Source organism: Streptomyces sp. NPDC059866 (assembly GCF_042731325.1).
Classification (GTDB): domain Bacteria; phylum Actinomycetota; class Actinomycetes; order Streptomycetales; family Streptomycetaceae; genus Streptomyces; species Streptomyces flavusporus.
Genome location: NZ_JBHWJT010000016.1, coordinates 1 through 112,080, shown reverse-complemented (window position 1 = coordinate 112,080; position 112,080 = coordinate 1). Strand labels below are relative to the sequence as shown.

The 112,080-nt window shown below is 71.9% G+C and carries 102 protein-coding genes and 4 pseudogenes (1 of these 106 only partly in view); 44 read left to right on the top strand and 62 right to left on the bottom strand.

Translation table 11 applies throughout. From position 1 onward, the window contains the following. Positions 1-987 carry the 3' portion of an alpha/beta hydrolase gene (locus ACFV7R_RS24855; RefSeq protein ID WP_385267029.1) on the top strand. It extends 615 nt beyond the left edge of the window, so the window shows 987 of its 1,602 coding nt (coding positions 616-1,602); its start codon lies beyond the left edge, outside the window; it ends in the stop codon at positions 985-987. 53 nt (positions 988-1,040) lie between these two features. On the opposite strand, the gene ACFV7R_RS24850 is transcribed toward ACFV7R_RS24855, so the two are convergent. From ACFV7R_RS24850 to ACFV7R_RS24840, 3 genes are all read right to left on the bottom strand, one after another. Next, on the bottom strand, positions 1,041-2,069 hold the full coding sequence (locus ACFV7R_RS24850; RefSeq protein WP_385267027.1) for an NAD-dependent epimerase/dehydratase family protein: 1,029 nt from the start codon (positions 2,067-2,069) through the stop codon (positions 1,041-1,043). Positions 2,070-2,127: 58 nt separating this feature from the next. Next, positions 2,128-2,853: a 1-acyl-sn-glycerol-3-phosphate acyltransferase gene (locus ACFV7R_RS24845; RefSeq protein WP_129796613.1), complete on the bottom strand. Its 726-nt coding sequence runs from the start codon at positions 2,851-2,853 to the stop codon at positions 2,128-2,130. A gap of 143 nt (positions 2,854-2,996) precedes the next feature. Continuing rightward, positions 2,997-3,470 carry an ATP-binding protein gene (locus tag ACFV7R_RS24840; RefSeq protein ID WP_385267339.1) on the bottom strand — a complete coding sequence of 158 codons (474 nt, stop codon included), beginning with the start codon at positions 3,468-3,470 and terminating at the stop codon, positions 2,997-2,999. 572 nt (positions 3,471-4,042) lie between these two features. Between ACFV7R_RS24840 and ACFV7R_RS24835 the strand changes: the two genes are divergently transcribed. The 3 genes from ACFV7R_RS24835 (at position 4,043) to ACFV7R_RS24825 (ending at position 5,990) form a co-directional block, all read left to right on the top strand. Beyond that, positions 4,043-4,873, top strand: coding sequence for a helix-turn-helix domain-containing protein (locus ACFV7R_RS24835; RefSeq protein WP_385267337.1), 831 nt, complete (start codon positions 4,043-4,045; stop codon positions 4,871-4,873). Between the two features lie 25 nt (positions 4,874-4,898). Beyond that, on the top strand, positions 4,899-5,111 hold the full coding sequence (locus tag ACFV7R_RS24830; protein ID WP_385267334.1) for a DUF397 domain-containing protein: 213 nt from the start codon (positions 4,899-4,901) through the stop codon (positions 5,109-5,111). 63 nt (positions 5,112-5,174) lie between these two features. Next, positions 5,175-5,990, top strand: a complete 816-nt coding sequence (locus tag ACFV7R_RS24825) for an SAM-dependent methyltransferase (protein ID WP_385267024.1) — start codon at positions 5,175-5,177, stop codon at positions 5,988-5,990. Between the two features lie 55 nt (positions 5,991-6,045). On the opposite strand, the gene ACFV7R_RS24820 is transcribed toward ACFV7R_RS24825, so the two are convergent. The 5 genes from ACFV7R_RS24820 to ACFV7R_RS24800 all read right to left on the bottom strand — a co-directional run bounded on the left by ACFV7R_RS24820 (position 6,046) and on the right by ACFV7R_RS24800 (position 14,769). Next, complete coding sequence (locus ACFV7R_RS24820; RefSeq protein WP_385267022.1) at positions 6,046-9,198, bottom strand: NACHT domain-containing protein; 3,153 nt, start codon at positions 9,196-9,198, stop codon at positions 6,046-6,048. 157 nt (positions 9,199-9,355) lie between these two features. After that, complete coding sequence (locus ACFV7R_RS24815) at positions 9,356-11,950, bottom strand: SpoIIE family protein phosphatase (RefSeq protein WP_385267020.1); 2,595 nt, start codon at positions 11,948-11,950, stop codon at positions 9,356-9,358. 155 nt (positions 11,951-12,105) lie between these two features. Then, entirely contained in the window at positions 12,106-13,332 is a 1,227-nt protein-coding gene (gene rocD, locus ACFV7R_RS24810) for an ornithine--oxo-acid transaminase (protein WP_385267018.1), read from the bottom strand. Further along, a complete protein-coding gene (ddaH, locus tag ACFV7R_RS24805; protein ID WP_385267016.1) occupies positions 13,329-14,141 on the bottom strand; it encodes a dimethylargininase in 813 nt (270 codons plus the stop codon). Before ddaH ends, rocD begins: the two co-directional genes overlap by 4 nt. Before the next feature lie 124 nt (positions 14,142-14,265). Beyond that, the gene (locus ACFV7R_RS24800) at positions 14,266-14,769 is read right to left on the bottom strand and encodes an Lrp/AsnC family transcriptional regulator (RefSeq protein ID WP_385267014.1); all 504 of its coding nucleotides are present in this window, start codon (positions 14,767-14,769) and stop codon (positions 14,266-14,268) included. Between the two features lie 77 nt (positions 14,770-14,846). Here ACFV7R_RS24800 and ACFV7R_RS24795 point away from each other — a divergent pair, with 77 nt between their 5' ends. From ACFV7R_RS24795 to ACFV7R_RS24780, 4 genes are read left to right on the top strand one after another with little or no spacing between them, the layout of a single operon-like run. Then, on the top strand, positions 14,847-15,602 hold the full coding sequence (locus ACFV7R_RS24795; RefSeq protein WP_385267331.1) for a LytR/AlgR family response regulator transcription factor: 756 nt from the start codon (positions 14,847-14,849) through the stop codon (positions 15,600-15,602). An 11-nt stretch (positions 15,603-15,613) separates the two neighbouring features. Next, positions 15,614-15,973, top strand: a complete 360-nt coding sequence (locus ACFV7R_RS24790; RefSeq protein WP_129796605.1) for a hypothetical protein — start codon at positions 15,614-15,616, stop codon at positions 15,971-15,973. 20 nt (positions 15,974-15,993) lie between these two features. Beyond that, positions 15,994-17,703 carry a cation acetate symporter gene (locus ACFV7R_RS24785; protein ID WP_385267011.1) on the top strand — a complete coding sequence of 570 codons (1,710 nt, stop codon included), beginning with the start codon at positions 15,994-15,996 and terminating at the stop codon, positions 17,701-17,703. After that, complete coding sequence (locus ACFV7R_RS24780) at positions 17,700-18,905, top strand: sensor histidine kinase (protein ID WP_385267008.1); 1,206 nt, start codon at positions 17,700-17,702, stop codon at positions 18,903-18,905. The genes ACFV7R_RS24785 and ACFV7R_RS24780 overlap by 4 nt, the downstream gene beginning before the upstream one ends. Before the next feature lie 15 nt (positions 18,906-18,920). On the opposite strand, the gene ACFV7R_RS24775 is transcribed toward ACFV7R_RS24780, so the two are convergent. The 7 genes from ACFV7R_RS24775 to ACFV7R_RS24745 all read right to left on the bottom strand — a co-directional run bounded on the left by ACFV7R_RS24775 (position 18,921) and on the right by ACFV7R_RS24745 (position 26,733). Then, a complete protein-coding gene (locus tag ACFV7R_RS24775; protein ID WP_129796602.1) occupies positions 18,921-19,091 on the bottom strand; it encodes a hypothetical protein in 171 nt (56 codons plus the stop codon). A gap of 13 nt (positions 19,092-19,104) precedes the next feature. Then, on the bottom strand, positions 19,105-20,928 hold the full coding sequence (locus tag ACFV7R_RS24770) for a protein kinase (RefSeq protein ID WP_385267005.1): 1,824 nt from the start codon (positions 20,926-20,928) through the stop codon (positions 19,105-19,107). A gap of 20 nt (positions 20,929-20,948) precedes the next feature. Further along, on the bottom strand, positions 20,949-22,292 hold the full coding sequence (locus ACFV7R_RS24765; RefSeq protein WP_385267003.1) for a DUF6777 domain-containing protein: 1,344 nt from the start codon (positions 22,290-22,292) through the stop codon (positions 20,949-20,951). 68 nt (positions 22,293-22,360) lie between these two features. Beyond that, entirely contained in the window at positions 22,361-23,311 is a 951-nt protein-coding gene (locus ACFV7R_RS24760; RefSeq protein WP_385267000.1) for a cytochrome c oxidase assembly protein, read from the bottom strand. Between the two features lie 213 nt (positions 23,312-23,524). Continuing rightward, positions 23,525-24,550 carry a 6-phosphofructokinase gene (locus tag ACFV7R_RS24755; protein WP_385266999.1) on the bottom strand — a complete coding sequence of 342 codons (1,026 nt, stop codon included), beginning with the start codon at positions 24,548-24,550 and terminating at the stop codon, positions 23,525-23,527. Between the two features lie 188 nt (positions 24,551-24,738). After that, positions 24,739-25,470 carry a type 1 glutamine amidotransferase gene (locus ACFV7R_RS24750; protein ID WP_129796598.1) on the bottom strand — a complete coding sequence of 244 codons (732 nt, stop codon included), beginning with the start codon at positions 25,468-25,470 and terminating at the stop codon, positions 24,739-24,741. Between the two features lie 24 nt (positions 25,471-25,494). Beyond that, the gene (locus tag ACFV7R_RS24745; protein WP_129796597.1) at positions 25,495-26,733 is read right to left on the bottom strand and encodes a MurT ligase domain-containing protein; all 1,239 of its coding nucleotides are present in this window, start codon (positions 26,731-26,733) and stop codon (positions 25,495-25,497) included. A gap of 156 nt (positions 26,734-26,889) precedes the next feature. Here ACFV7R_RS24745 and def point away from each other — a divergent pair, with 156 nt between their 5' ends. After that, positions 26,890-27,429 (top strand): peptide deformylase, encoded by a 540-nt coding sequence (def, locus tag ACFV7R_RS24740; RefSeq protein WP_385266996.1) that lies wholly within the window; start codon positions 26,890-26,892, stop codon positions 27,427-27,429. Positions 27,430-27,560: 131 nt separating this feature from the next. On the opposite strand, the gene ACFV7R_RS24735 is transcribed toward def, so the two are convergent. Beyond that, positions 27,561-28,202, bottom strand: coding sequence for a TetR family transcriptional regulator (locus ACFV7R_RS24735; RefSeq protein WP_224733202.1), 642 nt, complete (start codon positions 28,200-28,202; stop codon positions 27,561-27,563). 169 nt (positions 28,203-28,371) lie between these two features. Between ACFV7R_RS24735 and ACFV7R_RS24730 the strand changes: the two genes are divergently transcribed. Then, positions 28,372-29,598, top strand: coding sequence for an acyl-CoA dehydrogenase family protein (locus ACFV7R_RS24730; protein WP_385266993.1), 1,227 nt, complete (start codon positions 28,372-28,374; stop codon positions 29,596-29,598). 42 nt (positions 29,599-29,640) lie between these two features. Here ACFV7R_RS24730 and ACFV7R_RS24725 read toward each other — a convergent pair whose 3' ends face one another. The 5 genes from ACFV7R_RS24725 to ACFV7R_RS24705 form a co-directional block, all read right to left on the bottom strand. Then, a complete protein-coding gene (locus tag ACFV7R_RS24725) occupies positions 29,641-29,877 on the bottom strand; it encodes a DUF6213 family protein (RefSeq protein ID WP_129796594.1) in 237 nt (78 codons plus the stop codon). 25 nt (positions 29,878-29,902) lie between these two features. Further along, positions 29,903-31,297 (bottom strand): NADP-dependent succinic semialdehyde dehydrogenase, encoded by a 1,395-nt coding sequence (locus ACFV7R_RS24720; RefSeq protein ID WP_385266991.1) that lies wholly within the window; start codon positions 31,295-31,297, stop codon positions 29,903-29,905. Positions 31,298-31,372: 75 nt separating this feature from the next. Next, positions 31,373-31,837, bottom strand: coding sequence for an NUDIX domain-containing protein (locus ACFV7R_RS24715; RefSeq protein ID WP_385266988.1), 465 nt, complete (start codon positions 31,835-31,837; stop codon positions 31,373-31,375). Beyond that, positions 31,834-33,372, bottom strand: a complete 1,539-nt coding sequence (locus ACFV7R_RS24710; protein WP_385266985.1) for an ATP-dependent DNA ligase — start codon at positions 33,370-33,372, stop codon at positions 31,834-31,836. Before ACFV7R_RS24710 ends, ACFV7R_RS24715 begins: the two co-directional genes overlap by 4 nt. Before the next feature lie 30 nt (positions 33,373-33,402). Continuing rightward, on the bottom strand, positions 33,403-34,332 hold the full coding sequence (locus ACFV7R_RS24705) for an NAD(P)/FAD-dependent oxidoreductase (protein WP_385266983.1): 930 nt from the start codon (positions 34,330-34,332) through the stop codon (positions 33,403-33,405). Between the two features lie 76 nt (positions 34,333-34,408). Here ACFV7R_RS24705 and ACFV7R_RS24700 point away from each other — a divergent pair, with 76 nt between their 5' ends. The 6 genes from ACFV7R_RS24700 (at position 34,409) to ACFV7R_RS24675 (ending at position 39,673) form a co-directional block, all read left to right on the top strand. Beyond that, positions 34,409-34,981 (top strand): helix-turn-helix domain-containing protein, encoded by a 573-nt coding sequence (locus ACFV7R_RS24700; RefSeq protein ID WP_385266980.1) that lies wholly within the window; start codon positions 34,409-34,411, stop codon positions 34,979-34,981. Between the two features lie 105 nt (positions 34,982-35,086). Then, positions 35,087-36,052, top strand: coding sequence for an NADPH:quinone oxidoreductase family protein (locus ACFV7R_RS24695; RefSeq protein WP_385266977.1), 966 nt, complete (start codon positions 35,087-35,089; stop codon positions 36,050-36,052). Then, the gene (locus tag ACFV7R_RS24690; RefSeq protein WP_385266975.1) at positions 36,049-37,230 is read left to right on the top strand and encodes an acyl-CoA dehydrogenase family protein; all 1,182 of its coding nucleotides are present in this window, start codon (positions 36,049-36,051) and stop codon (positions 37,228-37,230) included. Before ACFV7R_RS24695 ends, ACFV7R_RS24690 begins: the two co-directional genes overlap by 4 nt. Continuing rightward, on the top strand, positions 37,227-38,303 hold the full coding sequence (locus tag ACFV7R_RS24685; protein ID WP_385266973.1) for an acyl-CoA dehydrogenase family protein: 1,077 nt from the start codon (positions 37,227-37,229) through the stop codon (positions 38,301-38,303). The genes ACFV7R_RS24690 and ACFV7R_RS24685 overlap by 4 nt, the downstream gene beginning before the upstream one ends. Positions 38,304-38,508: 205 nt before the next feature. Then, positions 38,509-39,375 carry a phosphatidylinositol-specific phospholipase C/glycerophosphodiester phosphodiesterase family protein gene (locus tag ACFV7R_RS24680; RefSeq protein ID WP_385266970.1) on the top strand — a complete coding sequence of 289 codons (867 nt, stop codon included), beginning with the start codon at positions 38,509-38,511 and terminating at the stop codon, positions 39,373-39,375. A 103-nt stretch (positions 39,376-39,478) separates the two neighbouring features. Further along, a complete protein-coding gene (locus tag ACFV7R_RS24675; protein WP_224733213.1) occupies positions 39,479-39,673 on the top strand; it encodes a hypothetical protein in 195 nt (64 codons plus the stop codon). A 21-nt stretch (positions 39,674-39,694) separates the two neighbouring features. Here the strand turns inward: ACFV7R_RS24675 and ACFV7R_RS24670 are convergent, their stop codons facing one another. Further along, positions 39,695-40,933, bottom strand: coding sequence for a phosphodiester glycosidase family protein (locus ACFV7R_RS24670; RefSeq protein WP_385266966.1), 1,239 nt, complete (start codon positions 40,931-40,933; stop codon positions 39,695-39,697). 343 nt (positions 40,934-41,276) lie between these two features. Here ACFV7R_RS24670 and ACFV7R_RS24665 point away from each other — a divergent pair, with 343 nt between their 5' ends. The 4 genes from ACFV7R_RS24665 to ACFV7R_RS24650 are packed head-to-tail and all read left to right on the top strand — an operon-like array spanning position 41,277 to position 45,095. Beyond that, on the top strand, positions 41,277-42,317 hold the full coding sequence (locus tag ACFV7R_RS24665) for an NAD-dependent epimerase/dehydratase family protein (protein ID WP_385266965.1): 1,041 nt from the start codon (positions 41,277-41,279) through the stop codon (positions 42,315-42,317). Positions 42,318-42,338: 21 nt separating this feature from the next. Next, the gene (locus ACFV7R_RS24660; RefSeq protein WP_385266962.1) at positions 42,339-43,244 is read left to right on the top strand and encodes a glycosyltransferase family 9 protein; all 906 of its coding nucleotides are present in this window, start codon (positions 42,339-42,341) and stop codon (positions 43,242-43,244) included. Positions 43,245-43,273: 29 nt separating this feature from the next. Continuing rightward, complete coding sequence (locus ACFV7R_RS24655; RefSeq protein WP_385267328.1) at positions 43,274-44,176, top strand: glycosyltransferase family 2 protein; 903 nt, start codon at positions 43,274-43,276, stop codon at positions 44,174-44,176. Further along, complete coding sequence (locus ACFV7R_RS24650; protein ID WP_385266960.1) at positions 44,163-45,095, top strand: glycosyltransferase family 2 protein; 933 nt, start codon at positions 44,163-44,165, stop codon at positions 45,093-45,095. Before ACFV7R_RS24655 ends, ACFV7R_RS24650 begins: the two co-directional genes overlap by 14 nt. A gap of 66 nt (positions 45,096-45,161) precedes the next feature. On the opposite strand, the gene ACFV7R_RS24645 is transcribed toward ACFV7R_RS24650, so the two are convergent. Next, positions 45,162-45,356 carry a DUF2795 domain-containing protein gene (locus ACFV7R_RS24645; protein WP_385266957.1) on the bottom strand — a complete coding sequence of 65 codons (195 nt, stop codon included), beginning with the start codon at positions 45,354-45,356 and terminating at the stop codon, positions 45,162-45,164. Between the two features lie 528 nt (positions 45,357-45,884). Between ACFV7R_RS24645 and ACFV7R_RS24640 the strand changes: the two genes are divergently transcribed. Next, the gene (locus ACFV7R_RS24640) at positions 45,885-47,153 is read left to right on the top strand and encodes an MFS transporter (protein ID WP_385267326.1); all 1,269 of its coding nucleotides are present in this window, start codon (positions 45,885-45,887) and stop codon (positions 47,151-47,153) included. 70 nt (positions 47,154-47,223) lie between these two features. Here ACFV7R_RS24640 and ACFV7R_RS24635 read toward each other — a convergent pair whose 3' ends face one another. From ACFV7R_RS24635 to ACFV7R_RS24590, 10 genes are all read right to left on the bottom strand, one after another. Further along, positions 47,224-48,291, bottom strand: coding sequence for a glycosyltransferase family 9 protein (locus ACFV7R_RS24635; RefSeq protein ID WP_385266956.1), 1,068 nt, complete (start codon positions 48,289-48,291; stop codon positions 47,224-47,226). Continuing rightward, positions 48,288-49,682 carry a D-glycero-beta-D-manno-heptose 1-phosphate adenylyltransferase gene (rfaE2, locus tag ACFV7R_RS24630; protein ID WP_385266954.1) on the bottom strand — a complete coding sequence of 465 codons (1,395 nt, stop codon included), beginning with the start codon at positions 49,680-49,682 and terminating at the stop codon, positions 48,288-48,290. Before rfaE2 ends, ACFV7R_RS24635 begins: the two co-directional genes overlap by 4 nt. Beyond that, a complete protein-coding gene (locus tag ACFV7R_RS24625) occupies positions 49,679-50,338 on the bottom strand; it encodes an SIS domain-containing protein (RefSeq protein ID WP_385266951.1) in 660 nt (219 codons plus the stop codon). The genes rfaE2 and ACFV7R_RS24625 overlap by 4 nt, the downstream gene beginning before the upstream one ends. 148 nt (positions 50,339-50,486) lie before the next feature. Further along, on the bottom strand, positions 50,487-51,755 hold the full coding sequence (locus ACFV7R_RS24620) for a glycosyltransferase (RefSeq protein WP_385266948.1): 1,269 nt from the start codon (positions 51,753-51,755) through the stop codon (positions 50,487-50,489). Then, positions 51,752-52,717 (bottom strand): glycosyltransferase, encoded by a 966-nt coding sequence (locus ACFV7R_RS24615; RefSeq protein WP_385266946.1) that lies wholly within the window; start codon positions 52,715-52,717, stop codon positions 51,752-51,754. The genes ACFV7R_RS24620 and ACFV7R_RS24615 overlap by 4 nt, the downstream gene beginning before the upstream one ends. After that, a complete protein-coding gene (locus ACFV7R_RS24610) occupies positions 52,714-53,874 on the bottom strand; it encodes a glycosyltransferase family 9 protein (protein WP_385266945.1) in 1,161 nt (386 codons plus the stop codon). Before ACFV7R_RS24610 ends, ACFV7R_RS24615 begins: the two co-directional genes overlap by 4 nt. Next, positions 53,871-54,479, bottom strand: coding sequence for a D-glycero-alpha-D-manno-heptose-1,7-bisphosphate 7-phosphatase (locus ACFV7R_RS24605; RefSeq protein ID WP_385266943.1), 609 nt, complete (start codon positions 54,477-54,479; stop codon positions 53,871-53,873). The genes ACFV7R_RS24610 and ACFV7R_RS24605 overlap by 4 nt, the downstream gene beginning before the upstream one ends. Next, positions 54,476-55,549, bottom strand: coding sequence for a glycosyltransferase family 2 protein (locus ACFV7R_RS24600; RefSeq protein WP_385266941.1), 1,074 nt, complete (start codon positions 55,547-55,549; stop codon positions 54,476-54,478). Before ACFV7R_RS24600 ends, ACFV7R_RS24605 begins: the two co-directional genes overlap by 4 nt. Beyond that, entirely contained in the window at positions 55,549-57,210 is a 1,662-nt protein-coding gene (locus ACFV7R_RS24595) for a carbamoyltransferase (RefSeq protein WP_385266938.1), read from the bottom strand. Before ACFV7R_RS24595 ends, ACFV7R_RS24600 begins: the two co-directional genes overlap by 1 nt. 81 nt (positions 57,211-57,291) lie before the next feature. Continuing rightward, complete coding sequence (locus ACFV7R_RS24590; RefSeq protein WP_385266936.1) at positions 57,292-58,290, bottom strand: NAD-dependent epimerase/dehydratase family protein; 999 nt, start codon at positions 58,288-58,290, stop codon at positions 57,292-57,294. Positions 58,291-58,883: 593 nt separating this feature from the next. Here ACFV7R_RS24590 and ACFV7R_RS24585 point away from each other — a divergent pair. Then, a complete protein-coding gene (locus ACFV7R_RS24585) occupies positions 58,884-60,107 on the top strand; it encodes a polysaccharide pyruvyl transferase family protein (RefSeq protein WP_385266933.1) in 1,224 nt (407 codons plus the stop codon). 64 nt (positions 60,108-60,171) lie between these two features. Next, complete coding sequence (locus ACFV7R_RS24580) at positions 60,172-61,632, top strand: FAD-dependent oxidoreductase (protein ID WP_385266931.1); 1,461 nt, start codon at positions 60,172-60,174, stop codon at positions 61,630-61,632. Positions 61,633-61,687: 55 nt separating this feature from the next. On the opposite strand, the gene ACFV7R_RS24575 is transcribed toward ACFV7R_RS24580, so the two are convergent. From ACFV7R_RS24575 to xylB, 4 genes are all read right to left on the bottom strand, one after another. Then, positions 61,688-63,313, bottom strand: a complete 1,626-nt coding sequence (locus tag ACFV7R_RS24575; protein WP_385266929.1) for a right-handed parallel beta-helix repeat-containing protein — start codon at positions 63,311-63,313, stop codon at positions 61,688-61,690. Between the two features lie 123 nt (positions 63,314-63,436). Next, positions 63,437-64,039: an N-acetylmuramoyl-L-alanine amidase gene (locus ACFV7R_RS24570; RefSeq protein WP_385266926.1), complete on the bottom strand. Its 603-nt coding sequence runs from the start codon at positions 64,037-64,039 to the stop codon at positions 63,437-63,439. Between the two features lie 518 nt (positions 64,040-64,557). Continuing rightward, positions 64,558-65,772 carry an ROK family protein gene (locus ACFV7R_RS24565; RefSeq protein WP_385266923.1) on the bottom strand — a complete coding sequence of 405 codons (1,215 nt, stop codon included), beginning with the start codon at positions 65,770-65,772 and terminating at the stop codon, positions 64,558-64,560. A gap of 14 nt (positions 65,773-65,786) precedes the next feature. Next, positions 65,787-67,232, bottom strand: coding sequence for a xylulokinase (gene xylB / locus ACFV7R_RS24560; protein WP_385266920.1), 1,446 nt, complete (start codon positions 67,230-67,232; stop codon positions 65,787-65,789). Between the two features lie 184 nt (positions 67,233-67,416). Here xylB and xylA point away from each other — a divergent pair, with 184 nt between their 5' ends. Both xylA and ACFV7R_RS24550 read left to right on the top strand, forming a co-directional pair. Next, positions 67,417-68,583, top strand: a complete 1,167-nt coding sequence (gene xylA / locus ACFV7R_RS24555; RefSeq protein ID WP_385266917.1) for a xylose isomerase — start codon at positions 67,417-67,419, stop codon at positions 68,581-68,583. Between the two features lie 241 nt (positions 68,584-68,824). Beyond that, on the top strand, positions 68,825-69,094 hold the full coding sequence (locus tag ACFV7R_RS24550; RefSeq protein ID WP_385266914.1) for a hypothetical protein: 270 nt from the start codon (positions 68,825-68,827) through the stop codon (positions 69,092-69,094). A gap of 10 nt (positions 69,095-69,104) precedes the next feature. Here ACFV7R_RS24550 and ACFV7R_RS24545 read toward each other — a convergent pair whose 3' ends face one another. From ACFV7R_RS24545 to ACFV7R_RS24535, 3 genes are all read right to left on the bottom strand, one after another. Further along, the gene (locus ACFV7R_RS24545) at positions 69,105-70,445 is read right to left on the bottom strand and encodes an esterase-like activity of phytase family protein (RefSeq protein WP_385266911.1); all 1,341 of its coding nucleotides are present in this window, start codon (positions 70,443-70,445) and stop codon (positions 69,105-69,107) included. Positions 70,446-70,565: 120 nt separating this feature from the next. After that, positions 70,566-71,834 carry an SWF or SNF family helicase gene (locus tag ACFV7R_RS24540; RefSeq protein WP_385266908.1) on the bottom strand — a complete coding sequence of 423 codons (1,269 nt, stop codon included), beginning with the start codon at positions 71,832-71,834 and terminating at the stop codon, positions 70,566-70,568. Next, the gene (locus tag ACFV7R_RS24535) at positions 71,831-74,695 is read right to left on the bottom strand and encodes a DEAD/DEAH box helicase (protein WP_385266906.1); all 2,865 of its coding nucleotides are present in this window, start codon (positions 74,693-74,695) and stop codon (positions 71,831-71,833) included. Before ACFV7R_RS24535 ends, ACFV7R_RS24540 begins: the two co-directional genes overlap by 4 nt. A gap of 245 nt (positions 74,696-74,940) precedes the next feature. Between ACFV7R_RS24535 and ACFV7R_RS24530 the strand changes: the two genes are divergently transcribed. Further along, on the top strand, positions 74,941-75,123 hold the full coding sequence (locus ACFV7R_RS24530) for a hypothetical protein (RefSeq protein ID WP_129796572.1): 183 nt from the start codon (positions 74,941-74,943) through the stop codon (positions 75,121-75,123). A 4-nt stretch (positions 75,124-75,127) separates the two neighbouring features. Here the strand turns inward: ACFV7R_RS24530 and ACFV7R_RS24525 are convergent, their stop codons facing one another. The 4 genes from ACFV7R_RS24525 to ACFV7R_RS24510 form a co-directional block, all read right to left on the bottom strand. Next, the gene (locus ACFV7R_RS24525) at positions 75,128-76,528 is read right to left on the bottom strand and encodes a tannase/feruloyl esterase family alpha/beta hydrolase (protein ID WP_385266903.1); all 1,401 of its coding nucleotides are present in this window, start codon (positions 76,526-76,528) and stop codon (positions 75,128-75,130) included. Positions 76,529-76,698: 170 nt separating this feature from the next. Further along, positions 76,699-77,532 (bottom strand): hypothetical protein, encoded by an 834-nt coding sequence (locus ACFV7R_RS24520; protein WP_385266900.1) that lies wholly within the window; start codon positions 77,530-77,532, stop codon positions 76,699-76,701. Positions 77,533-77,668: 136 nt separating this feature from the next. Further along, the gene (locus ACFV7R_RS24515; protein ID WP_385266898.1) at positions 77,669-77,965 is read right to left on the bottom strand and encodes a hypothetical protein; all 297 of its coding nucleotides are present in this window, start codon (positions 77,963-77,965) and stop codon (positions 77,669-77,671) included. Positions 77,966-78,093: 128 nt separating this feature from the next. Continuing rightward, the gene (locus tag ACFV7R_RS24510) at positions 78,094-78,693 is read right to left on the bottom strand and encodes a class I SAM-dependent methyltransferase (RefSeq protein ID WP_385266896.1); all 600 of its coding nucleotides are present in this window, start codon (positions 78,691-78,693) and stop codon (positions 78,094-78,096) included. Between the two features lie 152 nt (positions 78,694-78,845). On the opposite strand from ACFV7R_RS24510, the gene ACFV7R_RS24505 reads away from it, so the two are divergent. From ACFV7R_RS24505 to ACFV7R_RS24485, 5 genes are all read left to right on the top strand, one after another. Beyond that, on the top strand, positions 78,846-79,619 hold the full coding sequence (locus ACFV7R_RS24505; protein ID WP_224739445.1) for an MHYT domain-containing protein: 774 nt from the start codon (positions 78,846-78,848) through the stop codon (positions 79,617-79,619). 49 nt (positions 79,620-79,668) lie between these two features. Beyond that, entirely contained in the window at positions 79,669-82,179 is a 2,511-nt protein-coding gene (locus ACFV7R_RS24500; protein ID WP_385266893.1) for a nitrate- and nitrite sensing domain-containing protein, read from the top strand. Beyond that, positions 82,176-82,649: a roadblock/LC7 domain-containing protein gene (locus tag ACFV7R_RS24495; RefSeq protein WP_385266890.1), complete on the top strand. Its 474-nt coding sequence runs from the start codon at positions 82,176-82,178 to the stop codon at positions 82,647-82,649. The genes ACFV7R_RS24500 and ACFV7R_RS24495 overlap by 4 nt, the downstream gene beginning before the upstream one ends. Before the next feature lie 22 nt (positions 82,650-82,671). Beyond that, the gene (locus ACFV7R_RS24490; RefSeq protein ID WP_129796565.1) at positions 82,672-83,085 is read left to right on the top strand and encodes a DUF742 domain-containing protein; all 414 of its coding nucleotides are present in this window, start codon (positions 82,672-82,674) and stop codon (positions 83,083-83,085) included. Positions 83,086-83,229: 144 nt separating this feature from the next. Continuing rightward, the gene (locus tag ACFV7R_RS24485; protein ID WP_129796564.1) at positions 83,230-83,835 is read left to right on the top strand and encodes an ATP/GTP-binding protein; all 606 of its coding nucleotides are present in this window, start codon (positions 83,230-83,232) and stop codon (positions 83,833-83,835) included. A gap of 20 nt (positions 83,836-83,855) precedes the next feature. Here ACFV7R_RS24485 and ACFV7R_RS24480 read toward each other — a convergent pair whose 3' ends face one another. Continuing rightward, on the bottom strand, positions 83,856-84,284 hold the full coding sequence (locus ACFV7R_RS24480) for a PPOX class F420-dependent oxidoreductase (RefSeq protein ID WP_385266887.1): 429 nt from the start codon (positions 84,282-84,284) through the stop codon (positions 83,856-83,858). A gap of 93 nt (positions 84,285-84,377) precedes the next feature. Between ACFV7R_RS24480 and ACFV7R_RS24475 the strand changes: the two genes are divergently transcribed. Together ACFV7R_RS24475 and ACFV7R_RS24470 are read left to right on the top strand one after the other, a co-directional pair. Continuing rightward, positions 84,378-84,788 (top strand): roadblock/LC7 domain-containing protein, encoded by a 411-nt coding sequence (locus tag ACFV7R_RS24475; RefSeq protein ID WP_129796562.1) that lies wholly within the window; start codon positions 84,378-84,380, stop codon positions 84,786-84,788. 127 nt (positions 84,789-84,915) lie between these two features. After that, positions 84,916-85,797: a DUF6397 family protein gene (locus ACFV7R_RS24470; RefSeq protein WP_385266884.1), complete on the top strand. Its 882-nt coding sequence runs from the start codon at positions 84,916-84,918 to the stop codon at positions 85,795-85,797. Between the two features lie 46 nt (positions 85,798-85,843). On the opposite strand, the gene ACFV7R_RS24465 is transcribed toward ACFV7R_RS24470, so the two are convergent. Beyond that, positions 85,844-86,710: an acyl-CoA thioesterase gene (locus tag ACFV7R_RS24465; RefSeq protein WP_385266882.1), complete on the bottom strand. Its 867-nt coding sequence runs from the start codon at positions 86,708-86,710 to the stop codon at positions 85,844-85,846. 19 nt (positions 86,711-86,729) lie between these two features. Next, a complete protein-coding gene (locus tag ACFV7R_RS24460; RefSeq protein ID WP_385266880.1) occupies positions 86,730-89,243 on the bottom strand; it encodes a DEAD/DEAH box helicase in 2,514 nt (837 codons plus the stop codon). A 145-nt stretch (positions 89,244-89,388) separates the two neighbouring features. On the opposite strand from ACFV7R_RS24460, the gene ACFV7R_RS24455 reads away from it, so the two are divergent. Then, entirely contained in the window at positions 89,389-90,183 is a 795-nt protein-coding gene (locus ACFV7R_RS24455; RefSeq protein ID WP_129796558.1) for a metal-dependent hydrolase, read from the top strand. 56 nt (positions 90,184-90,239) lie between these two features. Here ACFV7R_RS24455 and ACFV7R_RS24450 read toward each other — a convergent pair whose 3' ends face one another. The 4 genes from ACFV7R_RS24450 to ACFV7R_RS24435 all read right to left on the bottom strand — a co-directional run bounded on the left by ACFV7R_RS24450 (position 90,240) and on the right by ACFV7R_RS24435 (position 95,002). Beyond that, positions 90,240-90,503: a type B 50S ribosomal protein L31 gene (locus ACFV7R_RS24450; RefSeq protein ID WP_385266878.1), complete on the bottom strand. Its 264-nt coding sequence runs from the start codon at positions 90,501-90,503 to the stop codon at positions 90,240-90,242. 51 nt (positions 90,504-90,554) lie between these two features. After that, on the bottom strand, positions 90,555-91,022 hold the full coding sequence (locus tag ACFV7R_RS24445; RefSeq protein WP_385266875.1) for a DUF5709 domain-containing protein: 468 nt from the start codon (positions 91,020-91,022) through the stop codon (positions 90,555-90,557). Positions 91,023-91,382: 360 nt separating this feature from the next. Then, positions 91,383-93,200 carry an ABC transporter ATP-binding protein gene (locus ACFV7R_RS24440; protein ID WP_385266873.1) on the bottom strand — a complete coding sequence of 606 codons (1,818 nt, stop codon included), beginning with the start codon at positions 93,198-93,200 and terminating at the stop codon, positions 91,383-91,385. Continuing rightward, a complete protein-coding gene (locus ACFV7R_RS24435; RefSeq protein ID WP_385266871.1) occupies positions 93,197-95,002 on the bottom strand; it encodes an ABC transporter ATP-binding protein in 1,806 nt (601 codons plus the stop codon). The genes ACFV7R_RS24440 and ACFV7R_RS24435 overlap by 4 nt, the downstream gene beginning before the upstream one ends. A gap of 215 nt (positions 95,003-95,217) precedes the next feature. On the opposite strand from ACFV7R_RS24435, the gene ACFV7R_RS24430 reads away from it, so the two are divergent. Further along, positions 95,218-95,376: a hypothetical protein gene (locus ACFV7R_RS24430; protein WP_385266868.1), complete on the top strand. Its 159-nt coding sequence runs from the start codon at positions 95,218-95,220 to the stop codon at positions 95,374-95,376. A 73-nt stretch (positions 95,377-95,449) separates the two neighbouring features. On the opposite strand, the gene ACFV7R_RS24425 is transcribed toward ACFV7R_RS24430, so the two are convergent. Then, on the bottom strand, positions 95,450-95,917 hold the full coding sequence (locus tag ACFV7R_RS24425) for a MarR family winged helix-turn-helix transcriptional regulator (RefSeq protein WP_385266866.1): 468 nt from the start codon (positions 95,915-95,917) through the stop codon (positions 95,450-95,452). 91 nt (positions 95,918-96,008) lie between these two features. On the opposite strand from ACFV7R_RS24425, the gene ACFV7R_RS24420 reads away from it, so the two are divergent. Together ACFV7R_RS24420 and mltG are read left to right on the top strand one after the other, a co-directional pair. Next, positions 96,009-97,811 carry an ABC transporter ATP-binding protein gene (locus ACFV7R_RS24420; RefSeq protein WP_385266863.1) on the top strand — a complete coding sequence of 601 codons (1,803 nt, stop codon included), beginning with the start codon at positions 96,009-96,011 and terminating at the stop codon, positions 97,809-97,811. Between the two features lie 43 nt (positions 97,812-97,854). Further along, positions 97,855-98,709 (top strand): endolytic transglycosylase MltG, encoded by an 855-nt coding sequence (gene mltG / locus ACFV7R_RS24415; RefSeq protein WP_385266860.1) that lies wholly within the window; start codon positions 97,855-97,857, stop codon positions 98,707-98,709. Positions 98,710-98,761: 52 nt separating this feature from the next. Here the strand turns inward: mltG and ACFV7R_RS24410 are convergent, their stop codons facing one another. After that, positions 98,762-99,841 (bottom strand): NAD(P)-binding domain-containing protein, encoded by a 1,080-nt coding sequence (locus ACFV7R_RS24410; protein ID WP_385266858.1) that lies wholly within the window; start codon positions 99,839-99,841, stop codon positions 98,762-98,764. Between the two features lie 84 nt (positions 99,842-99,925). Between ACFV7R_RS24410 and ACFV7R_RS24405 the strand changes: the two genes are divergently transcribed. From ACFV7R_RS24405 to ACFV7R_RS24395, 3 genes are all read left to right on the top strand, one after another. Then, positions 99,926-100,348: a secondary thiamine-phosphate synthase enzyme YjbQ gene (locus tag ACFV7R_RS24405; RefSeq protein ID WP_385266855.1), complete on the top strand. Its 423-nt coding sequence runs from the start codon at positions 99,926-99,928 to the stop codon at positions 100,346-100,348. A 338-nt stretch (positions 100,349-100,686) separates the two neighbouring features. Beyond that, positions 100,687-100,890 (top strand): cold-shock protein, encoded by a 204-nt coding sequence (locus ACFV7R_RS24400; protein WP_067004365.1) that lies wholly within the window; start codon positions 100,687-100,689, stop codon positions 100,888-100,890. A 172-nt stretch (positions 100,891-101,062) separates the two neighbouring features. After that, positions 101,063-102,550: a DEAD/DEAH box helicase gene (locus ACFV7R_RS24395; protein WP_385266852.1), complete on the top strand. Its 1,488-nt coding sequence runs from the start codon at positions 101,063-101,065 to the stop codon at positions 102,548-102,550. 370 nt (positions 102,551-102,920) lie between these two features. Here the strand turns inward: ACFV7R_RS24395 and ACFV7R_RS24390 are convergent. Beyond that, positions 102,921-103,139: pseudogene (locus ACFV7R_RS24390) on the bottom strand (recombinase family protein); the annotation flags it as partial. A gap of 121 nt (positions 103,140-103,260) precedes the next feature. Here ACFV7R_RS24390 and ACFV7R_RS24385 point away from each other — a divergent pair. From ACFV7R_RS24385 to ACFV7R_RS24375, 3 genes are all read left to right on the top strand, one after another. Further along, positions 103,261-103,458 (top strand): hypothetical protein, encoded by a 198-nt coding sequence (locus tag ACFV7R_RS24385; RefSeq protein ID WP_385266850.1) that lies wholly within the window; start codon positions 103,261-103,263, stop codon positions 103,456-103,458. Further along, positions 103,455-104,063, top strand: a complete 609-nt coding sequence (locus ACFV7R_RS24380) for a TetR/AcrR family transcriptional regulator (RefSeq protein WP_385266847.1) — start codon at positions 103,455-103,457, stop codon at positions 104,061-104,063. Before ACFV7R_RS24385 ends, ACFV7R_RS24380 begins: the two co-directional genes overlap by 4 nt. A 128-nt stretch (positions 104,064-104,191) precedes the next feature. Then, positions 104,192-105,016, top strand: coding sequence for an SDR family NAD(P)-dependent oxidoreductase (locus ACFV7R_RS24375; RefSeq protein ID WP_385266845.1), 825 nt, complete (start codon positions 104,192-104,194; stop codon positions 105,014-105,016). Positions 105,017-105,812: 796 nt separating this feature from the next. Here ACFV7R_RS24375 and ACFV7R_RS24370 read toward each other — a convergent pair. The 7 genes and pseudogenes from ACFV7R_RS24370 to ACFV7R_RS24340 all read right to left on the bottom strand — a co-directional run. Further along, a pseudogene (locus ACFV7R_RS24370) lies at positions 105,813-106,154 on the bottom strand (helix-turn-helix domain-containing protein); the annotation flags it as partial. Between the two features lie 42 nt (positions 106,155-106,196). After that, positions 106,197-106,493, bottom strand: a pseudogene (locus ACFV7R_RS24365) (DUF4259 domain-containing protein); the annotation flags it as partial. A 109-nt stretch (positions 106,494-106,602) separates the two neighbouring features. Beyond that, positions 106,603-107,664, bottom strand: a complete 1,062-nt coding sequence (locus ACFV7R_RS24360; protein WP_385266842.1) for a CU044_5270 family protein — start codon at positions 107,662-107,664, stop codon at positions 106,603-106,605. After that, positions 107,661-108,266, bottom strand: a complete 606-nt coding sequence (locus ACFV7R_RS24355) for an RNA polymerase sigma factor (protein WP_385267323.1) — start codon at positions 108,264-108,266, stop codon at positions 107,661-107,663. Before ACFV7R_RS24355 ends, ACFV7R_RS24360 begins: the two co-directional genes overlap by 4 nt. A 223-nt stretch (positions 108,267-108,489) precedes the next feature. Further along, the gene (locus ACFV7R_RS24350) at positions 108,490-108,852 is read right to left on the bottom strand and encodes a transposase family protein (protein WP_385267321.1); all 363 of its coding nucleotides are present in this window, start codon (positions 108,850-108,852) and stop codon (positions 108,490-108,492) included. Positions 108,853-109,299: 447 nt separating this feature from the next. Beyond that, positions 109,300-109,785, bottom strand: coding sequence for a hemerythrin domain-containing protein (locus ACFV7R_RS24345; RefSeq protein ID WP_385266840.1), 486 nt, complete (start codon positions 109,783-109,785; stop codon positions 109,300-109,302). A 189-nt stretch (positions 109,786-109,974) separates the two neighbouring features. Next, entirely contained in the window at positions 109,975-111,243 is a 1,269-nt protein-coding gene (locus ACFV7R_RS24340) for a multidrug effflux MFS transporter (RefSeq protein WP_385266838.1), read from the bottom strand. 73 nt (positions 111,244-111,316) lie between these two features. Between ACFV7R_RS24340 and ACFV7R_RS24335 the strand changes: the two genes are divergently transcribed. Then, positions 111,317-111,805 (top strand): MarR family winged helix-turn-helix transcriptional regulator, encoded by a 489-nt coding sequence (locus ACFV7R_RS24335; RefSeq protein ID WP_385266835.1) that lies wholly within the window; start codon positions 111,317-111,319, stop codon positions 111,803-111,805. 38 nt (positions 111,806-111,843) lie between these two features. On the opposite strand, the pseudogene ACFV7R_RS24330 reads toward ACFV7R_RS24335, so the two are convergent. Next, positions 111,844-111,984 (bottom strand): annotated as a pseudogene (locus ACFV7R_RS24330) (ATP-binding protein); the annotation flags it as partial. Positions 111,985-112,080 lie beyond the last annotated feature (96 nt).

Here is a 112,080-nt window from a genome sequence, read left to right as displayed (position 1 = left end):
CGCAGCGGCGCGATGCTGCCGCACATGACGACGCCGAACACCGCGCGCGACCTGGACGTCATCCGCGCCGCGCTCGGCGAGCGGAAGCTCAACTTCCTCGGCGTCTCCTACGGGACGTACCTCGGTGCGGTCTACGGCACCCTCTTCCCCGGGCACGTGCGCCGCATGGTCGTCGACAGCGTCGTCAACCCGTCCCGCGAGAAGATCTGGTACCAGGCCAACCTGGACCAGGACGTCGCCTTCGAGATGCGCTGGCAGGACTGGCAGGACTGGGTCGCGAAGAACGACGCCGCCTTGCACCTCGGCGACACCCGTGCCGAGGTCCAGGCGGAGTGGCTCGAACTGCGTGCCACCGCCAAGAAGGACCCCATCGGCGGGGTCGTCGGCCCGGCCGAGCTGATCGGCTTCTTCCAGAGCGCCCCGTACTACGACTCCGCGTGGGTGCAGGTCGCCACGGTGTTCAGCAAGTACGTCGCCGGTGACACCCAGGCCCTCGTCGACGCGGCCGCCCCCGACCTGTCGGACACCGTCGGCAACGCCGCCTCGGAGAACGGCAACGCCGTCTACACGGCGGTCGAGTGCGCCGACGCCAAGTGGCCGACCAGCTGGAAGAAGTGGGACCGGGACAACACCCGCCTGCACCGTGACCATCCCTTCCTCACCTGGTCCAACGCCTGGATGAACCTGCCCTGCGCCACCTGGCCCGCCCGGCAGAACATTCCGCTGGACGTGAAGACCGGCAAGGGCCTGCCGCCCGTGCTGATCGTGCAGGCCGAGCGTGACGCGGCCACCCCGTACGGCGGCGCCCTCGAACTGCACCAGCGCTTCAAGGGCTCCCGCCTGATCACGGAGAAGGACGCGGGCTCCCACGGCGTCACCGGCCTGGTCAATCCGTGCATCAACGACCGGGTGGACGCCTACCTGCTCACCGGCAGGCTGGACACGAAGGACGTGACCTGCGCACCGCACGCCACGCCCAAGCCGTGAGCAGCAGTCGTAGGAGGTGAGGGGCGGCCGGCGGTCAGCCGGCCGTCCCTTCGCTACGCCCGGTCGAGCCAGGCGTCCTCGGCCGCGTAGTCGAAGAGGTCGCCGTACGCCTGCACCATCTTCGGGTACGCCTCCCGCCAGTCCCGCCCGGACAGTTGGCGTTCGATCGACTCGACCGTTTCCGGGAGCGTCTCGGCGTACCGCACCACCGGGCGGTACCCCAACTCCCGCTGTGCCGCCGACATGTCGCACACCACCGGGACCGGGACCGACCACGGGCTGTCGCCCACGGTCGGAGCCGGCGGGGGACCGTCGACCAGGACCGTCTCGGTCTCCGTGCCCATCACGGTGTCGATCGCCGCGGCGATGTCCGCGACGGTCGGTGCCTCGTCGTCGCAGGCGTTGAGCACCCGGGAGGCGGGTCGTGCCGCGGCGAGGCGGACGAGTTCGGCGAGGGTGTGCACGCTCACCGGGTGGAAGCGGCTCTCACCGCCGTAGGCGAGAACACGTCGTCGGCGGCCGTCCAGGTTGCGCTTGACGAAGTACAGCTCGCGGGGGGTGCGGCAGTGCGGTCCGTGCACCGCGCCGGCGCGCAGCAGGGTGGTGGGCAACTGCTCGCCGGCCGCGAGCAGTTCACGCTCCAGGGCCGCCTTGCGAGTGCTGTACGACGTGTCGCCGGGCGGCACCGTGCGCTGGGTCTCCGGCAGCGGCACCGGGTACTCGGGGAAGCCGTCCGGTTCGGCCTGTGTGTCGAAGTTCCGGCCCTTGCCGTCCTCGTACACCGAGACACTGGAGATCACCACCGCCGAGCCGACCCGCCCCGCCATGGCGGTCAACTGCCGTGCGTGCCGGTCCCCGTAGGCGACGATGTCGACCACCAGGTCGCAGTTCTCGCCGATCACCGCGGCCAGTGCCGCGTCGTCCTCCCGGTCCAGCCGCACGGTCCGCACCTCGTCGGGCCACGACACGTCCCGGCCGCCGCCCCGCGACGCGGCCGTCACCGCCCAGCCGTCCTGCGCGAGCGCCCGCACGGCCGGACGCCCGATCTGGCCCGTCGCTCCGATCACCACAGCACGTTTCATGAGGCGACCCTAGGACGGAACGGCCCGGCAGACATGGGAACTTTGCCCACAGCAGAGCTCAGCCGAGCGGCATCCGCGGGAACCTGCGCTCCCGCTCCGCCCGGGCCGCGGCCTCCTCCGCCTTGACCACGGCCGCGTACCGGTCGACGTACTCCTGCCCGGACAGCGACAGGATCGCGTACATGATCTCGTCGGTGACGGCGCGCAGGATCGCCTTCTCGTTCTCCATGCCGGCGTAGCGGGAGAAGTCGAGGGGCTCGCCGAAACGGATCACGACGGGGTGGATGCGCGGGACGACCTTGCCCGGCGGCTGGGCCTCGAAGGTGCCGATCATCGCGCAGGGGATCACCGGGACACCGGCCTTGAGGGCCATCACCGCGACACCGACCTTGCCCTTGTAGAGACGGCCGTCGTGCGAGCGGGTGCCCTCCGGGTAGATGCCGAGCAGCTCGTCCTTGCGCAGCACGCCGAGCCCCTCGCGGATCGCCGCCTGGCCCGCGTCCTTGCCGGAGCGGTCCACCGGGATCTGCCCGGCGCTGCGGAAGAAGAAGGCGGTGAGCCGGCCCTTGACGCCCGGACCGGTGAAGTACTCGGCCTTGGCGAGGAAGGTGATGCGGCGCTTGAGGATCGCCGGCATCAGGAAGTGGTCCGAGAACGACAGGTGGTTTCCGGCGACGATGGCCGGACCCGACGAGGGCACGTGCTCCAGTCCCTCGATCCGGGGCCGGAAGACCAGTCTGAGCAGCGGTCCGAGAAGCACGTATTTGAGCAGGTAGTAGAACAACGGGTGGGCTCCTCACTCCGTCGGTTCGGCTCACCGCCGCGTTCTCGCAGCTCAACCGGCATGTCGTGAGGGTTCAGTCTAGGTGCAGGCGTGGTCCTGGGGAACCGGTGCGGCCCCCGGACGCGGGCTCGGTCCGTCGCAGGTCAGGGCTGTGCGGTCGGAGCGTGCGGTAAGGGTCCTTCGGCCGAGTGGGGGACGGACCGTGCGGGAAGCGCCGTCGGCGCAGGTGTGGCCGGGGCGGGATCCTTCGGTTCCGTCGTCAGCTCGGCCCAGACGATGCGCCCGTCGCGGTGCGGGGTGCCCCGGACTCCCCAGTCGTCGCACAGCGCCTCGACCAGGAGGAGCCCCCGCCCGCTCTGGTCGTCGGGACCCGGTTGCCGGGGTGCCGGGAGACCGGTCCCGCGGTTCTGGTCCTCGACCTCGATACGGATACGGCCTGCGGTGGCGTGCAGTCGGCACACGATCCGCTCGCTCGCCGAGTGCGTGACCGCGTTGGTGACGAGCTCGGAGGTCACGACGAGGGCGTTGTCGCGGGCCTCGGCGTCGATGTGCCATGCGGTGAGCGTCTCGCGCATGCTTCTGCGGGCGGCGCCGACCGACTCCGGGGCCGCCGGCAGGACGTACGTGTGACTCCGGCGGGGAGCGGGGTCCCCGGAGGCGAGCCGGTCGGGGCCCGAGGGCCCGGGGAGTCGACCAGGGTGCTGCTCGCCTCCGGGTGGCTGTGGGGGGTGCGGCGTCTGTGCCGGCCGGAGGGGAAGCCCGGGACCGGGCAGGCGTGTGAAGGGCTCGGCGCCGGACGGCCGAACGGTCCGCCCCGGCAGTCGGCCGGGAAGCTCGTCCTCGGGCAGTCGGTCCAGCGGGTGGGGGAGGGAGGGCGGAGCCATCGCCGTACGCCTTTCATGTGCCGTGCGGACGTCGGGTGTCGTCGCGGCTCTGTCTCCCCCAACTGGACCGAGCCGTCACTCTCTTCGGCCGGCCGAGGACAGTGAGGCCACTGTGGCACCCCTCAACTGCCGCTCGCAACCTGCAAGTTGAAAATTGCAATGGCTCAAGTGCATGCTGCTTCTGCCAGAAAGTGATCGAATGACCAGGCAAGCGTGAACGCGTGAGACGGTGACCCGGAAGCTGACGGCGTGAGGGGGGAGGCGTGACCGAGACCGACTGGGGCGGCGCCCCTTCCGTCCTGCGCATGATCCTCGGCAGACAGCTGGAGGAGCTGCGGACGCGGGCCGGCCTGACGTACGAGCAGGCGGGCGCGGCCCTCGGGGTCAGCCACTCCACGATCCGCCGGATGGAGGCCGCCAAGGTGGCCCGTCTCAGGCTGGCGGATGCCGAGAAGCTGCTCCAGGTCTACGGCGTGACGGACCAGCAGGAGATCGACACCTTCCTGAAGTCCGTCCGTGAGGCCAACAAGCGCGGCTGGTGGCACACCTATCGCGATGTGCTGCCGGACTGGTTCGCGGCGTATCTGAGCCTGGAGCAGGCGGCGTTGCAGATCCGCGCCTACGAGAACCAGTTCGTCCACGGCCTGTTGCAGACGGAGAGTTACGCACGCGCCCTGCTCGGCGCCGGCAATCCGCACGCCCCGGCCGAGGCGACCGAACGCCGGGTCGCCCTGCGGATGCGACGCCAGGAGCTGCTGACCCGCCGGGAGCCGCCGCGGGTGTGGGTCGTGATGGACGAGACGGTGCTGCGCTGGCCGGTCGGCGGCGCCGACGTGATGCGCGCGCAGGTCGACCATCTGATCGAGATGAACCGGCTGCCGCAGGTGACCCTGCAGATCATGCGGTTCGCGAACGGCCCGCACCCGGCCATGCGGGCGGGCGCGTTCCACCTCTTCCGGTTCCGGGCCCGCGAACTGCCCGACATCGTCTACCTCAACGGCCTGGTGGGCGCTGTCTACCTGGACAAGAGCGACGACGTCGTGGTGTATCGCGAGGCCCTGGACCGGCTGGGCGCCCAGGCGGCGCCCGTCGGCAAGACCGAGGCCCTGCTCGGTGCGATTCGCAAGGAGCTCTGACGTGCACCCCCACATACGCAACGGCATGCCGTCCCGGGAACTGGGCGCACGCGGCTGGTCCAAGCCGTGGAGCGACGACGCCGGAGGCGCCTGCGTGGAAGTGATGAAGCTCGCCGACGGACGCGTCGCCGTACGCCAGTCGACCGATCCCGACGGTCCGGCGCTGGTTTTCACCCCCCTGGAGATGTCGAGCTTCCTGACGGCTGTGAAGGCGGGTGACGCCGACTTCCTCCTCTGACTCCCCTGCTACTGCTGAGCGTTCCCCGCACCCCCAGCCCCGACCCGAATGGGAGACACGGCGTTGCCTGACAACGGATGGCCGGCCGACCGCATCGACACCGAGAACGCGCACTCCGCGCGGATCTACGACTACATCCTGGGCGGCAAGGACTACTACCCCGCGGACAAGGAGGCGGGCGACGCCATGTCCCGGGAGTGGCCCGCCCTGCCCATCCACATGCGGGCCAACCGGGACTGGATGAACCGCGCCGTGCGCTGGCTCGCCGAGGAGGCGGGGATGCGCCAGTTCCTGGACATCGGCACCGGCATTCCCACCTCCCCGAACCTCCACGAGATCGCCCAGGCCGTGGCGCCCGGGTCGCGGGTCGTCTACGTGGACAACGACCCCATCGTCCTCACCCTCTCCCAGGGCCTGCTGGCCAGCACCTCCGAGGGACGCACCGCGTACATCGAGGCCGACTTCCGCGACCCGGCGAGCATCCTCGACGCCCCCGAACTGCGCGAGACCCTCGACCTCACGCAGCCGGTCGCCCTCACGGTGATCGCGATCGTCCACTTCGTCCTCGACGAGGACGACGCCGTCGGCATCGTCCGCCGCCTGCTGGAGCCGCTGCCCTCGGGCAGTTACCTGGCGATGTCCATCGGCACCGCCGAGTTCGCGCCTCAGGAGGTGGGCCGCGTCGCCCGCGAGTACGCGGCCCGCAACATGCCGATGCGGCTGCGCACCATCGACGAGGCCCACGAGTTCTTCGAGGGGCTGGAACTCGTCGACCCCGGCATCGTCCAGGTGCACAAGTGGCGCCCGGACGGCGCGGGGGAGCAGGGCATCCGCGACGAGGACATCGCGATGTACGGGGCGGTCGCCCGCAAGCCGTGAACCGTCCCGGGCCGGGGCCGGCCTGTGGCCCCGGCCCGCTGCGGACCACGAGGGATCAGGCCTGCTCGTCGCCGGAGACCGGCTCCGGTTCCGGCTGCACCTGCACCTGCGGTCGGCCGGTGCGTGCCCGCTCCATGTCGGCTCGTGCGTGGATCAGCAGGGCCACGGCCTTGATGATCGCGGCCGCGCTCATACCGAGCGCCGTCCCCAGTGCGCCGACGGCCGTGATCACCTGGGCGGTCTCCGACGGGTCCAGCCGATCGCCCGCAGGGGCTTCGAGTACGGGACGGCCCGCCAGGCAGGCCATCAGCCAGGCTGTACCCGCCGCGGTGGCCCACAGTGCGACGCGCTGGATCTCGGCTCGGCGCCCACAGCCCGCACCGGCGACCTCGGCGAGGCGGTTCTGGAGTCGCAGATGCCGGAACTCGTAGTGCGCACCCGACTGCCGCAGCACGCCACGGCGGTGCGCCTCCTCGAGGAACTGCATCAGCCGCCAGGGCGCCCGCCCGGTGACGGCCAGCCAGATCCTGGCCGCGCCCATCCGTCCCCAGGCGCCGAGCGCGAGCGCGGAGGTGCCGACCGGCACCCACAGTTCGGTGTGCATGGTGCCCAGCGTGCTGCCCCGCCGAAGCGCCGAGATCAGCACCAGACAGACCCCGCCCGCCAGGAGGGCGGCGATCGCACTGCGCGCGAGAGTCGCGGCCCGGTCGGTGCGCAGGGTGCTCTGCGGACCGGCCGCGCGGATCGTGTCGGACGGTGTGTTCAGAGCACGGTAGACACCGGAAGCGCAGCCCCCGATGGCGCCGATCAGCACCCCGAACCAGACGAGGGGAACCACGGCGTCCCGCACGACCGTCCCGACGGGCCGGTGCACGAGCCACACCTTCACGGGGTCGGGCAGGGCGACCACCAGGTTGTGGGCGTCGACAGGTCTGCCGTCCCACTCGTCGGGCAGGCCGGTCCAGTCGACCACCCAACCGTCGCTCCCCGCACGGATCCGCACCTCCTCCGTCCGCCCCCCGAGTCGCTCGTCCCACGAGATCCGGGCGCCTTTCATCACGGTGAACGGCCGGTCGAGCGCCGCGCGTTCCACGAGCAGGACCTCGCGCGGGCCCGTCGAGCGGACGGACCGTTCACCGTCGTCCGTTTCGTGGAGCCGCCAGCCCTCGAAGACCTCACCGCTCTGCAGCCGGTGAGCGGGCCAGTGGATCCGGTACGCGGCGAACGCGCCGCTGACGCATCCGACCACCGCCGAGGCGGTGACGCCGATCAGCGTGCACGCGACGAAGCCCCGCAGCAGGCCGCGCCGAAAGCCGCGCAGCACGGCGGCCGGACCGGGATGCTGCGCTGCCGCCCGTTCCCCGCGCCGAAGCCCGGCCAGGGACAGCAGCAGTCCGGCCCCGCAGCAGGTCGCGGCCGGGACCAGCGCACCGTAGTAGCCCTGGATCGCAAGACCGGCGAAGACGACCAGGGCACCCGCCACGCGCACGGCCACGGGGCCGCTCGGACTCCCCGCCCAGGGCAGGGCCAGCGGGAGGGGGCGCCGGGGCAGGCCGGCGACGGCGAACATCATCGCCAGGATCAGTCCGAAGCAGCACCCGTTGAGGAACCAGGTGGGTCTCGGGGTGATCACGGCCCCGAGGCGTGCGCCGACCAGGGGCGGTACCAGTAGGCCCAGACCCACCGCGACGACCGTGGCCGCGGCGGTCGTCCGCGCCGCCGTGCGCGCCAACCACCGTGGCCCTTGCGCGGTTTCGGCAGTGGCCGGCAGCAGGAAGGCGAGTCCGAAGCACAGGCCGGACCCGATGCCCGCGAGGTTGAGCACGGCCGACAGCCCGCTGTCCCAGTTGGCGACCACACCCCCGCCGCTGACGGCCAGCGGCACCAGCAGCGCGGCAGTGGCGAGCAGCGCCAGCAGCGCGGGTCCGATCACTCCGAGCGCCCTCGGCATCACCGTGGGAAGCTCCCACCAGGCCAGCCGCCAGGTGGGCGTCGAGCCGGGGCGACGGCGCCCGAGGTCACGAGCGAGGCGGCTCAGCCAGCGGTGGGCCGCGCCCGGGCGCCAGGTGCCCTCCGCGTCCGCGAAGGCCGCCGGTACGAACGCGTCCAGCAGGTGCTCCTCGATGGCCTGCGCCGTGGGGAAACGGCCGGGGTCGGCCAGTTCGGCGGGGCTGCGGGAGGTGTCGCCGTACACCGTGCGCGCCAAGGCCACCATCAGGGGTGTGGTCAGTACGTCCGTGAGCGGTGGCGTGGGGGCCGCCAGCACCGGCGTCCACGCCGTGGAGCCGTCACGGCTCGAACGGGCCGTGCGCTCCAGGTAGTTCCGTGCGGTGTCGAAGTCCAGCGGTCGCAGCCGTACGACCTCTGCCGCGGTCAGCACATCGCCGCCGCGCACGGCGCTCGCCCATTCCGCGGTGCGGCAGGTGAGCAGAACCGGCAGCCGCTCGTCCAGTTCGGCGTTCAGGCGCCGCAGCGCGAGCTCGCGGGTGGCCTCCGGCAGTTCGTCGAGGCCGTCGAGCACGGGAAGCACGAGACCTTCGTCCAGCAACTCGCGGGCCAGCGTGCGCCCGTCACGGACGGCGGCCAGCGGCCGGTACTCCGTGGCCAGCCGCTCGGCCAGCCAGCCGCGCAGTGGCGCGGACCGGGGGTCCCAGCTCGCCAGGGGGAAGAGCACCGGCACCGGGTCGCCCGGTCGCCGCACGGTGAGCGAGCCCAGCACGAACCGCACGGCGAGGATGGTCTTCCCCGCGCCCGGATCGCCCAGCACAACGAGCCGGCCCGAGGGAACGGCCCGGAACGTCCCGACGATCCGGTCGAGCCGCTCGTCCCCGTCGCGTGGTGCCGGCAACGGCAGCCCGCACGCGATGTTGCGCGGGTGGTCGGCGAGCGGCGGACCGACGCGGGACCAGTGGACGTCCAGGGGCGCCGGGTCCTGCAACCGGCGCAGCCGGGCCTCCGCGGCCCACTGGACCCGCACCGCCTCGGCGAGGTCGTCGGCCGCCTGCAGCCGCCGGTTCCCCGCAGCGGCGGTCTCCGGGCCACTCTGCCCACGCAGGAGGTCCGCGGTGAACGCGCACACCGCCAGCGCTGCGGAGACCACCGAGACCCACAGCGCGGCCGCGTCCTTGTCGTCGTTGTGGCGTACGAGGGCGACCACCAGCGCGACCGACGCGGCACCGGCCACTCCCAGTCCGAGACGGCGAAGCACACGACCACGCTCACACGGCGGTTCGTCCCCACAGGGAAGGATCGGCGATCTTCGCCGCAACGGGTGACCGGCAGGACGGGTGTTCGCGGCGGTGGTGCGTCTGCCGAGGTGCTGTGCGCCGGAGGTCGGCCCCGGATCGCCGCCCGCACCCAGGAGGTCACGTCAGCGACTGCTCCGCCCAGATGATCTTTCCGTCGGGTACAAAACGGGTGCCCCACCGCTGGGTGAGCTGCGAGACCAGCAGCAGCCCGCGCCCGCCCTCGTCCGTGGTGCGGGGGTGGCGCAGATGAGGTGCGGTCGCGCCGCCGTCGAAGACCTCGCAGACCAGGGCGCGCCCCCTGATCAGCCGCAGCCGGATGGGGCCGGTGGCGTACCGGATGGCGTTGGTGACCAGTTCGCTCACGACGAGTTCCGTGGTGAACGCCAGCTCCTCCAGCCCCCACTCCGCGAGCTGCCGCATGGCCGCCTTGCGGGCGTCGGCGACGACGGCCGGGTCGGTGGGCAGGCCCCAGTCCGCCACCTGGTCGGCGCCGAGGCGGCGGATACGGGCCATCAGGAGGGCCACGTCGTCGTACGGGCGGGTGGGCACCAGGGCGTCGACCACGGAACGGCACCGGACATCGAGCGAGGGCGCCGGCCGTTCCAGGGCCAGCCGCAGCCGGTCCCGGCCCGCGTCGACGGTCCAGGACCCCTCCTCACCGGCGAGCAGCCCGTCGGTGTGCAACGTGAGCGTGCTGCCCGGTGGGAAGGTCATCTCCACCGACTCGAAGGGCGGCCCGCCCACGCCGAGGGGCGGCCCCTGGGGGAGGTCCACGAACGTGGCCGTACCGTCGGGCAGGATCACCGCGGGCGCCGGATGCCCGGCGGCGGCCATCGCGCACCGTCCGTCGACCGGGTCGTAGACCACGTACACACATCCGGCGCCGGACCGGGCGTCTGCGGCTCCGTCGGTGGCCGGCGCGGAGGGGCGGGTGCCGTCGGTCTCTCCGGCGTCGGGCGCGGTGCCCGTGGTGTCGGCGGGAGCAGTTGCGTCGCATCCACCGGTGTGCGCCGCTCCCTCCGCGGCCGGTACGCCCGCCCAGGCCGGGGCGGGCGCTCCGGTGTCCGGTGTGATGCCGTCCTCGTACTCGGAACGCGCCACCAGGTCGTCGAGGTGACCGAGCACCTCCTCGGGCGGCAGGTCCAGGGCGGCCAGAGTCCGCACGGCGGTACGCAGCCGCCCCATCTCCGCCGCCGCGACGATGCCGTGCCCGGTCACCTCGCCCACCACGAGGGCGACCCGCGCACCGGACAGCGGGATGAGGTCGTACCAGTCACCGCCGACGCCGGTCAGCTCGTCGGCAGGCCGGTAGCAGGCCGCCACCTCCACGGCCTCCTGTTCGGGCAGCCGGTGCGGGAGCAGGCTGCGCTGCAACACCAGGGCCGCGTCCCGCTCGCGGGTGTAGCGCCGGGCGTTGTCCACGCAGACGGCCGCCCGGGAGACGAGGTCCTCGCCCAGACTCAGATCGTCTGGGTCGAAGGCCTCGTGGCGGCGGCGCCGGAAGAAGGTGGTGACGCCCAGGGTGACGCCCCGCGCGCGGATCGGCACGATCATCGCGCTGTGCAGGCCCAGCTCCAGGAAGATGGACCTCCGGCCACCGCGCGCGTCGGTGGCCCATTCCTCGCCGAGCGGGTCGAGCCGTTCCTCGAGCCAGGAGCTGCCCGTCGTCAGACAGCGGATCGGGGGCGATCCCGCCAGGTAGGTGGCCACCTCACCGATGCCGAAGAGGGCCCTCGGGACCGCGTCGAGCGACCGCTGGCCCGCGCGGCGCAGCGGCACGGGATCCGAGGCGCTCAGTGGCCCGGGGGCGGGCTCCGCGCCGCTCAGCACCGACTCCAGCAGGTCCACGGTGACGAAGTCGGCGAGCTCCGGTACCGCCACGTCGGCCAGCTCCTGCGCGGTCCGCGTGATGTCCAGGGTGCGGCCGATGTGCTGGCCGGCCCGGTCGAGCAGGGCCAGCCGCTGCCGGGCGCGGTGCCGGTCGGTGATGTCCACGACGATGTAGTACACGCCCACCGGGTGACCGTGGCCGTCGTCGAGCCGGGTGAACGACATCATGTGCGAGGTCTCCCGGAACGGGGCGGCCCGGACGCGTCCCACGTGCTCGAAGCCGACCACGGATTCGCCGGTCGCCAGCACGTGCCGCATCTGCTCCTCGATCGCCTCGGTGTCCAGGCCCGGCTGGATGTCCGCCAGCCGCAGTCCCAGCCGGCGTTCCGGGGGGCCGCCGCCGTACTGGGCGAGGGCGGTGTTCGACCAGACGTAGCGCAGGTCCGTGTCGACGATCGCTATGCCGACGGGGGAGCGGTCGACGAGCTGTTCCAGCATGGTGCGGCTCATGTCCCAGCCGGGCGCGTCCGCCAGCTCCGACATCAGCGCGAGCCACTGCGAGGGGCCGCGCGTCTCCCGCGCGGAGGTGATCCGCACCATCACCCGGACGGGCAGTCCGTCCTTGCGCCGGGCCGTCAGCAGCCCGGCCCATTCACCGTCCCTGCGGCAGCACTCGAACACCTCCGGTACCCGCCGGGCGTCCTCGGCGGTCAGCAGGTCGGCCAGGTTCGTGCCCACGGCTTCGGCGGCCCCGTACGCCAGCATGCGCTCGGCGTCCCGGGTCCAGCTCGTCACCACGCCCCGTGCGTCCAGCAGCAGGGGCGCGGCATCCGCCACGTCGAACCGTCGACGGGCGACGTCGCGGTCCTCGTAAGTGCCCACGGCCGACCTCTCTGTCGCTGAGAGTGGTCTACCACCTCTCCCACCCATCTTCACCCTTCGGCCGTCGCCCCTGCCGCGCGGAGGCACGTGCCGGGCAGACGAGTGGGATCGAGGCGGACCTCGCTCATGAGAGGCTCCCGCCGGAGTGGGTGCTCTCACGCGCCTCGCAGCAGTACCGCCTCCAGTGTGCCGAGGGCGGAGCGGAGTTCCTGTTCCGTGATGGTCAGTGGGGGTGCCAGGCGGATGGTGGAGCCGTGGGTGTCCTTGACCAGAACGCCCTCCCGCATGAGGCGCTCGCTGATCTCACGGCCGGTGCCGAGGGACGGGTCGATGTCGACGCCCGCCCACAGCCCGCGCGCCCGGAAGCCGACGACACCCTGGCCGACGAGCTTCGCCAGGCCGTCCCGCAGGACCACGCCCAGCTCCGCCGCCCGGCGCTGGAACTCGCCCGTCTCCAGCAGGTCCACCACCGCCGTGCCGACCGCCGCCGCCAGCGGGTTGCCGCCGAACGTCGAACCGTGCTCACCCGGCCGCAGCACACCGAGGACCTCCCGGCGCGCGACCACCGCCGACACCGGCACGATGCCACCGCCCAGCGCCTTGCCGAGGAGCAGTACGTCCGGGACGACGCCCTCGTGCTCGACGGCGAGGGTACGGCCGGTACGGCCGAGGCCCGACTGGATCTCGTCCGCCACCCACAGGCAGCCCTTGCGCCGGGTCAGGTCGCGGACGCCCGCCAGATAGCCGTCGTCCGGGATCAGCACACCGGCCTCGCCCTGGATCGGCTCGATCAGCACCGCCGCCGTCGTCTCGTCGATCGCCGCCTCCAGCGCCGCCAGGTCGTTGTACGGCACGATCCGGAAGCCCGGCGTGAAGGGGCCGAAGCCCGTACGCGCCGTCTCGTCCGTGGAGAAGCTGACGATGGTCGTCGTACGGCCGTGGAAGTTCTCCGCCGCGACCACGATCGTGGCCCGGTCGGCAGGGACGCCCTTCACGTCGTACGCCCACTTGCGCGCCACCTTGATGCCGCTCTCGACCGCCTCCGCGCCCGTGTTCATGGGCAGCACCATGTCCAGGCCGGTCAGCCCGGCCAGCCGCTCGGCGAACTCGGCGAGCCGGTCGTTGTGGAAGGCACGCGAGGTCAGGGTCAGGCGGTCCAGCTGGCGGTGCGCCGCGTCGATCAGCGCGGGGTGCCGGTGGCCGAAGTTGAGGGCGGAGTAGCCGGCCAGCATGTCGAGGTAGCGGCGGCCCTCGACGTCCACCACCCAGGTGCCCTCGGCGCCGGCGACGACCACGGGCAGCGGGTGGTAGTTGTGCGCGAGCACCGGCTCCTCGGCGCGGATCAGCTCGGCGGAGTCACGGGTACGGGCGGGTGCGGTCATGGGCGGATCTCCTGGGTGCAGCACTTGATGCCGCCGCCGGCCTTGTGGAACTCCGACAGGTCGACGGGGACGGGGACGTAACCGCGATCGGCCAGCTGTGAGGCGAGGCCCTCGGCGCGGGGCGGGACGAAGACGTGGTGTCCGTCGGAGACGGAGTTCAGCCCGAACGCCATCGCGTCCTCGCGGCTGCCGAGCACCGCGTCCGGGTACAGCCGCTCCAGCACCTCGCGGCTGCCGGGCGAGAACGCCTCCGGAAAGTACGCGATGTTCTCGTCGTCGAGCACGAACAGCGCCGTGTCCAGGTGGTAGAAGTACGGGTCCACCAGCGTCAGCGAGATCACCGGGACGCCGAAGAACTCCTGCACCTCGCGATGCGCCTCGCGGGTGGTACGGAAGCCGGTGCCGGCCAGCAGGTACCGGCCGGTGAAGACGAGGTCGCCCTCGCCCTCGCACACGTTCTCGGGCCGGTAGACGTCGTAGCCCGCCGCCTTGAACCAGGTCTCGTAGTGGGTGGACTCGGGGCGGCGCTCGGGTGCGTGGAAGAGGGAGCCGAAGACGCGGCCGCCGACGACGACCGCCGAGTTCGCGGCGAAGACCATGTCCGGCAGCCCGGGCACCGGCGGCACGGTCTCGACCGTGTGGCCATGGGACCGGTAGGTGTGGATCAGTGCCTGCCACTGCTCCTGGGCCAGGTCGACGTCGACGCGGACGTCGGGATGCATCCAGGGATTGATCGCGTACTGCACGGCGAAGTGCCTGGGTTCGCAGACGAGGAAGCGCCGTTGACGCGGCACACGGCTTGTGGGCACAGAGGGGTACCTCCGCTTCCAGCGGTGTCGACTGAGGGTTGACACCAAGGTAGGAAGCGACCGTGACGGGCGACAAGCAACAAAAGCTGCGTGTCCGCGCAGGAATGCTGCGTTCTGAACGCCCTCAGCGCACGTCTGGTGCGGCCTGCGGGGCAGGGTGGCTGGCACCCGCCTCAGGACTCTCCGGGATCAGATGGGACAGCACCATCACACTGATCGTCTTCCTGATGAACGGCTCCGCACGGATCCGCTCGAGCACCTCCTCGAAGTGCTCCACGTCCCTCGCCCGTACATGCAGCAGCGCGTCCGCCCCACCGGTCACCGTCATCGCCGCCGTGATCTCGGGGTGATGGCGCACGACCTCCGCCAGCCGCCGGGGCGGGGCGGCGCCCTCGCAGTACACCTCGACGTACGCCTCCGTGCGCCAGCCCAGCGCCGACGGCTGCACCGTCGCAGTGAACCCGGTGATCACGCCCGTCTCGCGCAGCCGGTCCACCCGGCGCTTGACGGCGGTCGCGGACAGCCCGATCGCCGTGCCGATCTCGGCGAAACTGGTCCTGGAGTTCGTCATCAACGCGGTGATGATCTTCCGGTCGAGCTCGTCGAAGGATGCCGGCCTGCTGTTCATGCGGGCACTGTATCCAGCGGAAACGTCCACGTCCGGCCCGTGTGCAGGCGTACGGAATGCTCCTAGACTCCACGTTCATGCTGCGCGCCCTGGCTGTCGACGACGAACGCCCCTCGCTCGAGGAACTCGTGTACCTGCTGAACGCGGATCCACGGATCAGCAGCGCGGAGGGCGCCGGCGACGCGACCGAGGCGCTGCGCCGCATCAACCGCGCCCTGGAGTCCGGGCCGCACGGGCCGGAGGCCATCGACGTCGTCTTCCTCGACATCAACATGCCCGGCCTCGACGGACTGGACCTGGCCCGCCTGCTGACCGGCTTCGCCCAGCCGCCGCTGGTCGTCTTCGTCACCGCCCACGAGGACTTCGCCGTCCAGGCCTTCGACCTCAAGGCGGTCGACTACGTGCTCAAGCCGGTCCGCAAGGAGCGCCTCGCCGAGGCCGTGCGCCGGGCCGCCGAACTGCGCGGCACCGCACCGCGCATCCCCGTGCACGAGCCCGACCCCGACCACATACCCGTCGAACTGGGCGGCGTGACCCGCTTCGTCGCCGTCGACGACATCACCCATGTCGAGGCGCAGGGCGACTACGCCCGACTGCACACCGGCAAGGGCAGCCACCTGGTGCGCATCCCGCTGTCCACCCTGGAGGACCGCTGGCGCTCCCGCGGCTTCGTCCGCATCCACCGCCGCCATCTGGTCGCCCTGCGCCACATCGGCGAACTCCGCCTGGACGCGGGCACGGTCAGCGTCCTGGTCGGCTCCGAGGAACTCCAGGTCAGCCGCCGCCACGCCCGTGAGCTGCGGGACCTGCTGATGCGCCGGACCACGAGCTAGGGGAGATGCGCATGCCCCAGGACCAGACCGAACGCCGCGTCGTCGTCACCGGACCGCCCCGCCGGACCGGCCGGGCCTCCGGCTACTACCGCCCCCGCACCGAGATCGACGAGCAGACCACCCTCGGCCACACGTACGTCCGCTCCCTGATGCGCACCCAACTGCGCGCCGCGCTCACCGTGTTCGCCGTGCTCGGCCTGCTGGTCGGCCCCCTGCCGCTGGTTTTCGCGGTGACCCCGAACGCCCGCCGTCTGGAGTGGCTGGTGCTCGGCTTCGGCCTGTACGCGCCGCTGGTGCTGCTCGCCCGCTGGTACGTGCGGCGCGCAGAGCGCAACGAACGGGACTTCGTGCGTCTCGTCGAGGACCGCTGAGCCGGCCGAGGTCCACGCCCGTGTACTCCGGATACGCCGTCCCCGCCGTCGCCCTGGTCGTCGTCGCGACCGTCCTCGTCGGCGCGTTCGGCCTGCGCATCTCCCGAACGACCTCCGACTTCTACGTCGCCTCCCGCACCGTGGGCCCGCGCCTGAACGCCGCCGCCATCAGCGGCGAGTACCTCTCCGCGGCCTCCTTCCTCGGCATCGCCGGCCTGGTCCTGGTCCAGGGTCCCGACATGCTCTGGTACCCCGTCGGCTACACCGCCGGCTACCTCGTTCTCCTGCTCTTCGTCGCCGCCCCCCTCCGCCGCTCCGGCGCCTACACCCTGCCCGACTTCGCCGAGGCCCGGCTCGCCTCCCCGGCGGTGCGGCGGCTCGCGGGCGCCTTCGTCGTCGGCGTCGGCTGGCTGTACCTGCTGCCCCAACTCCAGGGCGCCGGGCTGACGCTGACCGTGCTGACGGGCGCTCCCGACTCGCTCGGCGGGATCATCGTCGCCGTCGTCGTGACCGCGATCGTCGCCGCGGGCGGCATGCGCAGCATCACCTTCGTGCAGGCCTTCCAGTACTGGCTCAAACTCACCGCCCTCCTGGTCCCCGCCCTGTTCCTGGTCCTCGCCTGGCAGGGCGACGGAGCCCCCCGCAACGCCTTCGACGAACCGGCCGGTTTCCGCGAACAGCGCGTCGTCCGCGTCGACGACACCCTCGACCTGAAGCTCGAAGAACCGCTGACGGTGACGGTGACCGGCACGGTCGACGGCCGCAGACACGAGGACGACAGTCTGCGGCTGTCCGCCGGCACCCACCGCATCGAGCAGAGCACCCGCCTGACCTTCGACAGGGGTGACCCCGTCCCCACGGCCGACTCGGCCGGCGGCGGCATGTCGCCCTCCCGGGCCGAGAGCCGTGCGGAACGCCCGCTGTACGCCACGTACGGTCTGATCCTCGCCACCTTCCTCGGCACCATGGGCCTGCCGCATGTCGTCGTCCGCTTCTACACCAGCCCCCACGGCGTGGCCGCCCGCCGTACGACGGTGGCCGTGCTGGCGCTGATCGGCGGCTTCTACCTGCTGCCGCCCGTGTACGGCGCCCTCGGCCGGCTGTACGCCCCCGAACTCACCCTCACCGGCGACGCGGACGCGGCCGTCCTGCTGCTGCCCGAGCGGATGATCGGCGGCGTCGGCGGCGATCTGCTCGGCGCGCTGGTGGCGGGCGGCGCCTTCGCCGCGTTCCTGTCCACGGCGTCGGGGCTGACCATGGCCGTCGCGGGTGTGCTGACGCAGGACGTCCTGCCGGCCCGCGGCGTGCGTCACTTCCGGCTCGGCACGGTGCTCGCCATGGCGGTGCCGCTCGCGGCGAGCGCCCTGGTCGGCGGGCTGCCGGTGGCCGACGCGGTCGGGCTGGCCTTCGCCGTGTCCGCCTCGTCGTTCTGTCCGCTGCTCGTGCTCGGCATCTGGTGGCGGCGGCTCACCCCGCCCGGCGCGGCCGCCGGAATGCTGCTGGGCGGCGGCTCGGCGTTCCTGGCCGTGGGCGCGACCATGGCCGGACTCCCCGGCGCAGGCCCGCTGCACGCCCTGCTCGCCTGGCCCGCGCTGTGGTCGGTGCCGCTGGGCTTCCTCACGATGGTGCTGGTCTCCCTGGCGACCCCGGGCCGGGTCCCGGCGGGGACGGCGGCGATCCTGGCGCGGTTCCATCTGCCGGAGGAACTGCGGGCGGAGGTGAAGGCATGAGCGGTTTCCTGGCCGGCCTGTGCGTCGCCGTTCTGCCGCTGCTGGCCGCGGGCTTCTGGCTGGGCCGGCGCACCGCCCGCCCGGAGAGCCTCGGAGGCCTCGGCACCCCCGTCGAGCACGCCACCTTCCAGACCCTGCACACCGCCTCCCTCGCCGCACCCCCGCTGCGGGCGGGCCTCACCGAGGAGACCGCCCGCAAGTCGGCCCGCAGGCTGCGCACCCTGCTCGGCACGGACGCGCTGTGCCTCACCGACGACACCCACGTCCTCGTCTGGGACGGAGCGGGCGACCACCACCGCGCCGAGATCATGGAACGGCTCGCCGGCCCGCTGGAGACCGGCCGCGGCGAGGCGTTCCGCCTCACCTGCGACGCCCCCGACTGCCCACTGCGCTGGGCCGTCGTGGCCCCCCTCACCGTCGACGACCGGGTGCACGGCGCTCTCGTCGCCTGTGCGCCCCGCGAGTCCGCCGTCCTCGTCCGGGCGGCCGGCGAGGTCGCCCGCTGGGTCTCCGTCCAGCTGGAACTCGCGGACCTGGACCAGTCCCGCACCCGTCTGATCGAGGCCGAGATCAAGGCCCTGCGCGCCCAGATATCCCCGCACTTCATCTTCAACTCGCTCGCGGTGATCGCCTCGTTCGTCCGCACCGACCCCGAACGCGCCCGCGAACTGCTTCTGGAATTCGCCGACTTCACCCGCTACTCGTTCCGCAGGCACGGCGACTTCACCACCCTCGCCGACGAACTCCACGCCATCGACCACTACTTGGCGCTCGTGCGGGCACGCTTCGGCGACCGCCTCTCCGTCACCCTGCAGATCGCCCCCGAGGTGCTCCCGGTGGCCCTGCCCTTCCTCTGCCTCCAGCCGCTCGTCGAGAACGCCGTCAAGCACGGACTCGAGGGCAAGTCCGACAAGTGCCACATCAGCATCACCGCGCAGGACACCGGCGCCGAGGCCCTGGTCGTCATCGAGGACGACGGCGCCGGAATGGACCCCGACCTGCTGCGCCGCATCCTTGCCGGGGAGGTCAGCCCGTCGGGCGGCATCGGCCTGTCCAACGTCGACGACCGGCTCCGTCAGGTCTACGGCGACGGCTACGGCCTGGTCATCGAGACCGCGGTCGGCGCGGGCATGAAAGTCACCGCCCGGCTGCCGAAATACCAGCCGGGCGTGCACTCGGCGGGGCGGCTCACCCGCGAGTGAAGACCCGCCGGGAGCTCAGGTGCTGCGCGTGGCGACCATACCGAGGGTGATCAGACCCAGCACGACCCAGCCGAACCACAGCCAGCCGTTGCTGCCGAGCGCCACCGTGTAGCCCGTCACCACGACGAGCCCGCCAACGGTGAGCACCCCCATCGCCTTCGTAGAACCGTCCGTGGAACCGGGCATCGCAACACCCTCCTCATGGTTCGTCCCCCTCCATGGTGCCCCCGTTCTGCTTCCGGACGGTGCAGACGACGAAATGAGTGCCGGATTTCCAGGAACTCTCACCGGTCCAGGAACCGGCCTCGTAGACGGAAGGGTCGAATCCGTAGTCGGCAGGCGGTACGTCCCGCGCGCACGCCGTGTCCGACCGCGTGCGCGCCTGCGCAAGCGTCAGCCCCGCGTCCAGACGGGTGAAACCGAGCACCTGCTCGTCGTGGCGTCCCGCGCAGGACACCAGCCGGACGTCCCGGTTGGAGCGGGCGTCGAGGCAGTCCCGCTTCTGCATGGTCGCCGTGTCCGTGAACGCCGACCCCGGCCTGCGATGGCCGGCGAGCGGCCCGTACACCGGCCCGTGCGCGCCCAGCACCAGACAGGCGGCGCGCCGTCCGGCCGCCTCGAAGCCCGCCTGCGTCGGCAGGACCGCGAAGCTGCGCACATCCGCGAGCCGCTCGCGGACCTCCCGCGTCAGCTCCTCGCACCGGGCCTGCCCGAGCGTGCGTGCCTGCTCCGCGGACGCGGCTTCGAAGAACGCCATCACCTGCCCGTCGGGCGCCTTGTCCCGGCAGGTCGGGTCCAGGGAGATCCGGGGCGTGCCGGTGAAACGAGCCGCGCCGGGCCAGTCGGCGAGGACGCAGTCGCCGGCCTTCAGCGGTGCGGCGAGCCCGACGGTGTTGCCGTACGGCGCCGCATCCGTGCCGTCGTCGGTCGTCCGGTCGGCCAGGGCGTACCAGACTCCGCCCAGCGCGAGGGCCAGCCCCAGTCCTCCGGAGACGAGTGCCTGCAGGACCCGGGGACGAGTGCGGCGGCGCCGGCCCGGCTCTGGTGAAGGCGTCGCGACGGGGGCGGGCGCCGCGGCCGGCGGAAGAGCCGACGCCTCGTTCCAGTGGGGCCGCGACCCGAGGTCCGTCCGGGTCCGCACGTACCCGTCACCCTGCGGCGCCACGATCCGCGCCAGTGCGTCCTCGGCCTGAGCCGCGGTCATCCGCTGCGCGGGATCCTTCGCGAGCAGCGCCCGCAGTACGGGTTCCAGTGCACCGGCGCCCACCGCGGGCCGCGGCTCCTCCGTCACCACCGCTGTGAGCTCCGCGAGGTGCGACTCCCGGTCGAAGGGGCCATGGCCCTCGACGCCGTAGTAGAGCGTGCAGCCCAGCGAGAACAGGTCGGCGGCCGGAGTGGGCGGCCCGCCGGTGACCCGCTCCGGCGCGAGATAGCCGGCCGTGCCCACGAGCGCGGACGCGAGCGTGTACCGCGTCTCTCCCGCGTCCGGCTGCACGGAGATGCCGTAGTCGGCGAGCAGGATGCGCCCGTACGGCGCCCCGGTGCGGTCCGGCGCCAGCAGGATGTTCGCCGGTTTCACGTCCCGGTGCATGACGCCCCGCTCGTGTCCGGCGGTCAGGGCGTCCAGCACGGCCAGACCCGTGCGGGCACACTCCGCCGGGGCGAGCGCTCCGCGCCGGGCGACCAGGTCGCGCAGATCGACGGCGCCCGCCACGTACTCCATGACGATCCACGGCAGTCCCTCGTGCTCCAGCACATCGTGCACGGTTACCACATGCGGATGACCGCGCAGCCCCGCCGCGTGCCGGGCCTCCGCGCGGGCCCGGGCAACCCGCGCCTCCCGCTCGTGGCCGGCCTCGGCCGGGTCGCGGAACACGATCTCCTTGAGCGCGACCTCGCACGCCAGTCTCTGGTCGTGGGCGAGCCACACATGGCCCATCCCACCGCTGCCGAGCCGGTGCAGCAGCAGATAGCGGCCGGCGATGACCCGGCCCACTCCCGACGTCGGTGATCCTGAAGGCATGCGGTGACTCCCTCGGGGTGCTACGTCGTGGCGCTCGCTGTGGGGCCGACGGTCCCGGGCTCACTCGAGACCGATGCGCTGCTCGGGACCGGAACACTCGGCGGAGGTGAGCTGGTCACCTCCGGGGGCGCGCTGGTTTCCGGGGGCGGCTCGCTGGTGGGCGGGGCGGAGGAGGGCGGGCGGCTGGTGGGCGGTGCGCTGGTGGGTGGATCAGTGGTCGGCGGTTCGCTCGTGGGAGCCGATGACGACGGCGTCGAGGCCGATGACGAGGGCTTCGAGGTCGACGGTGAGGGCTTCGAGGCCGACGGTGAGGGCGATGGCGTCGAGGTGTCGGACGACGGGTCGTCTTTCGGCTGTGAGGTCGCCGGGCTCGGGTCCGGGGGAGTGGTCACCCCTCCGCTCGTGCCGTCGGCCACGCTCAGCGTCACGTACTCCCCGAACCGCAGCTCCGTCCCGGCCGGCGGGGCGGACGCCATGACCCGCGCACCGTCGGGCGGCAACCCGCCGCCGTCGAACGCAACCGCCAGCCCCGCGTCGGCCAGCAGCCGGCTCGCCCGCCCGAACGTCGTCCCGGCCAGGTCCGGTACGGCGCGCCGCTCCCGCGTGTCGAACGCGGAGTCGTCGTCACCCGTCGTGCCGACCGGACGGCTGATCCCGCGGTCCGGGGCGTCCACGTCGACCAGGGCCAGCCGGTCCAGTGTCCGTGGGGCGGGCCGCACGGCCACCACGGAGTCGCGGTCGTAGCCCTGCCACTTCTGGTTGCCGTCCTCGAACCGGACCAAAATCCTCCCGGTGTCCCCTTCGAAGGGACGCAGTGGATTTCCGCAGGAGCACTTGACGGCGGGCAGTCCCTGTGGGTCGACGAGAACGGCGATTCCCGCCTGCAGCAACGCATCGAAGGGAACAGACTTTCCCTTCTTGTAGTCATGGTTCTTCACGAGTGTGTCGGTACGGAGAAGAACCGGCGTGAGCCGGTCGAGATACTCCGGGATCCCGGCCGTCGTGATATCGAGCGCGGTCGCCCAGGCCTGTGCCTTGCGGTGATTCCTGGGATCGGTGAGGAATTCCTTCAACCGTGCGACAGCACAGATCCGCTGCTCCCCGGTGCCGCCGTACAGCCCTGGTGTGTCGCCCTGCTGAAGGCCGCCCGGCGCCGGACGGGAGCGGAGGCCGGTGTCGCGGCCGAGCCCCGCGCTCTCGTCGAAGAAAGGTGCGAGTGAAGGAACTCCCGCGGCAACGGCCTGCACCGCGAACAAAGGTGCGCCCCGGTCGCATCCGCTCAGGACCACCACGAAAACCAACAGGACGGCGATCCTGCGGAACACCGATTTCCCCGCCCTGCGCAGGTACACACGAAACGTCATCACCGCTCCCCCCGGCGGTTCCCCCAACGCGTTTCATGCTACTGAAAGGAACTGCCCGGAAAAGGCGGTCAGCGGCTGCGTGCGTTCAGTGAGGCCAAATAGGCGTTGTATGCCTCGAGTTCCTTGTCACCGTCGCGGTCGGCGGCCCGGTCCTTGCGCCGTGCCTGCCGCTGGTCGGAGGCGTACCACTGGAACAGCAGGGCGATCAGCACGAGTACGGACGGGATTTCGCTGAACGCCCAGGCGATACCGCCGGCCGCGTTCTGGTCGCTGAGTGCATCGATGCCGAGGGAGGCGGGCGGGTCGGCGTACGTCTCGATCATCGGCGTCGAGGCCATCATCAGCGCGATACCGAAGAACGCGTGGAACGGCATGCCCGCGAACAGCTCCAGCATCCGCATCAGATAGCCCGGCCGGTGCGGTCCCGGGTCGACGCCCATGATCGGCCAGAAGAACACCAGGCCGACCGCGAGGAAGTGCACCATCATCGCGACGTGCCCCACCTTGGAGCCCATCAGGAAGTCGAAGATCGGGGTGAAGTACAGCGCGTACAGGCTGGCGATGAACAGCGGGATCGTGAACACCGGGTGGGTGATGATCCGCATGTACCGGCTGTGCAGCACGGCCAGCAGCAGCTCACGCGGGCCCTTGCGGCCCCGGGCGGCCGGCGGAAGGGCGCGCAGCGCCAGGGTGATGGGGGCGCCGAGCAGGATCATGATCGGGGACAGCATGCTGATCACCATGTGCTGCACCATGTGCACACTGAACATGACCATGCCGTAGTCGTTCAGCTTGGTGCACATCATCAGCCCGACGCTCAGCACACCGGCGCCGAAGGAAACGGTCCGCCCCACCGGCCACTTGTCCCCGCGCCGTACCAGCCGGGCGACGCCCCAGCCGTACAGCACGAGCGCCAGCAGACACGCGACGAGGAAGAACGGATCCGCCGACCACTGCAGACCCCGCCCCAGCGTGAACGGCGGCAGATCCGTCGTCATGCCGTGCCCGCTGTGATCCATCCGCCGGCTCCTGATTCGTGGGGGGTTGTGCAGTCTGTCCGCACCAAGAGTAGGACCGCTCCCGGCGACTCATGTCACCGGGGGCAGTGCAGCTCCCAAGGGGCGCGGGGCTGTATCAATATGCGGCTCCTCCCCCACTCTCGGCTTCGCTCGAGCGGGGGGACCCCCACCGTGGGCGCGACCAGCCACACACGACCCGCACCCGCCGGACGGCTAAAGCACGCACTCCGCTTCCGCGTACCGCTCCGAGGGAACCGTCTTCAGCGTCTCCACCGCCTCGCCCAGCGGCACCATGACGATGTCGGTCCCGCGCAGTGCGGTCATCTTGCCGAACTCACCGCGGTGGGCGGCCTCCACGGCGTGCCAGCCGAAACGGGTCGCGAGCACCCGGTCGTACGCCGTCGGCGTCCCACCCCGCTGCACATGCCCGAGGATCACCGGCCGCGCCTCCTTGCCGAGCCGCTGCTCGAGCTCGATGGACAGCTGACGCGCGACACCCGCGAACCTCTCGTGCCCGTAGATGTCCTTGCCCCCCTCGTCGAACGCCATGGTGCCGGGCCGCGGCTTGGCACCCTCCGCGGCGACGACGATCGCGAACCGCTTGCCCGCCTCGAAGCGCTCGCCGACCCGCGCGGTCAGCTCGTCGATGTCGAAGGGGCGTTCGGGGACGACGATGGCGTGGGCGCCCGCCGCCATCCCGGAGTGCAGTGCGATCCAGCCGGTGTGGCGGCCCATGACCTCCACGATCAGCACCCGCTGATGGGACTCGGCGGTGGTCTTGAGCCGGTCAAGGGCCTCGGTCGCCACAGTCACAGCCGTGTCGAAGCCGAACGTCACGTCCGTGACCGCTATGTCGTTGTCGATGGTCTTCGGCACCCCGACGATGGGCAAGCCGCTGTCCGACAGCAGCCGGGCCGCCTTGAGCGTGCCCTCACCGCCGATCGGAATGATCGCGTCGAGGCCGAGCTCGGCCACATGTCCCTTGGCCCGCTCCACGCCGTCGCGCAGATGCTCGGGACGGACCCGGGAGGAGCCGAGGATGGTGCCGCCGCGGGCCAGGATGCCGCCCACCGCGTCGAGGTCGAGCTTGAGATAGTCGCACTCCAGGAGGCCCTTCCAGCCGTCCCGGAAGCCGATGACCTCGTCGCCGCGGTCGGCGACGGCACGGTGCACGACGGACCGGATGACGGCGTTCAGGCCGGGGCAGTCGCCGCCGGACGTGAGGACACCAATGCGCATAGCCCGAAATACCTTCTCAACGTGGGCCGGGGACCGGACCACGTTGTCCGGCTCGATCCCCGCCACCCTAGCGGCACCAGGGGGCGGGGCCGAAGCGTGCGTCCGCCTGCTGGACGAGCGCGCTCACCTGTGCGGATGGCCCGTCAGACGGGCTGGTCGAGCCGGGTCGGCGCCCGGGTGCACGGGCCTCAGGCAGGCTGCTGTTGGGCCGCCGCGATGCGCTCGCTGCGCAGCGCCTCGTACCAGCGGTCGTCGGTCGGCGGCAGCGCGTTCACGTCGAGTGCCAGCTTCAGCAGCAGGTCCGCGATCTGCGGGTTGCGGGCGAGCACGGGACCGTGCATGTACGTGCCGAACACGGTGTCGTTGTACGCGCCCTCCGTGCCGTCGCCCGTGCCGTTGCCCTTGCCGAGGCGGACCTGGGCCAGGGGGCGGGCGGTGGGGCCGAGATGGGTGACGCCCTGGTGGTTCTCGAAGCCCGTCAGCGGCGGCAGGCCGAGACGCGGGTCGATGTCCGCGAGGACGTCACCGACGCACCGCTCGCCCTCGCCGCGTACCGAGACGACGTCGAGCAGACCGAGGCCGGGCTCGCGCTGGCCGAGGTCGTTGATGAACTCGTGGCCGAGGATCTGGTACCCGGCGCAGACGGAGAAGACGATCGCGCCGTTCCCCACCGCCCGGTGCAGACCCCCGTCACGGCGCAGCCGCTCGGCCGCCAGCCGCTGCGGCCGGTCCTCGCCGCCGCCGATCAGGTAGATGTCGCCGGAGGTCGGGATCGGCTGGTCACTGCGCACGTCGAGGCGGGCCACGTCCAGGCCCCGCTGCCGGGCCCGGCGCTCCACGACGAGGACGTTGCCCTGGTCGCCGTAGGTGCTGAGCAGGTCGGGGTAGATCCAGACGACCCGCAGGCTGTTGTCGCTCATGAAGTCACTGTCCTTACGAGTACGTCAGTTGCCGACGCGGCGGCGCAGATCCTGGAACGCGGTGTAGTTGGCGATGACCTCGATACGGCCCGGCGGGGCCATCTGCACGGCCTGGTCGAGGTTCTCGCAGACCTGGAAGTGCTGGTTCGCGACCTCCAGACGGACCGCGAGGTCCAGCTTGCGGTCGCCGATGACGAGGATCGGGTGCCCGGTCAGCCGCGTGTAGTCGACGTCCCACAACCAGGAGGTGTCCGTACCGTCGGCGCCGCGCGCGTTCACGGACAGGATCACCGGGGTCGGCGGCGGGTCGATCAGGGAGAAGGTCTCCAGCCAGCCGGCCGGGTTCTTGGCGAGCAGCAGCCGCAGATCGCGCTCCATGAACTGCACGACGTCATAGCGCCCGGCCACCGCCTGCACCTGGTACATGCGTTCCAGGGCGACCTGCGGCGGCACGCCGAACACGGCGGCGACGGCGGCGGAGGATGCGGCGTTGGCCTTGTTGGCGCGGCCCGGCAGCTGGAGGTGGATCGGCCAGGCGGAGCCGTGCGGGTCGAGGACGTGGTCGCCGGACAGCGCCCAGCTCGGGGTCGGGCGGCGGAAACCGCACTCACCGCAGTACCAGTCGTCGCCGGGGCGCTGCATCACACCACCGCAGGACGGGCAGGACCAGGCGTCGTCCTTCCACATCTGGCCGGCGGCGACCCAGATCACGTTGGGGGAGGAGGAGGCGGCCCACACCACGAGCGGGTCGTCCGCGTTGGCCACGATGACCGCTTTGGAACCCGCGAGTCCCTCACGCCAGTTCTCGGCCAGCATCCGGGTCTCGGCGGCGCGGTCGAGCTGGTCGCGGGAGAGGTTGAGCAGGGCGATGCACTTCGGGTCGGTGTCCCGGGCGACCCCGGCCAGGTACTTCTCGTCGACCTCGATGACGCCGTACCGCGCATCCGAGCCGCCGGCGAGCGCCGAGGTGATGCCGGCCGGCATGTTGGCGCCGAGCGCGTTGGACACGACCGGCCCTGCGGCGCGCAGTGCCTCGGCGATGAGCCGGGTGGTCGTGGTCTTGCCGTTGGTCGCCGAGACCAGGACCACATCCAGGTTCTGGGCGAGCCGGGCGAGGAGGTCGGGGTCGAGTTTGAGGGCCACCCGGCCACCGATCACCGAACCGCTGCCGCGCCCTGCTGCGCGCGATGCCGCAGCGACCGCCTTGCCCGCGGTCACGGCCAGCTTGGCCCGCGGCGTGAGCGGGTCCGAGTTGCCTGCCATCAGTTCTCGATCCTCCTTGCGTACCCGCCGCGCCGAAGCATCCGGCAACGTGGTGAGGCCTCAGCCTATCGAGATCCACTCACGTGCCCGAATCGCGGCACCATCACGATCCTCGCGCGCGGGGCGCGCGCCAGCGAGGACCGTACCCTTGCCGCCATGCGACACGGCTCCATCCCGGGCGCCCACGGGCGTGTCCGGCCTCTCACCCTGCTCGGCGACCCGACCCTTCACGCATCCTGCACGGAAGTCACCGAATTCGGCCCCGAACTCGCCCGCCTGGTGGAGGACTTGTTCGCCACGATGTACGCCGCGCAGGGAGTGGGCCTGGCTGCGAACCAGGTGGGCGAGCCGCTGCGCGTCTTCGTCTACGACTGCCCGGACGACGATGACGTACGTCACCTCGGCCATGTGGTGAACCCACGCCTGGTGGAGACGGACGGTGTGGTGATCCGCGGCCCGGAGGGCTGTCTGTCCCTGCCGGGCCTGGAGGCAGGGACGGAGCGCTACGACCACGCGGTGGTCGAGGGTTTCACGATGACGGGGGAGCCGGTCACGGTGCACGGTACGGGTTTCTTCGCCAGGTGCCTGCAACACGAGTGCGACCACCTGGAGGGCCGGGTGTACGCGGACCGCGTGCAGGGCTGGCGCCACAGACGACTGATGCGCCAGGTGGCGCGAGCCTCATGGCGCAGGTGACCGGAGAAACCCCAGGGGCGCGGGGCTGTATCAATATGCGGCTCCTCCCCCACTCTCGGCTTCGCTCGAGCGGGGGGACCCCCACCGTGGGCGCGAGCAACCACACACAGCCCGCAGACGACACCCGACCGTCAGAACCCCGGACCCCCTATCTTGTCCCCCGCGGCCGCAAGCCGCCCCCACAACAGGTCGGCCAGACTCCGCACCAACTCGGCCCGGGAACAAGGCCGTTCTCCCAGCCACCAGTCCCCGGCGGCATGCATCATCCCGACGATCCCATGCCCCCACACCCGGGCAAGCTGCTGACTGCCGGGCCCGAGGTCCAACCGTTCCTCGATCACCTGGGCAAGCTCCTCACCCATGCGCCGCAGCAGCGGCGCCGAGTGCTTCCCCACGTCGAACTCCTGGTCTCCCGACGAGCCCTCCGCGGGATGCATCAGGAACCGGTACACCTGGGGCCGTGCCTCGATCGCCGCAAGGTAGGTGTCCAGCGTGGACTCGACCCGCTCCCGCCGCTCGGCAGGTGCGTCCAGCGCCGCCCGCAGCGAATCCAGCAGTGCGTCCGTGTGCCGTTTGGCCAGTGCCGCGTACAGACCGCCCTTGTCACCGAAGTGGCGATAGAGGATCGGCTTGGTGATGCCGGCCTCCGCGGCGATCGCGTTCATCGAGGCCTGCGGACCATCGCGCAGCACCACTCGGTCCGCGGCCTCCAGCAGCTCGCGCCGTCGGCGGTCGGCGGACCGCTGCTGCTCGGTCCGCTGCGTGGTGTCCATGATCTCTCCCCACCCGTGCTGAATCGGTGACGCCTGCGCAAACTAACACTCGGTTCGCCCTGGAGCTCGAACGGGCTGCCGAGGAGTCCTCGTGAGTTGACTTTTCCTACCCATGGGTAACAGACTGCGGTTACCGCAAGTAACATGCATGTGCGCCACTGGAGGGGACATGGCCGAGTTCACCATGGAGCTCAACGACGAACAGAAGGAGGTCCGGGACTGGCTGCACGGCTTCGCCGCCGACGTCATCCGTCCTGCGGCCGCCGAATGGGACGAGCGTGAGGAGACTCCCTGGCCGGTCATCCAGGAGGCCGCCAAGGTCGGCATCTACTCCCTCGACTTCTACGCCCAGCAGTACTTCGACCCCACCGGGCTCGGCATCCCGACGGCCATGGAGGAACTCTTCTGGGGCGACGCGGGCATCGCCCTGTCGATCGTCGGCACCGGCCTCGCGGCCGTCGGTGTGCTCGCCAACGGCACCGAGGAGCAGATCGGCACCTGGATTCCCCAGATGTACGGCGACGCGAGCGACGTCAAGGTGGCCGCGTTCTGCTCCTCCGAGCCCGACGCCGGCTCCGACGTCGCCTCCATGCGCACGCGTGCGGTGTACGACGAGGCCAAGGACGAGTGGGTGATCAACGGCACCAAGACCTGGGCGACCAACGGCGGCATCGCCAACGTCCATGTCGTCGTCGCGGTGGTCGACCCGGAGCTGGGCTCCAAGGGCCACGCGTCCTTCATCGTCCCGCCGAACACGCCCGGCCTCGCCCAGGGCCAGAAGTTCAAGAAGCACGGCATCCGCGCCTCGCACACCGCCGAGGTGATCCTCGACAACGTGCGCGTGCCCGGTTCCTGCCTGCTCGGGGGCAAGGAGAAGCTCGACGAGCGGCTGGCCCGGGCCCGGGAGAAGGCCAGGAAGGGCGGCGAGCGCGTCAAGAACGCCGCGATGGCCACGTTCGAGGCGTCCCGCCCGGCGGTCGGTGCGATGGCGGTGGGGACGGCACGGGCCGCGTACGAAGTGGCGCTGGACTACGCGACGACCCGCGAGCAGTTCGGCCGCCCGATCATCGACAATCAGGGTGTGGCGTTCCAGCTCGCCGACATGCGCACCTCCATCGACGCGGCCCGTCTGCTGGTCTGGCGAGCCTCGTGGATGGCGGTCAACGGCAAGCCGTTCACGGCGGCCGAGGGTTCCATGTCCAAGCTGTTCGCCAGTGAGACCGCCAAGAAGGTCACCGCGCAGGCGATCCAGATCCTGGGCGGCAACGGGTACACGCGGGAGTACCCGGTGGAGCGGATGCACCGGGATGCCGCGATCTACACGATCTTCGAGGGCACGAGCGAGATCCAGCGGCTGGTGATCGCGCGGACGATCTCGGGGACGTCCGTTCGCTAGCGACCGGTGAGCGGGCTGTGGGGTCCGGGGTGCGGGGAACCGCTAGGGCCGGGCCCCACTGCTGTGCGCAATACACGCCACGTCGATGCGATCGGCCAACTTGGCCAGCTCGATGGTCAGCGCGGCCACGGTGTCCTCGTCGAGCCCCTCCTGCCCGGCCTCCACCAGATGCAGCCACCGCCCGCCCACCGTGCGCAGCAGCTTGCTCACGTCGGCCGCAGCCACCTGCAAGGTACCGCGGTCGTCGACGATCAGAGGGAGAGTCACTTCGCGGTTCACAAAGGGGATCGTAACCGCGGAAGGCTCACGCTCCGTGCCATACGGTCGTGATGTTGCAGAACTCGCGGATTCCGTGCCCGGACAGCTCACGCCCGTACCCGGACCGCTTGACCCCGCCGAACGGGAACGCCGGGTGGGACGCCGTCATCCCGTTGACGAACACGCTGCCCGACTCCAGATCCCGTACAAAGCGGTCGACCTCGGCCTCGTCGCGCGTCCAGACGTTGGAACTCAGCCCGAACAGCGAGTCGTTGGCGATCAGCACGGCCTCGTCCAGATCACCCGCGCGGTACAGCGTGGCGACCGGCCCGAACGCCTCCTCGCGGTGGATCCGCATCTCGCGGGTGATGCCGGTGAGGACGGTCGGCGGGTAGTACCAGCCGGGCAGTTCGGGCCGGCGGAGCCGGTGACCGCCGCACAGCGCAGTGGCTCCACTGCGCCGGGCGTCGTCGACGAGCTCCTCCAGATCGTCTCGCCCCTTCTCGCTCGACAGCGGGCCGACCTCCGTCTCCTCCTGCATCGGGTCGCCGACCACCAGCGCCTTCATGCCCTCGACGAACCGCTCGGCGAAGGCGTCGTAGACGTCCGTGTGCACGATGAACCGTTTGGCGGCGATGCAGGACTGCCCGGTGTTCTGCACGCGCGCAGTCACCCCGACCTGCGCGGCACGGTCGAGGTCGGCCGACGGCATGACGATGTACGGGTCGCTGCCGCCCAGTTCCAGCACCGTCTTCTTGACCATCTCGCCGGCGGTGGAGGCGACCGCGCGGCCCGCGGGCTCGCTGCCGGTGAGGGTGGCCGCCCTGACGCGTTCGTCGCGCAGGATCTCGTCGACCTGTCCGGAGCCGATGAGCAGGGTCTGGAAACAGCCCTCGGTGTAGCCCGCCCGGTGGAAGAGGTCCTCCAGGTAGAGCGCGGTCTGCGGCACGTTCGAGGCGTGCTTGAGCAGGCCCACGTTGCCCGCCATCAGCGCGGGCGCCGCGAAGCGGATCACCTGCCACAGCGGGAAGTTCCACGGCATCACCGCGAGCACCGGGCCGAGCGGCCGGTAGCGGACCCGGACCCGGGAGGCGCCGGAGTCCTTCACATCGGAGTCGGCGGGCTCCTCGTCGACGAGCAGTTCCTCGGCGTGCTCGGCGTACCAGCGCATCGCCTTGGCGCACTTCGCGGCCTCCGCGCGCGCCTGCTTGATCGGCTTGCCCATCTCGGTGGTCATCACACGGGCGATGTCCTGCTGGTCCTCGTCCAGGAGGTTCGCGGCCTGGACCAGCAGGCGTGCACGGTCGACGAAGCTGCTCTGCCGGTACGTGCGGAACGTGGCCTCGGCGAGCTGGAGCCGGCGCTCGATCTCCTCGGCGTCCATGGCCTCGTACGTCTTGAGCGTCTCGCCGTTCGCCGGGTTCACCGTTGCGATGGGCATGGCCGACCTCCTCGGGAGCGACTGTGCTTCGACCTTCCCGCGCGGTGCCGGGCACCGCAACGCGTACACATCTCTTCAGGCCGAGTGCTCCGCCAGGCGGTCGAGAAACGTGGCCTGGGCCTTGACGATCACCTCGCGGGCCCGGTCCAGGCCGAACCACTCCACGCGGTCCAGTTCGGGGAACTCCTGGGTGCGTCCCGACTTCGGCGGCCACTCCATCGTGAAGGTGCCGGGGCTGATGGACGCCGGATCCAGGTCGGCCTCGACCGCCCAGGCCGTGACGATCTTGCCGTTGGTCTGCCGGACCTCCCCCAGCGGGACCGCCTCGCCGTCCGGCGGCGGCAGCCCGAGCTCCTCCTCGAACTCCCGGCGGGCGGCCTCCCATGCGGGCTCCCGGGGGTCGTACTCGCCCTTCGGCACGGTCCACGCCCCGGTGTTCCGCTTGACGAAGAAGGGGCCGCCCATATGGCCGAGCAACACCTGAAGGCCCTGGTCGGTGTGCCGGAAGAGGAGCAGTCCGGCACTTCGTCTGCCCGTCAAGGGGCCACCTCCGGGTGCGCGGCCAGCAGTGTCTCGACGGTGTCCGCCTCCTCCGGGCGCTTGTCCTCGCGGTAGCGGACCACGCGGGCGAAGCGGAGGGTGACGCCGGCCGGATAGCGGGTGGACCTCTGCAGTCCGTCGTAGGCGATCTCGACGACCAGTTCGGGGCGTACGGTCACCACCTGACCGGTGTTCTCGACGGCCAGCTCCCGCAGCCGTTCGGTCTGCCAGGTCAGCATCGCGTCGGTCATGCCCTTGAAGGTCTTGCCGAGCATGGCGAAGCCGCCGTCCGCGGTGCGGGCGCCCAGGTGCAGGTTGGAGAGCTTGCCGGTGCGGCGGCCGTGGCCCCACTCGGCGGCCAGCACCACCAGGTCGAGGGTGTGGACGGGCTTGACCTTCAGCCACGAGGCGCCCCGCCGGCCGGCGCTGTAGGGCGCGTCGAGGGCCTTGACCACGACGCCCTCGTGGCCGCGGCGGAGCGTCCCGGCGAGGAAGTCCTCCGCGACCGGTATGTCCTCGGGGCCGGAGACCAGCGTGCGCCGTACCCGCATCGGTTCGGGGACCAGGCGGGCCAGCTCCGCGTGCCGCTCGGCGAACGGCAGGTCGAGCAGGTCGCGGCCGTCGACGGACAGCGCGTCGAAGAAGACGGGAGAGACCGGCACCGCCCGGGCGGCCGTCGTCACGTCCACCCGGGAGCCGACCCGGCCGGCCGTCTCCTGGAACGAACGGGGCCGTCCGGCGGCGTCGAACGCGATGACCTCGCCGTCCAGCACGAAGCGCGCGCCGCGCAGTTCCCGCGCGGCCTTCGTCAGCTCGGGCAGCCGGTCGGTGATGTCGTCGAGGGTGCGGGTGTAGAGGCGTATGTCGTCGCCGTCGCGGTGCACCTGGACGCGGATGCCGTCCAGCTTCTCCTCCACCGCGCAGGCGCCCAGCCTGCCGACCGCCTCCGCCACCGAGGACGCGGTGTGCGCCAGCATCGGCAGGACGGGACGGCCGACGGTGAGCCGGAACCGCTCCAGCGCCCCGGGTCCCTCCGCGAGCAGCGTCTGCGCCACCGTCTGCAGCGACCCGGCCAGCATCACCGCCCGCCGGACGTCCGCGGGCGGCGCCCCGGTCGCCTCGGCGAGCCCCTCCACCGCGACCGCGTCCAGGGCGCCCTGCCGGACCTCGCCGGTGATCAGCCCGAACAGGAACCGCTGCTCGCCCTCGGTCGCCGCACCCATCAACTCCCCGACCAACCGGGCCCGTTCGGCCTGCGAGCCGGTGCCGGTGACCTTGCCGATCCCGGTGAGCCGGGCGTCCACCTCGCGCACGGTCAGGGTCGGCTCGGTGGCGGGGGCGACCCGGCGGCTCAGCACCTTCCAGCCGATGCCGAGCCGTCCCTGCGGGAGCCGGCCCGCGAGGTAGGGGATGACGACCGGCACGTCGTCCGCCTCCGCGTCCCGGAACAACCCGGCGAGCAGGGCGATCTTGCGGGACCGCGCCGAGGTGGCGGCGACCTCCCGGGACACGTCGGCGAGCCGGGTCAGCAGCATGCAGCCATGGTGCAACGGGGGAGGCCGCAACTACACCCGCACGGCCGCGTCGAGGTCGGTCATCAGCAGTTCCCCGTTGATCGTGGCGCCCGCGCGGTAGCCACCGCTCGCCGCGTTCACGACCTGCTCCGAGAAGCCCATGGCGTTGCCCGCGGCCCACACGCCGGGCACGGTCGTCAGGCCCGTCGCGTCGACCACGGGGTAGGCGCCGAACGGGGTCTCGTTCAGCTCGGCGCCGAGCCGCTGAAGCAAGCCGGTCTGCGGGACGGCGCGGGGCGCGACGAACAGCACCTCGCGGGCGTGGGCCGTACCGTCCGCGAGCCGGACCCCGGTGAGCCGGTCGTCCTCCACCACCAGGCCGGCGACCTCACCGGGCACCACGTCCACCCCGGCCGCGGCGAGGCGGCGCAGGTCGTCGTCCGTCAGGTCGTTCTCGGCGACCTCGTGCAGGAAGAAGGTGACGTCCTTGGACCACTGGGTGACGATCAAGGCCTGGTGCACGCTGAGCGGGCTGGTGGCGAGCACGCCGAAGGCCTGGTCGCGCACCTCCCAGCCGTGGCAGTAGGGGCAGTGCAGCACATCCCGCCCGAACCGCTCGGCGACCCCGGGCAGCGTCGGCAGTTCGTCCTTGAGCCCCGTGGTGACGACGAGCCGCCAGGCGTGCACGGTACGTCCGCTCGCGAGCTCCACGGCGAAGTCCTCACCCTTGGTGGCGTCCACCACGGTGTCCCGGACGAGCTCCACGCCGTACCGCGCGATCTCCTCGCGGCCGATCGCCAGGAACTCGGCGGGCGGCATGCCGTCCCGCGACAGATAGCCCTGCATGTGGGCCGCCGGTGCGTTGCGGGGCTCGCCGGCGTCGACGACCAGGGTGCGGCGCCTGGCCCGCCCCAGGACGAGCGCGGCGGACAGGCCGGCCGTGCCGCCGCCGACGACGACCACTTCGTATGTCTCGGTCATGGTGACCACCTCCACCGAGACCGTCGCCCAGGGAAGGCCGATTGACAAACGCCTTTGCTGATTCTGCAATAGCGTCATGACTACGGACGAGGTTCTCGCGGGGGTGGGCCCCCGGCTGCGGCGGATCCGCAAGGAGCGGGAGGTGACCCTCGCGGCGCTGTCGGAGGCGACCGGCATCTCCGTCAGCACGCTCTCCCGGCTGGAGTCGGGACTGCGAAGGCCCAGCCTGGAGCTGCTGCTGCCGATCGCGCAGGCGCACCAGGTGCCGCTGGACGAGCTGGTGGGCGCCCCGCCGGTCGGCGACCCCCGGGTGCGAGCAGAGCCGATCCAGCGGTACGGCCGGACGCTCTATCCGCTGACCCGGCAGCCGGGCGGGCTGCAGGCCTACAAGATGGTTGAGCCGCGGCGGTCGGTGGAGCCCGACCCGCGCGTCCACGAGGGCTACGAGTGGCTGTACGTGCTGTCCGGAAAGCTGCGGCTGGTGCTGGGGGAGCACGACGTGGTGCTCACGGCGGGGGAGGCCGCCGAGTTCGACACGCGCGTGCCGCACTGGTTCGGGTCGACGGGGGAGGGGCCGGTGGAGTTCCTGAGCCTGTTCGGGCCGCAGGGGGAGCGGATGCATGTGCGGGCGCGGCCCAAGCGGGCGTGACCCGTTCCGGCCTGCGTGACGTACGCGACTGTTCCCTGATGGGCAAGCGACCGCTTAGTATGCGATCGACCCCGGTCGGACGAGGAAGTCGCGTGGAGGCCCCGCATGCAGGCATGGCAGGTGCACGAGAACGGCGAGCCGGGCGAGGTGATGCGCCTCGCGGACGTGGCGCCGCCCACGCCCGGCGACGGCCAGGTCCTGCTGAGGGTGCGGGCCGCGAACATCAACTTCCCTGACGCCCTGCTGTGCCGGGGCCAGTACCAGGTGCGGCCCCCGCTGCCCTTCACGCCGGGCGTGGAGATCTGCGGCGAAACCGAGGACGGCCGCCGCGTGATCGCCAACCCGGCGCTGCCGTACGGCGGTTTCGCCGAGTACGCCGTCGCGGACGCCGCCGCAACGCTGCCCGCGCCCGACGCGCTGGACGACGCGGAGGCCGCCGCCCTGCACATCGGCTACCAGACGGGCTGGTTCGGCCTGCACCGCCGGGCCCGGCTGGAGGCCGGCGAGACCCTGCTCGTCCACGCCGCCGCAGGAGGGGTCGGCAGCGCGGCCGTGCAGCTCGGCAAGGCGGCAGGCGCCAAGGTCATCGGTGTCGTCGGCGGTGCCGAGAAGGCCGCCGTCGCCCGCGAGCTTGGCTGCGACGTGGTGATCGACCGGCGTGCCGCGGATGTCGTCGCGGCCGTGAAGGAGGCCACCGGTGGCCGGGGCGCCGACGTGATCTACGACCCGGTCGGCGGGGAGGCCTACGCCCAGTCGGCCAAGACCGTCGCCTTCGAGGGGCGGATCGTGGTCGTCGGCTTCGCGAGCGGGTCGATCCCCAGCCCCGCGCTCAACCACGCCCTGGTGAAGAACTACTCGATCCTCGGCCTGCACTGGGGCCTGTACAACACCAAGAACCCGAAGCTGGTCCAGCACTGCCACGAGCAGCTCACCGAGCTGGCCGCGCAGGGCGCCATCAAGCCGCTGGTGAGCGAGCGGGTGCCGCTCAGCGGGGCCGCGGCCGCTGTGCAGCGGGTGGCGGACGGCGTCACCACCGGCAGGATCGCCGTCGTCATGGAGGAGGCAGCATGATCGACGCCATGGAACTGCGCAGTCGCACCCAGGAGTTGCTGGCCGCACATCCACCGGCCACCACGGACCGGCTCGACTTCCTCGGGGCCCGCTTCGACGCCGGGCTCGCCTGGGTGCACTACCCCGAGGGACTGGGGGGACTCGGTGCCCCGCGCTCCCTCCAGGCCGTCGTGGACGCCGAGTTGGAGGCCGCCGACGCCCCCGACAACGACCCGCGGCGGATCGGCATCGGCCTCGGCATGGCCGCGCCGACGATCCTCGGCTTCGGCACCGAGGAGCAGAAGCGGCGGTACCTCAGGCCCCTGTGGACGGGGGAAGAGGTCTGGTGCCAGCTCTTCAGCGAGCCGGGCGCCGGCTCCGACCTGGCCGCGCTCGGCACCCGGGCCGTACGGGAAGGCGAAGAGTGGGTCGTCAACGGGCAGAAGGTGTGGACGTCCAGCGCCCATCTCGCCCGTTGGGCCATCCTCATCGCCCGCACCGACCCGGACGTGCCCAAGCACCGGGGCATCACGTACTTCATCTGCGACATGACCGACCCGGGTGTCGAGGTGCGTCCGCTGCGCCAGATCACCGGCGAGGCCGAGTTCAACGAGGTGTTCCTCACCGACGTCCGTATCCCGGACTCGCGACGCCTCGGCCCGATCGGCGACGGCTGGCGGGTCGCGCAGACCACCCTGATGAACGAGCGCGTCTCCATCGGCGGTATGCGGCTGCCCCGCGAGGGCGGCATGATCGGCCCGGTCGCGAAGACCTGGCGCGAGCGCCCCGAACTGCGCACCCATGACCTCCACCAGCGGCTGCTGAAGCTGTGGGTCGAGGCCGAGGTCGCCCGGCTCACCGGCGAACGGCTGCGCCAGCAGCTCGTCGCGGGCCAGCCCGGCTACGAGGGTTCCGGCATGAAGCTGTCGTTCGCCCGCCTCAACCAGGAGATCAGCGGTCTGGAGGTCGAACTCCTCGGCGAGGAGGGCCTGTTGTACGACGACTGGACCATGCGCCGACCCGAACTCGTGGACTTCACCGGCCGGGAAGCCGGCTACCGCTACCTCCGCTCCAAGGGCAACAGCATCGAGGGCGGGACCAGCGAGGTCCTGCTCAACATCGTCGCCGAGCGCGTCCTGGGCCTGCCTGCCGAGCCGCGCACCGACAAGGACGTCGCGTGGAAGGACCTGGCCCGATGACCGACCTGCTCTACTCCGAGGAGGAAGAGGCGCTGCGCGCCGCCGTCCGGGACCTGCTCACCGACCACTGCGACGCGGCCGGTGTGATCGCCCGCAGCGAGTCGGACGCGCCGCACGACATGGAGTTGTGGAAGCTCCTCGCCGACGGTATGGGGCTGGCCGGGCTGCTGGTGCCGGAGGACCGGGGCGGTCAGGGGGCCTCGCACCGCGAAGCCGCCGTCGTCCTGGAGGAGTTGGGGCGGGCGGTGGCGCCCGTGCCGTATCTGACCAGTGCCGTCGTCGCCACCGAGGCCCTGCTGGCCTGCGACGACTCCGCCGAGCTGCTCGCCCGGCTGGCGTCCGGGCGGACGATCGGCGCCCTCGCCGTCGCCCTGCACCTCGCTCCGGGCGCCGCCTTCCCGGCCGTACGACTCGAGGACGGCGTTCTGCACGGCGAGTTGACCGGCATCGCGGACGCCTCGGCCGCGGACGTGCTGCTCGTGCCTGCGGACGACGGCGGGCTGTACGCCGTGGAGCGCGATGCCGTGACCGTGGTGCCGCAGGTGTCGCTCGACCTGACCCGGCCGGTGGCACGGGTGCGCTTCGAAGGGGCGGCGGGGCGTCGGCTGGGCGACGCGGAGCCCGCCGTACGACGAGCCCTGCTGAGCGCGGCCGGGCTGCTCGCCTCGGAGCAACTGGGCCTCGCCGACTGGTCGTTGACGGAAACGGTTCGCTACCTGAAGGAGCGCAAGCAGTTCAATCGCCCCGTCGGCGGGTTCCAGGCGCTCAAGCACCGGCTCGCCCAGCTGTGGCTGGAGGTCGTCAACCTTCGGGCCGCGGCACGGGGTGCGGCGGACGCGCTGGCGACCGGCGAGGACGTCGACGTGGCCGTCGCGGTCGCGCAGGCGTACGCCGCGCCCGTGGCCGTCCGGGCCGCCGAGGAGGCGCTGCAACTGCACGGCGGTATCGGGATGACCTGGGAACACCCGGTCCACCTCTGCCTGAAGCGGGCCAAGGCGGACTCCCTCGCGTACGGCACCGCAGGTGCCCACCGTGGCGCGCTGGCCGAGCTGGTGGACCTTCAGGCCCCCTGACGTACACCTGGAGAAGCGCGGTCGACGCCCGCGGGAATCCCGAGGAAAGCCCGCCCCACCTGGGGCGGGCTTTTCGGTGTGCCCCGGTCCGGTGAAGTGAACTGATGACGGCGGTCCGGCCAACTCCCTGCCCGGGCCTGCCTCTTGGACGCTACGGAACCGCATACTCGCTGGGGTTTCCATCCGTCCACCAGGGAGGCAGAGCATGGCCCTCACCACCCGTCGCAGAGCCCTCACCACTCTCGGCGCCGCCCTCGCGGGCGCGGTCGCCCTGCCCGGCGCGAGCGCGATCGCGGGCGAAGCGAAGAAGCACGGCCCGCGCCCGCTGTGGCGAGCCCACGCCCACAACGACTACGAGCACCCGCGCCCGCTCCTCGACGCGCTCGACCACCGCTTCGGCAGCGTCGAGGCCGACATCTACCTCGTCGGCGACCAGCTCCTCGTCGCCCACGACCCGGAGGACCTCGACCCGGCGCGCACGCTGGAGTCCCTCTACCTCGACACCCTCGCCGCCCGCGTCAAGGCCAACCACGGCCGGGTGTACCGCGGTCACCGCGGCTCCCTGCAGCTGCTCATCGACATCAAGACCGAGGGCGCCTCGACGTACCTCGAACTCGACCGCCATCTGCGCCGCTACAAGCACCTGTTCACGACATACGCCCACGGCCGGGTCCTCCCCGGGCCCGTCACCGCCGTCATCTCCGGCGACCGCGGGGCCCGCGTGCCCATGGAGGCGCAGACCGTGCGCCGGGCCTTCTACGACGGCCGGCTCGCGGACCTCGGCAGCCCGGCGCCCGCCTCCTTCATCCCGCTGATCAGCGACAACTGGACGCGGAACTTCACCTGGCAGGGCGTGGGCCCCTTCCCGGAGGCCGAGCGGCAGAAGCTGCGGACCATCATGCAGGCGGCGCACTCACGCGGGCAGAAGGTGCGGTTCTGGGCCACCCCGGACCTGGCCGGCCCCGCCCGGGACGCGCTGTGGACCGAGCTGCTCGCCGCCGACGTCGACTTCATCAACACCGACGACCTGCTCGGCCTGGAGGCGTTCCTGGACGCCCACGAGCCGGCGTAGAGACCACACGTTCGGGGGACATGTCAGCTGCCCGGACGAACCCTCCGCTGCGCCACACTTGCGGCCGAAGGCCGCGCAGTGGACGTGGCGGAGGAGGTTGACCATGGCCATTTCCATCTCTGTGGTGCTGCTGCTTCTGATCCTGGCAGTGATCTTTCTGCGCAACGGTGGGCTCAAGCCCACCCACGCGATCGTCTGCCTGCTGCTCGGCTTCTACCTCGCGAGCTCCAGCGTCGCCCCGACCATCCACAGCGGCCTCACGGCCACGGCTGACATCGTCAGCGGTCTGAGACCGTGAGGACCGCGTGGAAGGGCGGGGTCAGCCCGCGGAGAAGACCCCGATGCCGTTCGGAACCGGGCGCTCCACTCCGTCGGTGGGGTGATTGCGCACGGACACCCCGCCCGCGCCCGGCGTGCGGGCGACCAGCGTCGACGAACCGCCGCCGTCCAGGCTGAAGGCGTCCACCGAGCCCAGCTGCCGCATGGTGTCGGCCACTTCGGCGATCGTCAGACCGGTGCGGTACTCCGGCGCACCGTCCACCGCCAGCAGCAGCACGCGACGCCCGCCGTCCGCGAGGCCCACGGCCGTGCGTACGGCCGAGGTCCGGTCGTCCAGACCGGCCAACGGCAGGCCGTCCCTGAGGACCGGATAGCCGCCGAGAGCGAAGCGGTACGGGACCCACGACTTCTGCGCCACCAGCCGGTGGCGTACCTGCACGGGCTCGCCCGTCGAGAACTTCCGCAGCTGCTGGGCACCCGCCTCCCGGCCCACCAGCACGGTGGTCCCCTCGGCGATCGGGCCGCTTCCGGGAGTGTCCGCGGCCGACACCACCCGACCGTCCCTGACCGTCACCTCGTAGGTGTCCGTGCTGCACGGCGCCGCCCGGTCGGTGTCCGTGCCGCACGTGGCACGCACCCGGGAGGCGCTGCCCCAGGCCGAGGTGAACGCACCGACCGAGCCCACCGGCAACGCGTACTGGTTGAGCCCGCCGAGCGGCAGTCGCACCGCAGGCGTGGTGACCGCGCCGTCCAGCGCCAGGCTGTCCAGCCGGGCCCGCCGGTCGACCCCGACGCCCACGACGTCCTGGGTGCTCGTGCCCGGCGGCAGGGCGGGACCGAAACGCTGGCCGTTCGGCACCGCCGCCTTCAGTGCCGTGCCGCGCGCGATCACCGGTCCGACGCTCGCGCCGGTCGCCTGCACGCCCGGGTGCTGGACCTCGGTGATGTTGAAGAAGTCCCCGTTGACCCCGGCGACGGCCCCCCGGGCGTCGGCGAGTTGGGAGACGGTCGCCCGTGCGGCCACCGCTCCGGGGTACAGCAGGTCGAGGCGTACCCGAGGGTCGCGCAGGTCGACGCTCAGCACATGGGCGTGCGTCGGTCCTCGGGCCGCCTGGATGTCGAGTTCCCGGTAGACGACGCCCGGCGCGATCCGGGTCGTGTCCTCAGCGGCGCCGGCCGGTGCCGCCCCCACCAGGGCCGCTCCGGCCAGCGCGCCGAGTGCCGTGAGTAATGCCAGTAACGTTCTGCCTGCTCCGAACCGCTTCTGACGACGCGTCACAGATCCCCCTGAGGTCTCGTCAACTGTCTCAGGACGCGGGGGAAGTGCACCAGACGACCGTGTCCGAGGGGGTGACGGGGACCCGGCCGCGCGAGAACAGGTGGGAGAACGCGCGCTGTTGGCGGCGGTCAGGGGTGAGCGCCGACGCCCGGTCGACGTGCGAGTGGCCGACCCGGCCGGGGACAGGAGCGAGGTGCAGGGTGGGTGCGGAGTGTCGTCGTCAGTCCGCTGTCAAGCGCAGCACCATGTGGCACTCCCCTATCGGGCGGCGGAGGATAAAAGCGACTCCGTGGGGCACTCGAACAGCCCCGTCCGTCCTCACGGCGGAAGGAAGGTTGTGCTCATGACGCCGATGACGTTCTCCGCCCTGCCGACGGCCGGGTGCCGCTGGGAGCGGGCCCTGGTGACCGGCGGCGCCGGGTTCCTCGGCTCGCACCTGTGCGAACGCCTCCTCGGCAGCGGGGTCGACGTCGACTGTGTGGACAACCTTTCGTCGGGGTCTCAGGCCAATGTCCGGCACCTGGTCGGCCGACCTGGTTTCCGGTTCCTCGAACTCGACCTGGCCGAGCCCGGCTGCCCCGACGCCCTGGAGGCTCCGTACGACCTGATCCTGCACTTCGCGGGCCCGGCCTCGTCCGCCGAGTGCCGGCGGCACCCTCTGGACGCGCTCGACACCGCCGGCCGCGGCACCCGCAACGCGCTGGCCGTCGCGGACCGGGCAGGCGCTCGGTTCCTGCTCGGCTCCGGGTGCCAGGTCTACGGCGATCCACTGGTGCATCCCCAGCGCGAGGACTACTGCGGCCACGTCGACCCCGTGGGACCGCGCAGCGCCCACGACGAGGCCCAACGCTTCGCCGAGGCACTGGCCACCGCGTACGCGACTGCCCACGGCACCGACGCCGGAATCGTTCGCGTGTTCAACACCTACGGTCCACGGATGCGGGCGGACGGCCACCAGGCGGTCCCCACCTTCATCACGCGGGCGCTGGCCGGGGCACCGCTGATCATCGAGGGCGACGGCAGCCAGACCCGCTCCCTGTGCCATGTCGACGACATGGTCGACGGCGTGCTGCTGGTGGCTGCGAGCCGGTCCGTCCGCCCCGTCAACATCGGCGGCGGCGACGAGCCGACCATCCGGGAGATCGCCCGCCGGGTGATCGAGCTCACCGGCTCGCACTCACGCCTGGAGTTCACCGCCCGCCGCCCGCATGATCCGGCCCGGCGCCGCCCCGACACGACCCTGGTCCGGGAGATCTTCGGCTGGGTTCCGAGGGTCACCTGGGAAGAAGGGTTCCGGCGCACCATCGCCCACTTCGCGGATGTGTCGGCGGACCGCCGGACCCTGCGCGCCGAGGGAGGTACCCGTCATGCGTGTTGCTGGTGACGGGCGAGGGGAACGGTTGCGGTGAAGGCGCTCGTCGTACGCCCGGACGGGTTCTGCGGTGTGCTGCTGGCCGGACCGGCTGTCCGCGCCGTCGCCACCCGGGCCGCCCACGTCACGGTGATGTGCGAACCCGACGGCGCGCCCGCCGCCCGGCTGTTGCCCCACGTCGACGACGTCCTCGCATGGGACGCGCCCTGGGAGCCGCCGGGACCGGACCGGACGGACGGCGATGGCTTTCTGCGGGTCCTGCGCGAGGCCTGCTACGACGTGGCGCTCGTCCTCGCAGCGCAGGGGCGCAGTCCGTTGCCCACCGCGCGGCTGCTGCGGAGGGCACGGGTGCGTCGGATCGGTGCCGACGGCGCGGACGGCGACGACGGCCTCCTCGATGTCGGCCACCGATGCCTGCCGGGCCAGGACGAGGCCGCGGCGGCCCTCGACACGGCCGCCGCGATGGGCTTCCTGCCCAGGGCGGGCGATGACGGACGGCTGCGCGTGATCCCGCCGCCCGACACCACGGGCCTCACGGGCAACGGCCCCTACGTCGTCGTACACCCAGGGGCCGACGTGTGGACCCCGGACCGCTGTTCCGAGGCCGTTGCCGAGCTCGCCGATGCCGGCCATCGCGTCGTCGTCACCGGCGGACCGGAGGAGACCGCCCTGACCCGGTATGTCAGCGGCGCCACGGCGATCGACCTCGGCGGCCGCACCGACCCGCGACGGCTCACCGGTGTCCTGCACGCCGCCGATGCCGTCGTCGCCGGCGCCCCGGGCGCGGCCCACCTCGCCGCGGCCACCGGCACTCCCGTCGTCTCGCTCGTCCCGCCGGCCTGCCTCCTCGGCGTGCCCGGCATCGTGCTCGGGCAGGACGACACCACGGCCCGGGACGTGGCGAGCGCCGTGCGCAAACTCCTAGCGGAGAGCGCGTGAAGGCCGACACTCCCGTCCCGGAGGAGCCCATGCCCGACGCCGCCCCCCGCGTCACGGTCGCGATGATCACCCGCAACCGCTGCCGGAGCGTGCTCCGAACCCTCGACCGGCTGGCCGCCCTCCCCGAGCGGCCACCGGTCGTCGTCGTGGACAACGGCTCCACCGACGCGACGGTGGCCGCGGTACGGGCCCATCCGGTGGATGCACGTGTCCTCGCGGTCGGCCGCAACACCGGTGCCCCGGGCCGCAACCTCGCCGCCCGCCACGCCACCACCCCGTACGTCGCCTTCAGCGACGACGACTCCTGGTGGGCACCCGGCGCCCTGGACGCCGCCGCCGACGTGCTCGACGCCCACCCGCGCCTCGGGCTGCTGGCCGCGCGCACCCTGGTCGGCCCGGACGCCGTGGAGGACCCGCTGAACTCCGTACTCGCGGACTCGCCGCTGCCGTCCGACCCCGATCTTCCCGGCCGCCCCGTCCTCGGCTTCCTCGGGTGCGCGGCCGTGGTCCGGCGCAGCGCCTTCCTCGACGCCGGGGGCTATCACCGGGTGCTGTTCTTCGGTGGTGAGGAGACACTGCTCGCCTACGACCTGGCAGCCCGCGGCTGGGGCGTCTGCCATGTCCCCGAGGTGATCGCCCTGCACCACCCCGACCCCGGCGGGCGGCCCGGCCGGTCCGCGGTCGTGCGGCGCAACGCCCTGCTCACCGCCTGGCTCCGGCGGCCCGTGCCGGTGGCCCTGCGGCACACCGGCCACCTCCTCGCCGCCGCGGCCAGGGGCGAGCCGGAGGCCGTGGCGGTCCTGCGCGGCACGCTCGTCCGGCTCCCCGCGGCCCTCCGGGACCGCGAACGGCTCCCCGCCCCGGTCGAGCATGCGGCCCGGCTGCTGGACGAGGCGGGTGGCGGAGAGGGGGGACGACGTGGGTCGAGCTGACACGACGTACGGCGACGGGCCGGGACCTGACCCCCGTACGACCGTCGTCGTGATCACCCGCGACCGGCGCGCCGAACTGCTGCGCACCCTGCGCATCCTGCGGGAGCTGCCCGAGCGGCCCCGGGTCGTCGTCACCGACAACGGGTCCCGCGACGGCACCGCCGAGGCCGTCGCGCAGCACTTTCCGGAGGTGCTCCTGCTGCGCCCGGGCCGGAACCTGGGGGCGGTCGGCCGCAATCTCGCGGTGCGGCAGGTACGGACGCCGTACGTGGCGTTCTGCGACGACGACACCTGGTGGGAGCCGGGCTCTCTGCGGCGGGCCGCGGACCTGCTCGACGCGCATCCCACGCTCGCGGCCGTCACGGCCCGGATCGTCGTCGAGCCGTCCGGGGAGGAGGACCCCGTGGTCGCCGAGCTGCGCGACTCGCCCCTGGCGGGCCCCGACTGGCTGCCCGGCCCCGCCCTGGGCTCGTTCCTCGCCGCCGCGACCGTGCTGCGGGCCGACGCGTTCCGGGCCGTCGGCGGCTTCCACCCCGGGCTCTGGATCGGCGGGGAGGAAGAACTCCTCGCCACCGACCTGCTGCGCCTCGGGTACTGGCTGAGTTACGTTCCGGAACTGACCATCCATCACGCCGCGTCACCGGTCCGCGACAGCACCGGCCGACGGATCCTCGGCCTGCGCAACACCCTGTGGTTCACCTGGCTGCGCCGCCCCTGGCCATCGGCCCTGCGCCGCACCTGGTACCTGCTGCGCACCGTGCCGCGCGACCGGGCGTCCGCACGTGCCTTCGCCCGTGCGGCGGCAGGGCTCCCCTGGGTGCTCAGACAGCGCGACCCGGTCCCGGCCGACCTCGAGGCCCGGCTGGCCGCCCTGGAACGGGCGCGGCGCACTTCTCCCGCCCGCAGGTACGTCGGCTGAACGGCCGTGCGCCCATGAGGACGGCGGCCGGGCTCGAAGCGCCGGCCGCCGCGTCCGTGAGGTTGATCACTCCTTGCCGAACACGGCCTTGCTCACCTCGGCGGGGTTCTGGAACTCCTTCTTGCCGAGGTGCGAGATCCGCTCGGTGACCTCCTTGGGCGCGTGATTCTTCTTGGCGACCTTCGCCAGCTGGTCCCGGTCGGCCGGGTACTCCGCGCCGGACAGGGCTTTCTGCAGATCAGGGGGGTTGATACCAGCCATGACGCCTCCACGTCGGTGAGAGGTACGGGGGCTTCCCCCACCCTTCCGGGTGCCCCTCGTCCCGCGCCGGATAACACCGGACGGCACGGTCCTCCGGCGAGGGCGCCGGGGAGGTTGTGAGCAAGTGCACAGGATGCGGCAAATCCCGGTGGGCTTCTGCGACTTGGTGCTTCTCGACCGCCTCGCCCGAGGGTGCGCGACGTGACTCGGAAGTCCCGTCTGCCACGATGGGCGACGCCGTGCTCCGATGTCCCGGCAGGTGTGCCGAGGACGGGCTTTCCGAACAGCGCGGCGGCCCGAAAGATCCGGGCGGAGTGACCGCGCAGCGCAGCCGGTGTTCCGAGCTCCCGCGGATTGCCGATTCCCGACCCGAGTCCCCCGGGACCCCTCTCATCGAGAACTCCTGTGTCTTCCACCCCTGCCTCTTCCGTGCCTCCCGCCGCCTCCGCGCCGGACGCCGCCGCGCCGTCCGCGGAGCCGTCCACGGGTGAGTCCCGCTCGCCGTGGCGGTCCCTGAAGTACCGCAGCATGCGCTGGTGGTCGCTGGCGAACTTCGTGTCCAACGCCGGTACGTGGATGCAGCTCACGGTGCAGAACCTGCTGGTGCTGCAGATCACCGGATCGGCTGCTGCCACGGGCCTGTCCGTGTCCGTGCAGGCCGCCCCCGCCCTGCTCGTGAGCCTCGCGGGCGGCGCAGCCGTCGACCGCTGGCCCCGGAAGCTGACGGCCATGGTCAGCCAGGCCCTCCTCGGTGTCGTCGCCCTCGTCACAGCCCTCCTCGTGGCGACGGACCGGCTCGACCTGACGGTCCTGCTGGTCCTGGCCGCCGTCACCGGCACCATCGCCACCGTCGACGGACCGGCCTGCGCCCTGCTCGGCAACGACCTGGTCCCGACGGCGGACGTCCCCTCCGCGATCGGCGTGGGCTCCCTGGTGCACAGCGCCGGCCGGCTCGCCGGCACCGCGCTCGCCGGCGTGACGGTCGGCTTCCTCGGCACCTTTGCCGCCTACGCCGCCAACGGCGCATCCTTCCTCTTCGTCGCCTCGGTCATCCCCTTCCTGCGCCCCGCCGCCGGGGCCGTCCGGCAGACCGTGCCCAGCACGCCCGCCATTCCCGCCCAGCGGGGCTCCGGGAAGTCCGGTCACGACATGACCGTGCGGCAGGGCCTTGCCTACTTCCTGCGCCGCCCCCGGCTGGTCGCGCTCGCGGGCGTCACCGGGATCAGCGCGGTCTTCGGCCGGAACTACGGACTCACCCTGGCCGTCCTCGTCACCGGCCCGCTCGCCGGCGGCGCCGGGGCGTTCGGCACGGTCTCCACCGTCCTCGCCGTGGGCGGCATCCTCGGCGCGGTGCTCGGGGCCAGGCTGCGGCGGCCGTCCGTGCGGCTGGTGGGCACCCTGGCCGCCGTGGGCGCCCTGCTCCAGGCCGTGGCGGGACTGTCGCCGTCGCTCGCCGTCCTGCTGGTGCTGGTCCTGCCCATGGCCGTCGTGGAGTCCGTCTCCGACACGGCCGGGACCACCGTCCTCCAGACCGATCCGCCCGCCCACATGCGGGGCCGCGTGCTGGGCGTGTGGGGCAGCATCAGCACCGGGTGGGGCCTGGCCGGGCCGCCCGCGCTGGGGCTTCTCATGGAACTTGCGGGTGCCCGTGGCGCGCTGGTGACCGGTGGGCTGATCATCGCCGGTGCGATCGGAGCGGGCTTCTTCCTGCGGGAGCGGCGCAGTACGACGCCGGTGCCGCTGCGGACCGGCGAGCGTGGTGGGGCGGCTCAGCCGGAGCTGGGCACGGCTGCTTGACGGCGGGGCCGGCCGGGGTCGGCCGAGGGTCCTGGGCCATCGGCTCAGTGGCCGGCAGGTCCTGGTCGGCTCAGTGGCCCAGAGGTCCGAGAGATGTGGGCCGCCCGGTGGCCGTCGCGCCGCATCCCTCGCGCCCTGCGCCCTGGCCCGGCTCCGGCAGTTCCTGTACCGCCTGAACGACCTCGTCGACGCCGATTCTCAGCAGGCGTTCGTCCGGCAGACGCCCGTGGGCGTCGCCGGGGCGGGCCGAGTCGTTGTCCCCGGGGTGCCACAGCACCCGGTGCCGTGCATCGGGCGGCGGTCCCCAGAGGCGAGGGGCGACCGGTCCGAACAGAACGACCGAGCAGGTGCCGAGCGCCGTGGCCAGATGGGCCGGCCCGGTGTCGCCGGCCACCACACAGCGGGCCCGCGCGACGAGCGCGGCCAGCCGGTCGAACGGCATGTCACCGGCACCGCCCAGGACCGCGCTCGGCGGCAGACCGGCCTCCGCCGCCACGAACCGGGCCAGCGCATCCTCACCCGCGCCCGCGGTCACCACGACGTCGTGACCCGACCGGCACAGTTCCCGGGCCACGGCCGCGAACCGTTCCTTCGGCCAGCAGCGGGCAGGTGCGTCGGCCCCAGGGTGCACGAGGACCGCGCCGGGTGCGGGAGAGGGCGCCGTGGGCGCCGGGATCCGCAGGTCGGCGGGGTCCGCGGGGATGCCGTACCAGCGCAGCAGCCGGCACCAGCGGTCCCGCTCGTGTTCGTCCTCCTGCCAGGCGGGGCCGGCGATGTCGGGCGTTTCGGGGTGCGCGTAGGCGAACAGCCGGTGCGGACGCAGCCGCTGCAGCAGCCGGTGGCTCGGCGGGCCGTTGCCGTGCAGGTCCACGGCGAGGTCGGGTGCCGGTCCGTCCCACGGCAGTGCGGCAGGTACCGCCCGTCCGGCGGCGGAGGCGGGCAGCAGCCGGTCCACCAGACCGGTCGCGGCGACTGCCCCGGACAGTCGGTCGGGGGCGGCCAGCACGAGCTCGTGGCCGGGCAGGTGCCGCCGTAGCGCCCTCAGGGCGGGAACCGCAGTCAGCAGGTCACCGAGGCCGAGCGCCCGCAGCACCAGCGCCCGGGGCCGGGCCGCCGTGCCGCCGTCACCGGCCCTCACGGCGCGGGCGGCGGCATGGCGGCTTCCGCGGCACGGCGGGCCAGCAGCGTCGTGGACCGCCCGTCCAGGTACGGCAGGACGACTGCCTGGCCGCCCCACGCGCGCAGGACCTCCGCCTCCGGCAGGTCCTGGACGCAGTAGTCGCCGCCCTTCACCCACACGTCGGGCTGCAGCCGGGTGAGCAGTTCCTCCGGGGTGTCCTCGTCGAAGACCGCGACGGCGTCGACGCTGCCGAGGGCCTCGAGGACGCGGACGCGGTCCGCCACCGGGTTGAGCGGGCGCCCCGGGCCCTTGAGCCGGGCGACGGAGGCGTCCGAGTTGAGGCAGACGACGAGGCAGTCGCCGATGCCCCGAGCGCTGTCCAGCAGACCGACGTGCCCGGCGTGCAGCAGATCGAAGCAGCCGCCGGTGGCCACCACCGTGCCCCCGCGCGCCCGGACCTGCTCGGCGAGTGCGAACGCGTCGGTCCCGGGTGCGCCGGCCGCGTCGGCCGCGGGCGCCGCCCGCCACAGCGCCGGGTTCCCGGCACCGCCCTCCGCCACGAACGCGGCGGCCTCCGCGACGGCCCGCTGCAGCGCCTCCTCCGGGAGCGCGCCGTCCGCCAGGGCACCGGCGGTGGAGGCGGCGAAGCAGTCGCCCGCCCCGCACGGATCACCGACGGCCCGGTACGGCGCCGGGATCAGCATCGGCGTACCGCCCCCCGGCCGGGCCAGCAGCACCCCGCGCTCCCCGAGCGTCACGGCGACCCCCGCGGCCTGCCAGCGGTCCGCGAGCCGCGCCCCGCGCTCGGCGTGCGCCCGCAGCGAGTCGCCCTCGTCGGGGCACAGGCTGCGCGCCTCGGCGGCGTTCGGCGTGACGAGCCGGGCTCCCGGGACGGGGGCGTCGCCCCTGGGGTGCGGGTCCCACACCAGCGGAGTGCGGGGGACGGCGGCGGCCAGCTGCTCCCGGACGGCGCTCGCCGTGTGCCGTCCGTAGTCGGCGACGAGCACGGCGTGGGCCTGCGCCAACGCGTCGCGCACGGCCCGGCCGGGCTCGCCGGGCGTACCGCCGCCCCGGTCGATCCGCACCAGCGGGCGGCCGCCGGCCAGTACCCGGGTCTTCACCGGCAGGCTGCCCGTCAGCGGGATCTCCACCAGCCGGACCCGGCCGCTCAGTTCACGGCGTACGGCCTCGCTGGCGGAGTCGTCGCCGAGCGCGGTGACCAGGACCACTTCACGCCCGCCCCGGGCCGCCAGCGTGGCGGCCAGCCCCGCACCTCCGGGGTGACGCCGGTCGCGGGCGACGTCGACGACGGGCGCCGGGGCATCCGGGGACAGCCGCGTGGCGACGCCCTCGATGTCCTCGTCGAGCAGCACGTCCCCGACGACGACCAGCGGCTTCAGCCCCGTCACGACGCCCTCCTGTGGGCCGCGACCGCGCGGGGCGCGGAGGGGCGCCCGGCCGACGCGGCACGGGGGGCGACGAGTGCCGCGTCGAAGGCCTCGCACAGCAGGTGCACGGCGACCAGGTGGGCCTCCTGGACGGTCGCCGTGCTGTCGGCCGCGACGCACAGCGTCTCGTCGGCGGCCTCGGCCAGCGGGTTGGGCTGCGGCCCGGTCATGGCCCACACGCGCAGTCCGGCCGACCGGCCGGTCACGGCCGCGCTGATCAGGTTGGCACTGCGGCCCGACGTGGACAGCAGGACCAGGACGTCCCCGCGGCGGCCGTGGGCGGCCACCTGGCGCGCGTACACCTGGTCGAATCCGTAGTCGTTGCCCAGGGCGGTCAGGCTGGAGGTCTCCGCGTGCAGGGAGATGGCCGAGTAGGCGGGCCGCTCGCGGCGGTACCGGCCGACGAGCTCGGCGGTCAGATGCTGGGCCTGGGCAGCGCTTCCGCCGTTGCCGGCGGCCAGGAGCCGGCCGCCGGCGGGTAGCACCGCGGCGAGCCGGCCGCCCCAGTCCGTGATCCGGGCGAGGCCGTCGCGGCGCAACCGGACGAGCGCCTGCTCGAGGGACCGGCAGTGCACATGGGCGGCTTCGAGGGCAGGTGACGCGGGGAATTCGCTCATGCTGGTCGGGCGTACCGCGTCGCGCTGGACGGCGGCCGGACCCGCACCTCCTTCGGGCGTCGGTGCTCCGGGATCGGTTGGAGAGCTGTCGGGGAGCCGGGTGCGTCACCCGGGCCCGGCGGACGAGGGGGGTGGTTGCACCGGGTTGTCACACCACCCCCGTCACGGCCTGCTGGGCGTCCAGGACGGCGCAGTACGCCGCCTCCGTCTCGGCCGCGACGCGTCCCCAGCCGTACCGGCGCAGGACGCGACGGCGCCCGGCCGCGCCGCACGCCTGACGTGCCTCGGGACGGGCGAGGAGATCGGCGACGGACCGGGCGAGGGCCTCGGGATCGCGGGGCGGCACCAGACGTCCGGTGCCGGGGTCCGCGATGGTGTCCAGATGGCCGCCCACCGCGCTCGCCACGACCGGCCTGCCGCAGGCCATCGCCTCCAGCGGGACGATGCCGAACGGTTCGTAGTACGCCGGGCACAGCACCACGTCGGCGCCCCGCAGCAGTGCGGGCACCTGTCGACTGGGCACTCCACCGGTGAAGTGGACCCGGTCGGCGACCCCCGCCCGACGGGCGACGGCGCGCAGCCGGCGCACCTCCGGGTCGTCGTCGAGCCGGTCCCCGGGCGGGCCGCCGACCACCACGAGTTCCGTGTCGGGCAGCCGGGCCAGCGCGGCGATGGAGACCGCGGCGCCCTTGCGCGGGACCAGCCGTCCGAGCTGGAGCAGCCGGTAGCGGTGGGTGCGGCGTTTCGCGGCCGGACCCCGGGGGGTGAACAGGTCGGTGTCGACCCCGCACGGCACGATGCTCACCCGGTCGGAGGGGATGCCCATCCTGGCCAGTTCCACCACCTCGTCCCGGCAGGTGGCGATCACCCGGTCGCAGCCCAGGCCCACATCCGTCTCGTGGGCGATCCGCTGCGGCGGGCTGGTGTCCGCCAGTTGCTGGTGGCGTCGCTTCACCGTGCCGAGCGCGTGGTAGGTGTGCAGCAGGGGCAGGCCCAGCGGGCGCACCGCCCGCAGTGCGGCGAGGCCCGACATCCAGAAGTGCGAGTGCACGAGGTCGGGCGGCCGGCCCCGCCAGACCCGGGTCAGATGGCGGGCGAAGTCCCCCATGTGGGGCAGGAGTTCGTCCTTGGGTATCGGCTCCGCCGGTCCGGCGGGCACGTGGTGCACCTCGACTCCCTCGCGCAGGACGACCCGGTCGGGCAGGTCGGGGTCGTCGCGCCGGGTGTGCACGGTGACCCGGTGTCCGCGGTCGGCGAGCGCGCTCGCCAGGCAGGCGACGTGGACGTTCTGCCCGCCGGCGTCCACCCCGCCCAGTGCGGCCAGCGGGCTCGCGTGCTCGGAGACCAGCGCGATCGCCAGGGAACCGGGGCCGTCGCCGTCATGGGTGTGCAGCAGGGACCCCATCCATGAGGTCATGCGCGCACCTCCGTCAGCACACGCTCCCAGTCGTCCAGGAAGCGTTTGAGCCCGTACCGTCCGAGAGCCGCCTGGCGTGCCCGGGCGCCGTCCTCGGCCGCGGCCTGAGGTTCCTCGAGATAGTGCCGGGCGGCCCGGGCCAGCACCTCGGGCCGGGTCGACAGCGTGCCCGCGCCCGGCGGGACCGCCTCGACCGCCTCCGTGGTGGCGAGCGCCACCACCGGCATGCCCAGATGCATCGCCTCCAGCAGCGACAGGCCGAGGGACGTCCAGCGCACCGGATGCAGATAGAGCCGGCGCTCGGCCATGGCCGCGTGCAGTTCGCTCTGCGGAAGGTCGGCCGAGCGGCACCGTTGCCCGGGCACGCCGAGGTGCTCGGCGAGGCCCTCGGTGCGCATGCCGAAGACGTCCAGCGGCGCCGCCTCGGACAGGGCGGGCAGCAGGTCAGTACCGGTGTGACGGCCGCGCCGCACCGGGTCGTTGACGACCACGGCCGCGCGCGCGAGGCGACCGGTGTACTGGTGCCCCGGGTCGACGATGCCGTGCTCGATCACCTCGGTGCGGGTGGTGCCGCAGTCCCAGAACAGGCGGTTGAAGTGGGTGACATGAATCAGCGTCAGGTCGTCGCAGTCGGCCAAGGGATGCCGGGTGGCGGGCACGTTGCCGTCCGGCGCGTTGTGCTCCAGGTACACGGCGGGCAGATCATGCCCGGGCCGGCGACCGCCCAGCCAGCGCTCGGCCAACTCCCTTTCGTGCGGGCGCTGGAGGACGACCAGGTCCACCTCCGCCTCCCGCAGTTCCCCGGGGGTCACCTCCCGCACCGAGGCCGGCCAGGAGAACGTGCGGGCCCGGCCGAGCCCGTCCGCGTCGCGGGCCGGGGTCACAGGAACGAGGTAGGTGTGCGGTCCCTGGACGAATGCCGTCGTCCAAGAGCCGTGCACATGCCACAACAGAATGTTCATCTGGTTGCTCCTCGTTCCGTTTCGGCGGTGCCGCCGGGTTCGTGGGGGGCGGGCGGCTCAGTAGGCAGGCCCGCAATCGGTTCGGCCTGATTCGACTTCCTTGTCTGATTAGAGTTATTCATCCCGACTGGTCGGTTCTCGCCGAGCGCGACGACCGCGGCCAGTACCTCCGCGTCGCCGATCCTGTCGAGACACGGATGTCCCGGCGTGGGACAGCGCCGGGCTCTGCTCCCCGCACAGGCCGCCTCCTGGTCCCCGAGCAGCACGTGCGGGACGCCGTACGGGCGCCAGCGCTCGGCCGGCACGACCGGCGCGAACAGGGAGACGACGGGTGTCCCGACCGCGGCGGCGAGATGCGCCGGCCCGGTGTTGCCGACGACGGCCACTCGCGCCGCGGCAAGCACCCCGGCCAGCTGACGCAGATCGGTGCGCCCGCCGAGGTCGAGGGCGTGCCGGCCGGCGACCCGCGCGGTCAGCTCCAGCTCGCCGGGGCCGCCGGTGACGACGACCCGGAACCCTGCGGCGGACAGCGCGGCCGCGGCCCGGGCCGCGCGCTCGGGGCTCCATGCCCGCGCGGGCACGGCGGCGCCGGGATGGAACACCACGTATGGCTCGGAGCCGGTCAGCGGCGTGGTGTCCGGCGGGGGCGTGACGCGCAGGGCACCGTCGTCGCCGGGCGGCAGCGCGAACCCGGCGTCCCGGGCCAGGTCCAGGGCCGCCTGGACCTCGTGCCGGTGCGGCTGCCGGTGGTGCCGCAGATCGAGCAGGGCGCCCGGGTAGTCCTCGCTGTCGGCCGCCGTCCAGCCGACCCCCGCCAGCTTCAGCAGCAGGGCCGCCGGCAGCGGGCTCTGGTGGTACGACACGAGGATCAGCGCGCGGTCGAGACGGCGGGCCGACAGCGCCTGGAGCAGCTCCCGGGTCGCCGGCCGCGAGACCGGCGCCGGTTCCACGCCCACCCAGGGCGCCTCGTGCACCAGCACTTCGTCCACGCCCGGCAGCAGCTCACCCGCGCCGACGCCCTGCGGCCCGCACAGCAGCGCCGTGTACGAGGACCCGGCGGCCACCGCGCGCACGGCAGGGCCGGCCAGCAGGACGTCGCCTGCGCTGTCCAGGCGTACGACCAGGGAGCGGGGGAGGCTTCGGGAACCGGCCGTCATGGCTCTCCCGTCACCAGGCCGGGCACCGAGTCGAGCACGAGACGAACCGCCGTGAGCAGGTCGGGGGCCGTGGCCTCGGCGCGTTCGGTTTCCTCGGGGAGGGTCGTGGGGGTGGGCACGAGCACGCCCCGGGCGCCCGCGGCGCGGGCGGCGGCCACGTCGGCCTCCGTGTCGCCGATGACGACCGTACGTTCCACCGGTACGCCGAGCCGTGCGCACGCGGCCGGCACCAGGCCCGGCGCGGGCTTGCGGCAGCCGCAGCCGTCATCCGGTCCGTGCGGGCACACCGCCCACACCCCGAACGGGCCGAGCAGCTCGTCGACCCGCTGCCGTACAGCTGCCACCTGACGGTAAGTCAGCAGCCCGCGCGCCACGCCGGACTGATTGCTCACCACCCCGATCCGAACGCCCCGCGCGCGCACGGCGTCGACGGCCTCCCGCGCCGTCGGCATCGGCTCGACCCGCGCCGGGTCACCGTTGTAGGGCACGTCGGCGACCAGCGTGCCGTCGCGGTCGAACAGGACCGCCGACGGGTAGCCGTCCGTCGGCCTCACGGCATCGGGCGGCCCGTCGAACAGCCACGGCGCGCAGTTCGGGTGCCTCATGAGCGCACCCGGTCCCGATCCGGCCGCCGCCGGGCAGGCGGCGACTCACCGGAGCCGTGGACGACGACAGGCGGCGTCCCCCGGTGGACCACCTGCCCCCGCAGCCAGTGCCAGACGGCGGCGGGCGGGATGGCCACGCTGGTCAGCGCCATGGTGACGATCTCGTCCCGGGTCCTGGGTCCCGGCACGATCCGCGCCAGCGCGAACTCGGCCGTCCCGGCCAGCCAGGCAGCCGCGCACGCCGTGGCCGTCCGGGGCCTGCCCAGGACCGCACAGGCGAGGGCCGTCACCCCCGCTCCCGTCACCGCCAGATGGCGGGGCAGGCGCCCGCGGGGCGCTCCGGCGCGGCCCCACCATGTGCGGCCGTGCAGCCGGGTCATCAGGACGTCGTCCGCGTTGCCCGCCTGGAGACGTACCGAGACCCAGCGGCCGGCGGGACGCACCGGGTGGATCGTGCGGCGGTCCCCGGCGGACACGGTCCACCCGGCGGCGAGCACCCGCAGGGCGAGGTCCGCGTCCTCCCGGAAGGCCCGCCGGAACCGTTCGTCGAATCCGCCGACCGCCTCCAGCGCCGCCCGGCGGTACACCATGTCGGCCGTGATCCAGCGGGCGGTGGCGAGCCCGGCGGTGTTGCGTTCCCAGTCCGTGGGCCGGCGGTCCGGTGGGAGAGGAACGTCGATACGAGCGGTGATCGCACCCGTCCGGGGTGTCGCCCCGGCCAGGTCCAGGGCGAGATCCTCGCCCCAGGCGGGGCCGGGCACCACGTCGTCGTCGAGGAAGGCGATCCAGGGCACATGCCCGGCCGCCCGCCACCCGGCGTTGCGCGCGGCGGCCGGACCCCGCGCCCGGCCCCGGACGACCGTGACGAGCGATCGCAGCGCCTGGGGGACGTCGACGGACAGCGGCGCGCGCGAGGGGTCCGGGCGATCGTCGACGAGGACCACCCGCACCGGCGGCGGCCCGCCGGCCCGGGCCAGCGCGCGCAGACAGGCGTCGAGGCTGGGGCGGTCGAGCGTCGGGATCACCACCGCGTACTCGGTGTGCGCCCACTGGGCTGTGTACTGCTCCATCACGCCCTCCCGTCGTCGGCCGCGTGGAAGAAGTCACCGCGCCGGACCGCATAGGGGCCGATGGCGAGCAGGTCGACGGGCGAGGAGCCGAAGCACTCCAGCGCGTCGCGCGGATCGTCCACCATGGGCCGGCCCGCCGTGTTCAGGCTGGTGTTGACCACCACCGGCAATCCGGTGAGCCGCTCGAACGCCGTGAGCATGCGGGCGACCAGCGGCTCCTGCTCCCGGTCCACGGTCTGGATACGGGCCGTGCCGTCGACGTGCACGACGGCCGGGATGCGGTCCCGCCAGGTCTCGGCCACATCGTGGACGAACAGCATGTACGGGCTGGGCAGCGGACCGTCGAAGATCTCGGCGGCGCGGTCGGCCAGCACCATGGGCGCCACCGGCCGGAACTGCTCACGGCCCTTGACGTCGTTGAGCCGTTCGAGATTGCCCGCGTGCCCGGGGTGGGCCAGCAGCGAGCGGTGGCCGAGCGCCCGGGGGCCGTACTCGGAGCGGCCCTGGAACCAGGCGACGATCCCGTTGTCCGCGAGGGCCTCGGCCACGGTCGCCGCGATGTCCGCGGGCCGCTCGAACGGTACGGCCGCCGTCTTCAGCCATGCGCCGAGCTCCGCGTCGGACCAGTCCCGGCCCAGGTCGGCGCCCCGCATGGGCTCCGGCGCGTCCCCCGCGCCCGCGGCCAGCAGCAGCGCGCCGCCCAGCGCCGTGCCGGCGTCCCCGGCCGCGGGTTGCACCCACACCTGGGAGAAGGGCCCCTCGCGCGCGATACGGGAGTTGGCGACGCAGTTGAGCGCGACGCCCCCGGCGAGTGTGAGGACGCCGTGGTGCGTCCGTCCGTGCAGCCAGCGCACCAGGTCGAGCAGCGTCTCCTCCAGGACGGCCTGCGCGGACGCGGCGACGTCCGCGTGGTCCTGCGTCCAGGGCTCGTCGGAGGTCCTCGGGGGGCAGAACTCGTGCCAGGGGACGCCGGTGGCGCGGAACCCGCCGTCGCCCGTCGGGTACACGTAGCGCCGCAGTTCGGGCAGCATCCGCGGGGTGCCGTGCGAGGCGAGTGCCATCACCTTGAACTCGTCGGAGGAGCGCAGGAAGCCGAGGTGGTCGGTGAGCTCCTCGTAGACCAGGCCCAGGGAATGGGGGAGTTCCTGCGCGTGCAGTGCTTCCAGCCCCTGCCCGACCCGGCGCGCGGCCAGATGCGAGGCACGCTCCCCTCGCCCGTCCAGGACCAGGACGGACGAGTCGCCCGCGTCGGGGGCGGCGAAGGCGCTGGATGCGGCGTGCGCCATGTGGTGCGGCACGAAGTGGACCCTTTCGCGGTCCAGGCCCGGCAGCGCCGAGGCGAGAAAGCCGGGTGCCTCGCGGGCGTAGGTCTGCCGCAGGTGGTCCCAGGGATCGTCCAGGCCCATGGACTCGGCCGGCCGGGCGAGCTGCGGATCGTAGGAGTAGGCGACCGCGTCGAGGTCCTGCGGGCGCAGACCGGCCCGGCGCAGACACCACGCGGCGGCCTTCTCCGGCAGTTCCCAGGCGGAGAAGGGAACCGGCCGCTTGCCGTGCTTGCGCCGGGAGAACCGCTCCTCCTCGGCGGCCGCGACGATACGGCCGTCGACCACCAGGGCGGCGGCGGGGTCGTGGAAGAGGGCGTTGATTCCGAGGATGCGCATAGGGGGTCCTGGTCTTCGCGAGGTGGGGTGAGCCGGGCGGGCAGCCGGAGCGGAGCGCTCGTGGCGGGCCGGCGCCGGCGGTCAGGGGGCCGTGGGCCTGCGGTCCCTCGCGAGCCGTTCGCTGCCGGCGGCGGTACGGAACCAGTCGATCGTGCGGCGCAGGCCTTCCTCGGCGGCCACCTGGGGCTCCCAGCCGAGCTTGTCGCGGGCCAGCGTGATGTCCGGACAGCGCACCGCCGGGTCGTCCGTCGGGCGTTCGACGAAGCGGATCTCCGACCCGGATCCGGTCAGTTCGATGACCAGGCGGGCAAGATCGAGCATGGTGATCTCGGTCGGATTGCCGATGTTGACCGGGCCGCGCATGCCGTGCCCGGCGGCCGCGAGAACGCCCCGGACGGTGTCGTCGACGTAGCACAGCGACCGGGTCTGGCGTCCGTCGCCGGTGACCGTGAGGGGTTCACCGTCCAGTGCCTGGCGGACGAAGGTCGGTACGGCGCGGCCGTCGTGGCCGCGCATCCGGGGACCGTAGGTGTTGAACAGCCGCACGATGCAGGTGTCGGTGCCCTCGGCCTCGGCGTGCGCGGTGGTGAGCGCCTCACCGAACCGTTTGGCCTCGTCGTACACGCTCCGGGGCCCGACCGGGTTCACATGGCCCCAGTAGCGTTCGTCCTGGGGGTTCTGCTGCGGGTCGCCGTAGACCTCGGACGTCGACGCGAGCACGAAACGGGCGCCACTGCGGTGCGCCAGCTCCAGGGCGTTGCGGGTGCCGAGGCTGCCGGTCTCCATGGTGTGCAGGGGCAGCCGCAGATAGTCCGCGGGGGACGCGGGGGACGCGAAGTGCAGGAGGAGATCGGGCGGCCGGTCGATCGGGAGCCGCTCGGCGACATCGGCGTGCACCAGTGTGAATCCGGGCCGGTCCAGTAAGGGCGCCACGTTCTCGGGCCTGCCGGTGGAGAAGTCGTCCACGCAGGTGACCGCCGTGCCCGAGTCCAACAGGGCGGCGCACAGGTGCGAGCCGACGAAGCCCGCGCCGCCGGTGACGACGGCGTGCTCCCAGTCGCGGGAAGAAGTGGTGCTCATTCAGGTCTCCTCTGCACGGGGCCACTGCCTCCACGGCATTTCGTACGCCCGTCGCCGACCCGGGGACCTTCCGGTCCTGCCCCGTTGCCGACGCCCGGTCACACACGCCGCAGAGGTCGTCGGGTACCCACATCAGCCTCATCCGCCCCGGCATCGGCGGCTCGGTGGTGTACGGCAATCGAGTGAGCGACGGAGCGTGAGCACCCGCGGTCCGGGCGCCCGGGTCGTCCGAGCAGTGGACATGCGACGCCGGTTTCCCCGCCGGCTGCAGCTCAATCGCGGCGCCGCCCGCGCTGCCGCCTCATGTCACTGCGATGGTGCCGACCGCGGTCCCATGGAAGGATGAGCGCAGGAGTGGGCCGCCGGGCGAAGATCCCGCGGTGGCGCAGCCCGCTGCCGACGGCCCCCCGCCTGCTTCCCTGTCCGCTGCCGCGGAAAGCACCGCAGCGAGGGGGTTTCTCCCGAGTCGTGGCGGCAACTCGGGCTCGAGCCCGCGGCAGCGACCCACCAGACTCCGACCGCTTCCCCGTCGCGCCCGCAGAGCTGTCCGGACCGACGCCCTGCTCTTCAGCTCCACGGAACAGGAGTTCCGGATGACCACCACCACACAGCGTCCGCGGCCCGGGGGACCGGCCCCGCACATCGGCCTGCTCGGCTCGTACGGCGGCTTCAACCTGGGCGACGAGGCCATCCTGACCTGCGTCATGAGCTGCCTGCGCAACCACCGCCCGCACGCCCGGCTCGTCGTCTTCAGCCGGAACGCCGAGCACACCCGCGCCCACCAGCCGACCGCCGACCAGGTGGTGGACTGGGAAGGCGTCCCGCAGAAACAGGTCCTCGACGTCCTGTCCGGCCTGGACGTGCTGGTGCTCGGCGGCGGCGGCATCCTCTACGACGGCGAGGCCCGCCGTTACCTGCGGCTGGTGCGGGCGGCCCAGACCCGCGGTGTGCGCACCTTTGCCTACGCCGTCGGCGCGGGCCCGCTGCGCGAGGCGGACGACCGGGAGGCGGTGCGCGCCGTGCTGCCGGTGATGGACGAGGTCGTCGTGCGGGACGAGGAATCACGGCTCGTACTGGAGGAGGCCGGGCTCGAACGCGATCTCACGGTCACCGCCGACCCGGCGCTGCTGCTGCCGCCCGAGCCCTTCACCGAGCAGATGATGCGGCAGGAGGGCATCCCCGCCGCGACCCGGCTGGTGGGGATGTCGGTACGCGAACCGGGCCGGGCGGCGGAGAAACTCGACGAGAGCGACTACCACGCGCTCCTCGCCGACGTCGCCGACTTCCTCGTACGGCGGCTGGACGCCCACGTGGTCTTCGTCCCGATGGAACGGCAGGACGTGCACCACGCCCACGGCGTCCTGTCCCGGATGACCGCACCGGACCGGGGGCGGATCCTGCACAGCATCTACAGTCCCGGCCAGGTCCTCGGCTTCATGAGCCACCTCGATCTCGTGGTCGGCATGCGACTGCACTTCGTGATCTTCGCCGCGCTCGCCGGACTGCCCGTGCTGCCGTTGCCCTACTCCGGCAAAGTCTTCGACTTCGCCCGGCGCATGGGCGCACCGGCCCTGGTCGGGGTGGCGCGCGAGCAGGCCGGGCTGCTGCTGGCCGAGGTCGATCGGCTCTGGGACGAGTTCCCGCAGCGGCGCGCCGATCTCGACGCCCGGATTCAGCAGCTGCGGGCCCTGGCCCGGGAGACCTGCGTCCGATGCGGCGCGGTGCTCGACGCCCTGGAGCACGAGACCGGTGACCGGGCCGGTCCCGAACAGCCCGGGCTGCATCTGCTCCGGCCGGGCACCGGAACCGTGACCTGAGGGACCGCAGCCCGGGCGAGACCGCCCCGCCGCCCTCGGAGAAACCACCCGACGGGAAATAGCGATGCCGATCCTGGAACGACCGCCACAGCCCCGGACCATCACCCTGCCTCCGCGTTCCGCCCACCACGCGGGCCGGACGGAGGTCCTCGTCGTCGGCGGCGGCCCGGCCGGAACCGCGGCGGCACACGCGGCGGCCGACGCAGGGGCCGACGTCGTGCTCGTGGAGCGCTACGGCTTCCTCGGCGGCAACGCCACCGTGGCACTCGTCATGCCCCTGATGTCGTTCCACAACGAGCAGAAACAGGCCGTGTTCGCCGGGCCCGGTGAGGAGGGGGACCGGCTGCTGCCCACCGATCACGGCGAGGGCGAGGCGGTGGTCGCCGGCTTTCTGTGGCGGCTGCTGGAACGGCTGGACGAGCGCGGCGGCTGTACCCCGCCCTCCCTCGACACCGGCTACACCGTGCCCTTCGACCCGGAGATCTTCAAACTCGTCCTCCTCGATCTGCTCGACGAGGCGGGCGTACGCATGCTCTTCCACTCCTTCGCCTCCGCCGCGCTGCCTCTCGACGACGGCGAGGGCTGGCGGGTTGTCTTCGAGACCAAGTCCGGTCCGGTGGTGATCGACGCCGATGTCGTCGTCGACGGCACGGGCGACGGCGACGTGGCCGCGGCCTGCGGAGCACCGAGCGAGGTCGGCCGCCCGGAGGACGGGCTGGTGCAGCCCATGACGCTCATGTTCCGGGTCGTCGACTTCCTGCGGCCGCGGTTCGCCGAGTACGTCCACGAGCATCCCGACCAGTGGCGGGGCGTGCACGGCCTGTGGGACCTCGTCGAGGAGGCCACGAAGTCCGGCGAACTGCGCCTGCCCCGCGAGGACATCCTGTTCTTCGGCACACCGCACCCCCGTGAGGTCAGCGTCAACAGCACCCGCGTCACGCGAGCGCTCGGCATCGACGTGTGGGACCTCAGCCGCGCCGAGTACGTCGCCCGCCGCCAACTGGAGCAGATCGAACGCTTCCTGCGCCTGCACGTACCGGGCTTCGAGCAGTCGTACGGCGTGCAGAGCGGCACCCAGGTCGGCGTACGGGAGACGCGCCGCATCCTCGGCGACTACCACCTGACCGGACACGACATCCTGGCCGCGCGGTCCTTCCCCGATGCCGTCGCACACGGCGCCTATCCCGTCGACATCCACAACCCGAGGGGAAGCGGCACTGTCCTCAAGCGCGTCCCCCGTGGGCGGTTCTACGACATCCCGCTGCGCTGTCTGCTGCCCCGCGACACGGACCGACTGCTCGTCGCCGGGCGCTGCATCTCCGGCTCGCACGTGGCACATTCCTCCTACCGTGTGATGCCCATCGCCATGGCGACCGGCCAGGCGGCAGGCGTCTGCGCCGCGTTGGCCACCCGCCTCGGCCGCAGCCCGCGCGACGTGCCGTACCACCTCGTCCAGCAGGAACTCCTGCGCCAGGGAGCCCGACTGGACATCGAGGCCGACGCACCCGCGCCACAGCCCCGCTGACGCTGCGCTCCGAACGGCGTACCGGCAGCCACTCAAGGGTGTGGTGAACGGCGGTTCATGACTCATTGTCGTGCCACCGGCCGTTGACGGGGGCGGCGTCGAAGCGCGTGGCCGCCGACGCGTTGTCCCTGAAGTCGTTGCCGACCACGCGTCCGCCCCTCCAACTGCCTGTGTCTGTGATCCAGAGGGCGTGGGTCTGAGTCCTGGGCCGCTGGTCGTCCCAGATCCGGTTGCTGTGCATGTGCGGTCCGCAGACGGTGGCGGCAGTGGTGATTCCGGCCCGCGGCACCGGCGAACCGGGCAGCCGGTACGGGGAGCCCGGCGCCGGCGTGCCGTCGATCCAGGCCGTCCCTGCCCCCGGCCGCACAGGCGCCAGGCGTAGTTCTGTTTCCGTGTTGAACGTGACCACGGCGTGCTGGGCGCCCACCGTCAGCTGTTTGCCGCGATGCCCGTCCGGCGGCCAGTCGGCGCTCTCGTCGATCATGGACAGCCGACTGAAGCGCACTCCGTCACCGCCACCCGATGCCACCGGCGCGGCGCGGCGGCCGTTGTTGCGGATCCGGTTGCCGAGGATGGCCGGGTCCCGCAGGCCGGCGTCGATGCGGACGCCGTCGAGTGCGTTGTCCCGGATGTCGTTGGACTCCAGCACGATGTCCGCTGCCGCTTCCTGGTCGCCGCCCGCGAGATTGTGCTCCCAGTACCCGTACCGCCCGTTGTTGCTGATCCGGTTGCCGCGGAAGGCGTAGGGACCGGGAGTGTTGCCGATCCCGAGGCCGTCGCGCACATTGCCGTCGATCACGCAGCCGGTGACGATGCCGCCGCGCCCGCCGACGCCCGATGTGCCCTGGGAGGACACGTCGAACCCCGCCTCGTGATTGGCGAGCATCGTCGACGAGGTCACCAGCAGACCGTCGGCTCCCCAGTCGGAGATGCCGAACCGGTTGTCCTCGGCGTGACAGGCGGTGATGCGGATGCCGCGGGGTGGCGGCCAGTGCTCCTTCTGCAACTCCACGAAGATGCCGTTGGTGCCGTTGCCGACCGCCGTGCAGGCGGTGATCGTCAGGCGCTCGACCATGCCCCAGCCGCCCACGCCGATCCCTATCCCCGCGCCGCCCATCTTCTCGCCGGGGTCCTGCCGTCCGCACCGCTCCGCCAGGACGCCCTCCACGAGCGTGTCCTGCAGGAAGTCACAGCCGAAACCGGTCGCCGCGGTGTCGTGCACATACAGATCGCTGAACCGCCCCCGCAACACGTACTGCAGACCGATGCCCTTCGCCAAGGCGTCGTACTCCTGGGTCCACACGCCCGAACCGTCCACCTCGAAATGCGCGAAGGTGATGTCCGCCAGATGGGTGTCCCGGCCGGCCCCGTGCTGCGCGGTGGTGAACCATGCCAGCGGCACCGGGGTCGTCGGGCTGCCGGGGTTGCCCAGCATGAAGCGGGTTGCACCCCGTCCGGCGCCGATCAGGGACACACCGCTGCGCCAGACGGTGGCCCGGTCCCGCATGACGTAGCAGCCGGCGGGGACCTGAATGGTCCGTGGACGGCCGTCCGCGGCGCAGGCCGCGCCCAGGGCGTCCACGAGCTCGGCGAACGCCGGCTGATCGTTGGTGGTTCCGTCACCGGCCAGACCGTGCTCCCGGGCGTCGACCGTCAACGGCATCGACAGGGACCTGGACATCTGAACGTTCCTCTCGCGAGGTGCGGTGGGAGGTGGGCTGCGGGCCCGGCGGTCGCCGATCACCGAGTACCAGTGAACGGCCGTGCCCAATCCCGGAAGTCCCGAGCGAGCCCGGCGTCCCGTTCAGGCGGAGTTGACGAGCCTTGTGTAGCGTGCCCAGTCCCAGTGCGGTCCGGGGTCGGTGTGGTCGGTGCCCGGTATCTCGTAGTGCCCGATGATGTGTTCCCGGTCCCTCGGGATGCCGTACCTCGTGCAGATCGCGGCGGTGAGTGCGGCCGACTGCTCGTAGAGGGCGTCGGTGAAGTAACCGGGCTGGTCGACCCAGCCCTCGTGCTCGATGCCGATACTGCGGGTGTTGTAGTGCCAGTTCCCCGCGTGCCAGGCGATGTCGGACTCGCGGACGCACTGCGCCACGTGCCCGTCGCCGGATCTGACGACGTAGTGCGCCGAGACCTGCTTCCGACGGTTCTGAAAGACGGCCAGGGCGTTGGAGTAGCTCGTCTGCGTGACGTGGATGACCACGAGATCGACGGGACGGGCGGTCCCTCGGTTCGACGCCGTGTAGTTGGCGGCGGTGGCCGGCTGCCAGTCGGCGAGCGGATGATCGGGGGCTGGCATCGGTGCACCCACGCTCGGTTCGGGGAGCAGCGCGTACGGGACGGCGGCGAGGGCGGCGGCGCCCTTCAGGATGCGACGCCTGGTGGTGATCGGTCGGGCCCGTTCCATGGACGATTCGCCTTTGCATCGAGGAAAGTCGGGAAATGCTGTGAGCCACGGTGGCCGCTCAACGCCGCAACGCCGCCGCCGTCTCACGCAGCCGCGCGTGCGCCCGGCGGGGCAGCCCTCCCTGGACAGATCGAGAACCGTGCCCGGCGCGATGCGCGCCACGGGCAGCGCGCCGCCGAACGTCCAGGCGTATTCGCCCGGTTCGGGCCGGACGGTCGGCATGCGGGGATCGCTCTCGACCACACTCCTGCGTTCCCCGCGACGCGACCGGATGGGCACCAGCACCCTTCGGCAGTTCCACCGCCGTCATGCGTCCCCCCTCGACAATCCAGCCCCGCACACCCGCCGTGGTCACCGCACGGCGGCTGCGCCTCGCGTGAATCACGGTACGACGCGTGCCGGTTGGACGGGAGGACGTCCCGCTCATCGGTGGACGGTCGCGGAATTGTGGACAACTCGCTCACCCGAACGGGTGGGGACGCCGGTCTCTCGTCCGTCAGCCTTCTGCTGCCGGCCCGTCAGGAACGTTCCGCCACCGCCGCCGGATCGTCCAGCACAGCGCGCACCACCGAGTGCGCCGCACCCAGCAACGGCCCTTCCGGCCCGAGCCGGGACACGGACACGGGGCAGGCCGGCCCCGCCGTGCGCCCGGCCAGTTCGGACCGCAGCGACGGCAGCAGCCACGGCGCGAGACCGGCCAGCGCCCCGCCCAGCACGACACTCTCGGGGTCCAGCAGATTCACCGCCCCGGTCAGCGCGACACCGAGCGCCTCTCCCGCATCCCGCAGCGCCCGCCGTACGTCCTCGTCGCCCTCCGTCGCGCGCGCCGCGAGCAGCCCCACCCGGTCCTCGCCCGGTTCCAGGCCGGCCGCGCGCAGCACCGCCTCCTCGCCGGCGTACTGCTCCAGGCAGCCGCGCCCGCCGCACGCGCAGGCCGGCCCGTCGGGCCGGACCGGCACATGCCCCAGCTCGCCCGCGAATCCCCGCTTTCCGCGCAGCAGCCGCCCGTCCACGACCACGCCCGCGCCGATGCCGATCTCGGCGGACACATGCAGAAAGTCCCGCGGAGTGCCCTCGCCCAGCCACAGCTCGGCCAGAGCTCCGAAGTTGGCCTCGTTGTCCACGGTCAGCGGCAGCTCGGCGGGCAGCAGGGAGCCGAGGTCCGTGTCGTGCCAGTCGAGGTTCGGGGCGCGTACTACGGTGCGCCCGTCGCCCGCCACCAGGCCGGGCACGGCCACGGCGAGCCCGGCCGGCCACAGCCCCTCGCGTTCCGCCTCGGCTACGACATGACGTACCAGCCGGATCAGCTCCTCGACGACCGGCGCGGGGGAGCGGCCGCGGTTGGAGCCGTGCCGCACGATCCTCGCCCGCACCTGTCCGCGCAGGTCGACCGCACAGGCCGCGAGGTGGTCGACGCCGACCTCGGCGCCGATCCCGGCTGGACCGCGCTCGCTGACGGCGAGGGCGGACCCGGGCCGGCCCCGGCCGACCCGGACGGGCCGTTCCGGGCCCAGCTCCTCCAGCAGGCCGGAGCGGATCAACTCGTCGACGAGGGTCGAGACCGCCGCGCGGGTCAGCCCGATACGCGAGGCGACCGCGGCACGGGAGAGCGGCCCCTCGGCGCTGACCGTGTGCATCACCCGGGCCAGGTTGCGGCGCCGCATGCCCTGCTGGGTGTCGGGCAGCGCCCGTCCGGGACCGGCAGGGCGGGCCTCGTGCAGCGGTGCGGTCATGCCTCCGTCCGTCCTCAGTCGATCTGCGTGCTCCGCTCCAGCAGCGGGGCCGCGTCGGAGAGTACCCCGGAGATCCTGGCCAGCGTCTCCTCGTCCCGTTCGACCGCTTCGAGCACCGGTCCGCGGGTGGTGTTCCAGCGTCGGGCGACCGCGGCCGGATCCTCGCCGGTGAGCAGGCCGGCTGCCTGGGCCGCGGCGCCGAGCGCCACCAGCTCCCTGGCCTCGGGGACCTGGACCGGGCGTCCGGAGAGCCGTCGTACGGTCTGCTGCCAGGCCGTGCCCCGGGCGCCGCCGCCGATCAGCAGCAGGGGTGCCGAGCGGTCGGCGTCCTCGTCGAGGACCAGGTCGAGCGCGCCGAGCAGGGAGTGGACGGCGCCGTCGTACGCGGCCTGGAGCAGCTGGCCTGCGGTGGTGTCGTGGCGCAGGCCGTGCAGCAGCCCCGACGCGTTCGGCAGGTCGGGGGTGCGCTCGCCGTCCAGGTAGGGCAGCAGGGTGACGCTCGTGCCGGGCTCGACGGCCTCGCGGTCCAGGCCCAGCAGGGTCGCGACGCGGTCGACGGCGAGCGTGCAGTTCAGAGTGCAGGCCAGCGGCAGCCAGTCGCCGCGCGCATCGGCGAAGCCCGCCACGGTGCCGGTCGGATCGGCCGGGCGCCGCTGCGACACCGCGTACACCGTGCCCGACGTGCCGAGGCTCAGCACCGGCATGCCGGGGCGCAGCCCGAGCCCGAGCGCGGCGGCGGCGTTGTCGCCGGTTCCGGGGGCGACCAGGGTGCCCTTGGAGAACGGCAGGTCGTGGCTGTCGCGCACGGTGCCCGCCACTTCGCCGGGACGGACCACGCGCGGCAGCAGCGCCGGATCGAGCCCGACGTGCGCAAGGATCTCCTCGTCGTACGACTCGCTGCCGGACGCCCACCAGCCCGTCCCGGAGGCGTCGCCGCGGTCCGTCGTGCCCTGCCCCGTGAGGCGTTCGGTGAGGTAGTCGTGGGGCAGGCGTACGGCCCTGGTCGCGCGGATCGCGTCCGGCTCGTGCTCCGCGAGCCAGGCCCACTTCGTCACCGTGAAGGACGCGGCGGGCACGCTGCCCGTGCGGTCGGCCCAGAACTTCGCGCCGCCCAGCTCCTCGGTCAGCCGGCGCGCCTGTGGCGCGGAGCGCACGTCGTTCCACAGCAGCGCGGGACGGACGGGCTCGCCCCGGTCGTCCAGCGTGACGAGGCCGTGCTGCTGCCCTCCGATGGACACGGCGGCGGCCTCGTGCGCGGCGTCGCCGCACTGGCGCAGCGCCTCGCGCAGGGCGTCCCACCACTGCCGCGGATCGCTCTCGCGCCCGGCTCCCGAGGACACGGTGTGCGGTGCCTGGCCGCTCGCCACGACCTCGCCGGTCGCCGCGTCGACGACCAGCGCCTTGGTGGACTGGGTGGACGTGTCCACGCCGACGACGAGCGGACCCTCGGCTGCTGACATCGGGCTCTCCCTTTCCTGCGGCTCACGCGCCCCGGCGGCTGCTGTGAGGCACGTCTCTCTGGGTGATGTCCCGGCTCCGGAGACACCTTGTCTCTTCCCAGAGGTGCTTCTGCATACTAATTTGTAAACCGCCATGACGAAATAGTCGTGTGCAACAGTCGCAAGCGAGCAAGGGAGCCGCGGCATGAACTACCAGCCCACCCCCGAGGACAGGTTCACCTTCGGCCTGTGGACCGTCGGCTGGCAGGGAAGGGACCCGTTCGGCGACGCCACCCGGCGGGCCCTCGACCCGGTCGAGACGGTGCAGCGCCTGGCCGAGCTCGGCGCGCACGGAGTGACCTTCCACGATGACGACCTGATCCCGTTCGGGTCCTCCGACACCGAGCGCGAGTCGCACATCAAGCGCTTCCGCCAGGCCCTGGACGCGACCGGCATGACCGTGCCGATGGCCACCACGAACCTCTTCACGCACCCCGTCTTCAAGGACGGCGCGTTCACCGCCAACGACCGCGACGTGCGCCGCTACGCGCTGCGCAAGACCATCCGCAACATCGACCTCGCCGTCGAACTGGGCGCGAAGACGTACGTCGCCTGGGGCGGCCGTGAGGGCGCCGAGTCCGGCGGCGCCAAGGATGTGCGCGCCGCCCTCGACCGCATGAAGGAGGCGTTCGACCTCCTCGGCGAGTACGTGACCTCCCAGGGCTACGACCTGCGCTTCGCGATCGAGCCCAAGCCGAACGAGCCGCGCGGCGACATCCTGCTGCCCACGGTCGGCCACGCCCTGGCGTTCATCGAGCGCCTGGAGCGGCCGGAGCTGTACGGCGTCAACCCCGAGGTCGGGCACGAGCAGATGGCCGGGCTGAACTTCCCGCACGGCATCGCGCAGGCCCTGTGGGCGGGCAAGCTCTTCCACATCGACCTCAACGGCCAGTCCGGCATCAAGTACGACCAGGACCTGCGCTTCGGTGCCGGTGACCTGCGCGCCGCCTTCTGGCTGGTCGACCTCCTGGAGAGCGCCGGTTACGACGGCCCCCGCCACTTCGACTTCAAGCCGCCGCGGACCGAGGACCTCGACGGTGTGTGGGCATCGGCCGCCGGCTGCATGCGCAACTACCTCATCCTGAAGGAGCGCTCTGCCGCCTTCCGGGCCGACCCGGAGGTCCAGGAGGCCCTGCGCGCCTCCCGCCTCGACGAGCTGGCCCAGCCCACCGCGGCGGACGGTCTGCAGGCGCTGCTCGCCGACCGTACGGCCTTCGAGGAGTTCGACGTGGAGGCGGCCGCCGCGCGCGGGATGGCCTTCGAGCGGCTCGACCAGCTGGCCATGGACCATCTGCTGGGCGCGCGCGGCTGAGGCCGCGCCCGTCATGACCTCCACGCGGAATGCCGCGGAATCGTGCGATCCATGGCATGAGTCCGTGTCAACGTCCGCGTGGGGGTCGCGGCACGGCCGGGCGTGCCGCGAACCTGGGGGTATGGCCCTGCCGCCCGTACCGCCTCAACCGCCCGGCCCTCCGGGGGACACGCCGCCTCCGGGCGGCGGCTTCGGACCGCCGCCGGAACCTCCGGCACGACGGCGGAACCCTGTCCTCATCGTGCTCGCCGCGCTCGTGGGCGTCGGCGCCGTCGCCGCCGTCGTCCTCACGGCCTCCGGCAGTGACGACTCCCCGGACGGCAAGCAGCCCGCAGAGAGCAGCGCGAGTCAGTCGCCCCGTCCGTCCCTCGACATCCCGACCGAGCTGCCCAGCCGGTTGCCCAGCCGGTTGCCGTCCCTGCCGTCGCAGTTCCCGACCGAGCTGCCGAGTGGGGTACCGAGCGACCTCGAATCGCTGATCCCCTCCATCCCGGGCGACCTACTGCCCTAGGAGGACTGCATCACAGCCCGCGCGGCAGCCGTACGTAGACCACCGACGTCTCGATCCCGCTGTCGACCAGACGGCCCTGGGCGTCGAACGCCTCCGCGCCGTCCGTCATCCCGAAGTCGTTGTCGTTGATCAGGGCGAGCGTGTCGCGGTTCACGCGCGCGATGCCCTCGATCTTGCCGGGGACACCGGCGACCGTGCCCAGGTCGACGACCAGCCGCTTGGCGAGCACCGGAACACCTGCGGCCGCCGGGTCGTCGAGCTGTTCCAGGGACGGCGACGTGGCGTCGTCGTCCCACGCGCCGCCCAGGATGTTCGCGCCGCGGTCCAGGCGCACGAGCTGCAGCCGGGCGGCCTTGTCGGTGCGCTCCTCGACCAGCAGACGGTCACCGCCCACGGCGACCACCGAGGAGATCTTGAGCTCGGAGGTGTCGTCCTCGCCGGGATCGACGACGTTCACCGCGTCGAAGCGGTACGCGTACTCGGCGGTGACGGCCTTCTTCTTCGGGGAGAAGCGCAACAGCCGGGTGGTGCGCGACGCCTCTCCGGCGTCCTTGTCCGGCAGGGACAGCGGGCTCTGCACCGCCATCACCAGGTCGCCGCCCGGCAGCAGCGCGAGCCCCTCGAAGCCACGGTTGATCTTCCGGTGCAGCAGTACGGACGGCAGCGCCTCCACGACCGGGTAGTCCGCGCCGGTGAGGTTCAGCCCCTCCGGCACATAGCGCGTGAGCACCTTCCCGCGCGCGGAGACATGGACCAGAGAGGGCCCGTACTCGTCGGCGAGCCAGAAACTGCCGTCCTCGGCCCGCACGATGCCCTCGGTGTCCAGCCCGTTCGGGTCGTACGACAGCGGAGTGCTCGCGTCGTATGAGTACGGCGCCTCGTCACGCCCCTCCTGGTTGGGCAGACCGGTCACGGGCTTCCCGGAGGACGTGGTGATCGGGATCGCCTCCAGCACCCGCACCGAGTCACCGCAGACCCGGATCCGCACGATCGCCGGATCGAAGCCCGGCACCGGGAACGTCCGCCGGTTCTTGCCGTCCACCTTGATCTGGCCGTTGGGCCCGCGGTCGGTGACCGTCCAGAACTCGCCCTTGCGGCCCGCCGGGTAGATGTCGCTGCCGATGCCGCCGAGGTCCACCCCCCGGTCGTCGGCCACCGTGCCGGGCAGCAGGGCGTTGCTGAACGCGCCGAGCGACATGTCGCCCAGCGTCGCCGTGCGGATCACGCGCGCGTCCTCGGACGAGGCGCCCGTGGCCGGAGCCGCCGCCAGCAGAGCGGCGACCACGGCGATAGGTACGCCCGCTGCGACGGAACGGTGGACGCGGCGCCGGCCGGTGGCGTGCGGGGACATCGGGCCTCCTGATGGACCAAGTTCGGTGACAGCGGCCAGATTTGAACCCCTCGAGGAACGTCGTACGACACTCGCGTGAACGGCGGACGTCGGCCGCCGGTCCGGCCGACGTCCGTTCGATCAGGCTTCTTCCGCCGCCGGTTGTCCGGTCGCGGCCAGTGCCGTGGCCGGATCCTGGGCCCCGCTTCCCGCCGGTGCCCAGCGGCCGTGCTCCTTCCGGTACGGCCACCAGCGGCCGTCGCGGCCCAGCCGCAGCTGGCTCGGCGCGCCGACGACCGTCCACCGGTTGCCCCTGGCGCGCAGCGTCGGCCGCTCGTCGTCGTCCCAGGCCGCCTCCAGGGCGGCACGCGCGCGTGCGAGGGTTTCCCCCTGCACGGTCCACTCCTCCTCGAGCACCGACAGTCCGGCCACGCCACCGTACTGCCAGGCGCGTACGGCCGACTCCAGTTCGTCCCGGCCGCGCCCGGAACCGTCGGCGAGCCGGTCCGCCACCGCCTCCTCAGGAGACCCCGCAGCCAGCCGGACGGCGTCCTGCGCGACCGTCAGTTCCGCTTCCGGAGCAGCCGTCGGCCGCAGCGCCTGGGCCAGCATCCGATGCGCCGCCACGGCGGTCCGGGCCGCCAGGAACTCCAGGGCGGCCGGGTCGATTCCCTGGGCGGGCGGTGCCTCGGTGTCCAGAGAGGGCGGGAGACCGGGGTGCTCGGGGAGCCCGGGCGGGTCGGGCAGCGGAGGCAGGATGCCGCCCGCCGCCCAGACCTCCGCGGCGTCCACTCCCTCCGGCTCGACCGGTTCTTCGGCGGGCCTACTGGTGCGGTCCTGGAGGTCGTCCAGCAGGGCGCGTTCGCCCCGCCCCCGCATCAGCAGCAGAACGAAGGGATCCTCGTCGAGCAGTCGCGCCGTCTGGTAGCACAGCGCTGCCGTGTGCCCGCACTGGTCCCAGGCGCCGCAGTCGCACTCGGGCTCCAGATCGCCCAGGCCCGGCAGCAGTTCGATCCCGGCCGCCGCCGCGTCCTCCACGAGGTGCGGCGGCATCTCCCGGTCGAGCAGCGCGGCGACATGCCCGGCCCGCTCCACCGCCATCTCCAGGAAGCGGTTCCACTGCTCGGCGGACAGCTCCTCCAGCAGTACGTCGGCCCGGTGCCCCGTTCCGTCGCGGTCTTGGACGACCGCGGTGATACGGCCGGGCCGCACCGACACCGCGCCCACGGCTCCCGCGCGCGCGAGCCGACGGCCCGTCTTCACCTGCCCGGCGTCCAGTGCCGCGTCCTCCAGGGCCCTGAGCCAGGCACGGCCCCACCATGTCACCGCGAAACCCCTCCCGTGCGTGGGCGGCAACGCGGCGAACGTGCGCTCTGTCTCGTCGGCGTGTCCGTGGTCGTGACGGCTCATCGCGCGGTCCCCCTCAGCTCCACCAGATCGGCCAGTTCCGCGTCCGTCAGCTCCGTCAGCGCCGCCTCGCCGGAGCCGAGCACCGCGTCGGCCAGTTCCCGCTTGCGGTCCAGCATGTCGGCGATCCGGTCCTCGATCGTGCCCTCGGCGATCAGCCGGTGCACCTGCACGGGCCGGTCCTGGCCGATGCGGTACGCCCGGTCGGTGGCCTGCGCCTCGACGGCCGGGTTCCACCAGCGGTCGTAGTGCACGACGTGCTCGGCCCGCGTGAGGTTCAGTCCCGTGCCGGCGGCCTTCAACGACAGCAGGAAGACGGGGACTTCACCGTCCTGGAAGCGCCGCACCATCGCCTCGCGCTCGGAGACGGGCGTTCCGCCGTGCAGGAACTGCGAGGCCACGCCTCTGTCCGACAGGTGCCGTTCGACGATGCGGGCCATCCCCACGTACTGCGTGAAGACCAGGACGCTCGCCCCCTCGGCGAGGATGGTGTCGAGCAGCTCGTCCAGCAGCTCCAGCTTCCCCGAGCGTCCGGCGATCGTGGGCCGGTCCTCCTTGAGGTACTGCGCGGGGTGGTTGCAGATCTGCTTCAGGCCGGTCAGCAGCTTCACGATCAGGCCGCGCCGCGCCATGCTGTCGGCGCCGGAGATCTCCGCCAGCGTCTCGCGCACGACCGCCTCGTACAGTCCCGTCTGCTCCGTGGTGAGCGACACGGCGCGATCGGTCTCCGTCTTCGGCGGCAGCTCGGGCGCGATCCCCGGATCCGACTTGCGCCGGCGCAGCAGGAACGGGCGGACCAGCCGGGCGAGCCGCTCCGCGGCAGCCGGGTCCTGGCCGCTCTCCACGGCCTGCGCGTACCGCGTGCGGAAGGTGCCGAGGCGGCCGAGAAGTCCCGGAGTGGTCCAGTCGAGGATGGCCCACAGCTCCGACAGGTTGTTCTCCACCGGTGTGCCGGTCAGCGCCACGCGCGCGCGTGCGCCGATGGAACGCAGCGCACGCGCGGTCGCCGAGTAGGGGTTCTTCACGTGCTGTGCCTCGTCCGCCACGACCAGGCCCCACGGCACCTCGGCCAGCCGGCCCGCATCGAGGCGCATCGTGCCGTACGTGGTGAGGACGAACTCCCCGTCGGCCAGGTCGTCCAGGGCACGCCGCGAGCCGTGGAAGCGGCGCACGGGCGTGCCGGGCGCGAACCTCTCGATCTCGCGCTGCCAGTTGCCCATCAGGGACGTCGGACACACCACGAGCGTGGGACCGGCGGCCGACGGGTCGGTCTGCCGGTGCAGATGCAGGGCGATCAGTGTGATCGTCTTGCCGAGCCCCATGTCGTCGGCGAGACAGCAGCCCAGCCCCAGGGACGTCATCCGGGCCAGCCAGCTCAGGCCCCGCCGCTGGTAGTCGCGCAGCTCGGCGGCGAGAGCGGCGGGCTGCCCGACCGGCTCCTGCCCCTCCGGGTCCGCGAGGCGCTCCCGCAGCGCGGCCAGCCACCCCGTCGGCTGCACCTCGACCCGGCGGCCGTCGACCTCCGTCGAGCCGGTCAGCGCGGCGCCGAGCGCGTCGATGGGCGTGACCTTGCGGTCCTGCTGCGCGCGGGCGCGGCGCACCTCCTGAGGATCGATCAGGACCCACTGGTCGCGCAGCCGCACCACCGGCCGGTTCGCCTCGGCGAGACGATCCAGTTCCGCGTGGGTGAGCCGCTGGTCGCCCAGCGCGAACCGCCAGTTGAAAGCGAGCAGTGCATCGGCGGACAGGAACGACGGCGTGTCCGAGGACAGCCGGTGCGCAGCCGTCTCGTCGTCCGGTGGGCCGACGACCGCACGTGCGGTCAGTTTGCGGGCCAGTTCCCTGGGCCAGTGCACGTCGACCCCGGCACCGGCGAGGGCTGCCGAACCGTCACCGAGCAGCTCGGTCACCTCCTCGTCGGCGAGTTCGACGGCATCCGGCACAGCGGCCGAGAGCAGCGGGGTGAGCGCCGGCCAGGCGCGGGCGGCGCGACGGAGCGAGAGCAGGGCGTCCATCCGCGCGCGCGGACCGAGGACACGGCTCGTCGCATCCGTCCCGGCCCACACCTCGGCGGCGTCCGCGACCAGCGAGGGATCGCTCACGCTGTGCACCTGGAGCACGGCCCGGAAGGCCGGCTTCGTCTCGTCCGGTCCCGTGGCCGCCAGACCGCGCACCTCGATCCGCAGCGAGATGCGTACACCCGCGTCGTTACCCGCGGCGACATCGGCGGCCCATGCCCGTTGCCCGGGGAGGTGCTGCGGATCGTGCGCCGCGTAGGCCGGACCGCCCGTGACGAGCGACGCGGCCGGGGAGCGGGGCAGCGCGTCGGCAGCCGCGTCCAGGAAGGCCCGCAGCAGGCGCTCCGGTGCGGGCAGGCGCAGCGGCTCGGTGGTGTCCAGCGGCACGGCGTGGGCCTCGGGCGGCATCGCGGCGGCGAGCCGGCGGACACTCTCGACCTCCTCGGCGCGCAGGGGACCCGCACGCCAGGCGTCGTGGTCGCCGGGAGACAGGCCGGGCAGCAGCAGGCCGCGCGCCGCGAACTGCAGGGCCAGCACTGCGGCCGCTCCCCAGAACACGGCCGAACGATGTCCCTGCGGGGCCACACGCGCGCGCGTGAGAACGGGCAGGGCCGCACGCACAGGGAGCAACAGGGCGGACACGCCTACCAGCTCCACGCCGTCGCCGCCGGGCAGGACGACGCCCAGGTCCTCGACGGTGCCGCCGTCGACGCCCGGCGGAGCGGCGCCGTCCGGCCGCCAGAAGGCTACGCTGCCGGTGCGGGCGGGATCGCCCGGCAGGAACACGGCACAGCAGCGGGTCAGTTCGGAGATCTCGGAGGGGGATGCCGCGGGAATCCTCTGCACAGCGAAGTCCGCATTCCTCAAATTTGACTACCTGGGATCGGAGTCGCCGAGGATACGGCACATCACCGGCCGACCCGGCATGCTTCGGCTGTGACCTGAATCACTTGTCGATGCTCGGGGGTGGGTAAGGGTCGGGCGTCAGGGATGTCTCAGGGTGCGTCTCAGGGTCGCGATCCGGAACCGCCGGAAGCGTGGGCCCGTTTTCAGGACAGAGAGCGGCAGTGGCCGCGAAGGAGGCGACACATATGTCGAAGAACGCAAAGATCGCCGCAGGAGGTGTGGCGGCCGGGCTCATCCTGCTGATCTGGCTTCCCTGGTGGGCCGCGCTGCTGATCGTGCTGGGAGTCCCGGCCGCCGCGTACCTCGCGCTGGACCCCTCGCAGCGACGCAGGCTGCGTCGTGTCGGACGCAAGGAGCTCGGCCGCTGACGCGCTACCGCCCCGGACCGGTGCCGTCCAGTGCACACGAGTCGACCACGTCACCGTCCGTGGGCCGGGCGACGGTCCGGTCCGCGGGCGGACGGGTGCCCTGTTCGACCCAGGCGACGAGCGCGTCGAAGGCAGACCGATAGCAGGGCAGGATCGGCCGCAGCCGGTCCGGGTAGGTGTCGTACAGCCCGTCGACATGGGTTCCACCCCCGACGGTGTAGTACCAGTGCAGCGGACCCCGCCCGCGGGCGTCGACCATGCCCTCGTACACGTCGGAGTCGGCCGCCTTGGGCAGCAGCGCGTCCAGGTCCCCGTGCAGTGTGATCAGCGGCCTCCCGATGCGTCCGGTCAGCGCCACCCGGGCCACCGCGCGATGGACGGACGCGGGACGCGAGGCGTAGTCGTAGGCCGCGTCGGATGCACAGGGCGCCAGGATCTCCTCGGTCGTCGCGCCGGCGGACGGTCCGGGGCAGCCGGGATCGTATGCCGGGTCGAACTCCGCCCGATACGTCTTCTGCGTGACACCCCAGTAGGCCTTCTCGTGGTACGGCCACAGAAACTCCGAGCCGCGCGCGAAGCCCACCGAGTACAGCTCCTCTTCCGACGCCGAACCGAGGACCCGCGCCACCGCCGTGGGCAGGGAGGTGAGCAGATTGGGGCCGTCCGCCGTCCACAGCGCACCTTCCCAGTCCACACCGCCGTCATACAGCTCCGGATGGTTCTCCAACTGCCAGCGCGTGAGATAGCCGCCGTTGGAGATGCCGGTCATGTATGTGCGGCGCGGGGCGTGCCCGTACCGCTGGGCGACGGCCTTCCGTGCCGCGCGCGTGAGCTGGGTCGTGCGCGCGTTCCACTCGGCGACCGCGTCGCCGGGCCGGGTGCCGTCGCGGTAGAAGTCGGTCCCGTTGTTGCCCTTGTCGGTCGCGGCGTATGCGTATCCCTGGGCCAGCACCTGATCGGAGATCGCCTTGTCGGTCGCGTACTGTCTGCGGGTGCCGGGCGCCCCCGTGACGACGAGACCGCCGTTCCAGCGGTCCGGCAGGCGGATCACGAACTGCGCGTCGTGCCGCCAGCCGTGCGTGGCGTTGAAATGCGAGGAGTCCGGGAAGTAGCCGTCGACCTGCACCCCGGGCACGCCGGAAGGCGTTCGGGTGGCCCGGGCGGTCAGGCCCGCCTGGTCGGCCAGGTCGGTGTAGGGGGTGCCGGCCAGTCCCGTGGTGGTCAGGTCGGCCAGACAGGCGGTTCGCTGGAACTCCGCGCCCGGCACGTGCACACGTTCCTGTCGTTCGCAGTGGCTGTCGCCGACGCCTGCGGCAGCGGCGGGTGTCGGCGCGCTGAGAGCCGCTGCCACGATCGCTGCCGCAAGGGCGGCGGCAACCGAGGGAACACCACGGGAAGGACGCATCGGGGCCTCCAGAGCATGCCGGGGAGCGGTAGGGGAGCAGAGCCGCGGGCTGCCCTATCGTGCGGCTCCCCCTCCGCGTCTTCCATGGACTGGCACCACATATGACGCCGTCTCCGTATGGATGTCCCTGACAGGCGAGGGGTGTGTAGCCCTACGAGGGGAGTCCCGGATCAACTGGGCCGTACGGCCATCTTGTCGAGCGCCTCCAGCAGACCCGGCAGTTCCGGTCCCCGGCCCACCGGCAGGACCTCGCCGGGCACCTCGTCGAGCAGCACGAACGCGATGTCGTCGGTCCTGGCCACCAGCGACCAACCGGGACCGTCGGCCCGCAGCGTCCGTGCGTCTCCCGGGGCGAAGGACGAGCGGACGCGGCCGAGCGGCGGGGGGGCGTCCACGTACGCGCGCGCCTCGGCGAGTACGCGTCGGATGCCGGTGCGCCCCGGGCTCGCGTCCTTGCCGTCCCCGCCCTCCGCGGCCCCGGCGGAACCGTCCGGTGTCACGAACTCGGCGTCGTCGATCTGCTCGCGCCACACCGCCCACTGGAGGGCGATCTCGTCGGCGCCGAGCCGTCGCTGGGCCGGCCCCCAGTTGCTGGTGTCGGGGGGACACAGCGGGGGACCGTCCGCGGGGTCGGGGTCGGGATCGTGCGGCTCGGGCACGCCGGGCGCCGCAACGGCGACCGCCAGGGGCCAGCCGGGCAGGGCCGCGACGACGGACCGCTCGTCGGGCGACAGGTCGTACTCCATGCCGCAGTCCCAGGAGGCGATGGCGACGGCGACCAGCGACACGTCGTCGGTGACGACCGTCCACCGTGCGCCGTCGCCGTCCTGTCCGAGCACCAGGCCGTACCCGTCGGCGAGCGGCGCGAGACCGAGCGCCGCGCAGGCCTCCGGGTAGTCGTCGCCCAGCACGCTCGGGAACTGCGCCGGCGTCAGCAGCACCGCCGTGAGCACATAGAGCGCATCGTCCGCGGCGGCGACGGCGGTCTCGTCCGTCCCGGCCATCCCAGCCTCCCCAGGAGTTCGTCCAACGGCGCGCACCCTAGTGCGACCGGGACGAGCTTGTCACGACTCCGCGGACCATCCGGAGCTGGGGTTATCCGGCCGGCCGGGGCGGAATCGCCCGCCCTGGGCGGGTACGTCAGGCCGTCGGCAGTCCCAGGAGCGCACGGGCGACGGTCCGCGGCGACTCGTCGCGCTCCCGCGCCAGCGCGATGACGGCCCGGCACGCCAGCTCGTTCACCCCGAACGACAGCGCCTCCGGCGACACCCAGCCCGCAGCCTCGTCGATCCGCTCCTGGTCGTCCTCCGCGCACGCCGACACGTATGCGGCGGCCGCCTCGAACAGGTTGTGTGTACGTTTGTCCTCGCCGGAGTCCCGCTCCGATCGCAAGGCCTCGCGGAATCCTGCCCAGGACTTGCGGACTCTGTCGAACACTGTGACCACCTTCCCCCTCCATGGCGTCGCCGATCGTTCATCAGCCGCTCCTCAACGTAGGGTTGGAGCTTCGGCGACAGAAGAGGGCCGGCGCGGTGAGCGGCCGGACCGGTCCGTTCGAGCACGGGTCAGCTCTCGCGGACGGCCAGGGCCAGGAAGCGGGCATCCTCGTCGACGTACGACGTCATGCGCCACCCCGAACGGGTCAGCAGCGCACGCAGGTTGGGCTCCGCGCGGAGGTCGTCCGGGGTGATCTGCCGGCCTTGGCGGGCAGCGAGCGCCTCCCGTCCGATCGGGTGGAAGAGCGCCAGTCTGCCGCCGGGGCGCACCACACGCGCCAGCTCCCGCAGATTCTCGGCCGGGTCGGGCAGGTGGGCGATCAGGCCCGCCGCGAACACCGCGTCGAGCGACCCGGCGCGCAACGGCAGCGCCGCCACGTCCGCGAGCAGCAGCCACCCGTCGCGGTCCCGTCCGGCCCGTACGGCGGCTTCGAGCATGGCGGGTGTCAGATCGGCGCCGAGGACCGCTCCGGAGGGCCCCACGGCCGCCCGCAGGGGCGGCAGGGCACGTCCGGTGCCGCAGCCGGCGTCGAGGACCCGATCGCCCTCGTGAAGACCGAGCTCGGCCACCGCCGCCGCGTAGGCGGGGCCGTCGTCGGGGAACCGGCTGTCCCAGTCGGCTGCGCGGGCGGCGAAGAACTCCTGGACGTGCATACGGTCGTCGTTCATGTTCCGCATGATCCCTCACCGTCACGGATGACACGTCGGCGCACATGTTCGAGCTGGATGCGATCGTTCAGGTACATTTCTGCGTCATATTCCAACAGCTTTCGAAATGCGCCCCCTTTGTGCGCCCGTGCCCCGACTAGCGTCCCGGGGTCATGGGACACCTGGACCACGCCGCCTTCGGCTGGCTGACCCCCGTGCTGTCGTACGCGATGGCCTGCATAGGCGCCGCACTCGGGCTCCGCTGCACCGTCCGCGCGCTCGGCGCCACGGGGCGTTCACGCCGCAACTGGCTCGTCACGGCCGCCTCGGCCATCGGCACGGGCATCTGGACCATGCACTTCGTGGCCATGCTCGGCTTCAGCGTCAGCGGCACCGAGATCCGCTACGACGTACCGCTGACCGTCCTCAGCCTTCTCGTGGCCATGATCGTGGTCAGCGCCGGCGTCTTCGCGGTCGGCTACGGCCGCGACCGGACCCGTGCCCTGCTCCTCGGCGGTCTCACCACCGGGCTGGGGGTCGCGAGCATGCACTACCTGGGCATGGCGGCGGTCCGACTGCACGGTGACGTGACGTACGACCCGATGCTCGTCGCCCTCTCCGTCGTGATCGCCGTCGTCGCGGCGACAGCGGCCCTGTGGGCGGCCCTCAACATCAAGTCGCCCGTCGCGGTCACCGTCGCCTCCCTCGTCATGGGAGCGGCGGTGAGCAGCATGCACTACACCGGGATGTTCGCGGTACGCGTGCAGGTCACCCCCTCCGGCGAGGTCCTGCCCGGGGCCACGGCGATGCAGTTCGTCTTCCCCCTCGCCGTCGGCCTCGGGTCCTACCTCTTCCTGACCTCGGCCTTCGTGGCGCTGTCGCCGACGGCGGGGGAGCGCGAGGCATCCGCGTCGGCCCAGCGGCCCGTCGAGAGCGTCGCCCGCTGACGGCGCATGCGCACCGGCACGTCCCCGAACCCTTCCGAGCGAGGAGGCCATGCGTACACCCCGTAGGACGCCCACGTCAGGCGCCCAGACGCCGTCCGCACCCCCCGTACGCGGCCGCCGCGCGCACGCCGGACCACCGGCGGACGAGGGCCCGGACGAGGCCACCGATGCGGCGCCGGAGGGCGGGTCCCCGCGCGCGGACCACTGGCGCATCCGACCGCGCACCGTCCGCGCCAAGATCGTCTGCCTGTTGATGGTGCCCGTCGTGTCACTGCTGGCCCTGTGGGCGTACGCGACCGTCACCACCGTCCAGGACGTCTCCCGGCTGCGGCAGTTGCAGCGCGTGGACTCCGAGGTACGGGCCCCCGTCGCGGCCGCGGTGGCCGCACTCCAGGCCGAGCGTGCCGCCGCCGTACGCCATGCGACCGACCCCTCCGCCGGACAGGGCGGCGACCTCAAGCAGCTCGCGCAGCGCACGGACCGGGCAGTGGCGGAACTGCGGCTCGGCGACCGCAGCACCGTCGCGGACGGCCAGGAGTTGCCCGCGGGAGTGGCCCAGCGCCTCGACGCCTTCGTCACCGGAGCCGAGCAACTGCACCCGCTGCGGACCGCGGTGCTCGACCGCCGCGCCGGATGGGACGAGACGTACGACCGCTACACCAAGACCATCTCCACGGCCCTCGGCGTGGGCGGCGCGCTCACCGGCATCCAGGACGCCGAACTCGGCTCCGACGCGCGCGTACTGCTCGAATTCTCCCGCGCGGGCGAGGCCCTGGCCCAGGAGGACGTGCTGATCACCAGCGCGCGTCTCGAGGGTGGTCTGGGCGGCGAGCGGCTGCGGCTGTTCACCGGCGCCGTCGACACCCGCCGCGCCCTGACCCAGTCCGCCGTCGCCGACCTGCGCGGTGACGAACGCGCCGCCTGGCGGAACCTCGCCGACGGCGGTGACTACGCCGCCCTCGGCACCCTCGAGGACGAGGTCCTGACCGTCGGCCCGGGCGCCCGGGCGATCGAGGCCGCACCCGAAGCCGACTGGGAGCGGGCACACGCACGGGTGCAGGGCGGCATGCGCACGATCGAACAGGACGCCGCCCGCGGTGTCGCGGACCGGGCCGACCCGTTCACCCGCGGACTGCTCACCCCCGCAGGCGCCGCCGTACTCCTCGGACTCGTCGCCGTCGCCGCGTCCCTGGTGATCTCCGTACGCATCGGACGTGCCCTCGTCGTCGAGCTGGTGAGTCTGCGCAACAGCGCCCTGGAGATAGCCCGCCGCAAACTCCCCGAAGCCATGCGGAAGCTGCGCGCGGGCGAGGAGATCGACGTGCGGGCCGAGGCACCGCCCGGCCCGCCCGCGGAGGACGAGACCGGCCAGGTCGCCGAGGCTCTCGGCAGTGTGCACCGAGCCGCGCTGCGCGCCGCCGTGGAGCGTGCCGAACTCGCCAGCGGCATCTCGGGGGTCTTCGTCAACCTCGCCCGCCGCAGCCAGGTCCTCGTCCACCGCCAGCTGAGCCTCCTCGACAGCATGGAACGCCGCTCCGAGGACCCGAACGAACTCAGCGACCTGTTCCGGCTCGACCACCTCACCACCCGCATGCGGCGCCACGCGGAAAGCCTGATCATCCTCTCCGGCGCGGCACCCGGCCGGGCCTGGCGCATGCCGGTGCCCCTCACGAACGTCGTCCGCGCGGCCGTCTCCGAAGTCGAGGACTACGCGCGCGTGGAGGTACGACAGCTCCCCGAGGCCTCCGTCATCGGCGCCGCCGTCGCCGACCTCACGCACCTCCTCGCCGAGATCGTGGAGAACGCCGCCCAGTTCTCGCCCCCGCACACGCGCGTGCGCATCACCGGAGAGCCCGTCGGCAACGGCTACGCCGTCGAGGTCGAGGACCGCGGCCTGGGCATGGGCAAGGAAACCCTCGCCGAGGCGAACCGCCGTATCGCCCAGTCCGAGGCCCTGGACCTGTTCGACAGCGACCGGCTCGGTCTGTTCGTGGTCAGCAGACTCGCGGCACGGCACGACATCAAGGTGCACCTGCGCACCTCGCCCTACGGCGGCACCACGGCGGTCGTCCTGCTGCCCACGGCCCTGCTGCACAGCGGTGCGCCGGAACGTTCCCCCGACAAGGCGGTGGAAACGGAACCCGAGTACGCGCGCGTGCCCGGCGGCCCCCGCCATCAGGAGGCCGTCCCCCAGAAGGCCGACCGGCCCGCCCTCGTGGCTCCGGTCCCGGCGGCGACGGAGACCGGCTCCGAAACCCCGCCCCCCGGAGTGGCCACCCTGCGCCTGCACCGGCCCACGGACAACTCCGAAGGCTCCGAAGACCTCCCACGCCGCGTACGGCAGGCGAACCTCGCACCCCAACTGCGCGACCGGCGTCCCGAGGACACGGCGCAGCCGTCCGACCCCCGGAACGACGACCGGCGTACCCCCGAACTCGTACGGGACCGGATGGCGGCCTATCGCGACGGATGGGCGCGCGGTGGCGGCCGGCAACCCGGCCGCGGTGCCGCACCGGATCCCGCAGGCGGCAGCGACAGCAGTGAAGGAGACCCCGCATGATCCAGGACCCGAGCATGAGAGCCGCCGGGGGGGTCCCCCCGCTCGAGCGAAGCCGAGAGTGGGGGAGGTCCGGCGAACTCGACTGGCTGCTGGACGACTTGGTACTGCGTGTGCACGAAGTACGGCATGCCGTGGTGCTCTCCAACGACGGGCTCGCGGTGGGCGCCTCCACCGACCTCCGCCGCGAGGACGCGGAACACCTCGCCGCGGTCGCCTCCGGATTCCACAGCCTGGCCAAGGGGGCGGGCCGGCACTTCGGCGCCGGCGGTGTGCGCCAGACCATGGTGGAGATGGACGACGCCTTCCTGTTCGTGGCCGCGGCCGGCGACGGCTCCTGCCTCGCCGTCCTCACCGCAGTGACCGCCGACATCGGCCTGGTGGCGTACGAGATGGCACGGCTGGTCAAGCGCGTCGGTGAGCATCTCTACACGGCGCCGCGCGTCGGCGCGCGGCCGCCCGCCGCCGGATGAGGCGAGAAGGCGGTCCACAGCCATGACCGAGGACATCCAGGGCACCCCGCACCAGCAGGGCAGCCAGTGGTACGACAGCGAGGCCGGCCCGCTGGTCCGCCCGTACGCCATGACGGGAGGCCGCACCAAGCCCGGCCCCACCGGGGTGCGGTTCGACCTGATCGCCCTGGTCACACTCGACCCGGGCGCTCCGGACGTCGACGACGACATCGCGCTCGGGCCGGAGCACCGCACCCTGATCGAGCTGTGCCGCACGGAAACCCAGTCGGTCGCCGAGCTGGCCGCGGACGCCGACCTCCCCGTCGGCGTCGTCCGGGTCCTCCTCGGCGACCTCCTGGAGCTCGGCTGCGTCACGGTCAGCCGTCCGGTGCCGCCCGCGCAGCTGCCCGACGAACGGATTCTGCGCGAGGTCATCGAAGGACTGCGGGCGCTGTAGATGAACGCTCAGAACGCCCTGGACCCGGACCACCTCATGCTGACTTCGCGCCCATGCACCGAAGCCGTGCGCGGACGACGTGCCGGGTCACGGCACGCACGTACCGACGTCCATCCCTGCCGGCACTCCCGAGAGAAGTGATCGATGGTCTCTGAGGCCTTGGACGCCACAGGTGGCGAGACGGCCGCCCTGGCGCTGAAGATACTGGTCGCCGGCGGATTCGGCGTGGGCAAGACCACCCTGGTGGGTGCGGTCAGCGAGATCAGGCCGCTGCGCACCGAGGAACTGCTCAGCGAAGCGGGCCAGTTGGTGGACGACACCGACGGCGTGGACCAGAAGGTCACGACGACCGTCGCCATGGACTTCGGCCGCATCACGATCCGGTCCGGCCTCTCCCTCTACCTGTTCGGCACGCCCGGCCAGGACCGCTTCTGGTTCCTGTGGGACGAGCTGTCGCAGGGGGCCCTCGGAGCTGTGGTGCTGGCCGACACCCGTCGCCTCGAGGACTGCTTCCCGGCGGTGGACTACTTCGAGCACCGGCACATCCCGTTCGTGGTGGCCGTCAACTGCTTCCCGGGGGCCCGGACCTACGGCGCCCAGGATGTCTCCCGCGCCCTCGACCTCGACCAGGGCACGCCCGTCGTGCTCTGCGACGCCCGCGATCGCGACTCGGGAAAGGAGGTCCTGATCCGACTCGTCGAGTACGCCGGACGGATGCACACCGCCCGGCTGCTCGACTCCGTGGGATGACCGTCTTGCCTGAGGGGGCTTCAGCCGGCCACGGCCTTCTGCGCCACGACCTTGTCGATCGTGACGCGGACGAGGAGTTCGCCCGGCACACCGTTGCGGGCACCGAACTCCTCGGCACGCTCCTCACCCATGTACCGCGCACCGATACGCGTGGCCCAGAGCCGGAGCTCGTCGAGGTCCTCAGAAATACGGGCACGGCCCTGCAGCACCACGTAGTCGAACGGCGGCCGGTCGTCGTCCACGCAGAGGGCGACCCGGCCGTCCCGCCCCAGATTGCGCCCCTTCACACTTCCCTTGCCCGTGTTGAACACCACCTCGTCTCCGTCGAGCAGGAACCAGATCGGCGTCACATGCGGGCTCCCGTCGGCCCGGACCGTCGACAGCTTGCCGGTGCGGGTACCGTGCGAGACGAACTCCCGCCATTCCTTGTCGGTCATCTTCTCTGCCATGGCCCCATGTTCCTTGCCCGCGCGCCGGTCGTGGGGAAGGCTGGCGGAGAGATCCTCCGGCCAGGGGGAGTCATCACACGGGGAGACCGAATCATGGCGCACAACCAGGGACTCGGCTGGCTACTGGACGATCTGACCGAGCGTGTCGAACATGTGCGGCACGCCCTGGTCCTGTCCAACGACGGGCTGGTGACGGGAGCGAGTACCGGGCTACGACGCGAGGACGCCGAGCATCTCGCCGCCGTCGCGTCCGGACTGCACAGCCTGGCCAAGGGATCGGGACGTCACTTCGGCGCCGGACAGGTGCGCCAGACGATGGTGGAGTTCGATGATGCGGTGCTCTTCGTCACGGCGGCGGGCAGCGGCAGCTGCCTGTGCGTGCTCAGCGCCGCGGAGGCCGACATCGGTCAGATCGCCTACGAGATGACGCTGCTCGTCAACCGGGTCGGCGAGCACCTCGGCGTGGACGCCCGACAGCCCGAGCGCACCCGGCTAGACCCCTGACCTGCAGGTTCTTCGACCCTCGTGGAGTTATCCACAGGCCGGTCACGAGATCTGCGCGACCGGCTACGGTTTGTGTCACGGCGAGCGCACACAGCGTGAGCAGATGACTCCACGGGGGAGACGGACCATGTCAGGCAACACCATCACGACACCGGACCGCGTGACGTATACGCCGAGCCGCGCGGCTCGCGAACTGGGCCTCAAGCGGCGCGAGTTCGATCTGGCCGTGCACCTGGGTCGCATCCGCACCGTGCCCGACGAAGGCGGGGGAGGGCGTCGCGTGGCGCCCGCCGAGATCGACCGGCTGCGCGCGGAGGACGGGTTTCCCCAGTCGCTCCATGAGAGCGTGCGGGCCGTGGGTACCGGCGAAGCCGCGGACATCATGGAGGTGACGAAGGAAAGGTTCACCCGCCTTGCCCGTCTGGGCCTGGTGGTGCCCGTCTACTTCTACCTGAACCGCTATCGGGCACTCGTATGGCTGTATCTGGCCGACGAAATCCGGCAGTTCGCGGCCGACGAGAAGAACGCCCGCCTGGTGAAGGGGCGTATGCCCGAAGGGCTGCGGGAGCAGTTGGACACCGGACTGGACCTCCGCCCCCGCAACTGGCGGGGACGGCATCTGGGCTTCCTGCTGGGCCAGGCCGAGGACCCGTGGCAGCGCGCCGGGGCCCTGGCCGCCCTGCTTGATCCCGTCCAGATCGCGGACATCGCCAAGGACCCCTACGAGCGCGCCCACCTCAACCGGTTCCGACCGGGGCCACCGAACCATGGTGCCCCCGGTTCACCGACCGCGCAGCTCACCGAGAGGATCATGACGGCGGGTGACGCGGACGAGATCGGCTGGCTGCGGGCGGACCTGGCACAAGCCCTGGAAGAGGCGCGCGAGCACCGGCCTGCGCCCCGCCCCGCACCCCGGCAGGCGCCGCCGGCACCACAGCACGCTGCACACCCGTCCGAGCCGGAGCGAACCCACCGCCTGCTGGGCTGGCTGCGCCGCAGAAGCACCTGACTCACAGCGCCCTGAACGGCCCATGCCCGGGACGGCCTGACCTTCCCTACAGCGCCCTGAAAAGCCCCTCTTGGACGACGGACACCAGCAGCCGCCCCTGAAGGTCGTAGATCCGCCCGCGCGCAAGCCCTCGCCCGCCCGTCGCGATCGGGGACTCCTGGTCGTACAGGAACCACTCGTCCGCGCGGAACGGCCGGTGGAACCACATCGCGTGGTCCAGCGACGCCATGTCGAACCCCCGCGGCCCCCACAGCGGTTCGACCGGGATGCGGACCGCGTCCAGCAGGGTCATGTCGCTGGCGTACGTCAACGCGCAGGTGTGCACCAGCGGGTCGTCGCCGAGCGGTCCGACCGCGCGCATCCACACCGCACTGCGCGGCTCGGCGCCCTTGACGTCCTCGGGCGTCCAGCGCAGCCGGTCCACATACCGGATGTCGAAGGGCTGACGGCGCGCCATCCGCTCCAACTGCTCGGGCAGCGCGCCCAGATGCTCCCGGACCTCGTCCGCGACCGACGGCAGGGACTCCGGGTCCGGCACCTCACGCGCCGGCGGCAGCTGGTGCTCGAAGCTCCCAACCTCAGGCTTGTGAAAGGAGGCGGTGAGATTGAAGATCGTGCGGCCCTGCTGTACGGCGGTGACCCGGCGAGTCGTGAACGACCGCCCGTCCCTGACCCGTTCGACCTGGTACACGATCGGCACGCCCGGCCGGCCCGGACGCAGGAAATACGCGTGCAGCGAGTGCACCGGGCGGTCGCCCTCCGTGGTGCGCCCGGCGGCGACCAGCGCCTGGCCGGCCACCTGCCCGCCGAAGACACGCTGCAGGGACTCGTGGGGGCTGCGGCCACGGAAGATGTTGACCTCGATCTGCTCCAGGTCGAGTAGATCGACGAGCCTCTCGGCCGGGTTTGTCATGGATGTCCTTCTCCTGTGCTCACAGCTGTCCGACGTCGGTGATGCGGACCACGGCACGGCCCTCGGTGTCGGAGGCCGTGAGGTCGATCTCGGCGCTGATGCCCCAGTCGTGATCGCTGTTCGGGTCGTCGAAGATCTGCCGGACGCGCCACAGCCCGTTCTCCGGCTCCTCCTCGATCAGCAGCAGCTTGGGACCCCGGGCGTCCGGGCCGGTGCCCAGGCTGTCGTACTCGTCCCAGTACTTGTCCATCGCCTCGCCCCAGGCATCGGCGTCCCATCCGGACTCGGCGTCCATCTCGCCCAGCTCCTCGACCTGGTCGAGGGCGGCGAGCTCGACACGGCGGAACATGGCGTTGCGGACGAGGACGCGGAAGGCGCGCGCGTTCGAGGTGACCGGCTTGACCTGGTCGGCCTTCTCCTGCGCCTCCTCGGCGGTCATCTCCTCCGGGTTGGCGAGCTGCTCCCATTCGTCCAGCAGGCTGGAGTCGACCTGACGCACCATCTCGCCGAGCCACTCGATCAGATCCTGCAGGTCCTCGGACTTGAGATCGTCCGGGATGGTGTGCTCGAGGGTCTTGTAGGCGCTGGCCAGGTAGCGCAGCACGATGCCCTCGGTACGGGCCAGCTCGTAGTGGGAGACCAACTCCGTGAAGGACAGCGCCCGTTCGTACATGTCCCGGATGACGGACTTCGGCGACAGCGGATGGTCGCCGACCCACGGGTGGCTCTTGCGGTACGTGTTGTACGCGTGGAAGAGCAGCTCCTCCAGGGGCTTGGGGTAGGTGATGTCCTGGAGGCGCTCCATGCGCTCCTCGTACTCGACGCCGTCCGCCTTCATGGCGGCGACGGCCTCGCCCCGCGCCTTGTTCTGCTGGGCGACGAGGATCTGCCGGGGGTCGTCGAGCGTCGACTCGACGACGGACACCATGTCCAGGGCGTACGAGGGCGATTCGGGGTCCAGCAGCTCGAAGGATGCCAGGGCGAAGGTCGACAGCGGCTGGTTCAGCGCGAAGTCCTGCTGCAGATCCACGGTGAGCCGGACGATGCGCCCCTCGGCGTCCGGCTCGTCCAGTTTCTCGACGATGCCGCCGTCCAGCAGCGAGCGGTAGATGGCGATCGCGCGCCGGATGTGCCGCACCTGCTGCTTGCGCGGCTCGTGGTTGTCCTCCAGGAGGTGCCGCATCGCCTTGAACGCGTTGCCCGGCCGGGCGATCACCGACAGCAGCATCGTGTGCGTCACCCGGAAGCGGGACGTCAGCGGCTCCGGCTCGGAGGCGATGAGTTTGTCGAAGGTGTCCTCGCTCCAGGCGACGAAGCCCTCGGGCGCCTTCTTGCGGACGACCTTCCGGCGCTTCTTGGGATCATCGCCCGCCTTGGCCAGCGCCTTCTCGTTCTCGATCACGTGCTCCGGAGCCTGGGCGACGACAAAGCCCGCCGTGTCGAAGCCGGCACGCCCCGCACGCCCCGCGATCTGGTGGAACTCACGCGCGCGCAGCGTGCGCACGCGGCTGCCGTCGTACTTCGTCAGAGCCGTGAACAGCACAGTCCGAATGGGCACGTTGACACCGACGCCGAGGGTGTCGGTGCCGCAGATGACCTTCAGCAGACCGGCCTGTGCCAGCTTCTCCACCAGGCGGCGGTACTTGGGCAGCATGCCGGCGTGATGCACGCCGATGCCGTGCCGGACGTATCGGGAGAGATTGCGCCCGAACTTGGTGGTGAAGCGGAAGTTGCCGATCAGCTCGGCGATCTGCTCCTTCTCCTCGCGCGAGCACATGTTGATGCTCATCAGTGCCTGCGCACGCTCCACGGCCTGGGCCTGAGTGAAGTGCACGATGTAGACGGGAGCCTGCTTGGTCTCCAGCAGTTCGGTCAGCGTCTCCGTCAGCGGGGTGCGCCGGTAGGCGTAGGAGAGCGGCACAGGACGGGTCGCCGAGCGGACCACCGCGGTCGGGCGGCCGGTGCGCCGGGTGAGGTCCTTCTCGAACATCGAGACGTCGCCGAGCGTGGCCGACATGAGGATGAACTGCGCCTGCGGCAGCTCGAGCAGAGGGATCTGCCACGCCCAGCCGCGGTCCGGCTCCGCGTAGAAGTGGAACTCGTCCATGACGACCTGGCCGATGTCCGCATCTTTGCCGTCACGCAGCGCTATCGACGCGAGTACCTCGGCAGTGCAGCAGATGACCGGGGCGTCGGCGTTGACCGACGCGTCACCGGTGAGCATGCCGACGTTCTCGGTGCCGAACAGCTTGCACAGTTCGAAGAACTTCTCCGAGACGAGTGCTTTGATCGGAGCCGTGTAGAAGGTGACCTCGTCCCGGGCCAGCGCGGCGAAGTGAGCGCCCGCGGCGATCATGCTCTTACCGGAGCCGGTGGGGGTCGACACGATCACGTTCGCGCCGGAGACCACCTCGATCAGCGCCTCCTCCTGGTGGGGGTAGAGCGTGAGACCGCGCTCCTGGGCCCACGACTCGAAGGCTTCGTAGAGGGCGTCGGGGTCGGCGGTCTGCGGCAGCTGATCGATGAGGGTCACGCCCCCATCTTGCCTGGCCTCTCGCCCGATCAGGGAATCGGATGCCCGCACGAAGATCGCGAACGCTACGCTGTGTCGCCGACACGACGTCGGCACACCAGGCCAACTGGACAGCGGCACACAAGGAACGGGGCGGGCTACGGCGATGATGGGACCAGCACACTCTCTTTCGGGGGCCGCAGCCTGGCTCGGTGTCGGTGCGGCCGCCGCCGCGGCCGGACGCCCGATGCCCTGGCCGGTCCTGTTGTGCGGCGCACTGATCTGCGCCGGCGCCGCGCTCGCCCCCGACCTCGACCACAAGGCCGCCACCATCTCACGCGCCTTCGGGCCGATCTCGCGTTGGGTGTGCGAGATCGTCGACAAGCTCTCCTACGCCGTCTACAAGGCCACCAGGAAGCAGGGCGATCCACGTCGCTCCGGTGGCCACCGCACGCTCACCCACACCTGGCTGTGGGCGGTCCTGATCGGCGCGGGCACCTCGGTCCTGGCGATCACCGGCGGACGCTGGGCGGTGCTGGCGATCCTCTTCGTGCACATGGTGCTGGCCATCGAGGGGTTGCTGTGGCGGGCGGCCCGGGGTTCCAGCAGCGACGTCCTGGTGTGGCTGCTGGCCGCGACGAGCGCGTGGATCCTCGCCGGCGTGCTGGACAAGCCGGGCAACGGCGCGGACTGGCTGTTCACGGCGCCGGGCCAGGAGTACCTGTGGCTGGGCCTGCCGATCGTGCTCGGCGCACTGGTGCACGACATCGGGGACGCGCTCACCGTCTCGGGCTGCCCGATACTGTGGCCGATTCCGGTGGGCCGCAAGCGGTGGTACCCGGTCGGGCCGCCGAAGGGCATGCGGTTCCGCGCAGGCAGCTGGGTGGAGCTCAAGGTGCTGATGCCGGCGTTCATGCTGCTCGGGGGAGTGGGCGGCGCGGCCGCGCTCAACTTCATCTGAGGCACGGCGCCGTCCCGGCCGGGTCGGGTGTCGGCCGGCCGGCCTTCGCCTCTGCCTCAGTCGGAACTCTGCTGCGAGCTCTCGCCGTACCGCCGTTCGAAGCGGGCGATGCGGCCCTCCGTGTCCACCGTGCGGGCCTTGCCGGTGTAGAACGGGTGGCTCTCGGAGGAGATCTCCACCTCCACCACCGGGTAGGTCTCGCCGTCGTCCCACTCGATCGTCTGGTCGCTGGTCGCGGTGGAGCGGGTCAGGAACGCGTAGCCGGCAGCGCGGTCGCGGAAGACGACAGGGTGGTAGTCGGGGTGCTTGTCCTGCTGCATGGCTGCTCCTGGTACGGCGGTGCTGAGGGCATCGGGCAGGTGGGGCGCGGGTCAGCCGGAGAGGGTGTCCTCGTCGACGATGTGCATCGCGGCCTCCTCGGCGGAGGCGGCCGCGCCGTCGATTCCGACGTCCGAGGCGATCAGCGCGCTCTCCTCGTCCTCGTGCACTCCCTCGTCGGGGGCCACGAGGCGGCCGGAGCGGACGGCGCCGACCTCGTTGTCCAGGAGTTCGCCGTCGGTGTCGCGGTCGCCGATGCCGTCACCGTCGGGTACGGCCGGATCGGGCAGTTCCTCGCCGAGCCGCTGGTCCAGCGTCTCCCCCCGCTGGCGCTCGGCCGCCGTCACATCCGCGCGCTCCACCGCCCACGGCCTCTCCGGAGGGGACCAGCCCCGGTCGAGGGGGTCGCTGACACCGTCGTTCTCCAGGGTGTCCTCCACGTCGAGCAGCCCCGTGTCCTCCCTTTGCTCGGACCCGTCGGGCTGGTAGACGTCGTCCCCCCATCCGTCGGCGCTGTTCACAGGTACCTCCAGGTGGTGAAGACGGGGGCATTCCCACCACGGTCGGCCTCGGGCCGCCCGTACGGGGGACACAGGCTGCGCCCGACGCGGTCCCGCGGGGTTCGCGGGCGCTCCCCGAGCCTGCGCTGTTATCCAGCCTTCCACCCCTCTTCGCCCGAGCGCAACGGCACGGGCCCCGGCTCGGTGCGGTCCGCCACAGGCACAGGCCATGACCTGGGGCGGACCACCGTGGCCACGGGGCGTCGCTCGGGACGACCACTGTGGCCACGTGGTGCCGGCCTCGGGCGATCCACCGCAGTCACAGGGCCCGGCCCGGGGCCGACTCCTGTAGTGCCGTGGCCTGGCGGCAGCACGAATCCCTCACCCATGCCACGAGCGCCACAGCGCTGCGTACGCCCCGTCGGCCGCGACCAGCTCGTTGTGGCTGCCCAGCTCGCTGATCCGACCGTCCTCGACGACGGCGATCACGTCCGCGTCGTGGGCGGTGTGCAGCCGGTGGGCGATGGCGACGACCGTGCGCCCGTCGAGGACGCGGGCCAGGGACCGTTCCAGGTGACGTGCCGCGCGCGGGTCGAGCAGGGAGGTCGCCTCGTCCAGGACCAGTGTGTGCGGGTCGGCCAGCACCAGCCGGGCCAGCGCGATCTGCTGGGCCTGGGCCGGCGTGAGCGCCAGTCCGCCCGAACCGACCTCGGTGTCCAGGCCGTCGTCCAGCGCACGCGCCCACCCGTCCGCGTCGACCGCCCCGAGCGCCGCCCACAGCTCGGCGTCGACGGCGTCGGCCGAGGTCCCCTCGCTGGAACGAAGCCGGGAGTGGGGAAGGGCGAGCAGGAGGTTGTCGCGCAGGGAGCCCACGAAGACGTGGTGCTCCTGGTTGACGAGGGCCACATGGGAGCGGACGCGTTCCGCGGTCATGCGGGACAGTTCCGCACCGCCGAGGGTGATCCGGCCGTTCCGGGGCGCGTAGATCCCGGCGAGCAGCCGTCCCAGTGTGGACTTGCCGGCACCAGAGGGGCCCACCAGCGCCAGCCGGGTGCCGGGGGCGACCTCCAGGGACACCTTGCGCAGCACGTCCACGCCCTCGAGGTAGCCGAAGTGCACCCCGTCGGCGTGCACGTCGCGCCCGTCGGGAGCGAGCCGGTCGTCACCGGCGTCCGGCTCGACGTCCCGGACGCCGACCAGCCGGGCCAGCGACACCTGGGCGACCTGCAGCTCGTCGTACCAGCGCAGGATCAGGCCCACCGGGTCGACGAGCATCTGCGCGATCAACGCACCCGTCGTCAGCTGGCCGACCCCGATCCAGCCCTGGAGCACGAAGACCCCGCCGACCATGAGGACCGAGGCGAGCACCGTCACGTGCGTGATGCTGATGACCGGGAAGAGCACCGACCGCAGCCAGAGCGTGTAGCGCTCCCAGGCCGTCCACTCCCTTATCCGCCGGTCCGACAGCTGAACCCGGTCGGTGCCGAGGCGGTGCGCCTCGACAGTGCGCCCGGCGTCCACGGTCTCGGCGAGGGTGGCGGCGACGGCCGCGTACCCGGCGGCCTCCGAGCGGTAGGCGGCCGGCGCCCGCCGGAAGTACCAGCGGCAGCCGACCACCAGCAGCGGCAGCGCCAGCAGCACGGCGCCCGCCAGCGGAGGTGCCGTGACGACCAGCCCGCCCAGCAGCAGACACACCCACACAACGCCGATCGCCAGCTGGGGCACGGCCTCGCGCATGGCGTTGGCGAGCCGGTCGATGTCGGTCGTGATCCGGGACAGCAGGTCGCCCGTGCCGGCCCGCTCCAGGACACCCGGTGGCAGCCCGACCGACCGCACGAGGAAGTCCTCGCGCAGGTCGGCCAGCATCCGCTCGCCGAGCATCGCGCCCCGCAGCCGCACCTCGCGGACGAACACGGCCTGCACGACCAGCGCCAGCACGAACAGCGTCACCGTGAGGCCGAGGTGCAGCTCACGAGCCCCGTCCGACACTCGCTCGACGAGCCCGCCCAGCAGGTAGGGACCCGCCATCGAGGCGACCACGGCGACGGTGTTGACGGTGATGAGGATCAGGAAGGCACGTCGGTGCCGGCGGAACAGTTCGGCCACATAGGCGCGTACGGTCGCAGCAGCGCCGACGGGCAGGGTGTTCGCCGTCGTCGGGGCCGCCGGGTCGTAGGCCGGTGGCGCCACGCCGATCATGCGGTCTCCTCGATCTCGTCCAGCTCATCCAGTTCGTCCAGCTTGTCCAGCGCGCCGTTCAGGGCGGCCTCGTCCTCCGTCTCGCGGGTCACCACGGCCCGGTACCGGGGCTCCTTGTGCACCAGTTCCCGGTGCACGCCCACCGCCGCCACCTCGCCCTCGTGCACGAGCACCACCCGGTCGGCCCGGTCCAGAAGCAGCGGCGAGGAGGTGAAGACGACCGTGGTGCGGCCTGTTCGCAGACTGCGCACGCCTTCCGCGATCCGGGCCTCGGTGTGGGAGTCGACGGCGGAGGTCGGTTCGTCCAGGACGAGCACCTCCGGGTCGGTGATGAGCGACCGTGCCAGTGCGAGCCGCTGGCGCTGGCCGCCGGAGAGGGACCGTCCGCGTTCGGTGATGCGGGCGTCCATCGGGTCCTCGGTGTCGAGCGAGCCCTGGACGAGTGCCATCAGCACGTCCCCGCACTGCGCGGCCGCCAGCGCCTCCTCGGCGCCGACGTCTCCCGAGGCGGGCACGTCGAGCAGTTCGCGCAGCGAGCCCGACAGGAGCACCGGGTCCTTGTCCTGCACCAGCACGGCCGTCCGAGCACTGTCGAGCGGCAACTCGTCCAGCGGGACACCGCCGAGCAGCGCCGATGCGCCCGCCTCCGTGGGGTGTCCGCCGAGGCGTTCCGCCAGTCGCCCCGCCGCGTCCGGGTCGCCGCACACCACGGCGGTGAGCCGGCCGGCCGGCGCGAGCAGACCGCTGGCCGGGTCATACAGGTCACCCGAGGGCAGACCGGCCTCGCGCGACCCCTCGGCGGACGTGACCCGTTCCAGGGACAGAACCCGCGCCGCCCGCCTGGCAGAAGGCCGCGAGAAGGAGTAGGCCATCGCGATTTCCTCGAAGTGCCGCAACGGATACGTGAGGATCATGACGGAGCTGTAGACGGTGACGAGTTCACCGACGGTGATCCGGCCCTGGCGGGCCAGGTGCACGCCGTACCAGACGACCGCGATCAGCAGCAGCCCCGGCAGCAGTACCTGGATGGCCGAGATCAGCGACCACATCCGGGCGCTGCGCACGGCCGCGTGGCGGACCTCCTGGGATGCGCGGCGGTAGCGGTCGAGGAACAGTTCCTCACCGCCGATGCCGCGCAGGACGCGCAGCCCGGCGACGGTGTCCGAGGCCAGCTCGGTGGCCCGTCCCGCTTTCTCGCGCTGGAAGTCGGCGCGCCGGGTCGCGCGGGGCAGCAGCGGCAGCACCGCCACCGCGAGGACGGGCAGGCCCACGGCGACGACCACGCCGAGGGCCGGCTGGTAGACGACCAGGCCGACGCAGACGAGCACGATGCTGACGGCCGCGGCGGTGAAGCGTGACACGGCCTCCACGAACCAGCCGATCTTCTCGACGTCACCCGTGGAGACGGCCACCACCTCGCCCGCCGCGACGCGCCGGGTCAGTGCGGAGCCCAGCAGCGCGGCCTTGCGGGCCAGGAGTTGCTGGACGCGAGCGGCCGCGGTGATCCAGTTGGTGACCGCCGCGCGATGCAGGAAGGTGTCGCCGATCGCGTTGCCGGCGCAGGCCAGCGCCATCAGCCCGCCTGCGAGGGCGAGCCGGGAGCCGGATCGGTCGATCACGGCCTGGACGGCGAAGCCCACACAGAACGGCAACGCGGAGACCGACACGAAGTGCAGCAGTCCCCAGGCCAGCGATCTGAACTGTCCACGCAGCTGATTCCGGCCGAGCCACCACAGGAACCGCGGCCCCGAGCGCGCGTCCGGCACACCTGGGTCGGGATACGGAAGGTCTTGGATCTGCATGACGTCCCAGTGGCTCGTGTCAGGTGGGCAGAAGGGATGGCGGTTGGTGAAAGGGTGAGGATGCGAAACGGAAAGGACTGTGCGCGGCGGGAACAGGCCGTGAAAGGTTCGCGTCACAACGTGGTCGAAGGCAACCGGTTTTCCGTGGCAGCGCACAGATCCGGCTACCGCGGGACTCACCTCGCGCGCCTCCCGTCACCGAGGCCTCATCGCGGGTGCCCGACTCGCCGTGGCACCGGCGATGCGAGGACCGCGCGCTGGATGCCGTACGGGCGAAGAAGGTGCTGGACGGGGAGATCGCCTTCGTGTCGGACGCCCACGAAGCGGCTCTGCCCACGGCGTCGGCCAAGGAGCCTGCGTCCGAGGCCCGCTGATCACTCGTCGCGACGAGCCGTGCGCTGCCACTCCGCAACCGGGAGCGGCAGCGCGCGGCTCTTGGTGTGAGGCCTACGAGAGCATCTGGCCGGCGTCGGCGCCGCCAGGCCCCCCGTCGACCAGCGTGTCCAGCAGCCCCCCGAGCACCTCCCGCTGTTCGTCCGTGAGAGGCGCGAGGATCTCCTCCGCGGCCGATCTGCGCGCCGCGTGCAGCTCGCGCAGTGCCTCGCGTCCCTCGGGCGTGAGGTCGATCCGGATCACCCTGCGGTTGCTCGGGTCGGGAACCCTGCGCACATTGCCGCTCGCCTCCAGGGCGTCGACCAGCGTCGTCACGGCACGCGGCACCACTTCCAGCCGCTCGGCGAGGTCGGCCATACGGGGCGGCGAGTCGTAGTGCGCGAGGGTGCGCAGCAGCCGGGACTGCGCCGGGGTGATGCCCAGGGCACGCTGTTGGAGATGGCGTTTCTGGATCCGGTGCACCCGGCGGGTGAGCCGCAGCAGCTGCTCGGCGAGCAGTCCGTCGGGGTCGGAGGTGGTCATGCGGGAACAATATCAGGACCACGTTCATTGTGAGTATAGGTAACAATGAGCTACGCTCCGCCAGTCGTCGCCGCCCCTCCTGAAGGAGCCCATGAAACCCGACCAAGAACCCGCCTGGACGCCGCCCGAGGACTCCGAGGAGCAGCCGCGGCAGGTGCGTCGCATCCTGAAACTCTTCCGCCCCTACCGTGGCCGACTGCTCGTCGTCGGCCTGCTCGTCGGCGCCTCGTCGCTGGTATCGGTCGCCACGCCGTTCCTGCTCAAGGCGATCCTCGACACCGCGATCCCCCAGGGACGGACCGGTCTGCTCACCCTGCTGGCCCTCGGCATGATCCTCAGCGCCGTACTGTCCAGCGTCTTCGGCGTCCTGCAGACCCTGATCTCGACGACGGTCGGCCAGCGCGTCATGCACGATCTGCGCACCGCCGTCTACGGCCGGTTGCAGCGCATGTCGCTCGCCTTCTTCACCCGCACCCGCACGGGCGAGGTCCAGTCCCGCATCGCCAACGACATCGGCGGCATGCAGGCCACCGTCACCTCCACGGCCACCTCCCTGGTCTCCAACTTCACCAGCGTCGTCGCCACGATCATCGCGATGCTGGCCCTCGACTGGCGGCTGACCGTCGTCTCGCTGCTCCTGCTGCCGGCGTTCGTGTGGATCAGCCGCCGGGTCGGCGACGAACGCCGGAAGATCACCACACAGCGTCAGAAGCAGATGGCCGCGATGGCCGCGACGGTCACCGAGTCGCTGTCGGTCAGCGGCATCCTGCTGGGCCGCACCATGGGCCGCGCCGAGTCGCTGACGAAGTCCTTCGCCGAGGAGTCCGACCGGCTGGTCGACCTCGAGGTGCGGTCGAACATGGCCGGCCGCTGGCGGATGGCCGTCATCACGATCGTCATGGCCGCCATGCCCGCCGTCATCTACTGGACGGCCGGCCTCGCCCTCCATCTGGGCGGTCCGGAGGTCTCCATCGGCACGATCGTCGCCTTCGTCTCCCTCCAGCAGGGCCTGTTCCGCCCGGCGGTCAGCCTGCTCGGCACCGGCGTCCAGATCCAGACCTCGCTGGCCCTCTTCCAGCGCATCTTCGAGTACCTCGACCTGCCCGTCGACATCACCGAGCGCGAGCGCCCCCTCCGTCTCGACCAGGTCAAGGGTGAAGTCCGCTTCGAGGGCGTCGAGTTCCGCTACGACGGCAAGGGAGGCCCCGTCCTCGACGGCATCGATCTCACCGTCCCGGCCGGCGGCAGCCTCGCGATCGTCGGCCCGACCGGCGCCGGCAAGTCCACGCTGGGCTACCTGGTGCCGCGGCTGTACGACGTGACGGGCGGCCGGGTCACCCTCGACGGCGTCGACGTCCGCGACCTGGACTTCGACACCCTCGCCCGGGCGGTCGGCGTCGTCTCCCAGGAGACGTACCTCTTCCACGCCTCGGTCGCCGACAACCTCCGCTTCGCCAAACCCGATGCCACCGACGAGGAGCTGCACGCGGCGGCCCGGGCAGCCCAGATCCACGATCACATCGCCGCCCTGCCCGACGGCTACGACACCGTGGTCGGTGAGCGCGGCCACCGCTTCTCCGGCGGTGAGAAGCAGCGCCTGGCCATCGCCCGTACGATCCTGCGTGATCCGCCGGTGCTGATTCTCGACGAGGCGACCAGTGCGCTGGACACCCGCACCGAACGCGCCGTCCAGGAGGCGATCGACGCGCTGTCGGCCAACCGGACGACGCTCACCATCGCCCACCGGCTGTCCACCATTCGGGGCGCCGGCCAGATCGTGGTCCTGGACGCCGGGTGCGCGGTCGAACGGGGCACGCACGAGGAGCTGTTGGAGCTCGACGGGCGGTATGCGGCGCTGGTACGCCGGGACGCCCAACTTGAGCCGACAAGGTGACGATATGCCGGGTTTGTGGTGATGTGCGGGTTACCGTGCCCGCATGCAGACGAATACTCCGCCACGGAGCACGACTCGCAGGACTCGACTGACGCGCCGGGGCCGTGCCGCCCTCATCGCAATCGGAGCCGTCCTGGCCGGTACCGCCGTGGCGGTGCCGCTGCTGACCCGCGGGGGCGACGAGGAGGCCAGACCCGCATCGCTGGTGATCCCGGAGGGCTGGCGCGCCGGCCAGGTCTACGAGGCCGTCGACAAGGTCCTCGAACTGCCCCCCGGCACCACCAAGAAGGCCCTCCCCAGGGCCAAGCTGAAACTGCCGAACGACGCCGACGGCAACCCGGAGGGCTATCTCTTCCCGGCGACATATCCACTGCCCGAGAAGGCGACGCCGGAGCAGTTGCTGTCGACGATGGTCGACACCGCCAACAGGAAGTTCAACGGCGCCCCGATCGCCGCCGGGGCGCAGCGCAACGCCATGAACGTCTACCAGGCGGTCACCATCGCGAGCATCATCCAGGCCGAGGCCGCGACCAAGGCCGACATGGGGAAGGTGGCCCGGGTCGTCTTCAACCGCCTGGAGCGCGGTATGCCGCTCCAGATGGACTCCACCATCAACTACGCCCTCAACCGCACCAAGTTGAGGACGACGCTGAACGACACCCGTATCGACAGCCCCTACAACTCGTACCAGCGCATGGGCCTGCCGCCCACGCCGATCGACAACCCGGGCGAGGAGGCGATGCGCGCCGCGATCAACCCGACCCCGGGCAACTGGCTGTACTTCGTCACGGTCAAGCCGGGCGACACCCGCTTCACGGCCGACTACGCGGAACACCAGCGCAATGTCGCCGAGTTCAACGCACGGCAGGCGACCGTGAGCCCGCAGCCGACGCGCTGACCCGAGGGAGGGAACATCGGGCGGCAAGGCGGCCGCACGACACCGCTGGACGTCATGCGGCGACGGGCCGCTCCTCGGCCAGCAGCCGCCTGATGTCCCGTACGGCCGCCCACCCGGCCCGGTTGGCGCCGATGGTGCTGGCCGAAGGGCCGTAGCCGACGAGGTGGATCCGCGGGTCGGCGACCGCGCGCGTTCCGTCCACCCGGATGCCGCCGCCCGGTTCACGCAGTCGCAGCGGCGCCAAGTGGTCGATGGCGGCCCGGAATCCGGTCGCCCAGAGGATGACGTCCGCGCTCACGTGCCGTCCGTCCTGCCATTCGACACCGTCCGGCGTGATCCGGTCGAACATCGGCTGCCGGTCCAGCACTCCGTCCGTCAGCCCCTGCCGAATGGCGTCGTTCAGCGGCAGGCCCGTGACGGAAACCACACTCTTGGGCGGCAGTCCCTGCCGTACCCGTTCCTCCACGAGCGCGACCGCCGCCCGGCCGGCATTTTCGTCGAAGGGCCCCTCACGGAAGACGGGCGGCCGCCGTGTCACCCAGGTGGTGGCGGCCGCGTACGGGGCGATCTCCAGCAGATGCTGTGTACCGGAGGCGCCGCCGCCCACCACGACGACCCGCTGTCCGGCGAACTCCTCGGGCCCGGGGTACTGAGCGGTGTGCAACTGCCGCCCGCGGAAGGTCTCCTGGCCCGGATAGCGCGGCCAGAACGGCCGGTCCCAGGTACCGGTCGCGTTGATCAGCGCCCGCGTGGCCCAGTCTCCGGCCGAGGTCTCGACGAGCAGCCGCCCGCCCGGGCCTTCCCGCACGGAGCGCACATCGACGGGCCGCCGTACGCGCAGGTCGAACGCCTCCTCGTACGCGGCGAAGTACTCGCGGATCACCTCCGACGACGGCCGCGCCGGATCGGCGCCCGTCAGCTCCATCCCCGGCAGCGCGTGCATCCCGTGCACCTTGCCGTACGTCAGCGAAGGCCACCGGAACTGCCACGCGCCGCCCGGACCGGGGGAGTGGTCCAGCACCACAAAGTCACGGTCCGGCTCAAAACCGGTCCGCCGCAGGTGATAGGCGCCGGCCAGCCCGGCCTGACCGGCGCCTATGACGACAACCTCGACCTCGCGCGTGTTGTTCACGATTCCACCAACAGCGTCGAGTCCGTGGATCTTCCCGCGCGGTCGGTCGGGCGTGGGCGGCGGCCCGTGGGTCAGGATGGAGGCATGTCAGATGTGTTCAGCACCCGGGTTCTGCACGTCGCCACCGGTTCCGCGGAGAACGTCGTCGACCTCACCCGTGACTGCGAGGCCTTCCTGGGCGAGGTGGCCGCCGGCCGTGACGGCCTGCTCAACGTCTTCGTCCCGCACGCCACGGCCGGCATCGCGATCATCGAAACGGGCGCGGGCAGCGACGACGACCTCCTCGCCGCGCTGCACACCCTGCTCCCCGCCGACGATCGCTGGCAGCACCGCCACGGCAGCCCCGGGCACGGCCGCGACCACGTCCTCCCGGCACTCGTCCCCCCGCATGCGACCCTGCCCGTACTGGACGGACGGCTCGAGCTGGGGACGTGGCAGTCGGTGTGCCTGGTGGATACGAACCGGGACAATCCGAACCGGCAGGTGCGGTTGAGCTTCCTCGCGTAGCGAGCCGCCTCAGCGGGACGGTTTCGACAGGTGAGAGAACGTCATGCCGGATCCGGAGGCAGGGTGCCCCACAGCGGGATCGCCGAGAAGGTGATGGAGGGACGGATTTTCCTTTGGTGCACCTTGTGTAGCGGGTGAAGGGTGGCGCGCGAAATGCGCGTACCGTGCTAAAATTGATAGTAGTTGCAGTTGTGGTTCCCGAAACTTCAAGTGTCTCGGTGGCTGTATACCGTCGGACATTTTTGTATCTCCGGTGCTTATCCGGACGGGGTTCATTGTGGCAACGCAAGGGTTCACGCGGTGTGGACCCCTGGGCACTGCCCCGAAGGAGATGTGACATGGCTACTGGCACCGTCAAGTGGTTCAACGCGGAAAAGGGCTTCGGCTTCATTGAGCAGGACGGGGGCGGCCCCGACGTCTTCGCCCACTACTCGAACATCGCCGCCCAGGGCTTCCGTGAGCTTCAGGAGGGTCAGAGGGTGAACTTCGACGTCACGCAGGGACAGAAGGGTCCGCAGGCGGAGAACATTACTCCCGCCTGACGCCGAAGCGTATGAGGTGGCTGGGGCCCCACCTTGAAGGTGGGGCCCCAGCTTGCTGTCTTTTGCATTCCGATGACTTATTCAGTCTCCACTTTCGGCTCGTTCTTGCAATTCATCCGGCTCGTTTCTGTCGGGAATTCCTCGATGCGCGCCCCGTCGAGGAAGGTTCTCCATGAGCCGTTCAGCTCACACGAATGACCGTTTTCGGCCACAGGGTCGGGGTCGCCCCGGCGTCAGTGCGGCCGGCAACGGGCGCTCTCCCTTCACGCCGAAGGGGGAGTTCGCGCTGCCGGTCACCGTCACCCCTGCCCTCCCCGCGGCTGCGACCTTCGGTGAGCTGGACATGCCTGCCGAGTTGCTGAAGATGCTTACTGGTCTCGGCCTGAACGAACCGTTCCCGATCCAGGCCGCCACGTTGCCCAACTCCCTCGCAGGGCGCGACGTCCTGGGCCGCGGGCGCACCGGATCGGGCAAGACGCTCGCCTTCGGCCTGGCGCTCCTCGTGCGTACGGCCGGGCAGCATGCCGAGTCGCGGAAGCCGCTGGCCCTGATTCTCGTTCCGACGCGCGAGCTGGCCCAGCAGGTCACCGACGCGCTCACCCCGTACGCCCGGTTGCTGAAGCTGCGGCTGGCCACTGTGGTCGGCGGCATGTCGATCGGTAGGCAGGCCGGCGCACTGCGTTCCGGAGCCGAGGTGGTCGTCGCGACCCCTGGCCGCCTCGCGGATCTCATCGAGCGCAAGGACTGCCGCCTGGACCGGGTGAACATCACCGTCCTGGACGAGGCCGACCAGATGGCCGACATGGGCTTCATGCCCCAGGTCACCGAACTGCTGGACCAGGTACGCCCCGACGGCCAACGCATGCTGTTCTCGGCCACGCTGGACCGCAACATCGACCTCCTGGTCCGTCGTTACCTCCATGACCCGGTGGTCCACTCGGTCGACCCGTCGGCGGGCGCGGTCACCACGATGGAGCATCATGTGCTGCAGGTGCACGGCGCCGACAAATACGCCACCGCCACCGAGATTGCCGCCCGCGACGGACGCGTGATCATGTTCCTGGACACCAAGCACGCTGTCGACCAGTTCACCAAGCACCTGCTGAGCAGCGGCGTGAAGGCAGCGGGGCTCCACGGCGGCAAGTCGCAGCCCCAGCGCACCCGGATCCTGGCCCAGTTCAAGGAGGGCCACGTCACGGTCCTGGTGGCCACCAACGTCGCGGCCCGCGGCATCCACGTCGACGACCTCGACCTGGTGGTCAACGTCGACCCGCCCGGCGACCACAAGGACTACCTGCACCGTGGCGGCCGTACCGCCCGCGCCGGCGAGTCCGGCAGTGTCGTCACGCTGGTCCTGCCCAACCAGCGCCGGGACATGGCCCGTCTCATGGCCGACGCGGGCATCAGGCCGCAGATCACGCAGGTCCGCTCCGGCGAGGCCGAGCTGAGCCGCATCACCGGCGCCCAGGCTCCCTCCGGTGTCCCCGTCAGTGGCAGCGGGCCGGTCGCGGAGCGCCCGAAGCGCGGCGGTGCCCCCTTCCGCGGTCTGGGCACCCGTCCGGGGCGGGCCGGTCGCGGCGGTGGCGAGTCTCGCCGGTCTGCTGAGGCCCGTGAGATTGCCGAGGCGCGCAAGGCCGCCCGGGTCCGTCGTGGTGCATAGGCCGCGCCAGGCTGACAACGCCCCTTGCGGGCATGCAACGACCACTGGAACCTAAGCGACCCTGACTGGCCCCAGTTCGCGGATGAGTCATGAAGATCAGAAGTGCGCGGGTTCGCAGATTCCTGTAGGAGAACGAGCGAGAACGCGCGCGTCGGTCTGCCGATTCGGAAGCCCTGACACACAGGTTCTGGGGTGCTGGTAAGGACCGTGTCACCAGCCGCAAACGGCTGGTCCACTCCGCCGACTTCGTAGGCCGGGGCAGCTCGGAGGCGGCCGTCGCTTCCGCGAGGGTGACCCGGCCGCCCTTCAGTTCGGGCACGTACTTGTAGATCGTGTTCCTGCTGGTGCCAAGGAGCTTCGCGACGGATGTGACGGTGTTCCCCGGGCGGGTGCGCAGGTCCCGGGCGTGGCGTACCTCTTCCTCGGTCATGGCCGGTGGGCGGCCCAGGCGGGTGCCGCGGGCGCGGGCGGCGTCCAGGCCCTCGTTGGTGCCCTGGACGACGAGTTCGCGGATGAACTCCGCCAGCGCGGCGAACCCGTGGAAGACGAGCCGGCCGCCGGGTGTGGTGGTGTCGAGCGCCTCGTGCAGCGAGGTGAAGCCGATGCCGCGCTTGCGTAGGCCGGAGACGATGGCATAACTGGTAGGTGACTAACACTTACCTGTGGCATGGGGAACGCCCAGGACGATCCCTCGACGAGCGGAACCGAAGATGACGCACACACCGGAGGCGCCGCTGGAAATGCGGCAGAACGGGCTCCATGCGGTCGTGGAACCGGCCCGAGCCGGAGACGACCAGGGCCTGGTACCGGCGCAGCCGCCGTTCGGTGGGACTACACACCTGGTCTGCCGCTCCTTCCAGGCCGTCAACGCCGTGCCTGACGTGGAAAAGCTGAGCGTGACCTGGTGAGCACACGGCCCCTGCGGGCGGACGCCGCCCGCAACTACGAGCGGATCGTCAGCGCCGCGGTCGTGGCCTTCGAGGAGGTCGGGCCGGAGGCGACGCTGGAGCAGATCGCCGAGCAGGCGGGGGTGAGCGTCATGACGCTCTACCGCCGCTTCCGCAATCGAGACCAGCTCATCCAGGCCGTCTTCGACCATCTCCTGGCCACCGAGATCGAGCCCGTGGTCACGGCACGCACCGACGATCCCTGGCAGGATCTCGTCGACGCGCTCGCGACCGTCACCGACGTCCTCGTCCGGCGGCAGGCGATCCACTCGCTCGCCCTGGAGTTCCAGACGTTCGCAGGCGAAACCGCCCGGCATTTCCTGCACTCGATGCAACACCTGTTGAGCCGCGCGATCGACGCCGAAGCGGTACGGCCGGAACTGGAGGTGCGTGACCTGGTCGCGGTCATTGTCATGACCATGGCCACCGTGCATCCCGGCGATCCCCACGGCGCAGACCGCCGACGCTACCTCGCCCTGCTCGCCGACGGACTGCGCCCCTCCACCACCGCCCTGCCCCCTCCCTCGTCCCACGAGGTACCCGGACCTCCCGTCCGCGGGCGGTGACCGGCACAGTCGGCGGCACGACGCTCCGCCGACGAGCCCCGGATCCGACAGCCGCCCGCCGATCCGATGGGCGGCCTCGTTCTGCCCCCACTGCCACGCAACCTGAACTGATCAAGGATCCACGAGCCATGCGCACATTCGTCATCACCGGAGGCACCGACGGCATGGGCCGCGGGCTCGGCCTGCACTACCTGGAGCGAGGGGACCGGGTGATCGCAGTAGGCAGCAGCGAGGCCAAGGGCACCCTGTTCCTGGCAGCAGCGGCGGACATCGGCGCGGCCGAGCGCGCCGGCTTCGTACAGGCCGATCTCAGCACCACGGCGGGCGTGCGCGAGCTCGTCGACCGGCTGCCCGACGTCATCGACGTCCTGGTCCTCGCCGCCCAGCGGTTCCGGGGCGAACGGGTGGAGACCGAAGACGGACTGGAGTCCAGCTTCGCGCTCGGCTACCTCAGCCGCTACCTGCTCGGCCACGACCTGTTCGACCGACTCGAGCGCGCCGAGGCGCCACTGGTGCTGAACATCGCCGCCCCGGGCGCCCCCGGAAAGATGCACTTCGACGACCTGCAACTGCGCAAGGGCTACAGCAGCATGCGCGTCGCGACGCAGACGGCGCGCCGCAACGACCTCCTCGGCGTGTCCTTCACCCAGGTCCACCCGGACGCCCGCACCCGCTACGTGCTGTACGCCCCGGGCCTCGTCGCCACCGGCATCGGCGATTCGATGAAGCCGCCCATGCGCACCCTCTACAAGGTACTGACACGGCTGTTCGCCGCTCCGGTCGCCAAGGCGATCGCCCCGATGATCGAGTTGATCGACGACCGCCCCGCGGCGGCCCTGACGGCGTTCAACCAGGGCAAGCCCCTGCCGCTCGACGGACCCGCCTTCGACCCCGCGAACGCCGAGCGTCTGCGCAAGGCGACCGCGGACCTGGTCTCCTCGATCAGCCGATGACCGCCTCCGCCGAGCAGCGACGAACGGGGCTCAACCGCCGCAGAGGTATACGGTGCTGGGCTGGTCCGTCCGCGAAAAGCGCAGCGGCGCCGGGACGGACTCCAGCAACCCGGAGCGGAGAGGACCAGCCGCACGGCGTCCCCGTTGCGGGGAAGGTCGCGCAGGGCTGGCTCCGGTAATCGCTCGGCGCCCTCCGCCTCGCGCACCGCCAGGGCGAGGCGGACCATCTCGGCGACCTTGAAGTGCCAGCCGGCGCTCAGGCCGTGCTGGGCAGCCATTTCCACGAGCACCGCCCGGGCCTGGTCCCAACCGCGCACCTGCCGCTGGGTGATCGCCCGCACGGTCTCCTCCGTCAGCCGCCGGGGCATGGCGAACAGCGAGAGCTGACCGGGCATCAGCGGCTCCAGTACCCGCCGCTCGTCGTCGACGGCGGCTTCCTGCGCCTTGCGCTTCAGCCGCCCGCGCCCGGTGTCTCGCCGCAGCGGACGCGCCGCGATCGACCGGTCCCAGTAGAAGCCCACCACCAGCTGCAGATCCCGCGGCGGCGCCCCCGGCACCCCACAAGCCCACTCGGCATCCTCCTCGGCCGGATCGCCTGCAGGCACGAGCGGCACAGCCCGTCAGCATTGAGATGGGCCTCGCATCGGCACCGCGGGCACACCCCGCGCTCGTGGTACTTCGCCTGCCACGCCTTGCAGCCCGTGCACCACCGCGGATGGGTCAACAGGCCCCACCCCAGGCACGCTTCGCAACTGTGGGCGACCGCCTCCTGCCTCGGCACGACCGACCGGCCTCGGCTTGGCGGGAGCGACCGCGGTCCGCCGCCCTTCCGGCTCCGCGGCACCGGCCGCACCGGCCCGGAAGTCGGCCGCGCGGCGCCGCCGGCCGACCGCTCGGACTCCGGCACCGTCTGCGGGTTGGCCACCGGCTCGGCCTGGAGCAGGTCACCGACCGTACAGTCCAGAGCAGCGCAGATCATGTCAAGATCGTCCAGCCGGACCGTGACCGGCTTGCCGCCCCACATGGCGACGACCTTGCTCAGCGACGGAGTGAACCCCACCTCCTTGAAGGCCGCCAGCACCTCGGCCGGCCGCCACAGGTCCCGCTGGGCGGCCACCGTTCGCAGGTTCCACTTCACCGCAGGCTCCCCACGGACCAACTGCACCTCTTGGCGCCATGCGATGGCGTCATTGCTGTCCACCCAGCCCTGCGTCAGCTCGGATCCGTCTTCGGTAACACGGTGGAGGGCCCGGCGAGCCAGTGCACGTAGGGATACCGGCAGTTGAGGCAGCGGCTCTTTCGGTGCGTCATCAGGGTCGACCACAATCCCGCTGCCAGGAACCTGAGCAGCGACCAGGGCAGCAGCGGCGACGGCTTCCACCCCGTCACCGCCATCCACCCGGGTGCCGGAGTCTGCGACACGCTGCAGGGCCCTGTGCAGCACATCGATGACCTGCTCAGAAGAGAGTCCCTCCAGCTCATCAACAAGCCACGCCTGCCTGGGCAGGAGGTCTGCAGAACCCAGTAGCGCATGGGTCGCCCTTGGGGTGGTGGTGCGGCCTGCGCCGCAGCACCACCTCCGGCGGTCAGCTTTGGCGCTCGGTCTGTGTCCGCTGCGCGTCGGTGGGCTGTCGGCCGGCTTCGTCGACGATCGCGTGTTCCAGCTCGGCCGCGCTGGACAGCAGCGTCCCGGCCTTTCCGTATGAGGTGTCCTTGGTCAGGTAGCTGCGGGAGCCCAGGAAGGCGAAGTCCTTCTTGTCGAAGACCCACTCGGTCCGGATGCCGTACCGCGTGTCGTCGCGGGCGATACCGAGGCCCTTGCGACCGATCGCGTCGCGGGCCTGAGGGGCCGGGGTGACACCCGGGATCTTCGCCGCGGCCCGGTAGAGGGCGGCGCCGGTACGGGGCGGCATCACCCCGCCGAGCAGGGATCCGATCTGTTCGAACACAGCCTGGTCACGTTCGCGTCCATCGGCCTGCGGGGTCTTGGCGTACAGATAGGTCAGCAACTTGTCGGGGTCGGTGGGCAGCGAGCTGAGCCAGCGGTAGGTGGGCCGGTTGATACCGGCCGGTGTGCCCTCGGTGTCACCGAGTTCGGCGTTGATGGGGAACGTCGCACCGTCCTCCCGGATCAGCCCGAGCTTCCGCAGGGGCCCCGGCTCCTGCGCGGCCCACACCTCACGGTCCATCAGCGGGCCGAGGACAGCCTTCCCGCTGGTCAGGTCAGCCCCGCGGGTCTTCTCCCTGGTGTAGACGAACTGGTCGTCGCGCACCGTGAGGTCGGCGCGCGTCTCCGTGGCGTCGGAGATCCGGTCCAGGAGCGCGGCGGCGGGCTGCATGTCTGTGGCCGCACGGTGCGACGCGGTGCCGGCGGGCGCCGGGTCACCGCCGGTCAGCGCGATCCCCGCGGTCACCGCGCAGGCCAGGGCCAGAGCGGCCGCCGGCACCAGGACCGCGGGTCGCAGCAACTGACGGGCCGGCCGGGTACGGGCGACCTGGTCGTGGTCGATGTGGTGCATCAGAAGGTCCTTGTGACGAAGGTGCTGCTCGCGCGGAAGGTCCCAGTCGGCCGGGGCCGGGAGCAGGCGGGCGATCTCCTCGCGGTCGCCGTGCCGCTCCGGGGAAGCGCCGGTTGCGTTGTCGTTCATGTGAGCTCCTCCCGTACGGGCAGGGCCGCGATCGCGGCCGCACTTGTCATCTCTCCGCGGGCGGGGGGTGGTTCCCGGTCTTCTTCCGCAAGGTGAGCGAGCTTCTTGCGGGCACGTGAAAGGCGGGACCGTACGGTTCCGACGGCGATGCCCAGCGCTTCGGCCGTCTGTTGGTAGTCCAGGCCGGACCACACGCACAGGGCCAGTACCTCCCGCTCCTGGCGCCGCAGCCGTCCCAGCGCGGTCTGCACGGCACGCAAGTACCGTGCGTCGTCGATGCGTCCGATCGTCCGGGGCGCGAAGTCCTCCTCCACACGTGGCTGCGGTTGACGCGCCAGGAACAACTGCCGTCTGACGACTCCCCGGCGGGCGTTGTCCGCCTTGTGGGTGGCGATGCCCAGCAGCCAGGGCAGCAGGGAGCCGCCGTCCTCCTGCACCCGCCCGCGGGTCCGCCACGCGGTCAGGAACGTTTCGGACATGATCTCTTCGGCTGTCGACCAGTCGCCCGTCAATCGCAGTCCGTGGTTGTAGACGGCGCGGGCGAACTGCTCGTACAGCAGGGCGAACGCCTCTCGGTCCCCCTCGCGCACACGGCGACGCACATCGTTTTCTGAGTCCCTCACGACCACTTCTCTCCGCGACACGGGAGGAGTTCCTGTTACCTGTGTCACGCACTGGTGCGATCGCGACGCCGTAGAAGTCCAGAGGCACATCATAGGGAGGGGCGGGGAGGCCCCTCGATGTGGTGCTGGTGCGACCTATGGTGGCGGCGGATACCGGTCAGGGCCCCCGCCCGAGTTACCTTCGTCGCCGACCACCACCGGATCACCGAGCGCATCCAGTGGTCGATACGCGAACACGCCCCCACCACGGCCGACCGTCCCACCTTCGTTCGGTGACCCGGCCATGGCGGCGGGTCAGCCCCGGCATCTGCTCCACAAACGTCCTGCGCGGACACGACGGTGCGATACAGACGTACCGCCGGACACGCAAGGCCAGCACGACGTGCTGTCCGGCACTGGGCAGATCAGCCGGGAACCGCAGGTAGGAGCTGTGCACCTTCTCCGAACGGGTACCACAGACCGGGCAGGCAGCACCGGTCGCCGTGCACCGGGCCTCGATGTGTATCGCCTCGCCGTCCGCGTCGATGGACGCGACCGCGATTCCGGAGACGGACGGGAACAGCACTTCTTGCAGCTGACGCAACACCTCGTTCACGGCGACCGAACGTCGGGCCAGTCAGCCGACCGAGGAGCGAAATCAAGGCGACTTCCGACATCCCTAGCCCAAGATCAACAACTACACCCCGTAGTCGGCTCACGGAACTTGTGCCAGACCCGCGGGTGGCCCCGCAGGGCGGTTCGACTTGGGGCCATCTCGTGAGGCTGCGAGCGGGAAGGTTCACCGGGTGGGCCAGGGATGTCAGATGGGTGTGGTTCCTCTGGAATGAAGGGCTGAGCTGGGAGAACGCCGTCTCGGGCTGTGCGCCCTCGTCTCCAACGGCGACCTCGACGCCTACGGGCGTTTCCATGTCGTATGCGAGCGCCAGCGCCTCTACCCCGCCCCTGACCAGGGCCAATACGAGCTCATGGCCTGATCACGCCCCTGTCGAGGAAAAACCACAACCATGTCGATTCATGCCGTACCGAACCGGAAGACCATGTCGGACCAGTCGGTGTCAGGTATTCCGTCGTCGAGTGCCTCGCTGATCGTCCGCTCTTCATAGCTGAAGTGGGATTCCATGATCGCCGCCAATCCGTCAAGCTCACGCTCGATCGCCTCCAGGACCGGGCCACGCGATTCGGCAGCCCTGCCAGCGAGTTCGCGCACCCGGGACAGGATCGAGGCGATCATTCCGTGATCCTCAACAAGATTCGTGACCGTCGCTGCGAGATCCGGGTGTTCGCGCAGCAACTGGGAGAACATTCCGTCGTCCTCGCCCTGGTGGTGCGATGTCAATACGGTACAGAAGGCCAGGCAGTGGGTGACAAGTGTGTTGTCGCTCAACCGGCGGTGTCCGAGACTTTTCCTGATTTCGTTGATCTGGAGACGCAGTTCTTGATGTGCTTGTGAGAGCTGCAGGCTCAAGGCGGCTACACGGTGGCCGTCGCGGGAAGCCACGGATGGCGGTCCCTTCGGTTCCGCACCTCCATGCCTGACGCAGTCCGTCACCGGCACGCGATGCTGCCGCAATCTGATCACGCAACGCGGCGGCACGGCAAGCACGCTGCCCGTTCGCGCCCAGGAACCACTCCGTGCCCACGGTGTTCTGCCGGCTCAGCCCTTCACTCCAGAGGATCCGCACCCATGTCAGATCGTGGCGCTCGCTGGTGTTTCCCTGTCGTCGCCGGGGCTGCCGGGCGAGTGCGACAGGTGTGTGCCACCGCGGGTGAGCAGCAGTGCGAGCACGGCGGTCAGCGAGCAGACGGCCATGCCGACGAAGAGCGGCACGGCGGTGTCCTCGCCGCCCAGTCCGACGAGCGGTGAGGCAACGCCTCCCAGGATGCTCTGCAGGGTTCCGAGTACGGCCGAGCCGGTACCGGCCGCGTGCGGGACCCGCTCGATGGCGAGCGCCGTGGCGGTGCCGAAGACCTGGCCGATACCGAGGAAGGCGATCCCGACAAGCCCGAGGGCGAGGCCCCGGTTGAGCTGGCCGGCGAGGGTGACCAGCAGCGCCGCGGTGGTGGCGGCCAGCATCGTGGCCAGGCCGAAGCGCAGCAGCAACCGTGGGTGGTAGCGGCCGACCAGCTTGGTGTTGGCGGTGCTGGAGAGAGTCGCGGTCAGGGCACCGAGCGAGAAGGCGACGGACGCCTGGGCCACGGTGAAGCCGAGGACGTTCTGGAGCAGGAACGCCGAGCCGGCGATGTAGCAGAACAGCGCGCCGCAGGCGAAGGAGAAGGCGAGGGTGTAGCCCACGTAGGCGCGGTCGGTAAGCACGGACCGGGCGGCCTGCAGGGTGGCTCCCACACCGCCAGGTCGGCGCCGCTCCTTGGGGAGGCTCTCGGGGATGAAGAACAGCGCAGCCAGGAACATCAGCAGCGAGGTCCCCGACAGAACCCAGAAGACGCCCCGCCAGCCGCCCGCGTTGCTCACGACGGCGCCGCCGACCAGGGGGGCCACGATCGGGGCGATGCCGCCGAGGGCCATCAGCACGCCGAAGAGCCTGGCCGCGACGGCACCGGTCGCAATGTCGGAGATGACGGCCCGGCCCACCACAAGACCGGCCGCGCCGCTGAAGCCCGTCACGAAGCGCAGCACGATCAGCACCCCGAGGTTGGGAGCCGCCGCGCACAGCGCCGTGGCCAGGGTGCCTACCGCGGTGCCGATCAGGATCGGCATGCGCCGTCCGTGGCGGTCGGAGAGCGGACCGAGCACCAACTGGCCCACTGCGGTGCCGAGCAGGAAGGCGGTCAGGGTGAGCTGGACACCGGAGGCGTCGGTGCCCAGGTCATCCGCCATCACCGGGAAGGCCGGGAGGTACATGTCCGTGGCGAGCGGTAACACGAACGACAGCAGCGCCAGTGTCGCCGTGAAGAGCGCGGCCGGCTTCTGCGGCGCGCCAGTGGACGGTATGGACATCTCGTTCTCCTGAAGATGCCGAGGGACCTTTTCAATATAGCTATATAGCTATAAGCATCGCTACGATCGCTGCATGGACACAACCGACGCGGCAGGCGATGCGGCACTCTTGCGCGAGGCGAGGAATCTGACTCCGGCCCTCCACGCGCTCGGGCGCGTGCTCCGGCTGCGCGGAGTGGACGAAGCCGGACTGCCCCCGTTGCCCCCTTCCGACCTCGAAGTGCTCCGCCAGGTGCTGGATTCACCGGGCATCGGCGTTGGCGCCCTGGCCCAGGAACTGGGGCTGCATGCGAGTAACGTCAGCAGTACCCTGCGCGGCTTGGTGGCGCAGGGGCTGGTCCGCAAGGAGCCGGACCCGCATGACCGCCGCGCCGTTCAGCTCTTCCCGACCATGGGGGCCGTGCAGGGCATGGCCATGATCGAGCAGGCATGGGCCGAGATCTTCGCAGACTCGCTGGCGACGCTCTCCCAGGACCAACGCGCCGCGCTGTCCGCCGCCGCCCCGGCGCTGCGCGCACTGGCCTCCGCCCTCAGGTCTCAACGCACCGCCCCCCGCAGCTGACAGGCCGGGCACCGCTCCCGATCCGACCTGGCAGACGGCTACTTCGTCCCGTTGGTCTTGTTCGCTTTGCTGCGGACCAGGCGATACGACTCGGTGCCGGTCTCGGTCAGGGTGGCGTTGAAGGTGAGCCGGTCGACGATGGCCGCGCAGAGCCGCGGATCGGTGAACGTCTTCGTCCACCGTGCGCCGTGAGGCGCTTCGTTGTATCCCCGACGCAGTCGGGATGAACTTGGAGGGAGGTTCTTGGGTCGCCGGGCTTACTTGAGCGCGAAAGC

Coding starts and splice junctions, on each gene's coding strand:
- ACFV7R_RS24850 (WP_385267027.1), bottom strand. CDS start 2,069: ATGAAACGTGCTGTGGTGATCGGAGCGACGGGCCAGATCGGGCGTCCG.
- ACFV7R_RS24835 (WP_385267337.1), top strand. CDS start 4,043: ATGATCCTCGGCAGACAGCTGGAGGAGCTGCGGACGCGGGCCGGCCTG.
- ACFV7R_RS24830 (WP_385267334.1), top strand. CDS start 4,899: ATGCCGTCCCGGGAACTGGGCGCACGCGGCTGGTCCAAGCCGTGGAGC.
- rocD (WP_385267018.1), bottom strand. CDS start 13,332: ATGACCGCACCCGCCCGTACCCGTGACTCCGCCGAGCTGATCCGCGCC.
- ACFV7R_RS24800 (WP_385267014.1), bottom strand. CDS start 14,769: ATGAACAGCAGGCCGGCATCCTTCGACGAGCTCGACCGGAAGATCATC.
- ACFV7R_RS24795 (WP_385267331.1), top strand. CDS start 14,847: ATGCTGCGCGCCCTGGCTGTCGACGACGAACGCCCCTCGCTCGAGGAA.
- ACFV7R_RS24790 (WP_129796605.1), top strand. CDS start 15,614: ATGCCCCAGGACCAGACCGAACGCCGCGTCGTCGTCACCGGACCGCCC.
- ACFV7R_RS24780 (WP_385267008.1), top strand. CDS start 17,700: ATGAGCGGTTTCCTGGCCGGCCTGTGCGTCGCCGTTCTGCCGCTGCTG.
- ACFV7R_RS24775 (WP_129796602.1), bottom strand. CDS start 19,091: ATGCCCGGTTCCACGGACGGTTCTACGAAGGCGATGGGGGTGCTCACC.
- ACFV7R_RS24770 (WP_385267005.1), bottom strand. CDS start 20,928: ATGCCTTCAGGATCACCGACGTCGGGAGTGGGCCGGGTCATCGCCGGC.
- ACFV7R_RS24765 (WP_385267003.1), bottom strand. CDS start 22,292: ATGACGTTTCGTGTGTACCTGCGCAGGGCGGGGAAATCGGTGTTCCGC.
- ACFV7R_RS24760 (WP_385267000.1), bottom strand. CDS start 23,311: ATGGATCACAGCGGGCACGGCATGACGACGGATCTGCCGCCGTTCACG.
- ACFV7R_RS24755 (WP_385266999.1), bottom strand. CDS start 24,550: ATGCGCATTGGTGTCCTCACGTCCGGCGGCGACTGCCCCGGCCTGAAC.
- ACFV7R_RS24750 (WP_129796598.1), bottom strand. CDS start 25,470: ATGAGCGACAACAGCCTGCGGGTCGTCTGGATCTACCCCGACCTGCTC.
- ACFV7R_RS24745 (WP_129796597.1), bottom strand. CDS start 26,733: ATGGCAGGCAACTCGGACCCGCTCACGCCGCGGGCCAAGCTGGCCGTG.
- def (WP_385266996.1), top strand. CDS start 26,890: ATGCGACACGGCTCCATCCCGGGCGCCCACGGGCGTGTCCGGCCTCTC.
- ACFV7R_RS24735 (WP_224733202.1), bottom strand. CDS start 28,202: ATGGACACCACGCAGCGGACCGAGCAGCAGCGGTCCGCCGACCGCCGA.
- ACFV7R_RS24730 (WP_385266993.1), top strand. CDS start 28,372: ATGGCCGAGTTCACCATGGAGCTCAACGACGAACAGAAGGAGGTCCGG.
- ACFV7R_RS24720 (WP_385266991.1), bottom strand. CDS start 31,297: ATGCCCATCGCAACGGTGAACCCGGCGAACGGCGAGACGCTCAAGACG.
- ACFV7R_RS24710 (WP_385266985.1), bottom strand. CDS start 33,372: ATGCTGCTGACCCGGCTCGCCGACGTGTCCCGGGAGGTCGCCGCCACC.
- ACFV7R_RS24705 (WP_385266983.1), bottom strand. CDS start 34,332: ATGACCGAGACATACGAAGTGGTCGTCGTCGGCGGCGGCACGGCCGGC.
- ACFV7R_RS24700 (WP_385266980.1), top strand. CDS start 34,409: ATGACTACGGACGAGGTTCTCGCGGGGGTGGGCCCCCGGCTGCGGCGG.
- ACFV7R_RS24695 (WP_385266977.1), top strand. CDS start 35,087: ATGCAGGCATGGCAGGTGCACGAGAACGGCGAGCCGGGCGAGGTGATG.
- ACFV7R_RS24690 (WP_385266975.1), top strand. CDS start 36,049: ATGATCGACGCCATGGAACTGCGCAGTCGCACCCAGGAGTTGCTGGCC.
- ACFV7R_RS24685 (WP_385266973.1), top strand. CDS start 37,227: ATGACCGACCTGCTCTACTCCGAGGAGGAAGAGGCGCTGCGCGCCGCC.
- ACFV7R_RS24680 (WP_385266970.1), top strand. CDS start 38,509: ATGGCCCTCACCACCCGTCGCAGAGCCCTCACCACTCTCGGCGCCGCC.
- ACFV7R_RS24675 (WP_224733213.1), top strand. CDS start 39,479: ATGGCCATTTCCATCTCTGTGGTGCTGCTGCTTCTGATCCTGGCAGTG.
- ACFV7R_RS24665 (WP_385266965.1), top strand. CDS start 41,277: ATGACGCCGATGACGTTCTCCGCCCTGCCGACGGCCGGGTGCCGCTGG.
- ACFV7R_RS24655 (WP_385267328.1), top strand. CDS start 43,274: ATGCCCGACGCCGCCCCCCGCGTCACGGTCGCGATGATCACCCGCAAC.
- ACFV7R_RS24645 (WP_385266957.1), bottom strand. CDS start 45,356: ATGGCTGGTATCAACCCCCCTGATCTGCAGAAAGCCCTGTCCGGCGCG.
- ACFV7R_RS24640 (WP_385267326.1), top strand. CDS start 45,885: ATGCGCTGGTGGTCGCTGGCGAACTTCGTGTCCAACGCCGGTACGTGG.
- ACFV7R_RS24625 (WP_385266951.1), bottom strand. CDS start 50,338: ATGAGCGAATTCCCCGCGTCACCTGCCCTCGAAGCCGCCCATGTGCAC.
- ACFV7R_RS24620 (WP_385266948.1), bottom strand. CDS start 51,755: ATGACCTCATGGATGGGGTCCCTGCTGCACACCCATGACGGCGACGGC.
- ACFV7R_RS24615 (WP_385266946.1), bottom strand. CDS start 52,717: ATGAACATTCTGTTGTGGCATGTGCACGGCTCTTGGACGACGGCATTC.
- ACFV7R_RS24610 (WP_385266945.1), bottom strand. CDS start 53,874: ATGACGGCCGGTTCCCGAAGCCTCCCCCGCTCCCTGGTCGTACGCCTG.
- ACFV7R_RS24605 (WP_385266943.1), bottom strand. CDS start 54,479: ATGAGGCACCCGAACTGCGCGCCGTGGCTGTTCGACGGGCCGCCCGAT.
- ACFV7R_RS24600 (WP_385266941.1), bottom strand. CDS start 55,549: ATGGAGCAGTACACAGCCCAGTGGGCGCACACCGAGTACGCGGTGGTG.
- ACFV7R_RS24595 (WP_385266938.1), bottom strand. CDS start 57,210: ATGCGCATCCTCGGAATCAACGCCCTCTTCCACGACCCCGCCGCCGCC.
- ACFV7R_RS24590 (WP_385266936.1), bottom strand. CDS start 58,290: ATGAGCACCACTTCTTCCCGCGACTGGGAGCACGCCGTCGTCACCGGC.
- ACFV7R_RS24585 (WP_385266933.1), top strand. CDS start 58,884: ATGACCACCACCACACAGCGTCCGCGGCCCGGGGGACCGGCCCCGCAC.
- ACFV7R_RS24580 (WP_385266931.1), top strand. CDS start 60,172: ATGCCGATCCTGGAACGACCGCCACAGCCCCGGACCATCACCCTGCCT.
- ACFV7R_RS24575 (WP_385266929.1), bottom strand. CDS start 63,313: ATGTCCAGGTCCCTGTCGATGCCGTTGACGGTCGACGCCCGGGAGCAC.
- ACFV7R_RS24570 (WP_385266926.1), bottom strand. CDS start 64,039: ATGGAACGGGCCCGACCGATCACCACCAGGCGTCGCATCCTGAAGGGC.
- ACFV7R_RS24565 (WP_385266923.1), bottom strand. CDS start 65,772: ATGACCGCACCGCTGCACGAGGCCCGCCCTGCCGGTCCCGGACGGGCG.
- xylB (WP_385266920.1), bottom strand. CDS start 67,232: ATGTCAGCAGCCGAGGGTCCGCTCGTCGTCGGCGTGGACACGTCCACC.
- xylA (WP_385266917.1), top strand. CDS start 67,417: ATGAACTACCAGCCCACCCCCGAGGACAGGTTCACCTTCGGCCTGTGG.
- ACFV7R_RS24545 (WP_385266911.1), bottom strand. CDS start 70,445: ATGTCCCCGCACGCCACCGGCCGGCGCCGCGTCCACCGTTCCGTCGCA.
- ACFV7R_RS24540 (WP_385266908.1), bottom strand. CDS start 71,834: ATGAGCCGTCACGACCACGGACACGCCGACGAGACAGAGCGCACGTTC.
- ACFV7R_RS24530 (WP_129796572.1), top strand. CDS start 74,941: ATGTCGAAGAACGCAAAGATCGCCGCAGGAGGTGTGGCGGCCGGGCTC.
- ACFV7R_RS24525 (WP_385266903.1), bottom strand. CDS start 76,528: ATGCGTCCTTCCCGTGGTGTTCCCTCGGTTGCCGCCGCCCTTGCGGCA.
- ACFV7R_RS24520 (WP_385266900.1), bottom strand. CDS start 77,532: ATGGCCGGGACGGACGAGACCGCCGTCGCCGCCGCGGACGATGCGCTC.
- ACFV7R_RS24510 (WP_385266896.1), bottom strand. CDS start 78,693: ATGAACGACGACCGTATGCACGTCCAGGAGTTCTTCGCCGCCCGCGCA.
- ACFV7R_RS24505 (WP_224739445.1), top strand. CDS start 78,846: ATGGGACACCTGGACCACGCCGCCTTCGGCTGGCTGACCCCCGTGCTG.
- ACFV7R_RS24500 (WP_385266893.1), top strand. CDS start 79,669: ATGCGTACACCCCGTAGGACGCCCACGTCAGGCGCCCAGACGCCGTCC.
- ACFV7R_RS24495 (WP_385266890.1), top strand. CDS start 82,176: ATGATCCAGGACCCGAGCATGAGAGCCGCCGGGGGGGTCCCCCCGCTC.
- ACFV7R_RS24490 (WP_129796565.1), top strand. CDS start 82,672: ATGACCGAGGACATCCAGGGCACCCCGCACCAGCAGGGCAGCCAGTGG.
- ACFV7R_RS24485 (WP_129796564.1), top strand. CDS start 83,230: ATGGTCTCTGAGGCCTTGGACGCCACAGGTGGCGAGACGGCCGCCCTG.
- ACFV7R_RS24480 (WP_385266887.1), bottom strand. CDS start 84,284: ATGGCAGAGAAGATGACCGACAAGGAATGGCGGGAGTTCGTCTCGCAC.
- ACFV7R_RS24475 (WP_129796562.1), top strand. CDS start 84,378: ATGGCGCACAACCAGGGACTCGGCTGGCTACTGGACGATCTGACCGAG.
- ACFV7R_RS24470 (WP_385266884.1), top strand. CDS start 84,916: ATGTCAGGCAACACCATCACGACACCGGACCGCGTGACGTATACGCCG.
- ACFV7R_RS24465 (WP_385266882.1), bottom strand. CDS start 86,710: ATGACAAACCCGGCCGAGAGGCTCGTCGATCTACTCGACCTGGAGCAG.
- ACFV7R_RS24455 (WP_129796558.1), top strand. CDS start 89,389: ATGATGGGACCAGCACACTCTCTTTCGGGGGCCGCAGCCTGGCTCGGT.
- ACFV7R_RS24450 (WP_385266878.1), bottom strand. CDS start 90,503: ATGCAGCAGGACAAGCACCCCGACTACCACCCTGTCGTCTTCCGCGAC.
- ACFV7R_RS24440 (WP_385266873.1), bottom strand. CDS start 93,200: ATGATCGGCGTGGCGCCACCGGCCTACGACCCGGCGGCCCCGACGACG.
- ACFV7R_RS24435 (WP_385266871.1), bottom strand. CDS start 95,002: ATGCAGATCCAAGACCTTCCGTATCCCGACCCAGGTGTGCCGGACGCG.
- ACFV7R_RS24425 (WP_385266866.1), bottom strand. CDS start 95,917: ATGACCACCTCCGACCCCGACGGACTGCTCGCCGAGCAGCTGCTGCGG.
- ACFV7R_RS24420 (WP_385266863.1), top strand. CDS start 96,009: ATGAAACCCGACCAAGAACCCGCCTGGACGCCGCCCGAGGACTCCGAG.
- mltG (WP_385266860.1), top strand. CDS start 97,855: ATGCAGACGAATACTCCGCCACGGAGCACGACTCGCAGGACTCGACTG.
- ACFV7R_RS24405 (WP_385266855.1), top strand. CDS start 99,926: ATGTCAGATGTGTTCAGCACCCGGGTTCTGCACGTCGCCACCGGTTCC.
- ACFV7R_RS24400 (WP_067004365.1), top strand. CDS start 100,687: ATGGCTACTGGCACCGTCAAGTGGTTCAACGCGGAAAAGGGCTTCGGC.
- ACFV7R_RS24395 (WP_385266852.1), top strand. CDS start 101,063: ATGAGCCGTTCAGCTCACACGAATGACCGTTTTCGGCCACAGGGTCGG.
- ACFV7R_RS24385 (WP_385266850.1), top strand. CDS start 103,261: ATGACGCACACACCGGAGGCGCCGCTGGAAATGCGGCAGAACGGGCTC.
- ACFV7R_RS24375 (WP_385266845.1), top strand. CDS start 104,192: ATGCGCACATTCGTCATCACCGGAGGCACCGACGGCATGGGCCGCGGG.
- ACFV7R_RS24360 (WP_385266842.1), bottom strand. CDS start 107,664: ATGAACGACAACGCAACCGGCGCTTCCCCGGAGCGGCACGGCGACCGC.
- ACFV7R_RS24340 (WP_385266838.1), bottom strand. CDS start 111,243: ATGTCCATACCGTCCACTGGCGCGCCGCAGAAGCCGGCCGCGCTCTTC.
- ACFV7R_RS24335 (WP_385266835.1), top strand. CDS start 111,317: ATGGACACAACCGACGCGGCAGGCGATGCGGCACTCTTGCGCGAGGCG.